The following is a 115,343-nucleotide window of genomic DNA, read 5'->3' as shown; positions in this document are numbered from 1 at the left end:
CCTCTTGTGTATCGCTCAATTGATATGTGCAGGCGGGTACTGGGAGAAGCAAAACTATCGGCAGGTCATATCGAACGAACGATCCTGGTCGGAGGTCCAACGTATACGCCCTTCCTTCGAGAGATTCTCGCTGACCCGAAGGAAGGGTTAGGCATTCCGGTCGATTTTTCGGCCGATCCCCTGACCGTTGTAGCTCAAGGGGCTGCGATTTTTGCAGGTAGCAGACGACTACCTGCAAGGCGTCCCACTCCCACTGCCGCCGGAACATTTACGGTCGCCTTGACATACGATCCCATAGGAAGCGATCTTGAACCGCTCGTGGGCGGAACTGTTTTGGCTCCATCTGGGAAGTCCCTCAGCGGGTACACGATTCGTTTCAATAATCCTGGCGGTATGCCCCCCTGGGACAGTGGGAAGATTCCTCTAGATGATGCAGGGACGTTCAGTGGTTTCCTGTTGGCTCAGTCGGGGAGTGCAAATGAATACCACGTCGAACTTTTTGATCAGAGCGGAAGGGCCTGCTCAGTTACTCCGTCCGTGTTCACTTATACCGTCGGCTTGACGATTACTAAACCACCGTTGACACACAACATCGGCATCGCCGAGGCTGGCAATCGAGTTCATGTTCTATTCGCTAAAGGGACGCCATTGCCCGCGAAAGCCACTGCGAAGCATGTGACGATAGGCCTTATTAGACGCGGCAATCGGGACGATGCGCTGCGGGTTCCTCTCATCGAGGGAGAAGCGACAGATGCTGCGGACGAAAATCGCAAGATTGGTGAGTTCGTCCTCACTGGTTCGATGATTGATCGTGATCTTCCTTCCGGTTCCGGGGTGGAAATACGATTAGCCATCGATGATTCAAGGACAATCAAGGCGAGTGTGTATATACCTATTCTTGACCTAGAAAAAGAAGTCAGCATAAATGGACTCATCAAGCCAGCACTTCCAATCGGAGAGATAGAGCAGGAGTTTAGAACAGAACGGAATGCTCTCAATGAGAGTCAGGAACTCGCAGAAGCGGTCAAGAGCAAACCGGCATTGATTGAGCTTGAGTCGATGAAACGTCAAGAGGTAGTTCAGGGAATTCAGAATTTGTTGCAACACGGAGGAACGGACGCCGATCTGAAAAGTTGTGAGGAACAGCTAGTTGCCCTTCGTCGCGCCAGGCGACGTATCGAAGTGATTCTGACAGCACCCAAGATGCAACAGGAGGCCCAAGATGAGCTGCGGTGGACTCAGGCGCTTTTGGAGGAGGTCGGCACCGATGAAAATCGGGCAAAGTTTATTGATCTGAAGCGAAACACCGAACTTGCGCTTACAGCCGATCCAGAGATTTTGCGGAAGGCGATAGATGCGTTAGCAACGCAAAGAATTGAACTGTGGCTGCGGACACCTGAATACTGGCTGGGATACCGCGAGTATCTAGCAGGCGAAAAAGCGAAAATGACAGATGAGACGCAGGCAGATCGTTGGTTAGTCCATGCTGATCGTGCAATCGCAAGCGGCGATACCGAAGCTCTCAAGGTTGCTTGCCGCCAACTAAACGCATTATTGCCGCGTGATGTACAGACTGTTGGCTACGGCGGCAGTACCCTCCGAGCAAGATAGGGACTACGACCATTGGCAGATGTGAACAAACAAAAGCAACTCGCCCGTACGCTTGACGACCTAGCGGTTACAGGTCGCCTGCAGGACCTCGCTTTGTTCACGGTAGAGGGACGTTCCGACCGTGCAGCGAAGATCAGGCAGGTCCTTTCCACCCTCGATGTCGGCGTCTACCTTTTAGGAGCAGGTCCATATTCTCAGGCTATCGTCCCGCTGCGATGCGACGAAATCGTCATGGGTCGTCTGGCAACGCCATTGGAGCCGATTCTGGATAAGGCAGTCGATGTCTTTGTGAACGATGCCGTGGGACTGCTGCCGCGCGAGGTTTCACGGGTTCATTGTGCCGTCTATAGACGTGAGGGAGGGGAAAGCGATGATTACTGGCTCATCGACAAAGGGAGTTCATGCGGCACATTTTTGAACGGAGAGCGGCTGGATCAGCCGTCATCCGACGCGGAGCAAGAATTGATTCGTGCCAGTCGACCGTTGGCTCATGGTGATGTCATCTCACTCGGGCCATCAAAGATCAATACATTTCTCTTTGCCGATTTGAGAGGTTAGCGATGTATTGCGTGGGATGTAGCGCTCAAAATCCCGATGCTGGCGTGTTTTGCTTCAACTGCGGCAAAGAGCTAGTCGTATCGCCCGCTGCTGTCGCGGTTCAACAGTCCACTGTCGTCGCAGGCGGGACTCCCATTTATCCAGCGGTGTCCAGCCAATCGCCTGAACTCCAACCTGGAGCGGCGGTGGATACCATTCGCAATGAGTACCCTAATTTAGTTGGCGTGGGCGGCTGGCTTCTCTGGTTTTGTATTGTCACCACGATCATTTCACCGGCAATGGTTCTGGTTTCCACACTCTCGCACCCATCGGGCTATTCGCTGATAGATGTATGCCTTGCTGCTTTTTCTGTCTTCACCGGAGTTAGCCTCTGGAAAGCCAAGCCCCGGGCGCTGCGTCTTACGAAGATCCTTCTGGTAATCCAGTTCTGTCTTGGAACGCTGCTCTTCATCGGTGAGCTAATCAGCTCCACCAGCGATTCATCTCCAGGTAAGGCCGCGTCCGACCCGAGTGGCCTAAGAATGCTCGTTTTCGCTTTGATATGGTTCCTCTACTTCAAGAAGTCGAAACGTGTTCGGATCGTTTATGGGCGAGCGATTTGAATAGAAAAATACGGCCTCATGTTTTATGCGGTCTGCGGAAATACCAAAAGACTGACCAAGACAACAGGAGCACACCGAGACACAGATCAATGGGCTGCCAGTCTGTGCGATGCATCCGAATCGGCACGAACGGATTCATTAGGAGAGCGACAGCCGCAAATATCCAGACCCAACCACGCAATCCCATCTCGTAGACACTCCAGGCCCAATAGACAGCACCGACCGTCATAGGAGCCTGAGCAGCATGTAAAAGGCGTAGGGATGTCTGCCGGTCGCAGCTACGATCAGGAACATTGCCGCAAGCACCGTGAGCATAAGTTCCGGCGTTCGTTTTTTATCCACCATTATGTTCCTCATCAACTTTGCCTTTACCTATAAGCGATTCAGCCAAAGTTCCAGCTCCGCAATGGCCGTAACAACCTCGTCCACATTCGGTATCGGTCCAAAAATCATGCCGGACATCGCTTCGTAGTCTCGTCGTAAGTAGGCCAACATCCCGTCATGAGGAGTCAAAGCAAAAGTGCCAGGGACGGCTGTGGCGAGATCAAGATCGGGCCGGTTGAAGAACATCCGTGCATGGCGCACACAGTCTTCGGCCATTTTAAAATCTTCCTTTGCCTTCCGGCCTACCTCCGAAGCCAGGAGCCGGTAGACATCGTAGTAGTGGCGCGAGACTCGCTGACCTCCTCCCCTCAGCTCGCCACGACGATCCCACCACCGACGCAAGCCGTGCAGGATAACAATCTTGTCCCAAAAGGTGCGGCTAGGATCAACGGTCGTCACGTTGCCCACCGCCAGATCAAGGTTCGGAAGGTCGTCCACGATGTACGGCTCTACGACGACCGGCGCATGAGGATCGAGCGCGGACTTCGCGCCCGACTCGATCTTGATAGCGCGTCGGATGTATGCATTGCCTTCAACGGTCGAAGTGGGATACCACAGAAGCAGGCTCTGGCCGTCGGGATCAGCGGGATCAGGTTCCACACGTGCCCGATTTGCATTTAGTCCTGCGGTCTGGAGTGTCTGTCGCAGTAGCTTGCTCAACTGGTCAAGCATCGGGCCCTGAATGTACTCCTGACAGGCGGCTTTGATGGCGTCCAAGCGAGCGTTGCGCTTCTTGCCGCTAAGCGCTTCTAACTCTTCGACGGTCGCGGGCTGACCAATGTCTTCCCGGAAGACGGTGATGTCGATGTCTTCGGAGAAGCGCTCGATCAAACCATAGCCTTTGGAGAGCGAGGTGCCACCTTTGAACAGCAAGCGTGGGCCACCTATCTCAAGTTCGTTGAAGAGCGCGTCGAGCGTCCAGCAAACCCAGAAGTCCTTTTCGATGTTCTGCTCGTTGGTGCGTAGCCGGTTTGCAGCGCCCACGAAAAGGTCGCGGCGCTCTTCGTCACTGGCGGCTAGTATCGTTTGGAATCCCTCGGTCATCGGCTGAGTGAAACCCTCTTCTTCTTAATGGTACGGGCTAGGGCCGGTGAGCGTCTGGCGGGCTTCTCCTTCGGTGCCGACGGCGACACTCCAGCACTAGCTTGCTGGAACAGGTCGCGCACAATCACCCGCATCCACTCCGGCAGCGCCGACAGGCCGCTGCGCAAGTCGTCCTGAATTGCATGTCCATGATCGGGGTCTTTGAGGATGGAGACGAGCCGCTTACGAAGGCTTCCGTCGTCGGACGGAAGCATATCGCGCAGCCAATGGAGCGCTTGTACAAAGCGCATAGCAGGACGGCCCGCCCAGTACAGTCGGCTAGGGGCGGCGGACTGAAAGTCGAGTGTCAGATTGCCGAGAGTGATTGGCCGGAAGCGGCCATCGGTGAGCACGCCGATACGTGCTGGAACGGCGTCAGTGAGTCCAAGGTCGTTGGCGGCGGTGAGGCCATCGACTACCACCCGAACCTTGCCCTTCCGCGCCAGCGCGTCAATCACGTCGCGCGGGTTAGGATAGGTGGGCTTCCCCGTAAGTTGGTTGTTTTGAGGTGTGTCGTAGAAACCGCGAGCGATCCGCCGCAAGGCGCGTGAGGCAACCAGCCGATGGAGCGCTTGATCGACCGCAGTGCGCGGCCCAAGGTCAGCGAAATCCTCGGGAGTCCAGACGCGTGGCTGCGCGGGAGCGGAAATCCGATCCCGAATGGCGGCTGGAATGCTCGATGCAAGAATGGACATAGGCTGCCCCATATCAGATATATGTAGCACTTTTCTGACCACTGCTAGTATACCATCAGGTCAGAATAATGCAACAAACTCCTGACTTTTTCAGGTTGGGTTTATTGCCTTTAGCCACTCTCTATGGGGCCACGCAACGAACCACAATTTGACGGCAGTCGGCCATCAGTTTGATCGCTGAACATGCTGACAAATTAGCTCATCATCTCGTGAATGAGCATCCCTGACCGCTGCTGCAATCGTCCCGCTGAAATAAGAGAATCGCGACAGGCAGAAACTATTACACGCATGTCTTCGCTCACTCGTGCGAATCCTAATAGTCGGCATACCGCTACAGGAATATCGTCACTGGGCATCCCAAAACCCTCCATCACGACTTGCTCCACTGCCGCACATATCTCTGCAGGCGAAACGTATTCAAGTTTCTTTGTTTGCGGAGAAAACGCAGAACGGTCCCGGACAGGATATTGTTCCTGCGTAATACTCACGAGGAAGTCATCTTTGTATCTAAATTTCTTCGACCGTGCACCCGATTCACATGCTCGAATGAGTGCTTCTTGAATCCGGCTGCCCATCCGCTGAATGCCAAGAGCGTCAGTTATCCTTCGACCTGCTTCGGTCCAATGAACTGGACTTTCGACCGCAACAACTTGATTAATCCATTCCACTAGCCGGATCATCGGCACCAGATGAAGGTCGTTCGAGCTAAGCGATATGTCAAGTTGGCAGAACTCATATGGCCGAACCATGGCGCTTGAAGATTTCTGATTTCTCTCGGTGGCGACAGGTGGCACTTCGGCAACAAGTTCGACATCGACAGGATCTGCCTCAATCTCGCGCGATACAGAAGCATCCGAAGGGGCCAGCTGTGCCGCCTCAATAGCGGCCTGAAGCCGTTCGACTTCGCGATCTCGGCTCTTGAACCAAGCTGTAGACCAAATGCGGTGAAGGTTCCATCCGAGACCAAGCAGGACTGCCCCCCTCAATCGATCTCGGTCTCTTGCGCTCCGTGCGCTATGGTACGCAGCACCGTCGCATTCGATGCCGATTAGATAACGCCCTGGCTTGCTCGGGTCGACAACCGCCATATCAATGAAGAACCCGGCGCAACCAACCTGCGGATGGACTTCGTATCCGAGACCTACCAGCGCATCAATAACTTGTTCTTCGAAGGGTGAATCGGGAAGGCGCCCTGCTGGAGTAGCGACTCCAAGCCGTCCGTGCTCGGCGTACTGAAGAAAATGCTTAAGCGCACGAAGTCCAGCGCCAGCCGTAGGACCCAGTTCAACATCGTCTGAACTCAGAGTAGTAAAGACCTCACAGCGCCTACGCGCGCGGGTAAAGAGCACGTTCAATCGCCTTTCACCGCCGTCTCGATTTACTGGCCCGAAACTCATTGCGAGATAACCCTCTGCTGTTCTCCCATAGCCGACACTTATGAAGATGACATCCCGTTCGTCGCCTTGGATATTTTCCAAGTTTTTAACGAAGAACGGTTCGTGAGGAGGCGTCGCGAAAAACTCTTCTAGTCCCGGATATCTTCTCCTCGCTATTTCGAGTTGGTCCAGTATCGCGTCTCTTTGCGCAACGCTGAAGGCAGCGACACCAAGGGTCAGTCGTTCCTTAGGATCACGTTTGAGTTGCTCTGTGGCATGCTTCATCACAGCTTCCGCAATGATGCGGGCTTCGGTCGGATTTGTTCGCGTTCGAGAACGTTCGTATGGCGCATCGGTGATCTTGTTGTAGATCAATCCGAGATTCTCGCTTCGTTGATCTGGGCTTGGGAACACCACTAACGTCTTGTAAAAGAGATAATTTGAACCCTCGATGAGCGATTCATGTCTGCTGCGATAGTGCCAACGCAACATTCTCTGATGGGCGCTTCGAGAGCAAAAGAGTCCAAGGATGCTTTCGATATCGGTCGTTGCAATTCCGTCACCGTCACCATCCGCTGCAACTAGGGAATCAAAAAAATTGCTCGGCGGAAGCTGCTTACTATCGCCGACAACAACCGCCTGAGAGGCTCTGACGATAGCTCCAAGCGCATCTGCTGGGCGTACTTGGCTCGCTTCATCGAATATAACGAGGTCGAAAGTTACTTCGGTTGGCGGCAAGAAGTTCGCGACAGATAAGGGGCTCATCATAAAAACGGGCTTCAATGCCTGGATGGCCAAGCCGGCGTTGGTCATCAGCTTACGGATTGGCGGAAACTTAGTCCTCCGTTCAAACATCGTGTAAAGGTAGCCAAGCTGACCGTTACCCGAACTGCTTTGGGGCATTCCCTCATGATGCGCGGTCACGACAGCTGCGCGCGCCCAACTCAAGGCTTTGTCATCCAGTCGACGGAACCTCTCCACAAGATCAGAATGAGTCTTCTGATCGAAATGCACCAGGGTTGGAAATCGCTCAAAGGCATGTGTAAGCAGTTGAGACGTCCGTGCATAGTCAAAAACATCGACAAGATGCGACGAAGCCGATTGCCACTTGTCAGCTAAATCCGTGAGCGCTTCAAGACCTTCGCTCACACAATCTTCTCGAACCAGAAGATATGCCACTAAAGCATCAAGACTGCTTGCACTATCCGCCAAAGAGAGCCATGATTCCTCGATGCTGACAAGAGATTGGCCCGGGCGGGTCGTTGCGGCAATGCCAAGGTCCTCGCTGGAAAACTTAAGCAACTCGATGACCGCTTTGCGAGTCGCTTCGAGGTGATGGAGTGCAACTTCAGTCGACGAAACGTCGTTTCTGACTGCACCATGGTCTGACGCTCCAGTTACGAATCCCGAACACCACCCCGGCAGTTGGCCGGATGCAGTATCACTCCTTATTGAAAGAACTGCTTCCATCTGAGATTTGAGTAAATCCCAGTCTGAGGCTCCTCCCCGCCAGTGGTGTCCGTAGGCTTCATCGAGAACTGCCGTGTGTTCCGCAAGAAGCTTTTCGCACACAGATGCTTCTTGAATGGCATTTGTGATTGCCAGATATTCCGGCACGTTGCGTGTGCCTGGTACGGCAAGGAGCGCCTTCGCTTGCTGGACTGTCGATTTCCACTTAGGCGACACGAAACGCCACCACTTGACTCCGAGGGCTTGAAGCTCATTTTGGAGAGAGTGGGTGTCAACCGACCAGGCATCGGCTCGTAGAAGACTTGTCCACTTTGCTCGAATATCAGATAGACGACGACCTGCTTCAATGGCCTTAAAAATAACTGCCTGATGCTTCCCCCAGACACCGCTTTGAATGTCCAGTCCCGTCAACGGTGGGGGGTCGAGCAGCCTCTTAGCGACATGGCAAAGACTTGAAATATCTGCTGGCGATGTTGGCTGCGCGGCCCCAAGAAGATTGGCCAGAGAGTGACCGGCTTGTCTTAATGCCACCGTAGCCTCAGCCGCTTCCCTGCAGTAGTGCCGAAGCCTATCTCTCGTCACAGGAAGAACGACTCGGATGTTACTTCCCCAATAAGGATGTTTTTCCGGTATGCCGGTCGAGTCAAGTCGATCTTGCAGCGACTTCACAAGATTTCGTCTCCGTTGAGTTTCGACTTCATCCCACTTCATAGAATCCGGCAGATCGAGGATTGGATTGTCTACCGTTGAGAGTCGAGCTATAGCAGGCAATATCAGACCAAACAGGTCGATAGGTCTTTCTCGTGACGCACCAATAGGCTCGTTAACGGCCCGGCAGTATTCGTTGAGTTCCTCCCGAGAAGCGGCGAGAGTTTCCTGCTCAGCAGAGCGAGGCCGGGACACCAACAGATCAAGTCCGGCAGTACGTTTTAGCTCGTCGATGACCTCCTTCTTCTTTGCCTTGTTGCTGTGCAGCTCAAGACATGGGTTCCCTAGACCAATCTTGTCGAGACGCTTCTTCACTACATCGAGCGCTGCCTGTTTTTCGGAGACGAAAAGAATTTTCTTGTTGCTTGCGAGTGCTTCAGCGATCATATTGACGATCGTTTGAGACTTGCCCGTTCCGGGTGGCCCCTGGATCACCATACTTTTACCGCTGGCGACATCAAGCAGAGCAAGCGTTTGTGAGCTGTCGGCGTCGACTACGTGGAAGCATTTACTTGAGCTGAGGTGCTCGTCAAGATAGGACTCTTCATTCAGTGATGACCCATCGCCTGCAAACGAACCCTGGCCGAGTAGTTTTGACAAGAGCTCGTGCTTAAGGAGGACGCTTTCTTCTGGCCATGTTGACGGATCGAGATCCCTGTACATGAGAAATTTAGAAAATGAGAAGAAACCCAGGACGACCGAATGGCGATCTATAGACCATGTTGGATTCGCCGAGATTGCTTCGGCAAACCGATCGAAGTACTGCTCAGCGTCGAATTCGTCAGTTTCACTACCGGAGTCAAATGCGATGCCAAACTGTTTTAGAAACTCAATCAAGCAAACGTTTGGGGATACATCGTCACCGGAATAGCAAAGGCGAAATCCCTCCGAGGAACTTTCTCTACTCAGTTCAACCGGCACAAGGAGCAGCGGTGCGCGATGAATGTCATCTGGTGCTGCAGGGTCGCTCCAAGCCAACATCCCGAGAGCAACGAAAAGCGTGTTGACGCCCTGTTCTTCGACAGAACTGCGGGCTGAATAGTATGTCGCCAAGAGCCTAGATTCAAGGTCTTTTTCACTATGAATGGCCGCGAGTGTTCCGTCTGGAACATCCCCACTTCCCCATAGCGCCTGTTGCTCAGGCGAGAGTTGTCTCCATGACATATCAGCGGATTTCAAGTCTGCATCCCCATCCGCGAGAAGAAGTTGCTCACGTTTCCGCATTCGATAGGCAGGTGCGAACTCGAACTCCTGACTCTCTACAACCAGTTGCCGGAAGATGCTGCTTGCATCGGTGGGCATGCTCTCAGCACCGCGTGCTTTCAGCAAGCGGTAGTTGAGAAGCGGGTTCCGCATCCCGAAGTCGAGCAGGTCTTTACGAACCTCCTCAAGAATTGGGCGCAAATCTTCCGTTACTGGTATTCCGGCTGTACCCATGATGAGTCTGCGCTTCCAAGGCGGAGTTCAAGTTGTTAAGTGGTACAAGGATAAACCCTCAAGGCTTCCGGAGAGGCCGCAACACAATGAAATGGAATTGTCTGGACAAAGCGGGTCGTCAGCTAAACAAACTGGCCGGTAACGTCAAAAAGAGATTGGCAGTAGGCCTCATGAATCTTGTTGAGTCGTCCGATACAAACACTCGCACTCGGACGATGCGAGGGCGGTTTCGAAAGCATCGCCTTAACCAAGTAGGTCAACTTTTGCCCTTGATCGCCCTTGATATCACGCAGGTTTAGAGCAATTGGATCTGTGATCTTGCCCGGCTGACGTTGAGGATTTACCCCCGTCAAGAGTTCGTAGAAGACGGTCCCAAACTGAAAGATGTCACTTGCAGGCGTAATAACTGTCTTGTGGTCAATCGCTCTTTGAACTAGTTCTGGTGTTCGATACCTCCACGGCATCCCTGGCCATTGAGTCCCTTCAAGTGCATCGATATCGTTCTCTGGTTCGAGATCGGCCAAGACCTTTACTAATCCAAAGTCGGCCAACTTCGCACCCATCTCGCTAATGAGAATGTTTTCAGGTTTGATGTCACGATGAATCAGAGGCGGCGTCGCACAATGAAGACAGTCGATAGCCGACAGACAGTTCAGTGCAATTCTGAGAGCTCTCAGCCGGTCAACCTGCTTGGCTGCGATGAGCGAGCGAGCCGTAACGGGAACGTATTCGATTACGGCGAACGGATATTTGGCACCGGTACTGGCCGTGAAAGTTCCTTCGTCAAAGATTCGCGTGATTGCAGGGTGATTCAACGAGCGGAGATGCTCAATTTCGGACAGAAAGGCTTCGCGTCGGAGCTCGTCGCTGATCTTGTGAAAGACCTTTAGTACAAATTGCATACCGACATTTGGTCCAGATGAGCATGTGACCAAGAACGCCGTTCCGTTTCCCCCGCGTCCCAAGAAGCGCTGGTTGTAATACCAAGCGTTCACTCCCTTTACGGATTGCAAATAGTCCAGGAAGAAGTGGTCGTGGAGAGACTCCGCATTTGATTGCAACGGCATCGGGGAACCTCACATTGCTTATCCGTCTGAGATGGTTGGCTGCTTGTGAAGCATAAACCACACCGCCCGCACTGCGACTCAAAGCTGATCGTCACGCCTAAGAATGTGCCGCCATGCGCTCTGCATCCTCCCCCCGCACCAAACTTTATTTCATCCTGTCGATCTCAACAGCCACCAAAACAGCCACCGGAGCAAAACGAAGAAAGCCACCTCTCGGGTGGCCTCTGCAACTTACTGATTTCTATGGTGTTTATGGCTCCTGAGGTAGGACTCGAACCTACAACCCTTCGGTTAACAGCCGAATGCTCTGCCATTGAGCTACTCAGGAGTGTCTGTGATTCGCGCGGATAACGTCGCGCTGCACTCATACAGTTATAACAAATGAATGGGGATGGGTCAAAGTGCGAGGCTGGATTTGTGGATTTCAGGAGGCTTACCAGCTAAGGCTGAGTAGCCGGGGCGGTATAGACCCTTGCGTGCACCTGGGTTTGGCTGGCGGGGCATACGAGCACATAGGTACCCGCTGTGCCGTCGCCCCAAGGTCGTGTCCGGGCGGTGTCGAGGAAGAGGCCGTACTGGAGCGGGTGCCCGGAACTTCAAATCCGAGCACCGGGTGTGCCCGGCACACCAGCATCTCGAACCCTGACACCGACCCGGGGTTGCAAGTGCGGAACGATCTGGCCCTGCTGGAGGGCGTGTTTAAAATTCGATTCATTTACCACGGCCATGAATATGCAATGGAGAAGTGAAGGATTGTCAGCATAATGCTGACTCATTTACGGCTTCTTCTTTGCAACGGCTGATTCTTGAGGGAGGAGCGTGTCGTCCCATCCACCTCCCAGAGCCTCGATCAACTGTACGCTGCTGGTGAAGCGCTGTGTGCGCAGGTTGACTGTGGTCTGTTGATTGGTGAGCAGATCGGTCTCGGCGGTGAATACGTTGAGGAATGTATCGACGCCGGTGCGATAGCGAACGTTGGCTAGATCGAGATAGCGCTGCGCTTCAACCACGGCCTGCTGCTGCTGTTGCTCCTGCTGGGCCAGGATGCGTTGCGCGGCAAGGTAGTCCTCCGTCTGCTGGAACGCTGTGAGCACTGTCTGCCGATAGGCCGCGACATTGCCATCGTATTGGGCCTTGTACTGGTCGAGCACTGAACGACGTGCTCCGGCGTCGAAGAGGGTTTGGGTCGCGGAAGGGCCTATCGAGAAGAAGCGGCTGGGCCAGGTGAACCAACTGCCAACGGTTGCGCTTTGAAGACCGGCTGTGCCGCTGATGCTGAAGGATGGATAGAATGCAGCGGTCTGCACGCCAATCAAGGCATTGGCCTGCGACATGGCTCGCTCGGCGGCGGCTATGTCCGGACGGCGTTGTAGAAGCTCCGTGGGGATGCCTGCGGGGATGAATGGAGGAACATCCGTCTGTGGCTTCTCCGGGATCGAGAAGGCCGAGGCTGGCTCGCCAAGCAGCAGTGCGATTGCGTGCTCGTATTGAGCCCGTGCGAGACGTAGATTGGTGGCTGAGGCTTCGGCGGTCTTCAGGTTTAACTTCGCTTGCGCGACCGACTGTTCATTATCGATTCCGGTTCGGCTTAGCACTTGTGTGAGTCGGAGGCTCTGTTGGTATGCGTCGATCGTCTTGCGGTAGAGAGCGATCTGCGCGTCCTGCCCGCGTATCTCGAAGTAGTAGACGGCCAGGTTGGCTTGTTCGGAGAGTTTTTCGTTAGCCAGGTCTGCTGCGCTCACCTGGGCAGCGTTGGCATATTCACGCACGGTGCTTCGGATGCGTCCCCATACATCGGGCTCCCATGAGACGTCGAACGGCAGGCTGAACTCATTGCTGTTGAGGTTGACTCCACTGAGTTCCACTGCCGATGTCGTGTCGTGGGCCGACGCTCGTGCTCGTGTGTAGGACGGCGTTGTGGTTAGGGTCGGGGAGTAGCTCGCACGCGCCTGCCTTACCTGCGCTCTCGCGGCCATAAAGTTTTGAAAAGCCTGCGCGATGTTCTGGTTGGAGATGTTGAGGCGATCTTCCAATGCGTTGAGCTCGGGCTCCTGGTAGATCTCCCACCACTTCAATCCAGAGGAGGCAAGTTGTGGCGAGGCTGTCTTCCAGACTGTTCCATCAGAGGCTATCTGTGGTTCGGTTTCTTTGAATGCGGGCGGTGCTTGTACTGTCGGACGAATATACTTAGGCCCGACCTGGCAGCCTTGCAGAGCGATAGTTGCTGCTGCGATGGCGAGTATCGCGTTGCGAGACAAAATGTGTGAGTGGTTCATCGTATGTCCTTAGATTGCCTCCGAGTGTTGGCTAAAGCCAGTGGTCTTCGTGCGCCTTCTGCGCAGCCACTGGCTTATGCGATCGAAGTAGAGATAGATCACCGGCGTTGTGTAGAGCGTGATGAGCTGGCTGAAGATTAGGCCACCAGCGATAGAGACTCCGAGGGGGCGTCGCAGCTCGGCTCCGGTGCCGTTGCCGAAGATGAGAGGCAGGGCTGCAAAGAGTGCTGCGAGTGTCGTCATCAGGATCGGCCGGAAGCGCATGATGCAGGCTTCAAAGATGGAGTCTTCAGTGTTCTTGCCCTCCAGCCGCTCGGCCTGTAAGGCAAAGTCGATCATCATGATCGCATTTTTCTTCACGATGCCGATGAGGAGGAAGATTCCAATCACGGAGATGACGTCGAACTCGCTGTGGAAGACGATCAGCGCGAAGATAGCGCCGACACCAGCGGAAGGAAGTGTCGAAAGAATAGTGATGGGATGGATGAGGCTTTCATACAGGATGCCCAGGACGATGTAGATCGCCAGCAGGGCCGTCACGATGAGCAGGGGCTCGCTGGACAGAGCCTTTTGCGCGGCTTCGGCGGTTCCCGCGAACTGTGTTCTTACCGATGCGGGTACGCCGATGCGGTCCTGCATCTTGCGGATAAGCATCATGGCCTGATCGAGGGAGACTCCGGGAGCGAGGTTGAAGGAGATCGTTGCTGAGGGAAAGAACGAGGAGTGATTTACAGCAAGAGGTGAGGTCAGGGCTTGCTTCGACGTAAAGGCCGCCAGAGGCACGGAGCCTTTGCCGCCAACCTGGATGTAGGTAGCGTCGAGTGTGGATGGATAGCGATAGAACTGCGGCGCGGCCTCGAGCACTGTGTAGTACTGATTCAGCGGGCTGTAGATGGTTGAGACCAGCGATTCGCCGAACTCGTAATAGAGCGAGCTGTCGATCAGTTGCGGTGTAATGCCGAGTCGAGCTGCGGTGCGGCGGTCGTAGTTAAGCTGCATCTGTAGCCCTTGATTTTGCTGGTCGGTGGTCACGTCTTTCAACTGGGGCATCTTCCGCATCTGATCGTAAAGAGCCGGTCCCCAGGTCATCAGGTCGTCGACCGAGTCTCCCGAAAGCTGGTACTGATAGGCCGCGTTGCTCTGGCGTGCGCCGATGCCAAGCTCGGGCAGAGGCTGCATGAAGGTGGAGGCTCCGGTAAGTGATTGGAGCTTCGGTCTTAGCCGGTCGAGCACCTGGGAGGCGCTCATCTTGCGCTCTTCATGTGGCTTAAGACTTACGAGCAGGAAGCCGGAGTTGCTGGCTCCTGCTGGACCTCCGGCCCCGGTAAAGCCGACGACGCTTTGCACTGTCGGATCGCTCAGGATGGTCTTCTGGATCTGCATCAGGGAACTCTTCATGGACTCGAACGAAGCATCTTGTGAGCCTTGAAAGCCCCCGATCAGAGCGCCGGTGTCCTGAACGGGAAATAAGCCCTTATCTACAAAACGGAAGAGCACACCGTTCATGACCAGGGCCAGCACTAGCGTGAGCATCACAAGCGCTGGATGACGCAGCGCCCAGACAAGGCTGCTGCGATAGAGGGAGAGCAGCAGCTCGAAGCTGCGTTCGCTCAGGCGGTACAGTTTTCCGTGGCGTCCTTTCGCGTGGGGCTTGAGGAGGTAGGCGCACATCATCGGCGTGACGGTCAAGGAGACGACCATCGAGACAAGAATGGAAGCTGTGAGGGTGTAGGCGAACTCGTGAAAGAGTCGGCCGACCACGCCGCCCATGAAGAGCAGAGGAACGAAGACGGCGACGAGAGAGAGGCTCATGGAGACAACGGTGAAGCTGACTTCCTTTGCTCCCTGCAGGGCTGCTTCGTGTGGCTGCATTCCTTCTTCGAGCAGGCGGGCGATGTTCTCCATGACGACGATGGCATCGTCTACGACGAAGCCGGTGGAGATTGTCAGAGCCATCAGCGAAAGATTGTTCAGGCTGAAGCCCAGCAGGTACATGAAGGCGAAGGTGCCCACGAGAGAGACGACCATTGCCACGCCTGGGATAAGCGTCGAACGCGGGCTGCGCAGGAAGACGAAGACCACGATGACTACGAGAAGAATCGACAGGAGCAGGGTTAGCTCGATATCGCTTACTGAGGCTCGAATCGTGGTGGTCAGGTCCATGGAGATATCGAGATGGTCGCCCGCGGGAAGGGAGGCGCGGATCGCGGGCAGAGCCTTCTTGATGCGGTCGACGGTGTCGATCACGTTGGCGTTCGAGACGCGGGAGACGATGAGGAATACGCTTGGCTTGGCGTTGACGAAGCCCGCGGCGCGGACACTCTGCACTGAGTCCGATACGGTGGCTACGTCGCTCAGGCGAACGACGTGACCGTTCTTGCTGGCTATGACCAGGGGTGCATAATCTTTTGCCTTGGATATCTGATCGTTCGCGATGATGTCGACCGTCATCCGGTCGTCGCTGAACTGTCCCTTGGGACGATTCGAGTTTTGCCCGGAGATGGCCCGGGCTACATCCTGTACGCCGATGCCGTAGCTGTTGAGTTGTTGCGGGAGTATGTCGATACGTACGGCGGGTAATGAGGAGCCTGCGGCTTGAACTTGGCCTACGCCTTTGATCTGGGCGATCTTCTGTTCAACGACGGAAGAAGCGGTGTCATACATGGCCCCTTGTCCCTGGGTGTCCGACGTTAGATTCAGGATCATGATCGGGGCGAGTGCGGTGTTGACTTTGCGGTATGTGGGATTGGATGGAAGGTTCGCGGGTAGGTAAGTTCGCGCGGCGTTGATGGCTGCTTCTACATCGCGTGCAGCACCATCGACGTCGCGGCTGTAGTCGAACTGCAAGGTGATGGAGGAGGTGCCGAGTGTGCTTGAGGACGTCATCTGGCTGATGCCGGCGATGTGGCCGAACTGACGCTCAAGCGGTGTGGCGATAGACGACGCCATAATCTCGGGGCTGGCGCCGGGCAGGGATGAGGCCACGGTGATGGTGGCTAGATCCATCTGCGGCAGCGATGCGATCGGTAATGCGCGGAAGGCAAGAAAGCCGGAGATGATGATCGCGATTGCGAGAAGTGTCGTGCCTACGGGACGTTTGATGAAGAGGGCGGAGATGTTCATGCGTTCTCCGCCGTGTCGAGAGTGAGTCGCGATGGCTCACGATGTTTGAAGCGTTTGGACAGACGATCGAAGAAGACATAGATGACCGGTGTGGTGAAGAGGGTCAACGCCTGGCTGACGAGGAGACCGCCGACCATAGCGACGCCGAGCGGACGGCGCAGCTCCGAGCCGATCCCCGATCCGAAGGCCAAGGGAATGCCAGCGAAGAGAGCGCACAGTGTGGTCATCATGATGGGGCGGAAGCGTAGCTGCGATGCTTCGAAGATCGACTCTGTCGAACTTTTGCCATGATCTCGTTCTGCTTCGAGAGCGAAGTCGACGATCATGATTCCGTTCTTCTTCACAATGCCGATGAGAAGAATGATTCCGATGACTGCGATGATGTCCAGGTCGAGGTGGAAGAGTCGCAAGGCGAGCAGGGCACCGACGCCAGCCGATGGCAACGTGGAGAGGATCGTAAGCGGATGGATGAAGCTTTCATACAGAACTCCGAGCACGATATAAACCGCTGCAAGCGCAGCCAAAATCAGGATCGCCTCATTGGAGCCGAGGGACTTGAATGCCGAGGCCGTACCTTGCTCGCTGGCCTGAACGCTGGCGGGCATATGTAACTGTTGCTGAGTTTTATCTACAGCTTCGATTGCCTGGCCGAGTGAGTATCCCGGTGCGACATTGAACGAGATGGTGACGACAGGGAACTGTCCCTGATGCTCAATGATGAGCGGCGATCGGACCATCTCGTAATGGCTGATTGCGGAGAGGGGCACTGGTGTTGACTGGGTGCTGGAGGTGCCTGGAGAGCTTTGGTTGTTGGATGAGCCAACGGATGCCGATTGGGATTGGCTGTTGCTGGACGATGAGCCGGAGGTCGTGGACGCCAAGCCACTTACTGGAGCGGTGGATGCCAGCCCAGTGCTGGGTGAATTGGTGGAAGTGAGTGTGGTTTGCTGTGGTGTCGTAGTGGATATGCCGGTACCGCTGCTTGTCGTAAGCGAGTTGTTGGTGGTGGAGCTGATGCCACTTGTCGAAGTGGGCGAGAGCGTCGAAAGCACTCCGGTTGATGCGCTGGATGTGCGGCCGGAGGTGCTTTGTGCCGCATTGGTGCCACTGGAGTTGCTGGCTCCCTGGATGTAGATCTGATCGAGTTGCGAGGGGTTCTTCTGGAACTCGGGCAATGCTTCGAGAATGACGTGATACTGGTTGGATTGCGTGTAGAGGGTGCTGATCTGACGTTGGCCGTATGCGTCGTACAGTGTCGAGTCGACGGCGTCGGGTGTGATGTTGAAACGGGAGGCGGTGGGGCGGTCGATGGAGAGCTTCGCGCTGACTCCATTCGGGGCTTGGTCTGTTGCGACGTCCGCGATCTGCGGAAGCTTGCGAAGCTCGGCAACCATCTTGTCGGTCCAGTATCCAAGCTCTTCGATATTGGGGTCTTCGAGAGTGTACTGGTACTGGGTGCGGCTGGCGCGATCGTCTACCGTAAGGTCTTGCACTGGTTGCAGATAGAGTTGGATGCCAGGAACTTGTTTTTGGAGGTTGCTTTCTAACCTGGCAGCTACCTGGGCAGCGGTGAGATGGCGTTCAGAGACCGGCTTCAGGTTGATCTGGACGCGGCCGCTGTTTAGCGTAGTATTCGTTCCGTCAGCTCCGATGAAGGAAGACAGGCTGGCGACGGCTGGATCTTTGAGGATGACCTCGCTGAGCTGCTGTTGCTTGCGAACCATCGCGGTGAACGAGATGGATTCGGGGGCTTGTGAGATACCTTGGAGGATGCCTGTATCTTGTACGGGGAAGAAGCCCTTGGGTATCTCGATGAACTGATAGATGGTAAGGACAAGCATGGCCGATGCGACGAGTAACGTTGCCGTCTCATGCTTTAGCACCCAGCGTAGCGCGCGGCCATAGGCGGCAATGATGCGTTCGAAGGCCGTCTCGGTCCAGCGATAGAAGCGGTTCTGTTCGGAGACAGGCGTGTGGCGCAGTAGGCGGGAGCTCATCATCGGCGTCAATGTGAGCGATACGAATGCGGAGATCAGAATAGTGATGCTGAGCGAGATGGCGAACTCGCGAAAGAGGCGGCCTACGATATCGCCCATGAAGAGCAGCGGGATGAGTACGGCGATCAGGGAGATGGTGAGGGAGATGATGGTGAAGCCAATCTGCCCGGCGCCCTTAAGGGCGGCCTCAACCGGCTCCATACCTTCTTCCAGGTAACGCGAGATGTTTTCCAGCATCACGATGGCGTCGTCCACGACAAAGCCGGTCGAGATGGTGAAGGCCATCAGGGTCAGGTTGTTGAGGCTGTAACCGAGCAGGTACATGACTGCCAGGGTGCCCACAAGTGAGAGAGGAACCGCGATGCTGGGGATCGCCGTCGCAGCGAAGTTTCGGAGGAAGACAAAGATCACCAGGATGACGAGGCCGATGGTCAGCATCAGCTCGTACTCCACATCACGGACTGATGCGTGAATAGTGGTTGTCCTATCCGTCAGTACGTCGAGCTTTATGGAGGCGGGGAGAGATGTTTTGAGCGCGGGAAGAAGGTCTTCGATCTCCTTCACTACTGCGATGGTGTTTGCGCCGGGTTGCCTGCGAATATTGACGATGACGGCTGGAGTTTTGTTCTCCCAGGCTGCGAGCTTTGTGTTTTCGATGCCGTCGGTGATCTTGGCTACATCTTGCAGCATGACCGGCGAACCGTTGCGGTAGGCCACGACTACATCACGGAAGCCTGCGCTAGATAAGAGCTGATCGTTGGCATTGATCTGGAAGCTCTGTGCGGGACCATCGAAGCTGCCCTTGGCCGTGTTCACTGTTGTGGCGGCTAGTGCTGAGCGAAGGTCTTCGAGATTCAGACCATAGGAAGCGAGTGCTACTGGATTTACCTGGATGCGGACCGCAGGCTTCTGCCCGCCGCTGATCGTTACCAGGCCGACGCCGCTTAGCTGTGAGATCTTCGGAGTAAGTCGGCTGTCGACTAAGTCTTCTACCTTCGACAGCGGCAGTGCTTCGGAGGTGAGAGCAAGTGTGAGGACGGGGGCATCGGCTGGATTCGACTTACTGTACACAGGAGGAACAGGGAGGTCGGTGGGGAGGAAGCCCTGCGCGGCATTGATGCCTGCCTGCACCTCTTGCTCGGCGACGTCTATGCTGAGGTCCAAGGCAAACTGCAGAACGATGATGGAGCTTCCGTCCGAGCTGGTGGAGGTCATCTGGGTAAGGCCGGGGACCTGGCCGAACTGGCGCTCAAGCGGCGCGGTCACGCCGGATGCCATGACTTCGGGGCTCGCGCCCGGATAGAACGTTTGCACCTGGATGGTGGGGTAGTCTGCCTGCGGAAGCGCCGACACGGGCAGGCTGGTATAGGCCGCCAGTCCAAGCACGAGAATGGCGGCCATCATAAGTGCGGTAGCCACCGGACGAAGAATGAAGATGCGCGAAAAGTTCATCGCGCGCTCTCGACCGGTGCCTTCGCAGCCTGGGGTTGGCGCTGCACGGTGATCTGTTGTCCGTCCTGTAGCTTGTCGAAGCCTGTGATCGCGACGACGTCGCCGGTGTTGATACCTTGAACGGCGGAGGTGGGACCTTCGGTGGTCAGCTCAGTGATGTCGTGCATCTTGACGGTGTTGCCGGTGAGTACATAAGCAAACGACTTGATGCCGTTGCGCTGAACGGCTGCGCTGGGGATGAGGACTACATCATGCAGGGTCTTTACTTGAAGGCGAGCGTTGACAAACTGATTGGGGAAGAGCTTCAGGTCGATGTTTGGAAACTGAGCCCTGAAGCGTACGGTGCCTGTTGATGTGTCAACGAGGTTATCGAGTGTCAGGAGCTTGCCGGTTGCGATCTTGTGTTGCAGAGAGCGGTCGAAGGCATCCACGGGTAGCATCTGGCGGCGCGTGACCTCATCGCCGATCTCATTGAGATGATCTTCGGCGACATCGAAGACTATGGTAATTGGGCGAAGCTGTGTGACCACGACGAGGGGATTGGAGCCCCCGGCAAAGACCGTGTTGCCTGGGTCGATCAGACGCAGGCCTACCCGGCCGTCGATGGGAGAGGTGAGATGGCAGTAGTCCAGCTGTACCTGCGCATACTGCACCTGACCGATGTCGTTCTTGATCGTCGCCTGGTACTGATCTACAAGGAGCTTCTGGTCTTCATAGGTCTGGCGTGCAATTGCCTGCTCGCCCGATGCTTCTTGATAACGCTTGAGATCCATCTGCGCCTGTTGCAGCAGCAGGCGGTCGTGCTCCAGCGTGCCTTCTACCTGCTGCAGCTGAGCTTGATAGGGACGCGGGTCGATGTCGATAAGTGGGTCTCCACGATGGACCATCTGGCCCTCGACGTAATGAACTCCGACGACTCGGCCGGTGACCTGGCTGTAGAGGTTGATTGTGGCCTGGGGAGTGACGGTTCCGAGCGCGTCGATGTACATGCCGATGTCGCCGCGAGTCGCGGAAGCGACTTCGATAGTCGGGATTGTGGGCTGGTCCGCGTTGGCACCGCTGTTTGCTGCTTTGCGTCGTGAGATGAGCACGGCGCTCGCGGCGATGAGCAGCACAAGTGCAAGGAGTATCCATCGCCCGAAACCGGAAGATCGACGCGGCGGTGCGGCTATCGTTTCGTTGGGTGACTTGTGGCTGTCTTCGGTATTGTTTGCCACCAGATCACTATCTCTCTCTGTCACGTTCATCCCCTTGAGTGTTGTTGTGAAGGGTGCTGGGTCACCCTTCACCTGTTCCTTTTATTTTTGGATCTAGTTCGTGCCTGCGCCTTGTGGTGCCGATTGTGCAAGCGCCTTGTCAAACCGTTTTGCAGTATTCTTCGCGATGCCGTCCGCCAAGTCCAGGCTGTCTGAGTCGCTGCGATTGCTCTTTTTTATCTGCGTATGGAAGACATTATTGCCGTGAAAATCCTCGAGGTCGACATTGAATGTCAAAGAGGTGGTCCCCACGAAGAGTCCTACTGGACCGCTGGAGACCCGTACCGCGCGGTTACCCTTCTTGAAGTTTGTAACAGTGATCTTCAGGGTTGCGACACAGCCAGACCCGGCGGTTGCGTCGCCCACGCGGAGGAATATGTCGGCGGGGCGCTTTATCTTGAGTTGCTTGATCGTCTGCTCGTAGAGGAGGATGCGGTACTCTGCGGGTAGATCGATTCCGCTTACGGCGATGGGTGCGAGCAGGACCGACCGTGGCTTGGCTTCTCCAACAGAGCAAGAGGAAGCTGGGTGTTCTGCGGGAGGGGCAAGGCGAGCCATAATCTGGTCTCGAATATCTCCAGCTTTTTGTGTAGGCAGAACGAACACAACTCCATGGTACGCGTCGTGCGTGTCGCGGAACTCGACTGTGAGCAAATCGACCTTTTTGTTGGTTGCCGCACCCAGCGCGGCTCCTCCGCCGTAGGGGATGATCTTGCGCACGACCTTGCCGGTTGTACCCCAAGGCTCGGTGCGCTCGTCGCCAATGAATACATTGGTGATCCGGTCTCTCGGGATGGAAGACCTGACATCGTTACTTGAAAAGAGCAGGGCCTCGGGACTTAGAAGGAGCAAGCCTTTGGTATTGGGTTTGACCTGTTCGAGGCCCACAACGAGTATTACGCCGTCCATGCCGTCAGGAGAGGTTGTGGGCTTGTCACCGAGAGTCTGCGCGCTCAGAAAAGGAGAGCTTAGTGAAAATATCGCGAGGGCGAGGCGGGTTGAAAAGCGGTTCATCAGACTCTCCTTGAGGTGCCGGACTGAGGGTTAGACTAAATACGTACGCGAACGGATACAATTTAAATGAAAAATAATCCATCCGTTCAGAGGCGTGAATTTGAGGGATGGATCTGGTCCCGTAAGAGTTGGAGCAACAAGCGTTAGAGTAGGTGTCTATGGATAATGCCAAACCAGCCGAGTCACTGAACAAGCATCAAGCCAAGACCGCGGCAACCCTGCGCAGTGTTCTGGACGCGGCGGAAAAGATCTTCGTCCGGGATGGGTATGAGCGGGCTCAGATCGAGGCGATCGCCGCGCAGGCTGGCCGGACGAAGGGCGCGGTGTACGCCCACTTCCATAGCAAGGAAGATATCTTCTTTGCCTTGATCGAGCGCAAGGCCAACAGCCGGCGTGAGGCGTTTCTGAGCGCAATGGAGAACGATCCCCAGGAACGTCACCTTGAGATTGTGAGGGAGCTGTTCCTCGATGTCATCGAGGAGGAGAACTGGCCGATTCTGCTGCTCGAATTTAAACTTTTTGCGCTGCGGAATAAAGACTCCCTGCAGCGGGTGAGGGAACTCTATCGACTGCTTTACGATGACGCATCCAAGAATTTTTTTAAGAATGTTTCTTCGGAGGCTGATAAAGATCGGCTGCACATCGCTCTGGCTATTCTGCGTGGAATCTCGAATGCCGTCGCTTTGGAGAAGCAGTTCAACCCTGTGCTGAACTCAAGGCCAATGACACGACAGGTTCTGGGCAAGGTCTTCGACGTCCTGATAATGGGAAGTGGCTCCGAGGTGCAATTGCAGAAGGACCCACGCGGGACTAAGTCGGTAGCTGCTCCAGGGGCCAAGCCCAAAGTGCGTCGGAGCAAGAAAGTCTTGCCGGAGAAGTAGAGCCTCACGATCCTTCCTGGTTACCGGTACATCGTCCTGGCATACTGGTTGGCGTTATGATGGTCCTCATTGTGGCCGCTCCGTTTCCGGTTTGGCCGAAGTGCGCCGCTGCTCCGAGGATTTTTTCCATGACCGTGACCGCCTCTCGCCTCCATCTCTCCGACATCGCTCCCACCGTCATTCAGTCCGAGATCCGCGCCATGTCCGTCGAATGTGATCGCGTCGGCGGCATCAACCTGGCGCAGGGCATCTGCGACACTGACCTTCCGCAACTGGTCGCGGCTGGTGCGGTGGACGCCATCGAGAGTGGCTTCAATATCTATACTCGCCTCGACGGAATTGCCCCTTTGCGAGAGGTCATCGCGCACAAACTGGCGAGCTTCAATGGCATGACCGTCGACCCGGCGACAGAGGTGTTGGTTACTAACGGCGCGACAGGCGCTCTCTATGCCTCTCTGCTCGCGCTGCTCAATCCTGGCGATGAGGTTCTGCTCTTCGAGCCCTTCTATGGATATCACGTCAGCACGCTGGTATCGCTTCGTATGAAGCCAGTGCCGGTAGCTCTGGCTGCGCCGGACTGGCAGCTTGATCTTGATGCGGTACGCTCAGCCATTACTCCGCGTACTCGCGCCATCCTCGTCAACACGCCGTCGAACCCATCAGGTAAGGTCTTCGGTCAGACTGAGTTGGAGGCGATTGCCGCTCTCGCTATCGAACACGATCTCTTTGTCTTTACCGATGAGATCTACGAACACTTTCTCTTCGATGGAGAAAAGCATATCTCCCTGGCGACGCTCCCCGGCATGGCCGATCGCACCATCACCATCTCGGGCCTGTCGAAGACCTTCAGCATCACGGGCTGGCGCATAGGCTATTTGGCCGCAGCTCCGCAGTGGATCGCGGCTATCGGTTACTTCCACGACCTGACTTACATCTGCGCGCCCGCGCCTTTGCAGCATGGAGCAGCTGCGGGGCTTCGTGGCCTTGCCGACACCGATTTTTACGCTAACCTATCCACCGAGTACCAGGCCAAACGCGATGAGTTATGCGCGGCCCTTACCGATGCCGGACTTACTCCGTCTATCCCCGCGGGAGCTTACTACATCCTTGCCGATGCCTCCAAGGTCCCCGGCACATTGGCCCGGGACAAAGCCCGTAACCTGTTGGTGAGCACCGGAGTCGCTGCCGTTGCGGGCTCTGCCTTTTTCCGTCCCGGACGGGGAGAACACCTGCTCCGGTTTTGCTTCGGCAAGAAGCCGGGCGACCTGACCCGCGCGTGCGATCAACTCCGCAAGCTTGCCTAAATGGCGGCGGAATCACGAACTGTAGTAAGGAAATAACTGCTAAAGTCACGCAGGTTATTGCATTTCAGAGGGTCTGCCACCAGGCAGGCCCCTCGATTTGGTTAGACCACGGTTTGCGGTGCAGACGATGCCGGAGAGTCGATCTCAGGGTGATCTATCCACGATCTTCCATGTGTTTTCCCCCTAAATCACACTGCGGCGCGGTCCACGCGCATCCCTTGCCCTAGACTCGTTTCCCCCTTTTACAGGTGCGTTTCGCACAATTTCGCTTGTTCGTGAAGTTGTGATCCTGTTTGACTGCTCTCACAAGTTATTCACGATTAACAGGTTATTTTTTGGAGGCAGCGCAATGATACGCCGCGGTTATCGGTATCTATTTCTCCTAACTCTGCTCGTCTGTGGAGCTACCCGCCTTATGGCCGATGTGACAGGCGCTGTTTCAGGCGTCATCCGTGACAGCTCCGGAGCGGCGGTTCCTGGAGCCTCTATCGTCATCACGGAGTTAAGCACGAACGTTCGCCATACGCTGACCAGCACGGCCGATGGCCGCTACAATTTTCTTTCGCTGGCTCCCGGCCACTACAGGGTGACTGTCTCCGCCACTGGATTCCAGACGTCTACGATTCAGGATATCGACGTCAAGGTGAACGATCAGTTGCAGTTCGATCTGGCGCTGGTGGTTGGAGGCGTGCAGCAGAGCGTCGAGGTGGAGGCCAACAGCGTGCAGGTGCAGACCTCGAGCACGCAGATGGGCGGCACGATCGAGTCGAAGGAGATGCTGGCGCTGCCGTTGAATGGCCGCAGCTATCTTGATCTGCTGAGCCTGCAGGCCGGTGTCGCGCCGCGTCCCAGCAGCTCGGCGGCGACGGATCGGCCGCTCGACAGCGGGCTTTCCAGCAACTCGGGAAACGTCTCCGTGAACGGACAGCCCGAGACGGCGAACGCCTTCCTGGTCAATGGTGGCGACGTCAGCGAGACGAAAAATAACGGCGCGGGACTTATTCCTAACATCGACTCGGTGGCCGAGTTCCGCCTGATTACGAACAGCTTCGATGCCGAGTACGGCAAGTTCACCGGCGCGATCATGAACACCATCACCAAGTCGGGAAGCAATAAGATCCACGGCGATGGATTCGAGTTCTACCGGAACGACGCGATGGATGCCAAGGGGTATCTCGACCCGGTGAAGGCGACGCTAAAACGTAACCAGTTTGGTTACGCAGTCGGCGGTCCCATCTGGAAGGATCGTCTCTTTTGGTTCACGGACTATCAGGGATCGCGCCAGACGGCCGGTGTACCCTCAACCTCCATCGCTGTGCCAACGGCAGCCCAGCGCAGTGGACAGTTTGCTCCGAGCGTCTTCGGAACTGCCAAGGTGAATGGAGCAGCTTTCGCTGCGACTCTCGCGTCTCGCCTGGGCCGTTCGGTCTCCTCCGGTGAGTTGTATAGCTCTGTGTTTCCGGACGGCAACCTCGCGGGTGCAATCGATCCGATTGCGGCTAAAGAAATCTCGTTCATTCCCGCCGCCAATGTGGGAAGCTCTTACTCTCCCGCTGGCTTGAACAACACGGTTCGCGACGATAAAGCAGGGCAGAGAATCGACTTCCATAACCAGAAGACGGGCGACTGGGCCTTCTACTACGTCTTCGACGATTCGAACTCGTACAACCAGTCCTCTGCTTCAAACTATCTGCCCGGCTTTGCCGTTACCACTCCGACTCGTGCGCAGATGTTCATGGTGAGCAACACCAAGATCATTGGATCGACGATGGTCAACGAGGCTCGCGCAACCTTCTTCCGTACGGCGATCCAGACAGCACAGCCGGACTTTTCGCAACCCGGTAACAAGACCACGCTGGCCAGCCTCGGTTATAACACCAGCCCGACTGGCCTTGGCATCGTGCCTTCGGGACCAGTTGGTTATGGCGAGTCTGTCCCCCCTGAGATATTCAACAGCTTTGCCTTCGGTAATCCGCTGACGAACATGAAGTCGGTCGATAACAACTACATGGCGAGCGATACGTTCTCGAAGCTGATGGGTGCGCACTCGCTAAAGTTTGGCGGCGAGACGCGTTACTACCAGTTGAACGTGCGCAACGTCTGCGCCCCGAATGGACAGTTCAACTACACGGGCGGCGAGACGGGCAGCGATTTTGCCGACTTCCTGCTGGGTGCGCCCTCGCAGTACACGCAGTGCTCGGAGCAACTGCTGGACAATCGTGCTCGCTACTCTGGCGCTTTTTTTGAAGACACCTGGAAGGCGCGGCACAACCTGACACTGAATCTGGGAGTTCGCTACGAGATCCCGGTGCCCTGGTATGACAAGTACGATCGCCTCGATACCTTTATCCAGGGAGTGCAGTCGACGCAGTTTCCGCAGGCTCCGCTGGGCAATCTCTTTCCCGGTGACCCCGGCGTGCGCCGTACCATCTCGCCCACCTTCTATAACCGTTTCGGACCGCGTCTCGGCTTGGCCTACGCGCCGGAGTTTGATAATGGACTGATGCGGGCTATCTTCGGCTCGGCGGGGAAGAGCAGTATCCGTGCGGCCTACGGTATCTACTACTTGGGCGCGGCGGACTCGGCCAACTTCGGCGTCATCGGTTCGGCTCCCTATGGGCTCTATTGGAATAGCTCGGCGCAGCCCACACTAGATGAGCCCTTCCGCACACGCTCGAATGGTGAGTCCCAGACTCAGCGCTTTCCCTTCACACTGCCCGTGGCTGGCGATCCGAATAACTCGAAGCTCAGCTTCAAGGTATTCGAGCCGATCGTTGGACCCGGTCTGAACACGAACAACAAACTGGCTTATGCTGAGCACTACAACATGTCGTTTCAGCGTCAGATCTCCTCTTCGACCGTACTGACGGTGGCCTATGTGGGCACGCAGAGCCACAACCTGCAGGGTGATCTCAACCTCAACGTCGGCGATCCGAACCTCTGCCTCTCGTTGGCGGCCAGCGGTGCGACACCGACCTGCGGACCCAACAACGAAAAGCAGGTCTTTACCCGGCCCGATGGCAGCAAGGTATACGGAACGCTGATCGGTATGCAAAATCAGCAGTTAGGCGGAGTGATCTTCGGGCACGTCCACCTTTACAGCAATATCGGTGCCTCCAACTACAACTCGTTGCAGGTGACCCTGGAGCGTAAGGCGCGCAACTTCTCTTTCCTGGGCGCTTATACCTATGGCAAGTCGATCGACAACGTATCGACGACCTTCCTGCCATCGGACTTCCGCCGCAACCGTGCAGTCTCGCCATTCGATCTGAGACACAACTTTGTCGTCAGCTACAACTACCAGATTCCCTTCGAGCGGGCGTTCGGCAACCTGCCTAAGCGGCTGACCGAGGGTTGGAACGTGAGCGGTATTACCCGTTTCGCGACCGGCTTCCCGATTACCGTAAGTCAGTCGGGCGACCTTGCTCTCACCGGCTTCTCGTTTGACTTCCCGAACTACTCAGGTACTCCGGTCTCGAAGTCGAACCCGCGCGCACCTTCGCATCAATACTTCAATAAGAGTGCGTTCACAACCGAAGTCGTGGGCGTGATCGGCAACTCGAACCCGCGGCCTGTGTTTGGCCCCGGCATTCTGAATACGGATGCAGGTGTGTCGAAGCTGACGAAGATTCGTGATGGATACTCCTTTGAGGTACGTGCGGAGTTCTTCAACATCTTCAACCACGCTCAGTTCACTTCGGTGCAGGGTAACTTTGCGAGCAGTCAGTTCGGCCAGGTGACGGCCGCTGCGCCCGCTCGTATCGGTCAGATCAGCGCGAAGTTCCTCTTCTAACTCAAACGGGCTAACTCGATAGGAGTTAGCCCGTTTATAAATATCTATAAGAGATGGGCCGAAGTCGATATCGACTTCGGCCCATCTTGCTGTCTCACGAGAGAGTCTTAGCGAAGCTCGAGCGCTCCATAACGGGCGAGGCCGGTCTGTTCTACAACCTCGCGAAACTCCGGACGATGGCGGATGAGGTCGAAGCGGGGGTCCTGCCTGAGCTTGAAGAGCTTCATATTGTGCTCGCTGCAAGCCCGGTTGAGCCACGAGACGGTCTGGGATGAATCACCAAGAGCCGCATAGGTCGCGGCGATATCGTAAGACGGCATACACTTGTGACCCGGCGTAGAGCGTAGCTCGCGCAGTATCTCCCGCGCGGCTGCTTTGTCCCCCGCAACGGCGTGGGCATGGGCCTTCATCGCGCTGACGCAACTGCTGCCGCCAGCGAGCCGGATCGTCGTCTCGAACTCGCGCAGAGCCTCGGAGTAGCGTCCCTTCTGCTCAAGAGCCTGAGCCATGTACATATGCGCCCAGGTGAAGTTCGGGTCGAGTTCGAGCGCACTCTGGTAGTACTTGATCGCATCGTCGAAACGGTGGGCCAGATGAGAGGTGACGCCTGCCCAGACCTGAGTAATAAGTGATACGGGATCGATCTCGAGCGCGTGCATGATGGCGATATTAGCGGCCTCATGCTGGCCCTTCGCGGCGAGAAGATTGGCATACCAGTGGTAGCCCAGCGCATAGCCGGGATTGCACTGAATGGCGCGGCGGTACTCTTGGTCGGCGCCCTCCCAGTCGCGATCGAAGTGCAGGTGAATGTCCGCCAGCGAGGCATGCGCCTCGGCCAGGTTCGGGGCCAGCTCGATGGCCTTGAGGGCCGCGCTGCGCGCCTCGGGCATGGCTTCGGAGGGAGAGACGATCTCGTAAAAAGACAGCAGCGTCAGGGAGTCGGCCAGCCCGGAGTAGGGAAGCGCGAAGTTCGGATCTTCCTGGATCGCCGTCCGAAACCATACGATGGCCTTGCGCATGCTCTCGCCATCACGCCGATTCCAGAAGTAGCGGCCCTTCAAGTAGGCTTCGCGAGAGCTGGTCTTTTCCACTCGACCGGCAGAGAGAGACGAACTGGTAAAGGAGACGATCTTGAGCCAGAGACACTGCACGATCTGATCCGCGATCAACATGGGCGTGTCCCATCCAGTGCCGGAGCACAGTGGAAAGGTTCGGCACCACACCGCGGACTGTGTCCGGTTGCGCATCAGGCTGGCTCGTATCGAGATGCCGTCGGACTCGATCTTTGCATCCCACACCAGCTGGTAATCAGCCACTGGTTTATCGCTCGAACTTTTCTCCGGCTGTCCCGGAGTCAACTCGGAGTGAAGCACCTCGATCTTCGACTGATCCAGCCTTTTGAGCGCCGCTATCGTCTCGGTCACGATCATCCCGCACAGCACGGGATAGCTCGAACCAATCGAAAGATCACGAAACGGGCTTACTTCAATGCGAACTCGACGCCCGATCGTGTTGCCGTCAATTTCTGTCGGAGAAACGGCATCAAACTTATTGCCGGCTTGCTTCGCAGCCTGCTTTTTGCCCCACTCCTCAATCTCGGAGCGAAATGCGAAGACCGTCCCAAGATGCGTGTGGAAGTGACGATGGACCGGGAGGCCTTCTTTCTTCTCCCACATCTGCACCGTGCGCACCTCGCGCTTCAGATAGCTCGCGATCTCTTTCCATGAATCAAGCCGGTCTGGCCCAGCGCCCAGCCTCATGGCGGGCGGCAGGTCTGAAGTAGCCGAGATGGTCGGTTTCGTCATGGGTTTAAAAAGAGCTTCGGTCTTGCAGTGTCAAGTGCCTTGGACCGTTGGTGCTGAATGTTGTCAGCAGATGGCCAGCGGGTAAAAGTTTGGTCAACTGAACTATTTGCTTACCGCACAGATTACGACGCGGGGAACAGCCCATGCAAGGTATTTCTCGCGGTTGGGATGATGAAGTGCAGGCTGCTGGAATGGGCTATTCGAGGCCGCATCCCGCAGGTCCTTTCCTTTGCGTAGGTTGAGCTATCTACAGGACGTGCGCGGTGCTTTCGCACTATTTCGCTTGAAGGCCCTTTTCAAACCTGTTTCCCTGATAAGGTTCAAGTTCGCGACCTTACCCCAGAGAGTCCCATGTCACAAAGTGAATTGCTTCAATCCATCCAGACTGCTCATCGCTATACCGACAGTTTCGATTTTATGGATAAGGTTCGAAATGGTATGCCTCCGCTTATCATCTGCGTCGCCTGCAACGGTGGCATCCAGGGCAAAGAGGCCAATGAAAACATTCCGGAGACTCCGGACGAGATCGCAGAGTCGGTACAGGCTGCCTATGAGGCCGGTGCCTCGATGGTGCATGTCCATGCGCGTGATCCGCATGATCTGACGCTGTGCGCGCGAGACTACGATCCGTGGTTCGAGGTTCTGCAGAAGATCCGGCAGCGCTGCCCCGATATCATCATCAACTCGACCACCGGCGGCGGCCCGGGAATGACGATGGAAGAGAGGCTCTCGTGTCTCGAGGCCGGGCCCGAGGTTGCATCGCTCAACCTCGCTCCGGATATGAGCAAGTTTCGCCTGAAGGCGCGCGAGGCTCCGCTGAGCAATCCGCATCCGGATCTGGAGATTGATGAGTGCATTCCATTCACCTATGGGCAGATCCACCAGTTTGCGGCGGAGATGAAGAAGCACGGCGTCAAGCCCGAGCTTGAGGCATACCACAGCGGATGCGCCTACGTCGTAAAGTATCTTATCGACAATGATCTGCTGGCGAAGCCCTACTGGATCCAGACTGTGATGGGGTATCAGACGGGAAGCTTTCCGACCGTGGAGAATGTCTTACAACTGCTCAAGGAGTTTCCCGAAGGCGCGCTGTGGCTCTGCTCGGCGATTGGTCCTTATCAGCTTCCTCTGACCACGCTGGCCACGCTGATGGGTGGCCACGTGAGAGTGGGGCTCGAGGACAACGTCTACTACTCCCGCGGCCGCAAGGCCAAAAGCAACGCGGAGCTGGTAAGCCGGACGGTGCGCATTGCGCGCGAGCTGAATCGAGAGATCGCCACGCCCGCGCAGGCTCGCGCTATCCTCGGTCTGCGAGAGCAGCCCAGCAGCTATCTTTCACCGCGCCCTCGTGCGTAGGCTTTGCAGGAACGGAGTGTACTCGGCACAATGCCTCAGGCTCAACTCGCAGACGTTGTGATTCACTTCGAAACCGCAGGAGAAGGGGCACCGTTGCTTCTTCTTCCGGGCGCTCTGGGAACCGGTCGATCTGATTTTTCCGATCAGATCGACTGGTTCGGCCAACACTACCGTGTGATCGCTCCGGACCTTCGCGGCTATGGCCAATCGAGGCCGCCTAAGCGGGATTTTCCCCTCGGCTTCTATCCTCGCGACGCGGAGGAGATGTACCAGCTTATGTCTGGGCTCGGTTTTGCGCGGTTCGCGGTGATGGGTTGGAGCGACGGTGCCAACGTTGGCACATTGATGGCGCTTCAGCATCCTGAGAGCGTCACGCAACTCGTCGTATGGGGCGGCAACTCGTTTTTAAGCGCGGAGGAGCTGCACGTCTTCCAATCCATCCGATCGCTATCGACCTGGTCGTCACGCGCGATCGAACCACTCGCCGAGGTGTATGGAGACGAGCTGCAAAGCCTATGGGACAAGTATGTGAAGGGTCTCGAAGATCTCTACGCATCGGGCGGCGACATCTATCGCTCAAGGCTTGGCGACATCCGCTGCCCAACGCTGATCCTGCATGGGGAAATAGATCCTATCGTTCCCTCGATGCATCCCGAGATTCTTCGTCGAGAGATCGTCGGGTCCGAATACTTCGGCTTTCCAGAGGGAAAGCACAACATTCACAAACGGTACGCTGAGCTGTTCAACCAGCTTGTTCTCTCGTTTCTGAAGCGGACCAAGGTAGACTAACTTCACTCTCTTCGAAGTAGCACAAATATTGCCGGGCCGAGCCGGACTGATCTTAGGATAGAAAGCAAACGTGATTGACTCCGATTTGAAGTCCGAGATTCAACTGCCGGAAGATAACTCCGGCTCTGAGAGCCAGCGCACGCTGCATAGAAGCCTTGGCCTCTACGACTCGACGATGATCGTTGCCGGGTCGATGATCGGTTCCGGCATCTTCATCGTCGCGGGCGAGATGGCGCGCGAGGTCGGAAGCTCCGGCTGGCTTATGGTCGCGTGGCTGATCGCGGGCGTCCTCACGATGGCGGCGGCTCTCTCTTACGGCGAGCTTGCGGCGATGATGCCCAAAGCGGGCGGCCAGTACGTCTACCTGCGTGAGGCCTATTCGCCACTCTGGGGTTTCCTCTACGGATGGACCCTCTTCCTCGTCATTCAGACTGGAACCATCGCGGCTTCGGCTGTTGGCTTCTCCCGTTATCTGGGAGTCCTCTGGAGCCCGATCTCTGAGTCGAAGTACCTTATCCCGCCCATTCATATCCTTCCGGGTTATGCGGTCTCGCTCTCGACCGCGCAGCTTGTCTCATTGCTCCTGATTGCTTTCCTGACTTGGACCAACAGCAGCGGATTGAAGTATGGCAAGGGCGTCCAGAACACCTTTACCACGGTCAAGATCGGCTCTCTCATCGGGGTCATCCTCATCGGACTGCTGCTCGGATGGAAGAGTTCGGTCGTCCATATGAACTTCGATCATGCGTGGACTCCGAGTGGCGTTACGCCGCCGTCACCCGGCCTCTCCGTACTGACGGGGTTCGGGATGCTCGTGGCGCTTTGCACCGCTCAGATTGGCTCGTTGTTCGCCGCAGACGCATGGAACAACATCACCTTCAATGCAGGCGAGGTGCGCAACCCCGCGCGCAACGTGCCTCTATCTCTGGCGCTCGGAACCGTCATCGTGATCGGGCTGTACCTTCTGGCCAACTTCGCTTACGTCGTCGTGCTGCCGTTCAGCGCGGTGCAACATGCGCCTTCGGACCGCGTAGCCGCAACCATGATGGAGGCCATCTTTCCCCACATTGGAGCCAGGATCATCGCGATCGCGATTATGGTCTCGGCCTTTGGCTGCATGAACGGCATGATCTTATCCGGTGCCCGCGCCTACTATGCGATGGCGCTCGATGGCGTCTTCTTTAAGCGGGCGGCCTTCGTCAATCGGTCGAACGTGCCCAGCTCAGCTCTGGCGATGCAGGGAGTCTGGGCTGGTGTTCTGGTTCTCATCCGCACCTATCAGCCCACCACGCAGACCTACGGCAATCTCTACAGCAACCTGCTGGACTACGTTGTATCCGCCGCGCTCGTCTTCTACATCCTCACGCTCGCAGGCATCTTCCGGCTGCGCAAGTTGAAGCCGAACGCCGAGCGCCCCTACCGCGCCTTCGGCTATCCTCTGCTGCCGATCCTCTACATTTTCTTCGCCAGCGTGATTCTGATCGTGCTGCTGATCTACCGCACGACGACGACCGTGCCGGGCATTGTGATCGTTCTGCTCGGCGTGCCGGTCTACTTCCTCTTCCGGGCCAGGCTCGCCGCGCCCAATGCAGATTGAAGATTAAGGACTAAGTTATGATTCGCGTTGGAGTGGAAGTATCAACCGAGGAGTCTTTTCTCGGCGGCTTTACGAATGAGGTCGAGCTGGTCCGAATCCCGGATGAGCCTGCATCGACCATCGATATCGACTTCTGGATTGCGCCTTTCTCCTCGGCTACGGCCCGTAAGCAATGGCCTCATCTGCGGGGAGTTCGAGTGGTGCAATCCCTCTTCGCCGGGGTCGATGCCTTGCTCAAGATTCTTCCGCCCGAAGTAATACTGTGCGATGCGCGCGGCGTGCATGACATCCCCACGGCGGAGTGGGCAGTCACCGCGGTGCTTGCCATGCAGAAGTACCTTCCGTTCTATCTGGACTTGCAGCGAAAGCATGACTGGGATGGCAAGGAAGACGCCGAGAAGATCTACCTGATGCAGCCGGGAACAAAGGCGGGTGTCAACTTGCCGGCCCTTATTGATGAGGTGGCCGAGAGCACAATCCTCATCGTAGGCTATGGCTCCATCGGGCAGGCCATTGAGGCTCGTCTCACAGCCTTCGGGCCGAAGTTTCTGCGTGTTGCCCGTAGCGCTCGGCCGGGTGTTGAACCGGTTGATCGTCTCGACGACCTGCTGCCGCATGCCGATATCGTAGTGCTCATCATGCCGCTCACCTCAGAGACGCACCATCTCTTCAATGCCGAGCGGCTTGCCCTGATGAAGCGTGGGGCATTGCTCGTCAATGCGGGGCGCGGTGCGACTGTCGATACAGATGCACTGCTCAAGGCATTGGAGCAACATCATATCCGCGCCGCGATTGATGTCGTCGATCCCGAGCCACTTCCTACGGAGCATCCGCTTTGGAACGCCCCAAATCTTTTGCTGACGCCGCATGTCGCCAGCGATAGCGCCCACACGGCGCGGCGAGCGTTCGAGCTTGCCACCCAGCAGGCTCTGCGGTTCGCCCGGCAAGAGCCGCTGCAAAACATCGTGGTCGGGGAGTACTGAGGCGATGCGTCCTCTCCGCAGTTTGAGCATGGCTCTGGGGTTTGCTCTTGCCACATCTGCGGCCGCACAAGATCAGCCACCCACGGCAAAGATCGACAATGGCATCCTCCATGCAACGATCTACCTGCCCGATGCTGCAAACGGGTTCTATCGAGGAACCCGTTTCGATTGGTCGGGCATCATAGGCGATCTTGCCTACGCAGGACACTCCTACTACGGCCCCTGGTTTACGAAGATAGAGCCTGGCGTCCGCGACTATATTTTCGATGGGGCTGACATTACAGCAGGCAGTGCCAGCGCCATCACTGGCCCATCGGAGAGCTTCGATACAAAGGATGGATTGCCCCTCGGTTTTAGCCGCGTTTCTTCCGGACAGACCTTTGTAAAGATCGGTATCGGTGTTCTGCGCAAGCCGGATGACCAGAAGTACAGCCCTTATCGTCAGTATGAGATCGTCGACCACGGCAAGTGGAAGGTGAAGGCGAGGGCAACTTCCATCGAGTTTACCCAGACGGTTGTGGATCGAAGCTCGGGGTATGGATACCGCTACACCAAGACACTGCGGTTACTTCCGGGAAAGCCCGTTCTGGTGATGGATCATGTCCTGAAGAATCTTGGCCGCGAGCCCATCGTCACAGAGGTCTTCAACCACAACTTTCTAGTGCTCGATCATCAGCCCACGGGGCCTGGTTTTTCGGTGAGCCTGCCATTCGCCATCGCACCGGAGAAGCCCATCAAACGTGACCTTGGGACCGTTGATGGCAATCGCATCTCCTATCGAAAACAGCTTGAGGGAAAAGAGGTCTTCACCGTTCAGATCGGCGGTTTCGCAGCAACGCCGCAGGACAACGATTTCCGCGTGGAGAACAACAAGGTTGGAGCAGGAGTGAGAATCACGGGAGATCGTCCCCTTGCACAGGCCGAGGTATGGTCTATCCGCTCGACGGTCGCGGTAGAGCCCTTTGTTAGTCTGTCGGCCGCCCCCGGCGAGACCATTCGCTGGAGCAATTCGTATCTCTATTACACCCTTCCCGAGACGAAATAAGCTGTTCTTGCGAGGAGGGGTTTCGTACTATTTCGCTTGTTGCTTGTAGGTGTAAGCTGTTTCACTTAAATCTAATGCGGTGCAAACTCGCCGCAACTCGAGAGGCAGGACGGCAATCTACCCATGGTAAAAAGAGCATTGTTCTCTCTCGGCGTCTGCGCTCTGTTCTCCATGACTGCGCTTGGCCAGTCCTATGGAGACCACGTCGATCTCTACTTCGGCGACTGGCACGCAGCACCCGCGCATACGGCTTATCGCAGCTTGACGGAGCAGGATCTGCTCACGCCGGGCGATGTCCAGCATCCCGGCAGCAAGGGGGCGGTGCTGCGTTTTGTAAGCTCCTATCAGCACGCCATTTTGCCCGTACACGCGGCCACGTCTAAGGTTCGTCTCGAAGGCCAGCAGCAGATTTATTTTGTCGAATCTGGCACTGGTACTGCGACTTCGGGTAGCCAGACGATTCCGCTATCAGTGAATGTTGCGGTCCTGATGCCCGCCAATCTTGAGTTCACGATCACGAACACCGGCGACAAGCCGCTCCAGATGTATGTCATTCAAGAGCCCACCTCGTCGGGCTTTCATCCCAACACCACCATGCTGTCGCGCGACGAGAACAGTCTTCCCTTTGCCGCGACGGACGCCGAGTGGGCGTACATGGTGAAGAAGATCTTCGTTGCGGCCGATGGCCTGGCTACACTTGATGAGGTCTCGACTATTGCGCTTGATCCGCTCACGATCGGACGGCCGACGGTCACCGCATCCACGGATGTTGAGGCTGTATGGACCGCGTTACGTGGCACGGGCATCGCCTTCGTGTCGAATCAGCTGCGTAGGCAGACGCCGGGCACGGCCTTCCTCGAGGTGCCGGACGGCAAGACGCCACACAGCTCTATCAACCCCAACGAAGACACTGACGTCAAATTTCTCTACTTTGCCCATAAGCCTTCCCCCGCTGCACCTCACGCAAACTAGCTGTAGATGGAGATCACGAACTGCTATGAAACGTCTTCGCTTGCCACTCTGTTTTATTCTGGCGCTCGTCTTCTTTGCCAGCCCACGCCTGCAGGCCCAGGGCAAGGAGTTTTTCCTCTACTCCGGCACCTACACGGGTTTCAAGTTTGTTCGCCACAATCTTCCGCAGCTCGCCGGCCAGCCCAAGAGCAAGGGCATTTATGTGATGCGCTTCAATGCCGGAACGGGCGAGATAGGCGAGCCGCAGCTTGCCGCTGAGATTGCGAATCCATCGTTCATCACGATCTCGCCGAACCATAAGTTTCTCTACGCGGTCAGCGAAGATCCCACCTCTGTGGGGCCGCCGCTCGATCATGCCTCTTATGTCAGCGCCTACGCTATCGAGCCTGCAACCGGTAAGCTGCGTCTGCTGAACACCAAGCCGACCGGTGGCACCAGCACCTGCTTCCTCTCGATGGATCAGACCGGCCGATATGTGATGATGGCCAACTTCGGCAGCGGCAGCGTCACCATCCTTAACATCCATCCCGATGGCTCCATCGGCGGCATGACGGCGTTCATGCAGCACATCGGCCACAGCGTTGACCCGCTTATCCAGGCCATGCCGCATCCGCACTCGATCCTGCCCTCCCCGGACAACCGCCACGTCATCGTCTCCGACCTCGGCCAGGATAAGGTCTTCGTCTATGACTTCGACGACAAGACCGGCGCTCTCTCGCCACCCGAGCCGCACTTCGCCACGGTTGCTCCCGGCGGCGGCCCGCGTCACTTCACCTTTGGCCGGAACGGCAAGTTTGGCTATCAGCTCGGTGAGATGAGCGGCGCATTGAATGTCTTCGCGTGGGACCCCGCGGGTGTGCTCACTCCGGTACAGGCGATCTCCACCGTGACGCCCGGCCTGGTGACCGACAACCACAGCGCCGAGATCGAGGTCGGCCGCGATGGACGCTTCCTCTACGAGTCGAACCGCCGCGTCGGCAGCGACGGCTCGCGTGGTCCCGACACCATTGGCGTCTTTGCCATCGACCCGGTGAAGGGAACCCTGACCCAGGTGCAGGAGCAGCAGACCATCATCATGCCGCGCAGCTTCGCCATCGACCCTACCGGTTCCTTCCTGCTGGCGGCCAGCGAGCTGCACAACACCATCGTCAGCTACAAGATCGATCAGAGCACGGGCAAGCTCGCCCCCACTGGCAAGCAGATCTCGATGGATACGCCGGTCTGCCTGAAGTTCGTTCCTGTCCAACCCTAGCCGAACTACTGACACTACGTGAGCAATATGCAACTACAAACGGACTTAGTTCGACAGGCGAAGATCGACCTCACCGCGGCGCTAAGGATCGCAGCACACCTTGGACTGCATGAGGGAGTTTGTAACCACTTTAGTTTCGCGCTCCCGAACGATGGGGGCGCGGACGCCTTTCTCATCAACCCGCAGGGCGTGTACTGGGAGGATATGCTTCCCTCCGATATCGTCACGGTCGATGTGGATGGAAACAAACTCGACGGCCACCGCAATGTCGAGCCGACGGCGTTCTTCATCCACGGCTGCATCCATAGGGCCAAGAAGAGTGCGCGCTGCATCATGCACACGCACATGCCGTATGCGACGGCGCTTACCCTGCTGGAGGATGGCAAGCTCGAGTGGGCGAGCCAGAATTCATTGCGTTACTACGGCCGTGTCGCTTATGACAACGAGTACGGAGGTCTTGCTCTCGATCCCGCGGAGGGTGACCGTATCACCAGCAAGCTTGAGAACGCGGACGTGATGTTTATGGCCAATCATGGCGTGGTGCTGTGTGGCGAGACCATCGCGAACGTCTTCGACGATCTCTACTATCTCGAGCGCGCCTGCACCGTACAGGTGCTGGCTCAGAGCACAGGCAAGTCGCTGCGCGCAATCCCCGATCACATCGCCGAGCAGACGGCACGCCAGTTCGAGCAGGAGCGGCAGCAGTCGTACATGCACTTCGATGCGATGAAGCTGCACCTCGACCTCATCAGCCCCGGCTGGTCGGAGCTTTCCGACTAACTAGGGCGTTGGCAGAGGTGCGTAAAACCGGGCATTCAGGCTGATAGAAGGAGGCGCGGGGGGCGGCGTTGCAGGCTTGTCATCCGCCTGGGGAGGGAAGTTGGTGGAGAGATAGCGTGTGACCGTCTCGATCTCCTCATCCGTGCCGTCCGCGCCGCGTGAGACCATCTGCTGCACGATGTTAGCCCACTGCTCCGGCGTTGCGCGCTTGGAGGTGATGACCGAGATCTTGTGGCACCCGACACACATCTTCTGGATGATGGCCTTGCCCGGACCCTCGGGCAGCGGCGCATCGGCCTGGGCTGCTGCCGAAGATACCAGCGTTAGTGCTGTAAGCCCCGCTGCCACAACGTTTAAAACCCTACCCTTCGACATATCACCTCTACACTGCTTCTGATCGAGCCTTTGCCCTGTGCGCATCGCTCTTCATAGGATAACGTTTCCGCGAGCGGACTAGCGCCTCTGAGCGGACAATCCCGTATTCGTATTGAACCACAGAAACTTCACCGGTTTGTCGCTGTTGTTGATGTTGGAGTGCTGCGTCATGCCGTCCGGGCGCAGCATGTATGCCATTCCCGGATGCTGTACGCGGAGCTGTGGCCCGACGAAGGCCAGGCTGGTTCCGTCGATGGCGAGCCACACCTCTTCCTTGCCGGGGAGATGCGGGTGCGGCTCGCCCAGGGTGAGCGGATTGACCTCCACGGTAATCACATCGCCGACCGTAGCCATGCCGTCCGATGTGTTGAAGAGGTCGCGTACAATGTGTGCCCAGTGCCCCGATCCACCGGGCACAGTGAACTGCGACGCCACCAGCGGAGTGCGGATCGGAACCTTGCGTTCGTCGGTCGAGATCATCTCGGGCTTCGGATGAAAGCCCGTGGGGACAGGCTCGTCGAGGATGTACATGGTGAGGTCTTCGTCACCAGTACTCTTCATAGTGAACTGGGCTCCCTGCGGCATCAGGATCGCGATGTCCTTGTGCAGGTCCACGGTCTTTGTACTCGAGGTGATCTCGCCGGTGCCCGACATGATGTAGAAGACTTCCTGATTGTTGCTCAACGTCGAAGGCACGGTCGAGGCGTGCGCGGGCAGCCGACCGTATGAGAGAAAGTTGGCCGACTGGAGCACCGCGCCCTTTGCGGGTGGAGCGAGCTGATCGCCCTTGGTCAGAATGTCCCGCAGGATCAGCGAGCCGTACAGGGAGCGCGGCATGGACTCGTGCCAGTCGGCGAAAAACATATCGACGCGACGGTCTACCGAGTCGCGCTTCGGCAGATAGTGCATATCGCCGGGGCCGTCGTAGGTGTTGCCGCCCTTGCCCTTGGTGGCCACGCTGGGGTGAGCCGCCGTCTGCGCGAGGGCAGGGGAGATGAGAGTGCAGACGAGTGCAATCGCAATCGCTGTGGGTCTGAGGTTTACCTGTCTCATACGAATCATCATCTCTTCTCCCCAACGTACATCGTTTAGTGAGCGGCGGAGCTTCCAGTTGGAAGCGCGAATGCAATCAGTGAATCGCCCGAGGTTGCGTCGTAGTAGCTTCCTCCCGTGGCGACCAGGGCGACATACTGCTTGCCGCTCTTACCCTGGAAGGTCATGGGAACGTTGTAAGAACCGGTCTCGAGCTTGGTATCCCACAAGACCTTGCCGGTGCCGGCCTCAAAGGCTCTGAAGTGCTGGTCGTTCGTCGCCGCGATGAAGACAAGCCCACCCGCCGTAGCGATGGAGCCGCCATAATTGGGTGTGCCGGTGCCGTGGACACCCTTTGCTTCCAGCTCTGGAACGACGCCGAACGGAATCTTCCATGCGACCTCGCCCGTGTTGACATTGATGGCCCACAACTGGCCCCAGGGCGGCTGCTGGCACGGCCAGAACTTGTCGTTATCCCAGAAGTGCGCGTAGGTTCCCCAGGGGCTGGCGCGTTCGTACTGCGGGTCGGACCCGGCGGGCAGCGCCTGTACCTTCCCGATGTCGGCGAGGTCAGTGGTGTTCACGAAGAGGTAGCCCAGCTTGGGGTTCAGTGACATGCCCTGCCAGTTCGTGACGCCGATGGTGCCCGGAAACATGATGGTCATCTCCATGCCGAACGGAGTGAAGGGGCCTCTGTTCCTGCCTCCTTCCTTCGCGTACATGGTCTCGCAGAACTTCTGGTGTTCGGGAGTGACGGTCGCAATCTCGCTGGCGTTGAAGGAGTTGCGCCCCAGCGGCACTGGCTTCAGAGGGAAGGGCTGCGTCGGCCACGATACCTCACCCGGAACATCGCTGGCCGGAACGGGCCGCTCCTCGACGCCATAGATCGGCTTGCCGTTGCGGCGGTCGAGGATGTACATCAACCCGGCCTTGCCGATGACGGCGACGGCGGGAATATCTTTGCCCTTGTGCCGTACATCCATCAAGACCGGCGCCGACTCCAGGTCGAAGTCCGTAATATCGTGGTGAACGGTCTGGAAGTACCAGGCCAGCTTGCCGGTCTGAGCGTCCAGCGCGACGAGGCTGTTGCCGAAGAGGTTCTTGCCCTTGCGGTCCTTGCCGTAGAAGTCGAAGCTCGGCGATCCGAAGGGCAGGAAGACCAGTCCGCGCTTCAGATCGACGCTTATCATGCCCCAGACGTTAGTGCCGGAGCGGTTCTGCCAGCCGTCCGCGGGCCAGGTGTCGTTGCCGGTCTCGCCGGGGTGCGGCACGGAGTGGAACTGCCAGACGAGCTTGCCGGTGTGCACATCCCAGGCGCGCACGTCGCCGGAGGTCCCGCGCGAGGGGGTCTCCTGTACCTGAGAGCCGGTGATGATGAGGTCTTTATAGATCTCCGGCGGCGAGGTCATGTCATAGCGCGCGTCGTGAAAGCCGTTATCGACCCCGACTTTCAGGTCGACAATGCCATGATTGCCGAAGGTCTCCATTAGCTTGCCGGTCTTGGCGTTGAGTGCTATCAGCCTGGCGTCGCGTGTCCCGAAGACGATGGAGGCAGGCGCCTGGGCATCTCCCGGCCAGTAGCTTACGCCGCGCCCGGCCGGATTGCTCTTATCCATCTTGAACGTCCACAGCTCGGTCCCGGTCTCGGGATCGAGCGCGACCACAGTGCCGTAGGGCGTGGGCAGATACATCGTCCCGTCGATCACGATGGGCGTCGCCTGCGACGATCTGCGCCCGCCGCCGTGGCCAATCGCACCGGCAGACGTGGCCGCCGGGCTGTCGCGCTTCATGTGGTACGTCCAAGCGCGCGTCAGCGTGGAGACGGTCTGGGTGTTGATCTGGTCGAGCGGCGAAAAGCGTGTGCTGCCAGGGTCATGGCCGAACATGGGCCAGTCGGCCGGGGACTGGGCATGCAGCGTCCCCGAGTTGGAGACAGCAGCCCAGAGGAGAACAGCAGCACCGATTCCAAATCGCACGCAACATCCTTCCACGATGAGTCTTGACTGAGAGTGTTGAAAAGAGCGTCAGCCCAATAAGTGGATCAGTTTCAGGGCAAAGGGACAAGCGAAAACCTGCGAAATGCTCCTGGGGCAACGGTTGGAGTCCTGTCCACGGCCCGGTTGCATGGGAGTAGGATTGGGTGCAGGAGGCAGTGCGCATGGAGCCAGCAGGACGGGATTGTCTGACGTGCCTGGTGCGCGGAACGGACTGCTTCTGCAGCCTGCCGGTGGAGGCGCTCGCCGAATTGCAGGCCATCGGGAGCCATATGCGGCTCCACGCCGGTGAGCGGCTGCTGCACGAGGGCTACTCGGCGGACAAGGTCTACGTGGTCTGCGAGGGACGGCTCAAGTTGAGTGCCTCCTCTGCTGAGGGCCGGTTATTGCTGGTGCGGATTGCCGGACCCGGCGATGTCCTGGGGCTGGCGGCGGCGATGAAGGGCACCGAGCATCGGCTTACGGCGGAGTCGCTGGAGCGCTGCGAGGTAAAAGCCATCAGCCGGGTGGAGTTCCTGGGGTTCATGGAGAAGTTCCGGGAGGTTGGCCGGAACACGGTCGCGTCGGTCTCGCTAGAGTACGAAGGGGCGATCATGAGTGCGCGGCGGTTGGCCCTGTCCGGCTCTGCGGCGGGCAAACTGGCCAGCGTACTGCTCGATTGGGGACGGATGGGCGCCCGTAGCAATCAGAAAGAGCCGATGGAGTTCAACATGCCCCTGACCCATGAGGAGTTGGGGAGCATGGCCGGAATCTCGCGTGAAACCGTGACGCGGCTGCTCGCTCGCTTCCGCAAAGAAAAGATGGTGCAGCAGGATGGAGAACGGATCACCCTGCTGCAGCCGGAAAAAATGGAAACCTTGTATCGTTAGGCTTCGGCTTGCAGGGCCAGATGCTCGGGTGCGTCGATAGAGGCGTAGTCGTAAGCCTCGCGGGTAACGACAGGCGTCTCGGAAAAGTTTTCGACCGGCGGCGGAGAAGTCGTCTGCCACTCCAGCCCGTAGGCTCGCCAGGGGTTGGAGCTGGCAATGGGACCTTTGTAGAAGGACCAGCCCAGATAGATCATCGTGAGCAGGTAACCGGCTCCCATGACCGTTGCGCCGGCAGTGGAGAAGATGTTGAGCACCTGCCACTCGGGCGGGTACACGGCATAGCGACGCGGCATTCCAAGGAAGCCGAGGATAAACTGCGGCCCGAAGGTGAAGAAAAATCCTACGAAGATGAGGAGAGCAGCTAGCTTGGCCGGGCCTTCGGGATACATGCGGCCGGTGATCTTGGGCCACCAGAAGTGCAGGCCGCCCAGGTAGCCCATGATGACCGACCCGACCATGACGAAGTGGAAGTGAGCCACGATGAAGTAGGTCTCGGTCAGGTGGATGTCCATCCCCATGGAGCCGAGAAAGACGCCGGTGCAGCCGCCGATGGCAAACAGTCCCAGGAAGCAGAAGACGTAGATCATCGGCGCATCGAAGGTGATGGAGCCCTTGTAGAGTGTGGTCGTCCAGTTGAAGACCTTGATGGCCGAGGGCACGGCGACCAGCATCGTCAGCAGCGAGAAGACCAGGGCAGAGTAGTTCGAGACACCCATGATGAACATGTGGTGCTCCCAGACTAAGAAGCCGAAGACGGCGATGGCCACCGAGGAGAAGGCGACGGCGGTGTAGCCGAAGACACGCTTGCGGGAGAAGCAGGCGATGATCTCCGATATGACTCCCATCGACGGCAGCAGCATCAGGTAGACGGCAGGGTGCGAGTAGAACCAGAACAGATGCTGGAAGAGCAGCGGATCGCCGCCAATGCGCGGGTCGAAGATACCGATGCCGACCAGCCGTTCCAGCGCAACTAGAACAATGGAGATAGCAACGACGGGCGTTCCGAGCACCATGATGATGGATGCTGCGTAGTTGGCCCAGACGAAGAGCGGCAGCCGGAACCACGTGAGCCCCGGCGCGCGCATACGGTGGATAGTGACGATGAAGTTGAGGCCGGTGAAGATAGAGGAGAAGCCCGCGACGAACGCGGCCAGACCAGCGGAGATGACATTCGTATTGACGAAGCGCGTGCTGAGCGGTGCGGTGAAGGTCCAGCCCGTGTCCACGCCGCCGTTGATGACGGTGTAGAGCAGCATCAGTCCGGCGATCATGTAGCAGTACCAGCTCAGCAGGTTGATGCGCGGGAAGGCAAGGTCGCGCGCGCCCAGCATCAGCGGCAGGATAAAGTTGCCGATGACGGCCGGGACCGCGGGGATGAGGACGAAGAAGATCATCACGATCCCGTGCATGGTGAAGACCTTGTTATAGGTGTCGAGTGCCATCAGGTCCGAGGCGGGCGTAAGCAGCTCCAGCCGCAGCGCGAAGGCGAGCAGACCGCCGACGATAAAGAAGAAGGTGACACCGAAGAGGTACAGTATGGCGATGCGCTTGTGGTCCTGCGTGAGCAGCCAGCTCTTGAGGCCATGCGATGCGTTGAGGTAGGTGTGCTCCGGTGGGAGAGCGGTTTGGGTAGAAATGGGAGCTACTGCGGTGCTCATGCGTGTGCTCCTCTCATGCTGCCGAATGCGGGAAGGTTTGCGGCGGCCAGGGCAGCCCGGGCGCACTCGAGGACGGCGAAGACGATCAGAGGCGGACAGTTAGCGCTGGTGCCGTAGCCTGGGCAGGCGGAGTGCTCATTGCAGGTCTGGAGTCGACGCAGGGAGTTGGGGCAGTTGGCGCAGGCTTTTGAGCAGGGTGCGGACTGAAGCACTCGGAAGGGCATCTGGGTTCTTCTCCTCAGCCCCAGCATCGTCCATGCGCGTACAGAAGCTCTGTGATCGCGGTCACAGGCTTTGTCTTAATTTCGTAAGCTGGTTGTCAGGGATAGTGTTATTACTTGCTCAGAGGAGGCTCCTACGAGGCGATCTTCAGCCTCTGGGCTCCACGCCACTGAGCCGGAGGAACGCCCTCCCACATGCGGAAGGCGCGAACGAAGGAGTTCGCATCCTCATATCCGAGCAGGTATGCGGTCTCGCTCAGCTCCAGCTCCGAGCTGTTGAGATAGTGGCGAGCAAGCTGATGGCGCGCCTCCTCCAGCACCTGCTGGAAGCTGTATCCCTCGTCCTGCAACCGGCGTTGCAGGGTACGGGTGCTGATGTGAAGCTCGTGCGCGATCTCCTGCATTTTGGGACGACGGCCAGTGAGCTTTCTTTGAATGACGGTCCGCACACGTTCAGGAAAGCTCTCCTGGCCGGAGTGCTGCTTCAACTCCTCATCGAACTGCGGAGCCAGCATGGCCAGCAGCTCGGCATTGCGGGTTACGAAGGGGATTGCGGCATCGGATGCCCGGAAGATGATGGCATTGCGAGCGGCCCCGAAGGCGATGGGGCAGTCAAAGTGACGCGCGAGCGCCTTTGCATACTTGCGCGGCTGCATCAGCTCAAGCCGCACCGGCGTGATGCGGGTCCCGGTGCCCTGGCGTGCGACGCAGAGCACCCAGGCGAAGCAGAGATCGCTGAGCGCGTCTGGCTCGGGCTCGTTGGCGAGCAGCCAGCGAAACTGAATGCTCCACTCGTCACGGTCGGTTTCAAGGATGATCTCTTCGGGGCAGGAGAGCTGCTTGTACCGAGCCATCTGGAGCACGGCTTCGCCGAAGCTGCCGGTAGAGAGCGCGGCCAGGGCGACAGGGTCGAAGTGCTCGGCCTTCGACTCTGTACCCAGGTCGAGCCCGATGGCAGGATTCGGGGCGGACTGGCCGATTCTGTGCCATAGGGCAAACAGCTCTTCGGTGGTTACGAGGATGCGGGGCTGGTCGAGGAGTCCCGGCGGCAGCCCCGCACTTTGCAGCAGATCAGGCACACGGATTCCCAACTTCTGCAACCTCGTAGCCAGACGACTGGGAACCCGAAAGTGTTTGCTCATCTACCTGTGCTTAGCCCTTCAGTGATGCCATATCGATCACGAAGCGGTACTTGATGTCAGACTTCAACAGACGCTCGTAGGCCTCGTTAACCTGCTGGATGGGGATGATCTCCACATCGGCGGTGATGTTGTGCTTGCCGCAGAAGTCGAGCATCTCCTGGGTCTCGGCGATGCCGCCGACGGGCGAGCCGGAGAGGCTGCGACGGCCGAAGAGCAGGTTGAAGGCCGCAACCGCCAGTGGCTTCTCCGGTGCGCCGACGAGGCAGAGGTTGCCGTCGCGCCGCAGCAGGTGAAGGTAGGCGTTGATGTCGTGGTCGGCCGAGACCGCATCGAGGATGAAGTCGAAGCTGCCCGCATGTTTGGCCATCTCATCGGCATTGCGAGAGATGACCACCTCATCGGCTCCAAGACGCAACGCGTCTTCCTTCTTGTTCGGCGACGTGGTGAAGAGCACAACGTGTGCCCCGAGCGCATGAGCAAACTTCACGCCCATGTGGCCCAGTCCGCCGAGCCCGACGATGCCGACCTTCTTTCCCTTGGTGACGCCCCAGTGGTGCATGGGCGAGTAGGTGGTGATACCGGCGCAGAGCAGGGGAGCGGCTCCGGCGAGATCGAGGCCCGATGGAATGTGCAGCACAAAGCGCTGATCGACGACGATGCTGTCGGAGTAGCCGCCGTAGGTGACGCCGCCGGTGTGCTTATCGGGGAAGTTATAGGTGAGGGTCGAGTTGGCACAGAACTGCTCGAAGCCCGCGAGGCACTCCGGACAGGTTCCGTCGGAGTCGACCATGCAGCCGACGGCGGCGGTGTCGCCGACCTTGAATTTGGTGACCGCGGAGCCGACCTTGGTGACACGGCCGACGATCTCGTGACCCGGAACGCAGGGATAGACGGTCGGCATGGCGCCGCTCCACTCATTGCGGACCTGGTGCAGGTCGGAGTGGCAGATTCCGCAGTAGAGAATCTCAATCTGTACGTCGGTATCGGTTGGATCGCGCCGCACGATCGTGGTGGAGTCTAGCGGCGATGTCTCACTGGCGGCGGAGAATGCTTTGGCGTTGTACATAGGGTCAAATGTAGTCCGTTTGCCTGAGTGACGCTATGCAAGACCCGCCATTCTGTATGCAGAATACGCCACGCTGCAAGTGGCCGCCCAGGTGGTTCGCTTTAGGAAAGTTGACCCGCCAGTACAGGCGGATCAACCCACCCAAATACCTAGCCGCGGGTCGCCTCGAAGAGGAACCAGCTACGCCGCTGCGACTGATCGATCCAGTTCTCGAGCAGGCTGGCCGTGGCGACATCGCCTGCATCATCGCAGAGCGTATGCGCGGCACGCATGTTCAGGACCAGGGCCTTTTCATCCTCATGCAACTCGCTCAGCATGTCCTTCGGAGTGACGTACTCGGCATCGTTATCTTCAATGCGCTGCAGGCGAGCGATGTGGCCAATGGAGCGGATCGTCGTTCCGCCGAGCTTGCGCACCCGCTCGGCGATGTCGTCGGTCATGCCGAAGATCTGGTCGCCATGATCGTCCAGCAGAAGATGATAGTCCCGGAAGTGCGGACCGCTCATGTGCCAGTGGAAGTTCTTGGTCTTCAGGTACAAGCTGAAGACATCCGCGAGCAGAGCATTGAGTGCCCCGGCAATGTCCTCTACATCCTTTGGATCGATATCGGATGGCGTCGTTAGGGGTGCTTTCCGGCGTGCCACGAGCTCAGTTTTGGTAGACATGAATTTCCTTTCGATCGTTATAGTGAGTGGCTCGCAATCCATAGCCCTTCACCGTGGCATTTTATGCCTCGAGTGCTGCGATTGGGTAATCCGCAGCGCGATAAACTTCGTTCCAGTCGTCACAAAAGATAGGATGCTCATTTCTCAATAAATGCTCCACCCATCAAGGGCACGGTTTCAGCTGCGAAGGAACTCTTTTGTAAAAAAGGAAAGACTCTGTCCCGCAAGCAACGAGCCTCCCACCGACCGGCAGCAAATGATGCTAACTGCCGGCCAACGGAAGGATCTTAGAAGATCACTTTTCTTTGGATTAGTGCTTTAGTAGTTCAGGAATGGCTTCTGCATCTTCAAACACCGTTGAGATCGTTAGATGCCTCCACTTAGCGGCTTCCTCCGCACGCACGGTCTCGGCGCGCTGCACCCGCTTTTCCGCATCGACACCGAGGATCAAGCGCACCGGCACCTCGTCGCTGTTTGCCAGCTGTACAATCAGATCGGCAATCTTGCGCGGATCGCCTTCCTGGCGGCCTTCAATGGTCTGCAGCAGTTTGAGGATCGCGCCAATTGATGCTTCATACTCCGGCAATAGCTCCGGCGCATCCTGCCCCGCGCGCCGCGCCCAGTTGGTCCGAATGCCACCCGGCTCCAGTGTGCAGATCTTCACTCCAAACGGCGCGACCTCCATGGCCAGCGAGTCGCTGAAACCGCCTACTGCCCACTTCGCCGCGTGGTACGGCGTATTTCCGCCGATGGCAATGCGACCGCCTACCGAAGATACCTGGAAGATATAGCCGCTCTTCTGCTTGCGCATGACCGGCACAGCGGCGCGCGTCGTGTAGACCACGCCATACAGGCACGTGTCGATAACGGCCTGAAAATCCTCCGCGCTGATCTGCTCGAAGGGAGCGATCTGCCCGTAACCGGCGTTGTTGACTAGCACATCCAGCCGCCCAAAGGTATCCACCGCCAATTGCACGGCAGCCTTTGCCGCCGCCTCATCCCGCACTTCCAGCGTCACGGGTTTCACCCGGTCCCCATACTGAGCCACCAGAGGCGTCAGTTCTTCGATACGGCGCGCTCCAGCCACCACGTTGTCGCCCGCTGCCAAAGCCGCCTCGGCGATATCCCGTCCCAGACCGTTTCCACTTCCTGTAATCAACCAGACCTTAGCCATCGCAAGATCCTCCTGAACATAGGATTCATAAATGACTGACTAGGCGCTCATTTATTTGGGCGCAACAATCTCACCGCATTGCCCGCCAGAAAAGCTTGAACGCCCGCGCAATCAGTTCTTCACGCCGCTTGGGTTGTTTCGCGACGAAATCCATCGTCGCCTCCTGCATAGCCGACATCATGGCGGCAGGAAAGCCTGCTGGCAGATCCTGCATGGCCCCCAGTTTGCCAAGCTCTTGCAGAGTTATGTCAACGGAGCCGTACCCTGCAGACACCCTGGCCCGTGTCTCGGGAGTAATGATGTTGGACAGATTCAACTGTACCGCGACCTTGCGCTTCTCTGGAAACTCGATGGCCCACTCGAGAAAGCTGGACCATATATGCTGGGTGCGAAGCTCGAGGCTCTTCTTATGCGGAAAATCAGCGTTTACCCTGGCGTAGGTCTCAGTTTTAAGCTCGAGATAAAGCTCATTGAGCAGTTCTTCCTTGGTAGCAAAGTAGGTAAAGAGCGTGCCCGCGGCTATACCTGCACGCCTGGCGATCTGCGCCGTAGGTGCGCCCAGTCCGGTCTCGGCGATCTCATGCACCGCTGCCTCCAGGATTGCGCCGCGTTTTTCAGGACTTCTGAGTCGTGCCATGCCTAAGAATCAGAGTACAGTGGTTCTGGCCGGGAGTCATGGTTGTATCTCCGGCTTTACCATGGCAGGGCCGGATCTTGTCGGTTTCACGGTAGACAGGAGCTTGGTTTAGTAGTAGATTTTCGCTGAAGTTACTACCTTTAGCAGGCGAGTGAGACGTATGAATATTCGAGCTTCCATCGTTACCGCAGCACTGCTCTTCAACCTCGGCATAACATCGCAAATGCTTGTTGCCCAGAGTGCGCAGCCAGCCCCAACCTGGTCTCAGGAAGATGCACTTCGGATCGGCAAAGAGGTTCAGAAACGGCTGGGCGGACTGACAAACTATGCTGTCTTCGACTGGATCACCTTCGGAGATCATGGCAAGACGGTTATCCTCAAGGGATACGCGTCGCGCCCAACGCTCAAGTCCGATGCGGAGCGGGCCGTAAAGGACATAGCGGGCGTCGAACGTGTAGACAACCAGATCGAAGTCCTCCCCTATTCGCCAAACGATGACAGGATTCGCGCCGCGGTCTACAACCGCATCTATACCCAGCCTTCTCTGCGCATTTACAACGCCAACGCGGGGTCACTAGCTCGGGCGATGGGACCCGGAGGCCGTAGCGTAGCGCTGATGGCTGGCGGCATTACCAACACCCCGCCCATCGGATACCACGCTATTCACATCATCGTGAAGAACGGCAATGTGATGCTATATGGCGTCGTCCTCCGCCAGTCCGACGCAGCCCTCGCTGGTATGCAGGCAAACTCTGCTCCTGGAGCTTTCAGCATTGAGAACAATCTGATCGTTCAAGGCTCAACCGCAAAATAGTGATGTTTTTTGAAATGGCTGGACACGAAGACTCTAATAAGTCTCCGTGTCCAACTTTACTGAGTTTTTATTTAATGTTTCCGCTGTTTCTTCTGTTCAAGCAGAGTACTGAACTGCGTGCGTGACATCTTCAGCTTGTCAGGATGAGCATCCACCCATTTTGCGAGAGCATCGTACTTCTGCGGCGTCCATCCGCCTTCAAACTCCGCGCCGTTCTTCCCCTCGCGATTCAGTTCAAAGTTGAAGGCATCTTCCAGGTTGGTGAACTCCGCGGAGCTAATCGCAGCTTCGGCGAGAATGGCCGGAATAAACAGAACCCCATCCCGTTTGGCAAGCACCAGATCTCCAGGTAACACAATAGCTCGCCCAATGCGAATAGGTGCATTGATCGCTGTAAGCGTCATCTGTGCCCAGGCCGAGGGATCGTAGGCACGATAAAAACCATTGAAGTTCGGAATCTCGCGATTCTCCTCGGCGTCTCGTATCCCTGCATCGAAGACGAAGCCGGTATGACTATGGGCAGCAATACCGTTCCCCAGATTCGAGCCAATGAGCGTCCCTTCAACGATCTTGCCGAAGCCGTCAGCTACATAGACATCGCCTATCTGTAACTCATTAATAGGCCAACTATTATTGCCACTGAGTCTGCCTTCAGCCTTTCCCTCCGCCGTAATGGCCTTCATCATGTCAGGCCGGAGCGGCATGTACTGTGCCGTCAGTGCCCGGCCAGCAAAGGCTTTGTCAGGATGAAGAGCCTGCCATCCGCCATCAAACTGACAGTTGTAGCCCGCGCTGCGCAGAAAATCCCAGACGTCTTCAATAGATACATCCAGTGCTCGCTTGAGCAGATCATCCGGCACCCTGGGACGGCCATCGGGAAAACGTTCCCCTTTCCAGTCCGAGGTATAAAACATCATTTGCTCTTTGGTCATCTTGACCTGCGCACAAGCTGGCAGGGAAGACAAAACAGTACAGGCTACTACGGTGCAGGCCAACATGGCAGATCGCATTACTCGGTTCATGCAGTTCCTCTTTAGCTGAAAAGTTGGTCGTCCACAGATTGCTTCTCGTTCCACATCGGTGTCGGTTCAAAGTAGCCGGTTCCGGGCTTCAGGTGTTTCTTCATCTCATCGTCGTTCAGGGTTATGCCGAGCCCTGGAGTATCGGGAACCTTGATGAATCCCTTGTTGATAATAGGCTTCTCGATCCCAGTGACAAGGTCCTGCCAGAAGGCCACATCGAGCGAATGGTTCTCCAGCGCAAGAAAGTTACGGGTTGCAGCCGCGCAGTGTACATTGGCCATGCAACTGACTGGCGTACCCGCGAAGTGCATTGCCATAGGAACACCATACTTGTAGGCCATATCGCCAATCTTATGTGTGCGCAGTATCCCGCCCGAGGTCGCCAGGTCGGGATGAATCTTATCGACAGCATGTTCGGCGCAAAGCTTTTCGAAATCAGCAACCTCGTAGATATCCTCACCGGTAGCTGTGGGAGTCGGACTGGCCTCTGTAATCTCTTTAAGTAAGTCGGTGTAGTACCAGGGAATAACATCCTCGATCCACTCCAGATTGAATCTCTCATAGGCGCGGGCCAGGCGGATGATCGACTTCACCCCGAGATGTCCAAGGTGGTCTGTGGAGAGAGGCGTCTCATAGCCAATGGCTTCGCGAATGGCCGACATATACTCGCAGTAAACCGCAATCCCCTTGTCCGTGAGTTCATTGCCGGTGAACGGGTGCGGCAGGCGTTTATCATATTCAATCGTCTGTTGATCGCTAGGCTCCATGATGGTTCCGGGCTTCCCCTTCAGAAGATCGGTGCCGATATCAACCTTGATCCAGGTAAGTCCGCGATCTTTACGCTCTTTCGCAATTGCGGCAAACTCCTGCGGAGTATCGGCCTCCGGTGTATCCGCATAGATGCGTATGGTGTCGCGCCATTTTCCGCCCAACATCTGGTAAACGGGACAGTTATAAACCTTGCCCGCAATATCCCAGAGCGCCATCTCTACCGCGCAGACGCCGCCTGCCTGACGCGAAATTCCCCCGAACTGGGAGATCTTTTCGAAGAGGTAATCGACATTAAGAGGATTCTCTCCCAGGATGCGGCTCTTGAGCACCATAGCGTATTGATAGCCCGCGACATCGCGTACTTCGCCTAGACCATACACTCCCTGGTTAGTGTCAATGCGAATAATAGGGCAGGGACTTGGGCCAGGCTTTACAACGACGCAGTAACGCATATCGGTGATCTTGAGTGTCGATGGACTGGAGTGCAAATTGACATTCTTGATCGAAGTCTGAGCCTCGGCATAAGTCGCCTTGCTGCTGACCAGTCCACCCGCCAACATGGCCATCGACGACCTGAGTACACTGCGGCGATTAAACTTTGAGATAGTGAAATCGGGCATGGCTTTGGCTTTCCTTTCAGGGATAAATCGTATTGAGTTACTCGCCTGTAGGAGTGTCTAATAAACGAGTAATAATGGACCCAGTCCTTATAGGCACTGTAGGTGAACTTGTCAAGAATGCGGAATATCACTTTGTAGGCTTTGAAGATAGAGGTGCCGCTACTTACTCTTCACGCTTGAAAGAATCATGAAGATGGCACTTGAAGCCAGAGTTTTCTAGATAAAGGCTATAGATGTAGTGGAGTTGAATATCCTTAAGGTGCCTCATGAAAACGACTCTGATTCTTTTCTTTGTTTCCTTTCTAAGCACCTCGACCTGCGTGGCGGATTCTGCCTATCCGTTACGTCTGGAAGATGCTTCTGCCGTCTATCTGGTTCCCGGACGATTTCATGTGCGCGGCGACGGAGTTGCCGATGATAGCGCGGCAGTACAGGCCGCTATTGATGAGGTGCAGGCAACGAAGGGGGAAGGGATTGTCTTTATCCCGCAAGGTCGCTATAGCATAACGAGAACGATCTACCTTTGGCCGGGGATACGTATTATCGGGTACGGCACGCAACGTCCAGTGTTCGTCCTGGGGGATAGGACTCCTGGTTATCAGGCTGGCATCGCATACATGTTCTTCTTCGCTGGTGCCAAGCCAGGTGATGGAGAGAAATCCAGGCGTCCAGAAAGTTTACATGTCCGCACGCCCCCTACACAGCCGGGTGTTGTGCCACCCAGCCTGACGGTGCCGGATGCCAATCCCGGTACGTTCTACTCCGCCATGAGCAATGTTGATTTTGAAGTTGGAGCAGATAACGCTGGTGCGGTTGCTATTCGTTTTCATGCAGCTCAGCATGCCTATCTCAGTCATATGGACTTCAACATGGGCTCAGGTTTTGCAGGTGTACACGAAGTGGCCAATATCGCGGAAGACCTTCACTTTCACGGTGGCCAATTCGGGATCATGGCACGCAAGCCATCGCCCGCGTGGCAGTTCACTCTCGTCGATTCGAGCTTTGACGGGCAGCGAGAGGCTGCAATTCGTGAGAATGAAGCTGGCCTCACACTGGTGCACGATGAGTTTCATAATGTGCCGACTGCGATCTCCATCGACTCGCATTACTCTGATCAACTCTGGATCAAAGATAGTTTCTTCGACAACATCTCAGGCCCTGCCGTACTGATCAGCGATGAGACAAGTCGCATGACGGAAATTAACTTCGAAGATGTTGTCTGCCGTCATGTACCAGTCTTTGCAAAGTTCCGCGAGAGCGGCCGTCAATTTTTGCAGCCTGCCGATATCTATCATGTCGGCGTCTTCTCGCATGGGCTAGGACTTACATCCATAGGTGCTTTAGCTGATATCAAGACTAGATTCGATGCCTCACCTATTCGTTCTTTTCCTGCAACATCTGCACCCGCCGGTATTCCAAGGCCCTGGTACTCCCAAGCCTTTGTTGCTAACTCCTGCTGGAGGATCCAACGTAATCACAGGGATCGGAATTTTTACCGGCGGCCTCAACAGTCGTGCTGTCGGCCTCCTCTGGCACTCGGGACAAGCCTCGCTCGTCGATGATGTAAGGTTCTTAGGCGGTCATGGAACCAATGCTGCGGACGGCTCACGCATCAATCCTTATAACAATACGCATACAGCCGACCCGGATTTACATCGCCCCTGGGATAGCCAGTACCCAAGCCTGTGGGTAGACAAAGGTGGTGGCACCTTCGCCAATATCTGGACACCTGATACTTACGCGCAGGCTGGCTTCGAGGTCTCAAATACAAGCGTTCCAGGCTTTGTTTATGAGTTGTCGAGCGAGCATCACGTGCGTGCCGAGATCAAGTTGAAGAATGTCTCGAATTGGAATTTATACGCACTGCAAACGGAAGAGGAAAGTGGTGAAAGTGGCAATGCTTCTTCTCTCGAGATAGATGGTTCTCACAACCTCACCATTGCCAACTATCACGGCTATCGTGTGACCCACATGGAGATACCGTTTCCGTATGCAGTACGTATCTCAAACTCGACCAACATCCACTTTAGAAATGTGCATGTGGATGCGAATAGCTCCATCGGGTTATGTGACTCATCGGAAAAATGTCGTCAAGCTGTGCGTTCCAATAAGGTTCCCTTTGAAGATGCCATCGTAGATCAAACACTGCATAGATCAGTCCGCGACCGTGAGTTTGCATGGTTGAACCTCTCTGATGACAAGCCGTCTCGCGTTGCAGCGCATCGCTCAACATTCACTGTGGCAGGAGGTAAGCCTCAGAAGCTGGCAACAGGCTTCTTCAATATCTCCGGAGCCGCTGTGGATGCAAAAGGCCAGCTCTACTTCGTCGATTCGCACTTCCAGCGCGTCTATCGCTGGGAGCCGAAATCGCACAATGCGATAGTGATTCGCGATGCCCCACTCGATCCAGTGAATCTGGTTTTTGATAAGTCGGGCGACCTTGTTGTTTTGTCTTCAGGAGGCAGGGAACTGACAGCCTACGCTTTTCGTCCTGAGAGTCCAGACGCTGAGCTCAGCATATTGAAGCCAACTCCAACAACAGAGAACGCTGGCCTGACCGCGGCACTCCACGTGGATTACTGGTTCAATGGTGATTTCGCAAGTACCCTCTCGGCCACGCGGCCCTACACCTATACGACATTGCAGCAGATGTTTGAAACGAATCTTTCAAGCCGTAAGCAGCTTCAGTTCATCTCGCCCGACCATACTCTCTTCATCCCCACCGATCCTCCTATAGTTCAGGGCGAGCCCTACTTCGGAACGAAGTGGGCTCCTGTGCTTGAGGCTTACGGCCTCGTCAAGGCTATCTCGGGCAAGCCGTTCTATGCGACGAATGAGGCGGAGCAAAGAACCTATCGTGGAGTGGTCGCAGGCGACGGCTCACTCACAAAGATCACGCCGTTTGTCGAACAGGGAGGAGAGAGCCTGGCTCAGGACGCCGAGGGTAACGTCTATCTTGCAGCGGGACAGATCTTCATCTACTCTCCCACGGGTAAGCTACTCGATACCATCGAAGTCCCCGAGAGGCCACACGACATTATCTTCGGCGGTGAAGACCGACGCACTCTGTATCTTCTTACCAACCATTCGCTGTACTCGGTGCGAGTAATCCATCCAGGCCTGTAGTCCATATCGCACGTCAAACCCATAACCTGCATCCAACCTCGCTGTATGGAGCCAATCCGATCCTGCATCGCCGCGCGTCTCGATCGACTCCCCTGGGCCCGATGGCACTGGCTCATCGTCATCGCCCTTGGCATCACCTGGGTGCTCGACGGCCTGGAGGTCACGCTCGCCGGGACCATCGGCGGCGTTCTCAAGACGAGCCTGCGCATGTCCGATGCGCAGGTAGGCCAATCCGCCACCTGTTACCTCACCGGAGCGGTCATCGGCGCACTCTTCTTCGGCTGGCTTACCGACCGCCTCGGCCGCAAGAAGCTCTTCACTGTCACGCTTCTCGTCTATCTGCTGGCCACCGCGGCTACGGCTCTCTCGTGGAACTTCCACAGCTACTCTCTCTTCCGCTTCATCACCGGCCTCGGCATCGGCGGCGAGTACGCAGCCATCAACTCCGCCATCGACGAACTTATCCCTGCCCGTCTGCGCGGCCGCATCGACCTTATCATCAACTCCACCTACTGGCTCGGAGCCGCACTCGGCGCTGCTGTCACGGTCATCCTCTTCAACGGCCACCTCGTTCCTGAGCAACTCGCCTGGCGATTCGCCTTCGGTCTCGGAGCGCTCCTTGGCATCGGCATCATCTTTCTCCGTCACCACGTCCCCGAAAGCCCGCGTTGGCTGGTCATTCATGGCCGCAACGATGAGGCCGAAAAGATCGTGCACGATGTAGAGGAGACCGTCGTCCACGAAACCGGCCAGCGTCTACCACCGACCACGGAAGAGCCGGTAGAAATCCACCCCCGCACCCACACCTCGCTCCATGAGATATGGGCCGCCATGACCGGCGAGAACCGCACCCGCACCTTCCTCGGCCTGTCCTTGATGATCGCGCAGGCCTTCTTCTACAACGCCATCTTCTTCACCTACGCCCTGGTGCTCGAGCGCTTCTACCGCATCCCGCCCACGCACGCCGGCTACTATATCTTCCCGTTCGCCATCGGCAACGTCCTTGGCCCTGTCCTCCTCGGCCATCTCTTCGACACGGTCGGCCGCAAGAAGATGATCGCCCTCACCTACGCACTCAGCGGAGCACTGCTTCTCCTCACCGGCGCTCTCTTTGAGGCCAACCTTCTCACCGCGACCACTCAGACCGCCTGCTGGACCGTGATCTTCTTCGTCGCCTCCGCCGCCGCCAGCTCTGCCTACCTCACCGTCAGCGAGATCTTCCCGCTCGAGGTCCGCGCCATGGCAATCAGCATCTTCTACGCCGTAGGCACGCTCATCGGAGGCGCCGGTGCGCCCGCACTCTTCGGCCACCTCATCGAATCCAGATCCCGCACCCCGCTCTTCGGCGGATACATCGCCGCCGCCATCCTTATGATCTTCGCCGCCATCGTGGAGCTGGTCCTCGGCGTCGCGGCAGAAGGGAAATCGCTCGAGCAGATCAGCCGTCCACTCTCCGCTAAAATGTAGCGTAAACTCAAGGAAATCTTGAACAACACAAACTTATTTCTGCACGTCTGCGATGCTCCATCTCCCGAATTCGTTGCATGTGAGTCTCGCTCAGACAGCGCAAACTCGAAATCTCGCATCCTAAGTTGGATGAACTCTGATCGCGTGAAAGTATGCGACTCTTATTGTCGTGTCCATGACTGATGCCACCACCAAAACCACCACGACCGCGAGCAGCGCCAGCCCTTGGCGCGAGCGCCTTGCCGCGCTCAAGAACCTGCCGCCAGTCCTGCGTATTTTGTGGGACTCCGGCCCCGCGGTAGTCACCTGGGGACTCATTCTGCGAGTCCTCGTCGCGGTCGTGCCCTTCGCCATCGCCAAGGTCGCGCAGTACATCATCACAGCCATCTCGAACCATCTTCACGGCCAGGCTCTTCCCGCCAACTTCTGGACTCTTGTCATCACCGAGGTCACGCTCAACGTCCTCTTCGGCCTCATCACCCGCACCATCGACTACTCCGACTCTCTCATCGCGAACCGCTACACCCAGTACGTCAGCGTCCGCGTCATGGAGCAGGCATCTCGCCTCGATCTCACCACTTACGAGAACCCTCTCTTCTACGACCGCCTCGAGCGCGCCCGCGTCCAGGCCACCGACCGCCTTGGCATGATCCAGCAGATGGGCCGCCTCTTCCAGCAGCTCATCACGACCATCGTCTTCTCCGCCGCGCTCTTTTGGGCGTCGCCCTGGCTGGTCCTGCTCCTCATCTTCGGCGTGCTTCCGTCGTTCCTCGGCGAAACCCACTTCGCCTTCCTCGGCTACGCCAAGAACTTCCGCCAGACCCGCGCCAAGCGCCAGATGGAGTACTTCCGCGAAGTCGCCGGAAGCCGCGAAGGAGCAAAGGAGGTCAAGCTCTTTGGCCTCAACAAGTTCTTCACCAATCGCTTCAAGGCGCTAGCCCGCGACATCTACCTTGAGGATGTCGCTCTCTCCCGTTCGAAGCTCATCGTAGGCGGCCTGCTCGGCATCATCGGCACGCTCGGCTACTACGGAGCCTACGTCTGGGTCATCTGGAAGACTCTCGCTGGTGGTTACGACATCGGCATGTTCACCTTCCTCACCGCCGCCATCCAGCAGGCCAGCTCGAACCTGCAACAGGTCTTCTCCACCGCCTCCGGCATCGCCGACCAGGCGCTCTTCCTCACCGATCTTCTCGCCTTCTTCGCCATGGAGCCGCTCGTCAGCTCCCGGCAAAACGGCCTTCAGCCTCCCGCCAAGATCACCAAGGGCTTCGAGTTCCGCAACGTATCCTTTGCCTATCCCGGCACCGAGCGCCGCGTCCTCAAGAACTTCAATCTCACCCTCTCGCCCGGCGAGCGCATCGCCCTCATCGGCGAGAACGGCCAGGGCAAGACCACCGTCGTCAAGCTCATCACGCGCCTCTACGATCCCACCGAGGGACAGATCCTCCTCGACGGAGTCGATCTCCGCGACTACGACATTGAGGCCCTTCACCGCCAGATCGGCGTCATCTTCCAAGACTTTGTTCGTTTCGAGATGACCGCACGCGACAACATCTCCATCGGCCGCGTGGACCAGGGTCCTATCGAGCAGCAGGAGATCGAATCCGCTGCCCACAAGAGTCTCGCCGACACCGTCGTCGCCAAGCTTCCCGGCGGCTACGACCAGATGCTGGGCCGCCGCTTCGAGGGCGGCACCGAGCTATCCGGTGGAGAGTGGCAGAAGATCGCGCTCGCCCGTGCTTATCTGCGCGACGCGCAGTTGTTGATCCTCGACGAGCCCACCGCCGCACTCGACGCGCGCAGTGAGCTTGAAGTCTTCGAGCGTTTTGCCGAGTTGACGCAGGGGAAGATGGCCCTGCTCATCTCACATCGTTTCTCGACCGTACGTATGGCCGACCGCATCGTAGTCCTCTCCGGTGGCCAGTTGATTGAAGAAGGCGATCATCACAACCTGATGGCCCGTGGCGGCGTCTATGCGGGCATGTTTGAGATGCAGGCTGCCAGCTATCGCTGATTCGCGTATCTCCGGCTTCAGACCGAAGACGCAATCACTATACGTAAAAGAAATACCGGTCTCCGGAGGATGATTCTTTGGAAGCGCTCCAAAAACACGCGTCGTCGACGGGATTCCATTCGCACATGGACCAGCTGCCGCCGGATGAACTGCCCAACTCCCCCCCGGAGACGCCCGATGTCTCAGATGTTGAGCTTTGCCGTCACGCCGCGGCCTCCGTCGACACATGGGAGATGGCTCCCCCCAGCCACAAGAGCGCGGGCCTGCCGCAGCGCCTTGAAAAGCTTACCGAGCGCCTCGAAGCCGTGCTCCACGAGGCCCGCTCACGCGTCTCGGGCAAGGAGCTTACGCCCCAGCTCGAGCTTCTGCAGGGAGCCCGCCTCTTCAACGTCGTCCTCACCGAGGCGCGTGGCGATATCAAATCGCTATACGATCTTCCTCACATCCACATCCCCCATCAGGGCGTCTTTCCGCGCGTCGCCAACCTGGCCCAGTGTTATCTCGCGGCGACGCACGGCATCTGGTCTCCCGAGTCGCTCTCCGTCTATCTCAAGCAGGCGCAGAAGCGCCATCCGCTCCTCCTCAAAGAGGTCATGGAGCTGGAGCAGGTCCTCAAGTTCGCCCAGCTCGAGTACATCGTCGACCGCGCCGAAGAGGTCTTCGCCGCCGGTCCCACGCCGCCCTACGATCAGTCGCCCTTCTCCGCGCCCATCTACAGCCTGCGCCGCCTCAACCAGTACGAGTGGAACCCCCTGCTCGAGTCCGCCGTCTCCTTCGAGCCGATCCTCTGCGACGATCCCAGCGGCACCTTCCTCCAGCTCGAAGAAGACACCCGCACGGCCTACCTCAAGCGCGTCGCCGATCTGGCCAGCTACGCCGACTACAACGAGGTAGAGACCGCCTCGGCCGCCATCCAGATGGCCCGCCACGCCGCCACCGTCGGCGCGCCCGACCCGCGCCAGGCCCAGCGTATGCAGCATGTGGGCTACTACCTCTTCGCCGAGGGCCTGCCCGCGCTCCAGCGCCGCATCGGCTACCACGCGCCCCCCGCCGAACGCCTACGCAGTCTGATTCGCCGCTACAACGACGACTTCTACATCATCTCCATCGTCACTCTGTCCATCGTGCTCACCACGCCGGTCATCGCGCCGCTGGTCCCTCATAACAACTTCTGGTTCGTCATGGGCGTGCTGCTCTTAGCCCTGCTGCCCATCACGCAGGGCGCTGTCGAGCTTATCAACGGCATCGTCTCCTCGATCCTCAAGGCCGAGGCCCTGCCCAAGCTCGACTACACCAAGGGTGTGCCCGTCGAGGCCACCACCCTCGTCGTCATCCCCACTCTGCTGCTGCACGAAAAGCAGGTGCAGGAGCTATTCGAAGACCTCGAAGCCCGCTACCTCGCGAACGAAGACCCCAACATCCACTTCGCCCTCCTCACCGATCTTCCCGACACCCCCATCGAGCCGTCGGCCGACGAGAACCATCCCCTCGTCCAACTGGCCATCCGCCAGACCGACGGGCTCAACGCCAAGTACGCCACCGGCCACGCCGGATCGTTCCTCCTCCTGCACCGCCGCCGCCTCTTCAACTCGCGCCAGGGCGTCTGGATGGGCTGGGAGCGCAAGCGCGGCAAGCTGCTCGACCTCAACAAGCTGCTGCTCCACACCGTCGACAACTTCCCCATCAAGTCCGGCCCGCTTCACGTCCTCGAGCAGGTCCGCTACGTCATCACGCTCGACTCCGACACCCAGCTCCCTCGCTCCACCGCCGCACGCATGATCGGCACCATCTGCCATCCGCTCAATCGCGCCATCATCAGCCCGCGCCTGCGCATCGTCACCGCCGGATACGGCATCCTCCAGCCCCGCGTCGGTGTCAGCGTGGCCTCGGCCTCGCGCTCGCGCCTGGCCTCTATCTACTCCGGCGAGACCGGTTTCGACATCTACAGCCGCACCGTCTCCGACGTCTACCAGGACCTCTTCGGCGAGGGCATCTTCGCGGGCAAGGGCATCTACGAGGTCACCGTCCTCCACCAGGTTCTCGAGCGCCGCTTCCCCCGCAACTCGCTGCTCTCGCACGATCTCATCGAGGGCGCTTACGTCCGCGCCGGTCTCGTCACCGATATCGAGATCATCGACGACTACCCCTCGCAGTACCACGCCCACACCCGCCGCAAACACCGCTGGATTCGCGGAGACTGGCAGATCATGCGCTGGCTGCTCGCGCGTGTCCCCGACGAGTCCGGCCGCCTCGTTCCCAACCCCATCAGCGCCATCTCGCAGTGGAAGATCCTCGACAACCTGCGCCGCTCACTGGTCGAGCCGGTTACCTTCCTCGTGCTCGTCTTCGGCTGGTTCTTCTTCCCCGGCGGAGCCCACTACTGGACCATCGTCATCGTGACATTGGCGATGCTGCCGTCCCTCGTCCAGCTCGGTCTCGATCTCATCAAGGCCCTGCTGGCCACAAGCTGGGTCGCCACGCGCGGAGCTTTCACGAACTTCTCCGGCTCCATCGCCTTCGCCGTCCTCAATCTCACCTTCCTGCCGCACCAGATGATGCTCTCGCTCGATGCCATCGTGCGCTCGCTCGTCCGCAGCCTTCTCTCCGGCCGTCATCTGCTGGAGTGGGAGACCGCCGCGCAGGCCGAGGCCAACGTCAAGCGCACCTCGCTCGACGTCTACCTCCAGGCCTCTCCCATCATCGCCGTGCTGATGGGCTTCGCCCTCGCGCACTTCCATCCCATGGCGCTCTTCTCCGCCGGGCCGATCCTCTTCCTCTGGCTCATCGCGCCCTTCGCAGCCGCATGGCTCAACTCGCCTCCGCACGAGGCCCAGCCCCTCATCAGCACCTCCAACCGCACCTTCCTGCAACAGCAGGCTCTGCGCATCTGGCGCTTCTACGCGGACTTCGCCGGAGCCAATAACTTCTGGCTCACGCCCGACAACATCGAAGAGAAGAGCTTCCACCAGGTGCGCCTGCTCACGCCCACCAACGTCGGCATGATGCTCAACTCCCGCCAGGCCGCGCACGAGTTCGGCTTCATCACCATCCCCGAGTTCACCGAAGCTACCCTCGGCTCGCTCACCACCTACGGCCGTCTGCAAAAGCACAACGGCCACCTCTTCAACTGGTACGATCTCGTCGACCTCAAGCCCCTCGAGCCGGTCGTCGTCTCCACCGTCGACAGCGGCAACCTGGCCGCCTCGCTCTACACCCTCTACACCGGCGCGCTCGACATCCTCAAGCGCCCCCTGCTCACGCTCGAGACCCTCCGCGTCCTCAACCGCATCATCCCCGACGCACCACCCTTCGTAGCCAAGGGAACCACGCTCGCCAGCGCCATTCGTCAGCTCTTCAACACGCCCACCAACCCCGTCGTCACCACCCCCGGCACCACGCACGACACCTGGGCCATCGACGAAGTAGTGCGCCGCCGAGCCGCCCTGCGCTCCCTCATCTCGAACTACCTTCCGTGGCTGCTGCCGGAGTTCGAGCCGCTCGTCCAACTCGTCCCCATGCTCAAAGATCCGGCACCCTCCGCAGAGCGCGCCCAGACCTACATCCGCTCGCTCAGCGAAGCCCTTGCCCCGATCCCGGCCACGTCGCCTCACTACCCGCTCGCCCGTTCCCTAAGCGATCTACTGCCCCAAACATTAGAGCGCGCCGAGAAGCTGCACCGCGATCTCAAGAGCGTCAGCGATCTCGCCGAGCAGTACGCCGAAGACATGGACTTCGGCTTCCTCTTCGTAGAGAAGCGCCAGCTTCTCTCGAACGGCTTCGACATGAAGGGCCTCTCGCTGCACGCACCGTGTTTCGACCTGCTCGCCTCCGAGGCCCGCACCGCGGCCTTCCTCGCCGTCGCCAAGAACGACATCCCCCAGCGGTCGTGGTTCCGCCTCGACCGCGTCCACACCCTGGTCAACGGCCGCGTGGCGCTGCTCTCCTGGACCGCCACCATGTTCGAGTACATGATGCCTACGCTCTTCATGCGCTCCTACCCCGGCACGCTGCTCTCGAACTCGCTCAAAAACGTTATCCGTACCCAGATCGACTTCGCCCACAGCACCCTTCGCGGCATGCCCTGGGGCATCTCGGAGAGCGGCTTCGCCCAGCAGGACGAGAACGGCCGCTACGCCTACCTGGCCTTCGGCATCCCGTCGCTGGCGCTCAAGTATCCCGCAGACTTCGGCCCGGTCATCTCGCCCTATTCCACCTTTCTTGCGCTACCCCATATGCGCAAGCAGGCTCTCCAGAACCTGCACCGCATGGCCGAGCTGGGCTGGGTCGGCGAATACGGCTTCTACGAAGCAGCCGATTACATGGAGATCGCCACCGGCAACAAGGAGCCGCGTCCGGTCCGTTCGTGGATGGCACACCACCAGGGCATGTCGATGCTGGCCATCACCAACACGCTCCACCACAACATCTTCCAGACCTGGTTCCATGCCAACCCGCGCGTCCGCGCCGCCGAGCAACTACTGCACGAGCGCCCTCTGAACCGCGACGTTCTCAACCAAGTCACCAAACCCAGCCTGAACCAAGAGGTCGAAGCCACCCGCTAGACCGCCGCCGTTGCTTGTTCCTTGCCTTTGCCGTTGCTTGTTTTCTTGGTTGTCATTCAGGAGCGAAGCGGAGGAATCTGCTTCTGCTTTTGTTCTTGTCGTTGCTTCTGAGGTAGGGTCCGGGCTTTAGCCCGGACACCAAAGACAGCCACAGATGCGGGCTTTAGCCCCGAGGTATGCTTTCTTTACTCAGCCACAGGGACAACAACAAAAACGCTCTAACGCCGGGCGGGTGGCACTTCGTGCGGTACTGGACGCTGCGCGTATTCCTGCTACTTCCTCACGACCTTCCGCCGAAAACACCCTTCCGCATGGTCATTCACCACCCCGGCGGCCTGCAAAAACGCATACACAATCACCGGCCCCACAAACTTGAATCCCTTCTTCTTCAGAGCCTTGGACACCTCCACCGACAGCTCACTACTGGCCGGAACCGCCCCGGTATTCTGCACCGCCTTCCCCTTCACAAACCCCCAGATAAAGCTGGAGAAATCCTCCCCCGCATCCCGCATCGCGAGATAAGCCTTCGCCCCACCGATCGTAGCCTCGATCTTCGCCCGCGCCCTCACGATCCCGGCATCCTCCATCATGCGCGCGATATCCTTCTCGCCGAACCGCGCCACCACCTCCGGATCGAACCCCTTGAACGCCTTCCGAAACGCATCCCGCTTGCGCAGAATGATGATCCAGGCCAGCCCGGCCTGAAACCCTTCGAGCATCAGCAGCTCCCAAAGAGCGCGGCTGTCATGCTCGGGCACGCCCCACTCTTCATCGTGATAGCTCCGCATCAGGGCGTCGCTCTCCGCCCACGCACAGCGAATCTTCTGCTCGTTCAATGCCATACCGATCCTTCAAAGTGGTCTGTTGCTGCGATGGAATCCGGCCGAAGCTGTAGCATAGCGGGCAAGACATCGTCCCGCCAGTTGGCTGAGCCTCCATTGGATCACGTTATCCCACAACTCCGAGGCCTTTATCCCGGACTGAGCCGTCCACTCGTACACCAACCTTCACCCATCCCTCACCTCGATATGTCATATTCGAAGAGAGGGCTTCCATGCACTGTCTCCGTAAGACCACCTCCTTCGTCCTTGCCTCCCTTCTAGCGGCCACGCCGCTCACTGCCGCCGCACCCATCCGTCCCCAGGACGCCATCAAGCACGTAGTCGTCATCTTCCAGGAGAACGTCTCCTTCGACCACTACTTCGCCACCTACCCCCACGCCTTGAACCCCGCAGGCGAACCCGCCTTCACCGCGCTCCCCAAGACCCCGAAGGTCAACGGCCTCTCAGGCAAGCTCCTCACCGAGAACCCCAACTTCCTCAACGAGGCCAACGGAGCAGGGAAGGCCAACCCCTTCCGCCTCTCCCGCGCCCAGGCCGCCACCGCCGACCAGGACCACTCCTACGGGGCCGAGCAGATGGGCTTCAACGGCGGCAAGATGGACCTCTTTCCCAAGTCGGTCGGCCGCCCCGACGGCCCCAAGGTCCCCGGCGACAGGTCCGGCATCGCCTCCACCGCCGGCCTCACCATGGGCTTCTACGACGGCAACACCGTCACCGCCTACTGGAACTACGCCCAGCACTTCGCCATGAGCGACAACCACTTCAACACCACCTTCGGGCCATCCACTCCCGGAGCCATCAACCTCATCTCCGGCCAGACCAACGGAGCCGTCAGCGACCAGAATGGCGGTGGCAGCCTCATCCCCGACGGCAACGGCGGCCTCACCATGATTGGTGACCCCCAGCCCACCGGCGACCTCTGCTCCAGTACCTCCGACGCCCTCGTCCACATGACCGGCCCGAACATCGGCGACCGCCTCACTGCGGCCAACGTCTCCTGGGGCTGGTTCCAGGGCGGCTTCGATCTCACCGCCGTCAACGCCAACGGCTCCACCGACTGCCGCCGCAGCAACGTGGGTCTGGCCAAGTCGAACAAGCGCGACTACTTGCCCCACCACGAGCCCTTCCAGTACTACAAGTCCACCGCCAACCCCCAGCACGTCCGTCCGCAGTCGGCAACCACCATCGCCACCAATCAGGACGGCGCGGCCAACCACCAGTACGATACCCACGACTTCTTCGACGCCGTCAAGGCGGGTAACTTTCCCGCCGTCAGCTACCTGAAGGCTCCGGGCTATCAGGACGGCCACGCGGGCTACTCCACCCCGCTCGACGAGCAGGAGTTCGTCGTCGGCGTCATCAACTTCCTCCAACAGCAGCCCGACTGGGAGCACACCGCCGTCATCATCGCCTACGACGACTCCGACGGCTGGTACGACCATGCCTCCAGCAAGATCGTCAACGGCTCCGCCACCAAGGCTGACGCCTACGACGGCCCCGGCAAGTGCGGCGACGGCTCCACGGCGCTGCCCGGCGTAGACCCGGCCACGCTCCACGCGCAGGGCCGCTGCGGCTACGGCCCACGCCTGCCGCTCATCGTCGTCTCGCCCTGGGCCAAGGCCAACTTCGTCGATCACACCCTCACCGACCAGACTTCCATCCTGCGCTTCATCGAAGACATCTTCCTCGACGGCAAGCGCCTCGGTGCAGGTTCCTTCGATGCCCAGTCCGGCCCGCTGAACAACCTGTTCGACTTCACCCGCAAGCCCCGCACCCCGCGGAAGCTTGTCCTGAACCCCACCACCGGCCAGCCCCAGCCGTCCAACTAAGGGCTATCTCCGGCACATCTCGGGCGGAACACCCGTTCCGCCCGATCAGAACTCCATTCCAAATGGCAAAAAAGACAAACTCGTGGACCCGCCGCCGTCTCCTCGCCCGGGGTGCCGCCGCAGCCGTCCTCCCGCTCCTGCGCAAGAGCGGGCTGGCCCAGATGTCCGGCATGTCCATGCCGTCGTCCTCCCCTCGCACCCGGAGAACCCTCGACGCTCGCAAGCTTACCCCATTCGTCGACCCGCTTCCGCTGCCCCAGCTCTTGCGCCCGGTAGACCGCCGCTCCTCCCCCGCGCACAACGCCACCGACGCCCCCTACTACCGCGTCCGCATCCACGAGATCACCGCCTCGCTCCACCGCGATCTACCCCCCGCCAAGCTCTGGAGCTACGGCGACACCCTCGCCCCCATTCTCATCGAGGCCCGCTCGAACGAGGGCGTCCTCATCGAGTGGACCAACGACCTGCCCGCCAAACACATCCTCCCGCTCGACACCCCTATGCAGGGGATGCCGCACAGCCTCGCCGACGCCCCCGAGACCCGCACCGTCACCCACATGCACGGGGCGAGCGTCCCTTCCATCAGCGACGGCTACCCCGAGGACTGGTTCGGCCCCGGCCACTCGAAGCTCTGTTTCTACCCCAACCGCCAGGACGCCACGACCCTCTGGATGCACGACCACGCGATGGGCGTCAGCCGCCTCAACGTCTTTGCGGGCCTCATGGGCTTCTACCTCATCCGCGATGAGCACGAAGCCACCCTCAACCTCCCCACCGGTCCCCACGAGTTGCCTCTGCTCCTCTACGACCGCAGCTTCGACCCCAACGGCCAACTCTTCTACCCCAACCCACCCGACGAGGGGGCCTGGGCGCAGGAGTTCCTCGGCGACGCCATGGTGGTCAACGGCAAGGTCCAGCCCTTCCACCCGGTCGAGCCGCGCCGCTACCGCCTGCGCATCGCCAACACGGCCAACTCTCGCTTCTTCTCCCTCGGCCTCTCGAACGGCCAGAGCTTCCACGTCATCGGCTCCGATCAGGGCCTGCTCCCCGTGCCGGTGGAGATGAAGCGCCTCGTCCTGGCCCCAGCCGAGCGCACCGACCTCATCGTCGACTTCTCCCGCGCCCCCGGCCAGCACATCCGTTTGGTCAGCGACTCGCTGGAGCTGGTTGAGTTTCGCGTCTCTTCCACGCCGGTTGAAGACACCAGCCAGCTCCCGGCCACCCTTCGCCCCGTTCCCCGTATCCCCGAGTCGCAGGCCGTCCGCACTCGCCTGATGACCCTCAACGAGTTCGACCAGGACAACGGCGAGCCGATGGTGATGCTGCTGAACCGCAAGCACTGGGCCGAGCCTGTCACCGAGACGGTCAAGCTTGGCTCCACCGAGATCTGGTCACTCATCAACCTGACCGAGGACACTCACCCCATTCATCTGCATCTGGTCCGCTTCCAGCTCCTCGACCGCCAGAGCATCTCCACCGATGCCTATCTGGACAACGAATCTGTCCAGCCCACCGGCCCGGTGCTGCCGCCCGCGCCGCACGAGATGGGCTGGAAGGACGTCATCCAGTGCCCGTCCGGCACAGTCACCCGCATCATTATCCCGTTTGAGGGCTACGCGGGCCGTTACCTCTGGCACTGCCACATCCTGGAGCACGAGGCCAACGACATGATGCGCCCCTACGACGTCATCGCCTGAGAGTTTTTACGCGAAGCGTCGAGGACAGCACGTAGTGCCGCCTGCCCGGCGCTAGGGCGTTTTTGCCGTTGTTTTTTGGTAAGCGAGGCAACCCGCGCTATCATGGATGCAGTGCCTAAGTACTCCATCGTCGTGCCGTTCCACAACGAGGAAGAGAACGTAACCACGCTCTACGACCGCCTGAAGGCCGTCATGGAGCAGGGCAACGACACCTTCGAGCTGGTCTTCGTCGACGACGGCTCCCGCGACCGCACCTATCGGCTGCTCGAAGAGATCGCCGCCGTCGACTCCCGCGTCCTCGTCATCAAGCTCCGCCGCAACTTCGGCCAGACCAGCGCCCTCGCGGCTGGCTTCGACCACGCCCAGGGCGAGTTCATTCTGGCAATGGACGGTGACCTGCAGCACGATCCCAACGAGATCCCCCAGTTCCTGGTCAAGCTCGAAGAAGGCTACGACGTCGTCAGCGGCTGGCGCTACCAGCGCGCTGACAACTTCTTCTTCCGCCGCATCCCCTCCCGCGCCGCCAACTGGCTGATGGCCGCGCTCTCCGGCGTCGAGATCCATGACTTCGGCACCACCTTCAAGGCCTACCGCCGCGAGGTTATCCAGAACATTCCGCTCTACGGCGAGATGCACCGCTTCATCCCCGCGCTGGCAAGCTGGTATGGAGCCAGTATCTGTGAGATCCCCATCTCGAACCCCGCGCGCACGGCAGGGAAGTCGCACTACGGCCTCTCGCGCACCTTCCGGGTCTTCTTCGACCTGCTCACCATCCGCTTCCTGCTCAAGTACATGACGCGCCCGCTGCACTTCTTCGGGACCTTCGGCGCGCTCGGCATCCTCTCCGGCTCCGGGCTTGCGAGCTTTCTGCTGCTGCTCAAGCTGGTCACCCACGGCCACGTCCATCAGGACCACGCGCCGCTCTTCGCCATCGCCACCGTGCTGCTTCTGGGCGGCATCCAGATGATGGGTATCGGCCTGCTCGGTGAACTGCAGGTCCGCCACTTCCATACCGCCAACCAGCGCGCTCCCTATGCTGTAGACCGTATCCTTCGCCTGCGTTCTTCGGAAGAATCACTCCTGCAATAGCACTTCGTGCGGTTCTCGGGGCTGCATAGGCGGGATGATCTTCTTCGGTCCTCCCGCTGGTCGAAAGCTAGAATTTTAAACGCCACACGAAGCTCCTATGAACCTGACCATCGCCGCCATCCTCTCCGGTACTGACCCCATCGGCCCGCTGCCCGAAGCCTCCTTCCATCGCACGCTCGAAGACCAGATCTCCTGCCCCAAGTGCCACCTCGCCTACAACCTGGTCGTGGACTACGACCGAGCCACAGGCCGCTTCTTCGAGGACGAATCCCGCCCGCTCATCATGCTGCTGCGCAAGGCCATCTTCCTCGGCCACGGCGACGGCCACCGTGTCACCCACTTCGAGACCTCCGGCGTGGTCGTCAAGCGGTACTCAGTCCAACCCGCGCCGATCCCCGCAACGTAACTATCTCCAGAACGAGAGTGCTCCGTGAAAGCCATCCAGATCCTTACCACCGGCGGCCCTGAAGTCCTCACCCCGGTAGAGCTGCCCACCCCCCAACCCCGCCGCCGGACAGGCCCTCATCCGCATCGAAGCCTCCGGTGTCAACTTTATCGATACTTACTTCCGAGAGGGCCGCTATCCCGCACAACTCCCCTACACGCTGGGGCAGGAGGCCGCCGGAACCGTCCTCTCCGTTGGCCCTGGCGTCACCACCGTCAAGCCCGGTGATCGCGTGGCCTGGTGCGGCATCCCCGGCACCTATGCGGAGGAGGCTTTAGCGCCGGTCGACCGACTGGTGGCCATCCCCGACGGTATCTCCACCCAGCAGGCCGCCGCAGCCATTCTGCAGGGCATGACTGCCCACTACCTCGTCTACTCCACCTTCGTCCCGAAGTCCGGCGACACCATCCTCATCCACGCCGGAGCCGGTGGCACGGGGCTGCTGCTCATCCAGTTGGCCAAGCGCCTTGGCGTCCGCGTCATCACAACCGTCTCCACCGAAGCTAAGGCCACGCTGGCCCGCGCCGCCGGAGCCGATGAGGTCATCCTGTACACGCAGGAGGATGTCGTGGCCCGGGTCAAGGTGCTTACCAACGGAGCCGGGCTGCCGGTCGTCTACGATTCGGTCGGTAAGACCACCTTCGAGCAGTCGCTGCAATGCCTCCGCCCCAGGGGAACGCTGGTGCTCTTCGGCGGAGCCTCCGGCGCGGTGCCCCCCTTCGACCTGATCCGGCTGTCCACGATGGGGTCGCTGTACGTAACGCGGCCCACGCTTAAGGACTATGTTGCCACGAGGGAAGATCTCGAGCAGCGCGCCGGGGATATCTTCCGCTGGGTCGCCGATGGATCGCTCAAGCTGCGGATCGAGCACACCTATCCGTTGACTGAGGCCGCGCAGGCGCAGCGCGAGCTGGAGTCACGCAAGACCACTGGCAAACTGCTCTTACTGCCTTAAAATCTGTCCTACCGGACGGGGCACTTCGTGCGGTTCTCGATGCTGCAAGGCAATTGGCATCCTCGGCCCTCCCGTTGGTCGGGAAGAAAGATTCTTGTTGCCGACCAGCGGGAGGCCCCATGATGTTGAACTCACCGAGACAAGGTATACGCGTCACGAAGTGACCGCCCCGCGCGTAGCGGGCCCGTCCGGCAGGACTGTCTTGTTAAAAGTAAAAAAGCCACGCATTAAGCGTGGCTTTTTTACTTTTACTTGTCCTACCGAGGACCGCCGCCGCCGGGGGCTCCAGCGCCACCGCCCTGACCGGGACGCCGACCACCGCGCCGCCGCCGTCCGCCAGGACGCCGACCACCTGCACCCGCCGGACGAGCCGCCGCAGGCTGTCCCGGAGTTGCCGGAGCATCCGCACGGTTGAAGTTCGGCTCGTCATCCTCGCCGTCTCCCTCACCGTCGTCGCCATCCTCATCGTCGAAGTCTTCGTCATCCGCGAGGTTGTCCGCGTTGGGCGCAGGCTGAGCCGCCGGACGTCCACCCTCTACGGCAGCCGGATCGACCTCGGGCAGACCGAGCTTGGCGCGCTGCTCGCGCAGTACAGCCTTGCGCGAGAGCTTGATGCGGTTGCCCTCGATGGAGAGCACCTTGACGAGGATCATGTCACCTTCGCGCAGCTCGTCCTTGACCTCCTTGACGCGGTGCTCCGCGATCTCGGAGACGTGGAGCAGGCCGTCGGTGCCGGGGAAGATCTCGACGAACGCGCCGAACTCCGCCAGACGGACAACCTTGCCCAAGTAGATCTTGCCGATCTCAGGAACAGCAGTGATATCGGAGATCATCTGGATGGCGCGGGCGAGGCCGTCAGCATCGCTCGAGGCCACGTTGACGCGGCCCGTGTCGTCCACGTCGATCTTGACGCCGGTGGCGTCGATGATGCCGCGGATGATCTTGCCGCCAGGTCCGATCAGGTCGCGGATCTTGTCTGTCGGGATCTGCATGGTGTGGATGCGCGGCGCGAAAGCCGACTTCTCGGAGCGAGCCCCGGAGATGGTCGCGTCCATCGTGTCGAGCAACTGGAGACGGCCGCGGCGGGCCTGCTCGAGCGCCTCACGCATGATCTGGGGGGTGATGCCCATGATCTTGATGTCCATCTGCAGCGCGGTGATACCGTTGCGCGTACCGGCGACCTTGAAGTCCATGTCGCCGTAGTGGTCTTCGGCTCCGGCGATGTCGGTCAGGACGGCGTAGTTGTCGCCTTCCTTCACCAGACCCATCGCGACGCCAGCGACCGCGCCCTTGAGCGGGATACCGGCGTGCATCAGCGAGAGCGAGGCTCCGCAGACGGTCGCCATCGAGGACGATCCGTTCGACTCGGTGATATCGGAGACGACGCGGAGCGTGTACGGGGACTCGTCCTCACCAGGAAGGACAGCTTCGATAGCGCGCCATGCCAGTGCGCCGTGGCCGATCTCGCGGCGGCCGACGCCGGTCATGCGGCCAACCTCGCCGACCGAGAAGGGCGGGAAGTTGTAGTGGAGCATGAAGCGGCGCTTGATCTCGCCCTCGTAGCTCTCCATCCGCTGCGCGTCGTCGGTGGTGCCCAGCGTGGCGGAGACGAGAGCCTGGGTCTCGCCTCGCGTGAACAGGGAAGAGCCATGCACACGGGGCAGGACGCCGACCTCGATGGAGACCGCGCGGATCTCGTCGAAGGCGCGGTGGTCGGGACGGATGCGGTCGTTGAGAACCTGGTCGCGGAAGATCTTCTCGCGCAGCAGCTCGTAGTACTTGCTGAGCTTCTTGCCTGCGCCAGCGTCGCCCTCAGGCAGCTCCTTCTTCAGCTCGTCCTTGATCTCCTTGACCAGAGCGTAGCTATCAAACTTGGGGTGCTTCTTGGTGTCGAGAGCATCCTTCAGGCGCTCGCCCACCTGGGCCGTGAGTGCGTTCAGGTAGGTCTCGTCGATCTCGACGGGGGAGACGGTGCGCTTGGTCTTTCCGGCCAGAGCAACCAACTGCTCGATGGCTGCGCAGATCTTCTTGATCTCCTCGTGCGCGAACTCGATGGCTCCGACCACGTTCTCTTCGGAGACTTCCTTCGAGCCGGACTCGACCATCACGATGCCGTCCTTGGTGCCGACGACCATAATGTTGAGCTGGCTCTTCTCACGCTCGGCGTAGGTGGGGTTCACCAGGAACTGGCCGTCGATCAGGCCGATGCGGACCGCGCCCACGGGGCCGTGGAAGGGGATGTCGGAGAGGGCAAGCGCGCAGCTCGCGCCGTTGATGCCGAGGACGTCGGGATCGTTTTCGCGGTCGGCCGAGTAGACGAAGGCCACAACCTGGGTCTCGTTACGGAAGGCCTCGGGGAAGAGAGGACGGATAGGCCGGTCGATCTGGCGGCTGGTCAGGATCTCCTTCTCGGAGGGACGGCCTTCGCGCTTGATGAAGCCGCCGGGGATGCGTCCGCCCGCGTAGGTGAACTCACGGTACTCGACGGTGAGGGGGAAGAAGTCGATGCCTTCCTTGGGGTCGGGCGATGCGACAGCGGTGCAGAGGACCGCGTTGTCGCCGCTGGTGGTGAATGCCGCGCCGGATGCCTGCTTGGCGATGCGGCCGGTCTCGAACTTGATCTGCTTGCCGCCGGCAAGCTCTACGATTACGTCGTGTTTCATATTGGTGCGCCCTCTTCTCTCAGGTGCAAGCGATAAGTATTACTGTATTAGGAACTTAGGCGCGTCCGCCGAAGCTGCGGCATCAAGACGCGGGAAAGCGCAGCTCAGTCGGCGCGCAGAGTGCGACCGGCGAACTGCGCCGTGATGCGGAAACCAGATCGAATACTGAATTGGAAAGCTGGGTGCAATCGGAAGGCTCTTCCGGGAGGAGTCGAGGGGAGGACGCGTACTTTCCCAGCAGCATCGTCAGCGGCTCCTGCGGCACGGTCGTGTGAGCCGATGCGCGAAGCCTGCTGAGGCGGCGGGTAGGGAAGTACGCGATTCCATGGAGACGGATTCCCAGAACTGCTTCGTTTACTTGCGGATACCGAGCTTGCCGATGACTTCACGGTAGCGGTCTGCGTCGCACTTCTTCAGGTAGTCGAGCAGGCGGCGGCGCTTGCTGACCAGCATCAGCAGGCCGCGGCGCGAGCCGTGATCCTTCTTGTGCGTCTTGAAGTGCTCGGTGAGCTCGGTGATACGTTCGGTCAAAATCGCGATCTGGACCTCGGGGCTACCCGTATCCGAGTCATGCGTGCGGAACTTCTCAATGATGTCAGTCTTTTTTGCGGATGCCAGCACAGTCTGTTTCTACTCCTGATCTTCTCTGATCTTCTATTCCCACTCTAAAGTGTCCATGTAAGAATAGCATCGTTTCCCCGGATGCCGCGAACATAGGGCAAAGAAACCGGGAAAACGATGCTACTCGCCGCCTGTTTTGGGACAGGTCGGGTGGATCTCAGGCCATTTTGGCCTCTTAAGCGACGTTATTCTTCAAAAACTCCAGCGTGCGCTCGCCCGCCAGCTTCGCCGCTGCCGGTACAAAGCTCTTACGACCGGGGTTGCTGAAGGCGTGTCCCGCACCCTCGTAGAGGAAGATCTCGACCTCGGGATGCGCGTTGCGCACGGCGTTGATCTGGTCCGAGCCGATGTGGTCGTCGGCTTCGCCGAAGTGCAACATTACCGGGCAGGAAGGCTCTTCGGTGGCCACGTTGCCGATGCCGCCGGCGTAGTAGCCGACGCAGCAGCTCGGCTGCATCTCCACGTTCTCGCCGCGGGTGGCGCTCAGCCAGCTCATCAGGCCGCCGTAGCAGTAGCCCACGATGGCGATGCCCTTACCCGCCTTCTCCAGCTCCTTATAGGCCGCCGCGACGTCCAGGATCGCCGTATCGACCGAGAGCTTGCCGTAGAACTCGAAGGCCCGCTTCAGGTCGTCGCCCTCGTAGCCCAGCTCAACGCCGCGCTCGATGCGGTCCATCGTCGCCGGGGCCAGTACCAGGTAGCCCTCCTTGGCGAAGTCGTCGGCCAGGCCGCGGATGTCCTTGTTGAGTCCGAAGATCTCCTGGATCAGTACGACCGCGCCGATCGGCTCGCCTGCGGGGGAGGCCTGGTAGGCGGAGAGGGTGTGGCCGTCGCTTGCTGTCAGCTGCTTGAATTCGCCCATGTTTGCGTCTGCTTTCTCTGTTGGTTTGGGGTCGCGGTCCAGCCAGGCTCTCCCGCGACGATCATAAGGGAATCAGATGCACCGCGACGTTACACGGTGCTTGAAATCTGCGTTGCAAGGCGGAGCTACTTTCTGGCTCCGTCGCTGCTGTGCGCGATGGCCTGCATGTCGGCGGTCCACATCAGGAACCGCAGGAACTGGCGGCTCTCTCCGAACATCAGGGAGAGGAAGTCGCGCAGCCGAAGCGTCGCCGCGGGCTTGCCGGTGTAGGTCTCCATGCGCCAGCGCAGGTACTCGCTGCGCCAGGGGCGCATACGGTTTCCCCGCGTGGCATTCCAGAGAAACCGTAGCGACCGGATGAGTTTGAGGAGCATGACTCCCAGTATAAAGTCGGCTGCCGCTTACTGCGAGACGGGCGGCGGAACGGCCTCGAGGTTGCCCGCACGCACCGAATCGGGGTAGCGCAGCTTCAGCTTTGGCGTCGCCGAGATCTTCAGACGCGACAGTTGCGGCTTGCCGTTCGCGCCCGCGTCGGCCACGAAGGTCACGACGTAGGTCTCCGAGATGTCGTGCTGGAACTGCTTCAGGAATGGGTCGAGCGAGACCGGATTGCCCGTGCCCTGGTAGTACGAGTAGCCGCCGGTGGCCTGCGCGACCTGCGAGAGATAGCTCTGGCCGCTGAAGTTCGCCCGCCCGCCGCGCATCCCCAAACCCGCGTCGCCGTAGTAGATGGAGGAGACGGCCACTCCGGCGCGCTGGGCGTCGTCGATCGCCGTCTTCACGTAGGGGCTGTCCTGGTTCATGATGCTGGTACTACCGTTATAAGGGTCCACGCCGTTGGTGAGCATCAGCACGAAGCGCGCGCGCTTCTGAGTTGGGGCAGCGGATTCCATGGCCGTGCCCCAGCCCTTCACGAAGTCCGAGAGGCAGAAGTAGGGGCTCGACGAGATACCGGCCCGGCCCAGAGGCAGCCGGATGCTGCCCGCGACGGCTGCGTGATCGGTGGTGAAGCCCTGCTTGGCGAGCACCCGGCCGTTCTGCATGTAGCCCACGAAGACCTGGGTGGTCGCGGGCAGGGCCATGATGAACTCGCGCACGCGGTCGAGGTCGCTGCCGATCGAGAAGCGCAGGCCGTCGTCGATCAGGATGGCGATCTGGGTCTCGGACGGGTCTACCTGAGTAAAGCTCGACACCGGAATGACCCGGCCGTTCAGCTCCAGCTTCAGGTTCGCGGCCGTGGTTACGACCGGAGCCTTGGTATCGACGGTGACCAGTACCTGGGTCGTCGTGGGGCCTTCCTGCGCCTTGAGGGTAGTTCCGAAGTTAGAGGCAAAGGCCACGGCCATCAGGGCGGCGGCAGTGAGGGTCTTCCGGTTTGTCATCATCTTGTTCACCTGTGAAATTAGACGTCGCAACTCGCCGGAAGGACTTCATCCTACTGCCGCCTGACAAAGAAGTGACAATTCTACTCGCCACCGATCCTTATCTTCAGGCCGCTGCGGAAGGTAAACGGCAACCCAGGATACCCTATGGGGCCGATGTGCTGGTTGTTGAGCAGGTTGTCCATCTGGGTGTAGATCGAGACGTGCTTCGTGGCCGCGTAGGTGAATCCGAGGTCCAGCTTGAAGTAGCCGAAGTTCAGATCGCGGTTGGGCAGCAGCAGCGTGTTGCCGGAGACGGTCGTGTCCTCGCCGCCCAGGAAGGTCGAATCGTCCGACCGGCTGGCCAGAGCGCCCCGCAGTGATGTGGTGAACTTCGAGCCGGTGTAATCGACGGCGAAGAAGCCGCTATGCGGAGGCCGACGGAAGGGCCGTGCTCCGACCAGCGGCGAAGACGCGCCGATGGCGATGCCGGGTAGGTTCGGGTTCTCGGTCGGAATGCCCTCTTGCGCGTCGGCGGCATCGCCCGAGAACGAGCGGCTGACGACTGCGTCCAGATAGGTGTAGCCGCCGTGTACGAAGAGGTGCGACTTGGGCTGGTACTGCAACTCCAGCTCCACGCCCTGCGCCCGGAAAGCCAGCGAGTTCAGCTCGGCTCCATAGAAGAAGTCGGGGTCGTTGCTCGGAGTGATCCCGAAGTACTTCTGGATCTCCGGCCCGTTCACGTACTCGAGCTGGTGCGAGAACTGGTTGTGGAAGTAGCCGACCTTGGCGATCAGCTTCTGTCCGAAGATGTTCTGGTCCACGCCGACGTCAAGCGTGCGCGATCGCTCCGGACCCAGCGGGCCGATGTGGTAAGCCGCAATGTCGGCCGCGTCGCCCGAGGTCACAAGCAGCTTGTAGAGGCTCGAGAACTCGGTCGCCAGCGACGGCTCCTGCACGCCGGTGGCGATGTTCGCCCGAATCTTCGTTCCCTTGAACTTGCCCGGCCCGGCGCTGACAGGGATGTAGGCCAGCCCGATGCGCGGTGTTCCTGCTACTCCGAAGAGGTGGTTCTTCTGTACCGATCCGCCGACCGAGTAGAAGAGCCGGTTCTTGATGTCGCCCTGCACCTGCAGGTTGTACTCGAAGTTTGTGCGCTGGATCTGCTCGAACTCGAAGTACGCGGGGATGTTGAAGCTGCCGCGCTCATTCTCATAGCGGAAACCGAAGAGCGCCGTGATCCGGTGCGGGAAGGTGTAGTCCGACTGGTAGTACAGCTCGTCGCGGTTCGAGTCCTGGTCACGGTTGCTGGTGAAGATCTGCGCCTGCCCCGTTGCCGTGTAGCCGTTCGCACCGCGGATTGTGACCACGTTGCCGGTAGACTCGGTGTCCGGCCCGTAAGGTCCGACGAAGCTGGTCAGGATGCCTTGCTGGCCGTAGTAGTCGGCCTGTTCCCGCTTGCGCGCGATACCGTAGCGGACGAGGTTGTGCCAGTTGCCGTGGAAGCGGTTCTCGAGCGTGAACCCGGAGTATAGGTCCTGGTCGGCTTGCTTGCCGTTCTGCGAGAGGCCCTGGAAGTCATACGCGCCGGGCAGGCCGGTGGCGGAGTCCGCGTTGCGCAGCGTGAAGCGGGCCTGGGTGTTGGTGAAGAGGTTGTAGCCCACGTTGATGGCCGAGGTGCCGGAGTGGTAGCGGTCGAGCGGCACTGCGTTCGAGGTGTCGAAGCGCGAGAAGGCTCCGAAGTAGTCCAGCGCCTTGTGCGCGCCGCTCAGTACGGCCTCGTTGCGATAGGTGTGCAGGTTACCCGCGTCTCCCGAGTAGGTAAAGACCGGCCGCAGCGAGCTGCCGCGCGCCGTCGAGAGGCTCACCACCGAGGCCAGCGAGTCGGTGCCGTAGAGTGCGCTGTTGGGCCCGCGATACATCTCGATGGCGGGCGTGGTGGTGCCGCCGGTGGTCAGGCCGGTCGAGCTGACGGTGCCGAAGTCGAAGACGCCGCCGACGTCCTCAGCGGGGATGCCGTCGATCAGGATCTTGTTGGCGTCAGAGTTGGCTCCGCGCACGAAGAGGGAAGTGACGCCGCCGTACTGGCCGGTCTGGACCACGGCCACGCCGGGCGACTGCCGCAGGTCATCGATGATGCCCACGCGGGTGAGCAGGTCGTCCTGTGGGATCAGCGTCACGGCGGAGCTTGCCTGCTGCAATGGCGTCGGGATGCCGGTGGCGGTCACGGTGACCTGCTGGGTCAGCGAGGCCGGGTCGAGTACGATCCGGCGCGTCACCACGGCGGTGCGGCCGCCGTAGAAGTCCGGCGCGATGTTGGGCGCGAAGGTGTCCGAGGTGGTCAGGAGGACGAACCGGCCGGGGACGGCGGTGCGGATTTCGTAGCTGCCGTCGATTCCGGAGGCGGTGACGGCGACGCTCTGCTTGCCTTGGATGAGCGAGATGCGCGCGCCTGCGACGGGACGGCCCTGGGGATCGGTAACGGTGCCGCGGACCACGACGGCATGGGCTGCGATGGTCAGACTGGTGGAGGCAAACAGGCAAGCAAGACTTCGGGCCGCGGTGCGGCCAAGAGGTGAGGACATGATATGGCTCCTACGCTCCCCCCCGGGAACGTGGTTGCTGTGACGCATACGGAACCGGTCTCCTGACTTGCGCGATCTTCGATGCGTGGCCGTCGTTGGGATCGGCTCTCTTCCCAGCGTCAAAGCGCCAGTGGGAGGATCCAGGCCGCATCTCACCCGTGTCTTGACGGGCGTGCGCTTCACAGTTGCGGGGCAGTGGCGGAGTCTCACCGCGCTTCCCGAACATTCCATTGCGGGACAAAAAAGGAATAAGGACGAAGATCGAAGGGCAGATCATCGCAGGACTCGGTGAGTCTTTAGTTCTAAGCGAATGGGAGGGGTAAGTCAAAGAATCCTTGATAATGAAGCAGGGAAGCCATGATCCACAATGGTCCGGCGAACTGAACCCGCTCTCGATGTGTCATCCTGACCAAAGCGACTCATGCGACTGACCCTCTGGCTCTCCCTCTTCGCGCTTTCGATCCTCTCCGCCACACGCGGTGCGGTGACGACCCTGCTGCCGTCGCCGCTACCCACGGCGTTGCAGCAGGCGCTGCACTTTCTAGTCCTCACCTTCCTCTTCTCGCTGCCCGCCATCACGCAGCTCAAGGCCGCCATCACCCGGCCGATGGTTCTCTCGATGGCGCTGCTCTTCCCGCTGCCGATCATCATGAGTGTTCTCGCTGAGGGCCACGTCAGCTCCCACCTGCAGGTGGTGGTCTTCGCGCTGCTGCCCGTGGTCATCGTGCTGGCCGTCGCCCATAGGACTGCCTCGTTCGGCCCTGAGACCGAAGGCCGCCGTCTGCTCGTCCCGGCCATCGCCGGAGCCGCCGGAACTTTGGTGCTGCTTCCGCTCGGCCTGCCATCCTCCGGCCTCTCGAGGGCGCTCCTCGGGCTGCTTGTCGTCTCCGCCGTGGCCTCGGCGCTGGCTGGCATTCGTCTCCATAGCCTGCTGGCTCCGGTCAAGATCGTTCCTGCCGCCGCTGTCGTCAGTGGCACGTCGACTCTGCTTCTGGCGGCCTTCACTTTGGCTGGCGTTGCCCGGTACCCCATCGGGCTCCGGCTCAGCGCGCTGGTTCCCGACGCGCTCCTCACTCTCGGTCTCGACGCGCCCATCCTGCTGCTGACGCTCTGGCTGCTGCGCGAGATGCACCCTATCCCCTTCGCCGCGCGCTACCTATTGATCCCGCTCTTCTCCATCCTCGCGGCCATCCTCTTGCTGCACCCTCTCACCACGCCCATCATGCTCGGCGGACTCGCTCTGATGGCCGGTGCGGCGCTCTGGCTGCTGCTGGCGAAGCCCCCCGAAGCTGCCTAGCCAATCCCATTTGCACCGCCATACCCGTTACACTCACACGTATGGCAGCCTCCATGTACATCGTGGTCGAAGGCGAGGACCCCGGCTTCGATATCTTCGTGAACGGTCGCTCCATCGCCCGGCATGAGGACGCGCTCGAACGTCTGGCGCTCTCGCTCGGCGTGCGTCCGCTGATCGAGTTTTTCTCCGCCGATGAGAATTCGATGTCGCTGCTGATCGAAGAGGGAGCAGGGAACTCCGAGCTGCTCAAGCGGCTGCCCCCGCCGCAGTGGTACACGGGCGCGGCTGGACTTGAGACGGTGAACGCGCTGCTCGACGCGCTGAGTGAAGAGCCACATCAGCTCGGGACTGAAGGGCCGCAGGTGCTTGAGGAACTGGAAGAGTATGCGCGGGTGCTCATCAAGACCGAGGCGCGCAACCTGCGCTGGCACCTGGCGGTGAGCTGGAGATAAAACGCCCTAACGCCAAGCGGCACTTCGTGCGGTACTCGGCTTCGCGTGGTCCTCCCGCTGGTCGGAAATAGGAATCTTTGCTGCCGACCAGCGGGAGAACCCATGCCGATAACTTACCCATACCGCCCCGAGAACGGTACGAAGTACCTATGCGGAAAGGTCGCCTTCGCCCAGTCGCCGATGGAAGAAGTTGAAGACCAGTCCCATCATCGCGTGCGCGTGCTCGGGATCGTAGCGAACGCCTTCATCCCGCAGGAACGCATGAGCCCCGTTGACCTCATGCCAGTTGATCTTCGTATTCAACTCCGTTAACCGCGTCAGCAGCTTCAAACGGCCCTCGGCGGGCACGTGCGGGTCTTGCCGTCCCCACACCATCATCAGCTCGCCCTTGATCTCGCCCGCCCGCGCTTGCGAGTCGTCGTGCTTGCCCTCGCCCAGAGTGCCGGAGTGGATATCCGTGGCGTAGAAGCAGACTGTTCCCGCGACATCCGGATTGAACGCCGCGCGGAACGCTAGGTGTCCGCCCATGCAGATACCCATCGCGCCCAGCTTGCCGGTGCAGTCCGGCCTCGTCTTCAGGTAGTCCAGAATCACGCGCGCATCGGCGTCATACCCGGCGACGGGCTTGGCCGTCTTCAGGAAGTTGCCGCGATCTGAACCCGCTTGGTCGTACTTTAGAACCGTACCCGCCGGTTCGAACTCGTGGTAAACCTCGGGCATCGCGACGACGTACCCGTGACCCGCCAGCATGGCCGCCGTGCGACGGATCGGGCCGGTCACCTGAAAGATCTCCGAGAAGAAGAGAATGCCGGGATATTTACCCGGCGCGGCTGGCCGGACGATGTGCGTCCGCATGGTGCCAGAAGGGGTTTCCAGATCAATGTGCTCGTTGTCGATGATGATCATGTCGAAGATTCTACTCCCGGATACGGCGCAGATTGATGTGCCTGGAAAACTCCGCCGGATGTAACGCCGCTGCAATACATGCGAGGCCATCGAGTAGGTTGAATGCCGGTGTATTCAAGAACTCATCGGGGATGCAGAATACCCTTCCGCTGCGCACCGCACGCATCTGCCGCCAGCCGCGCTGCTCGATCACTCGCTCCAGCGGCACGCGATCACCGGCTCCGCACCAGGCAAAGAGCAGCACATCCGGGTCTGCCGCCGCGATGGTATCCGCAGTAGTATGGCCTCCGGGCGTGCCGACAAACTGCCCGCCTGCCGCGTCGATCAGCTCCGCCACCCAAGCCTGCGAGTGGATCAGCGGCTTGCCCCACTCTTCGCAGTAGACCGTCTGCCGTGCCGGCGCAGCCGTACGCGTCCGCGTCTCAGCCACAGCCGACTTCATCTCCCCGATCATCGCCTCGGCCCGGTCCACAGCCTCTACCTGCCGCGCGATCAGGCGCATATCGCGATAGACGTCCGCGAGCTGATGCGGTGCGAGCGCAAGCACCGGAATGCCGGTCTTGAGGATCGCCGCCAGCGACTCCATGCGGTAGGGAACCGATGCGATCACCAGATCGGGTTTAGCTTCGAGCAGGCGATCCAGGTTCCCCGGCTTGTCGAACGACCAGCTATCGTCCAGCACGGGCGGGGCCAGAGCGGCCAGCTCCGGCACCGCTTCCACGCAGTACTTCGTCACTGCGCACAGCGTGTCCAGCCGCCCCAGCCGGGCCACGGTGATCGCTACCGAAGGCTGCAAACTGGCGATTCGCATGGCTTAGAGATCGTCGTCGGGAGTTCCAGAAGGCGAGCCGTTCGGATGCGCCTTCTGCTGCAGCATCATGCGGTGATGCTCCCGGCGTCTGTGGATGTAGCCTGTGATATCCGGCGCAAACTCCAGCAGTTGCGCGCCCACCGCACCCTCCGCCGTCACGGTCAGGCCGTTCGAGAAGACCAGCCCGATCCCGCGCTGCTCCGACGGGTAGTAGATGTTCGAGATGCCGCCCGCGATCAGGTTGCCCGCGACGTTCGATATGTTGAACTGCCGCTGGCCGTTGTCGCCCCGGCAGATGATGGTCGAGAGCGCGGAGTAGAGGATACGGCTCTTGATCGAGCCGGTGGCCTTGCGGTAGTAGCGCGGGTCCTGGTGCAAGATCACCGGCAGAATGGCGTTGCCCCAGAGCGCGCCGTCCACGTTATCGGCATAGGCGGTGCCGAAGCGGTAGAAGTAGCCGCTCGCCCCCCAGCCGTAGCCCTGGTTCGGAGGGCTCAGCTCGCCGAAGCCCGCGACCACGAAGGCGATGGCGAAGGTGTAGGGATCGGTCGTGGTATGGAAGACCACCTCGAACTTCTGCCTGGGGCTGAGCGGCGGCGGCAGGCCCCCGATCACAGTGTTGAAGTTGGGGATGATGCCGAAGTTGCGCTGGTGAACCTGCCGGTCTACCTGGGCTTCTCCCTCGAGGCGTTCACGATCCTTGCGCTGTTCGTCGGTCTCCTGAGTCGTTTGCGAAGAGCTCTGGAGGGTATCGAGCAGGGAAGAGGGCGCGTCCGGCAGGCTGCTCGAGGACGCGATTGCTGCCGGAAGGTATGAGGTTCGCAGAGCCCCCAAAGGGGCTGTCGGAGGGGCGGATGCAAGCTGAAAGGGGGCCTGTCCGAAGGCGCTGGCGGAGCTCAACGCGGCGAGGAAGAACGCTGTCGGCAGCGCAGAGGTAGGGAAAAGAGTCACTGTTCTATTGTAGTCATTGTGAATTTGCGAAGCGGATAAAACAAGAGGGAGTGAGTCAATTTGAACCTCCAGCCTTAACGCCTCCCTTTCATGCGAGGACACGCGCGGTCACCTGGTATTGGGCGAAGCGATACCAATGTGCCCCACGATAGCTACAGAGAGGTCACGCACAGGAGAATCATCCTCATTGGAGAGCACTACGATCAGCATGTGTTGATCTGGGTAGCGAGCCTCAAATGCTGCATACCCGGGATCGCCGCCTTCATGGTAGATCCGCCGCACGGGCAGCGCGTCGATAAACCATCCAAAGCCGTAGTTTCCGGGAGGATGGATGGAGAACATCTGGCCCAGGCTTTGCGCTGTAAGGAACCCGGGAGTATCCAGTGCGCGATTCCATAACACGAGATCCTCTACCGTCGTATAGATGCCACCAGCCCCCACTTCCAGAGAGCGATCAAAGTAGTCGCGCAAACGCAATCGACCGTTTTCTCGCGTGTACCCCTGAGCCATTTGAGGAACAATGGCGAGTGTTTCCGCGAAGCCTGAGTTCGACATCCCCAGTGGCTTGAAGATGTGATCCGCTAGATAGGTGCCATAGTCCTGCCCTGACAGACGCTCGATGAGGTAGGCCAATAGATAGTATTCGGTGTTGGTATAGGCCCACTTCGTTCCGGGCGCTGCGACGAGAGGCCGGTCGCGGAAGGTCTGAATGAGTTCCTCGATCGTATAGGGAACCGCTAAGCCCTTGGTGAAATCCTTGACCTCATTGTTCGGAAGTCCCGACGTGTGGTTGAGTAACTCGCCGACGGTTATCCCTTTCCATGAGGCAGGCGCTTGCGGGTAAAACTTGCTAATCGGGTCCTGTATGGAAAGCCGTCCAGCTTCCGCGAGTTGCAGAATGGATACGGCCGTGAACTGCTTTGTGACGGAGGCAATCTCGAAGCGGGTATCCAGAGTGTTTGGGATCTTCCAGCTCTCGTCGGCAAGACCGTAGCTCTTCTTTAGAAGGACCCTGCCATTTTGCTCGACCAAGACGTTTCCCCTGAAATGCTGGCTCGAAGGAAGCCCGGAGATGTAAGCGTCTGTCCAATGTTCCAGGTCGCTGACTTGGCTGTGAAGCGTGCCTGAAAAGAGCAAAGAAAATCCAAGTAGCCACGATTTCATGCGACCAGTTTAGAGGATCAGGTCCATAAGCGTGGAAGAAGAATGAGCTCTATAACACCAAACGCAACGATGACAGGGAAAGACGACGAGTAAGAGTGGAGCCTACAGGCTCCGGCTCCGCTCTTATTCGTCGTCCCCCCTTGTTATCTCTAGCTGAACAAAAACTCCTTCGTCCGCAGATCGCGCACCGTATCCCGCAGCTTGGCCGCCTTCTCGAACTCGAATTTCTTCGCCGCCTCACGCATGTCGCTCTCCAGCTTGCCGATGTAGGTGTCCAGCTCGGCCTGAGTTGAGAACTCCGGCATCCCCTCGGCCTCGTCGGTCAGGTCGGCGTACTCGGCCTTCAGGATGCCCGCCAGACCCATGTCGATGGGGCGCAGAATCGTCGCCGGGGTGATGCCATTTTCGTCGTTGTAGGTCTGCTGCTTCTCGCGGCGGCGGTCGGTCTCGGAGATCGCCCGCTGCATCGAGTCGGTCATCTTGTCGGCGTAGAGAATCGCCCGTCCTTCAAGGTGTCGCGCCGCTCGCCCGATGGTCTGGATCAGCGAACCTTGCGACCTCAGGAAGCCCTCCTTATCTGCGTCGAGGATCGCTACCAGCGAGACCTCCGGCAGGTCCAGACCCTCGCGCAGCAGGTTGATGCCGATCAGCACGTCGTACTCGCCCTTGCGCAGGTCGCGCAGCAGCCGTATGCGCTCCAGCGTCTCGATCTCCGAGTGCATGTACCGGCAGCGCACGCCGACCTCGGTATAGTAGTTGGCTAGGTCCTCGCTCATGCGCTTGGTCAGCGTCGTTACCAGCACGCGCTGGTCCAGCTTCACCCGCTCGCGTATCTCGGCCAGCAGGTCATCGATCTGCCCCTTCACGGGCCGTATCTCGATCTGCGGATCGACGAGCCCGGTAGGACGGATGATCTGCTCGACGACCACTCCGGCTGACTTGGTCAGCTCGTAAGGCCCCGGCGTGGCTGAGACGTAGATGATCTGCCCCGACCGGCTCTCGAACTCGTCGAACTTCAGCGGCCGGTTGTCCATCGCCGAGGGCAGGCGGAAGCCGTAGTCCACGAGGTTCTGCTTGCGGCTGCGGTCGCCGTGCCACATGGCATGGAGCTGCGGCACCGTCACGTGCGACTCGTCGATGAAGATGAGGTAGTCGCGCGGGAAGTAGTCCAGCAGCGTCGGCGGCGGCTCGCCCGGCAGTCGGCCAGAGAAGTGACGCGAGTAGTTCTCGATGCCGTGGCAGTAGCCCACCGACTTAATCATCTCCAGGTCGAATCGCGTGCGCTGGTGAATCCGCTGCGACTCCACCAGACGGCCCTGCGACTCCAGCTCTTTCTCCCACCACTCCATCTCGGCCAGGATCGAGTCCGACGCAGCCTTCTTGCGCTCCGGCTGCACGACATAGTGGCTCTTTGGATAGATGGGCAGCCGCGCGTACTTCTGCTGCACGGTGCCGAAGAGCGGGTCGATCTGCGAGAGGGAATCGATCTCATCGCCGAACAGCTCGATCCGGTAGGCCATCTCGTCATATGTCGGAAAGACCTCGATGATGTCGCCACGCACCCGGAAGGTGCCGCGCCGGAAGTCCACGTCGTTGCGGTCGTAGAGGATCTCGACCAGACGCCGCGTGATGTCTTCGCGGCGGATCTTCTGGCCCTTCTCCAGCATCATCAACATGCCATAGTAGGCTTCGGGCGAGCCGAGACCGTAGATGCATGAGACCGAGCTGACGATGATCGCGTCGCGCCGCTCGAAGAGCGACCGCGTGGCCGAGAGCCGCAGCTTGTCCAGCTCCTCGTTGATCGTCGCTTCCTTCTCGATGAAGAGGTCGCCCGCGGGAATGTACGCCTCGGGCTGGTAGTAATCGTAGTAGCTGACGAAGTACTCGACCGCGTTGTTGGGGAAGAAGGTCTTGAACTCGTGGTAGAGCTGGGCCGCCAGCGTCTTGTTGTGCGCCAGGATCAGCGCCGGACGCTGCAACTCATTGATGACGCTCGCCATCGTGAACGTCTTGCCGGAGCCGGTGACGCCCAGCAGCACCTGGTCCTTCTCGCCCGCGTTCAAACCGGCGCACAGCTCGCCGATTGCCCTTGGTTGATCTCCCTGTGGCTTGTACGGTGTAGTGAGCTGAAAATCCATCTCTATAGAATACTGGACGCAGGCAAAAATCTCGCCTTGGGAGCATCTCGAAAATGGCCGTAGAACTCTACCTCATCCGCCACGGCGAAACCGAATGGAGCCTCTCCGGAGCCCATACCAGCCGCACCGACATCCCCCTGACCGACCATGGCCGCCGCCGCGCCGTGGAACTGCGCGAGTTCCTGACCGGCACCACCTTTGCCCGCGTCCTGACCAGCCCGATGCAGCGCGCCCGCGAGACCTGCGAGATCGCCGGACTGGGCCAGCAAGCTACCATCGAAGAGGGCCTGCGCGAGTGGGACTACGGCATCTACGAGGGCAAGACCACCAAGGAGATCCGCGTCGACCACCCCGATTGGAGCGTCTGGAAGGACCCGATCATCGACGGCGAGACGGTAGACCACGTAGGCGAGCGCGCCGACGGCATCATAGCCCGTGCCATTGACGGACTACCCGACGGCAGCAAAGCCGCGCTCTTCGCTCACGCCCACATTCTGCGCATCCTGGCCGCCCGCTGGATCGGCCTGCCCGCAGCGAGCGGAAGCCTCTTCGGCCTGGGCACGGGAAGCGTCAGCATTCTGGGCTACGAGCGCGAAACCCGCATCATCCGCCGCTGGAACCGAGAGTTTGAGTAAGTTTTAAAAGCGCCCTAACGCCGGGCGGGCGGCACTTTGTGCGGTCTTGGGGCGGATGGGGGAGTTATCGGCAGAGGGCCTTCCGTTGGTCGGCGTGAGCATCTTTGATTCCGACCAGCGGGAGGACCCATGCCGTTGATCCTTTCCATGCAGCCCCGAGAACGGCACGAAGTGCTAGGCGCAGTGAGTAGTTCCCCAGAAGGGCTCCCGAGCCGCCACAAACCCTACTGGAACCTCCTTCACGAAACCCCGCATCCACTCCGCACACCAGATCATTCCACCCTGCTCCGAGAGCACATGCCCCACCACGATCAGCGCCTTTTTGTTCCCGGCCTGAATCGCGTCCTGGCAGTACTCCACCGCCTCCCACTCCCTCGTCTCGCCGCAGACCAGCACGTCCACGTCCGGGCTGGCGAAGAACTTGATCCCGTTCTCCCGGCTCAGATACCCCCAGCTCGTCTGCACCCGTCGCACCGGCAGGGCCGGATCGCCCAGCACCCGGATCGTATTCGCTTTCAGGTGAACCTGCATCTGACGCACGAAGGTTGCCAGTGGAACTCCATCAAATACAAAGCGTTTCGGATTTTCAGCCTCGACGACGTTTTTCTGCCACCCAAGTTGCTCCATCATCCCCTGCGCGATCCCGTCCGGCTTGTGCGCGTGCCAATGGTCGTGGAAGTGGAAGATGGCGACGTCGTGCTTCTGGCAGTAGTCCTGTTTGTACTTGAGGGTGGCATCGTCCTTGATGTCGTCGATATGGTCCTGGTGCAGGTAGAACGGCGTCTCGTGGGTCACGATCATGTTCTTGCCCTCGGCAACGCACCGCTCCACCACGTCCAGCGTCGCCATCATGGTCGTGGCGATGCCGCGCACCGGCGTCTCCGGCGATCCGGTGAGCAGGTTGTCCACCGTCGTTGGCCGCCAGGGCACGCCTACCTGCTTCTTGATCCGGTCGATTACCTCACCGGCGGTTAACGGAGCCGCAGGAGCTTGTCCCAATGCAAGGCCAGAGACGAGCGCACCGCTCGCAGCCACAAATGTACGTCGCGAAAACTCGCTCATGTGTAGGATTCCTTCGTGTATGAAAAAGGCTGAAAAAGCTTCCGCGCGCCAGCCTACACGAGAATAGTTTGCGATGGCAAAAATAACCCGCAAAGCCAATATCCCAGCTCTATCCGTAGGAGATAGACTGGTTCGGCCCTGGCAGGCTCGCTCCTGACGGTCTTCCGGCAAATTTACGTTGAGGTCGTATCGAATGCGCAGATTTACGCAGTGGTTTGCCGCCGTTCTTCTACTTCTGATCGCTGCGGGACCGTCCGCGCTCGCCCAGCCCGACTCCGCCCGTATGACGCCGTTTCCGGGCTTCCGCATCGCCGATAACCTGTACTACGTGGGCAGCAAGGATCTCGCCTCCTACCTCATCACCACGTCGCAGGGCGACATCCTCATCAACAGCAGCTACGTCGCCTCCGTCCCGCTTATCCAGAAGAGCATCGAGGGGCTTGGCTTCAAGATGAGCGATATCAAGATTCTGCTCATCAGCCACGCGCACGACGACCACGATGCGGGCAGCGCCGAGATCAAGCGCCTGACCGGGGCGAAGTACATGGTGATGGACGCGGACGTTCCCGTCGTCGAGAGCGGAGGCGCCAGCGACTTCTTCTACAACTCGCCCAAGAACCGCTATCCGCCAACGAAGGTAGACCGGGTGCTGCACGATGGCGACGAAGTCCGGCTGGGCGGCGCGGTGCTGGTAGCCCACAAGACTCCGGGCCATACCAAGGGCTGCACCACCTGGACCATGAAAGTTATGGACAAAGGGAAGAGCTACAACGCTGTCATCGTCGGTAGCTGGAACGTGAACCCTGGCTTTCGTCTGGTCGACAACAAAGCCTACCCCGAGCAGGCTCAGGACTACGAGAAGACCTTCCGCATCCTGAAGTCGCTGCCGTGCGATATCTTCCTCGGCGCGCACGGAGGCTACTTCGACATGCTGGACAAGTACTCCCGCATGAAGTCCAGCCCGTCGAATGTCTTCGTCGATCCCGTCGGCTACAAGGCCATGGTGGAGAAGAAGGATCTGGAGTTCCGCAAGGAGTGGAAGCGCCAGCAGGAGGGCGGCAAGTAGCGGCTCCTCAGTTCAACCCCAGAGCTGCTGGCCAATCCGACGCCCGATCTACTACCGCATCCGGATGAGACGACGGCAGGGTCTGCGGAGCCAGCCCGAACGTACAGCCCAGCGACCGCGCTCCGCAGTTCTTCGCCGTCAGGATGTCGAAGGAGGAGTCGCCGATCATCACCGTGTCGGCTGGTGTCAGCGTCTTGCCCGCAATCGCGCTCGCCTCCGCGATCAGTTGCAGCAGCCCCTCCGGATTCGGCTTCTTGGTCTGGAACGAGTTGCCGCCGTAGTTCTGGAAGAAGTAGCGATCCAGCCCGAAGTGCTCGCAGATCGCCCGCGAAGGATCGACCGGCTTGTTCGTCAGCACGGCCATCAGCACCTGTGGATGACGCTCCCGTATGGCGGCCAGGGCCTCCATCGCGCCAGGATAGACGTACGTGTAGTCCAGCTTGTGCACCTTGTAATAGCCGATGAACCAATCCAGTGCTTCTTCGATGAAGGCATCATCGTGCGGGTCAGGCTCGTTGGCGATCAGGTGCACATGGGCCAGGGCGCGTCGCACCAGCGTGGTCGCCCCGTCGCCGATGTAACCGGAGATGACCTCCTCGGAGAGTTGGGCGCGGCCGTAGTGGTTTAGCGTGGCGTTGACGGAGTTGCAGAGGTCGATTCGAGAATCGATCAGGGTTCCATCCAGATCGAAGACAAGCAGTTTAGGCAGCATCCTTCAAGCCTAGTACGTCGTACCGTTCTCGGGAAGGTATGGGGGAGATTATCTATATAGGGCCTCCCGCTGGTCGGCAGCGAGTGTATTTGATTCCGACCAGCGGGAGGACCAGCGTGATGATTCTGCCCAACAGCCCAAGAACGGTACGAAGTACTTAGTTCACCTCGATGTCTCCCGAGCCCGTCCGAACCTCTAGCGATGGCCCGCCGCCATTCACCTGCCCCGAGAGATGATGCCGCTCCGCCGACATCTGCGGCGCGCCCGGTTGGGACACATGGATCGACCCCGATCCCGTAGCCGCATCGAAGTTAAACCGCGCGTCTGCTCCAAGGTGCAGCCGGATGGACCCGGAGCCCGTCTGTAGCTTGGCGTCTCCGGCCAGCTTGCCGTTGGCCTCGATATCGCCCGATCCCGTCCGCGCCATCAGGCCGCCCGCAAGCCCGTTGATCCGAATGGACCCGGAGCCGGTCTCCGCCTTTACATCGCCGGAGCCAATCTCCTGAAGATCCACATCGCCCGATCCGGTGCGCAGGGCAGCCGGCCCCTGTATGCCGTGCGCCCGCACCGATCCCGACCCCGTCGCAGCGGCTAGAAAACGCCCGACGTTGTCGATCTCCACGTCACCCGAGCCGCTGCGGGCGTTGATCGCCACGGTCTTCGGCACGCTGATGTCGTAGTCGATTGTGATGTTGTTGTAGAGCCTCCGGTCGTCGGTCTCGCCCAGACGAACGGTGTTGCCGGATTGCTGCACCGGCGGAGCCGCGATGATCTTTTGGATGCGCTCCTCCACATTATCCCCGGCATTCCAGCCGCTGTAGACGTGAGCGCTGACATGGATCTGGTCTCCCTGCCCGGGAAAGACGCGGATATGCCCCGAGCCGGTGGAGATATACAGATCGGCGGGGCCGGAGAGCGGCAGGGTGCGTTCGAAGTTGCCACCGGCGGCATGAGCGGCGGTGGTGAGGATGAAAAGGGCGGCGGCAGTGAGAATTCGCAGGTTCATAGTAGCTCCTTGATATGGGAGTACGCGGGCCCGTCTTATTTTGTTCCCGGCTTCTCGCCGATAATTCTCAAAGAGCTTCAGGCGTACTTGCGCAGAATCCCCAGCACCTTGCCCTGGATGCTGACGTTCGCCGCCGGAGCGTAGATGGGAGCCATCTCGGCGTTTGAAGGCTGCAGCCGGATCATCGCTCCTTCGCGATAGAACCGCTTCAGCGTGGCTTCGCTGCCATCGACCAGGGCGACGATGATCTCGCCCTCGCGGGCTGTCCGGGTCCTCTCGACCAGAACATAGTCGCCCGAGACGATGTGCTCGTCGCGCATGGAGTCGCCTCGCACCTCCAGGGCAAAGACCTCGCGGTTGCCGATGATGTCGCCGAGCGAGATCGACTCCGCCGCCTCGATCGCCTCTACCGGCTTGCCCGCCGCGATCCGTCCCAGCAGCGGCAGGCGGTCCTGCCCGCGCTTGCTCGCCCGCGGCGGCAGCACGTCGATGGAGCGGCTGCGGTTATGCGCGCGCTGCAGCAATCCCTTGTTCTGCAGGTTTGTCACGTGCTTATGTACCGTGGCCAGCGAGTTCAGCCCGAGGCCGGAGGCGATCTCCTCGTAAGAAGGGGAGTATCCGTTCTTCTGTGTGAAGCCGGAGAGGAAGTCGATCACTTCTTTTTGACGCCGCGTGATAGCCATGCCGTCATTGTAGCGAATAAAAAGCGAACGGCGATAGCAAATTTGATTCGTGTCCGATTTTGGTACACGAGGAGCCGCTTGGAACCAAAGGATGGCTCGTTTTCATTTTGGTCCGCGGCTTCCTGATTTGGAAAGTGTTCGGGATTCGTGCTCCGATCCTCTTGCCCGGAGCGGGGCCAACAATGCACTGTGGTTTCAGTCAGAGCACAAGGTTACGAAAGTTGCTTTTTGTGAAAGTTACATTACCTGTTTCATCCCCGCACACTACTAAACTCGGGCGGGGGGAGAAAACAATGCGAATGCTAATTGTGGAAGATGATGCTGCCTTGGGTCCTTTACTCCAGCGGGGAATGAGACTCGAAGGATATGAAACCGAATTGGTTACCGATGGTGAAACTGCGGTAACCTCGGCTCTTGAACATCAACCCGACCTGATTGTGCTCGATCTCAACCTCCCCTGCAAGGATGGAGTCCAGGTCCTCGAAGAACTGTACGGCCGCGTCCCCTCTACCTCTATCCTTGTCCTGACCGGCCGCAGCACTGTGCAGGAGCGTGTCCGCTGCCTGAACATCGGCGCCGACGACTGCATGTTGAAGCCCTTTAGCCTGAAGGAGCTGACGGCCCGCTGCAACGCCCTGACCCGGCGGCGCAATCAGTTCGCCGATCCCGTCCTGCGCCACGGCGATATCGAGCTGAACCGGCTCGACCGCAAGGTGATGCGCAACGGATGCCGCGTCGACCTTACGGTCAAGGAGTTCAGCCTGCTGGAGTACCTGATGCAGGCCAGGGGCCGCTGCTGCTCGCGGAGTGAGTTGCTCCGCGAGGTCTGGCAGATGTCTCCGGACGCTGGGACCAACGTCGTCGATGTCTATATCAACTATCTGCGCAAGAAGCTCGGAGCGGGACGTTTAGGAGAGCTGAGTGACGACCGGCAGTTCATCGAGACGGTCCGCGGCGCAGGTTACATGCTTAGCCCCGAAGTACGCCGGCGCCCCTCTGTGCCGGTCTTGATGCCCATCTTTAACGACACCATTCTGCCATCCAACACCCCCAGAGTAATTGGAGCGTAACCGTGTGTGATCTTCTGCTATCGAACCGAAGTGCAATGCCGGACAGCCTTGTCAGCGAGATTGCGACGGGCCTTCACGATCTCTGTCAGCCGCTGTCAACCCTGCAATGCCATCTCGAGATCGGCATGATGGATGCCACTGCAACCGCCATGAGCGCGGCTATTGCCGAGGCTCTGCATGTGTGCGTGCAGCTGAACGACCAGGTGCGTGGAATGCAGATTCGCGTGCTGCAGTCGCGCACGGCTCGGGAAAGTGAGGGGCTATGACCTCTTCCATGCCGTTGCGCGATATGGATGCGGGGATCGTCGCCGCGCGTTCGGTGGTGCTGGCAAGTGCGGATGCAGACCTGCGCCAGCGCCTGAGAAAGAGCCTGAGTGGGCTGCGCTGGACGGTGCGTGAGGCGAGCGGCGGCGCGGAGGCGATGATGCAGATTGAGAGTCTTCGCGCCGAGGCTCTGCTGATAGATAGCTGGCTGCCCGACCTTGAGGCCTCAGAGCTGGAGTCGCAGCTGCGGCTGCTCTATCCCGCGATGGATATCCTGCGCGTGGATGGCCGCATTGAGCCTGGTGGCGCGAAAAGTCCACGGCGCAACGAGCTGCTGCATGCTCTGCGTGAGGCTGCGGATGGTGGGCCCGTGTTGGTCTCGGCACCTGCTCCTCCGCCTATGGTCACGGTTTCCGAGACTATTTCGGTTCCTATTGCGCCCATCTTCTTTGACGGGGCTACTGCGTCTGCTCCGTCCATTCCAGAGATGGTTGGAGAGAGCGCCTCCATGCGCGAGCTGGCGCGGATGATCCGGCTGGTGGCTCCGCGTTTGGCCACTGTGCTTATCGAAGGCGAGACAGGCACGGGCAAGGAGATCGTCGCGCGCTCCGTGCATCGTCTTAGCAACCGTGCGTCGAAGCCCTTTGCTGTGCTCAACTGCGCGGCGATTCCAGAGGCGCTGCTTGAGGCCGAGCTCTTTGGGCATACGCGCGGGGCTTTTACCGGTGCGGTCCAATCGCGCACCGGACGCATTGAGGCGGCGAATGGAGGCACGCTCTTTCTTGATGAGATCGGCGAGATGCCGCTCGCGTTGCAGGCCAAGATGTTGCGGTTTCTCGAGTGCGGCGAGTTGCAGCGAGTAGGGGACAACGAGACTGTTCGGGTCGATGTACGCGTGGTCGCGGCGACTCATCAGCCGCTGGAACAGAGAGCCGCGGAGAGGAGCTTTCGGCTCGATCTCTATCATCGCCTGGCGGTCTTTCCCGTTGCTGTTCCTCCGCTGCGGGAGCGCATGGATGACCTTCGGCTATTGGTGGAGTTCTTCCTTGAACAGATGGGCCGAGAGATGCCGCGCAAGCGCATCGCCCCTGCGGCGTTTGCACGGCTGGAGCAGCATGACTGGCCCGGGAACGTGCGTGAGCTGATGCACGTTCTTGAGCGCGGCTCCATCCTTGCGGGTGATCAGCCCGTGATTTCTGCGGAAGATATCCGCATCCACCGCAGATCCATCGTCTAGGTTCTCTATAAGTTCTCTTTGGCCACTCGGTCCAGGCCACCGGGTGGCCGTTTTTTTTCTAACGTGAATTTCTTGGTCTGCTCTCGCTTAGCAGACTCTTATCTGGCAGGCATCTGGTGTGGCCTTTCACATGCTTCATCACAGGCGGAGGCAAGCCATGCAGGTGACGACCGCAACCAGCGATGAGTTGACCAAATATCTCGATCTCACAGCCGACCAATTGAAGCTGACGGCGGCCAACATGGCCAACGTGGATACGCCCGGCTATAAGACGCAGGGTTTCGACTTCGAGCAGGAGCTGAGCGAGGCGCTGCACGGAGGCTCGGGCCAACCAAAGGTCAGCGACGTCGATGGGCTCGTCGCGCGGCCCGACGGCAACACGGTCTCGCTCGATCGCGAGAGCCTGCAACTGGCCAAGGCGCAGTTGCAGTTTCGTGCAGGAGTGGAGCTGCTCAAACATCAGTTCAGCGGCATCATGTCGGCTATCCACGCCGATGCCAAGTAATCGTATGAGGAATCTGTAATGAACCTGTTTGGAGTGATGGACATCAGTGCGTCGGCCTTGAAGGCGGAGCGGGTGCGAGCGGAAGTGGTGGCCTCGAATATGGCGAACGCCGAGACGACGCGCACCGCCGACGGTAAGCCGTATCAGCGGCATCACGTGGTCTTCGAGGAGCAGGGGGATGACAGCTTCGGCTCTTCGCTTCTTGGCGAGAGTGGTGGACATGGCTTTGGCTCCAGCTTCTCATCGAGCTTTGCATTGACCGGAGGCTTCGGCTCCTCGTCCGGTGCCATAGGTGGAGTTGCCATAGGTGGAGTGATCGAAGATGCCGCCGACCCGCTTCGCCGCTACGATCCGCAGCATCCCGATGCCGGTCCCGACGGCTATGTCTCCTATCCCGATATCAACCCGCTCACCGAGATGGTCGATCTGATGGGCGCGACCCGAGGCTACGGCATGAACGCCTCGGCCGTGCAGGCAGAGAAGAACATGCTCAGCAGTTCACTCGACATTTTGAAATAAGTGCTTAAAAAGTCACAAATAGAAAGGTAGGCCATGACGGGAATCGACCAACTCGCCGGAATAGTCTCAGGAGCCATCAACAGCCCGCTCGCATCGTCCACACCCAGCGCTTCGCCAGTGCCTTTCAGCGGTGTGCTGAACTCGCTGATCGATCAGACGAACAGTCTCGACAAGCAAGCCAGCGATGCGATCAACGGTCTTGTCAGCGGTCAGGGCGTTGAGGTTCACGACGCCATGATCGCGACCCAGAAAGCCGACATGGCCTTCGAGCTGGCTTTGCAGGTAAGGAACAAGGCCGTCGGGGCCTATCAGCAGATGATGGGGATGCAGTTCTAGCCACGATCTTTCGAAGGATACGCAATGGCAGATGCAGGGCAGGTGGCGGTTACAAAGATGGAGCCTGGCACCACCTCGGGTGGAGTGATGCAGCAGGCCAACAAGCTACTGAGCGGCGCGCGCACACGTTGGGGGGCTATTCCCGACCAGCGCCGCCCGTGGATGATCGCGGGTGTTGCGATGATCGCCGCTCTGGTCGCCGGTATGTTCTGGTATGCAGAGCGGCCGGATTGGCGTGTACTCTTCTCGGGGCTCGAGAGCAAGGACACGCAGCAGGTCTCGCAGGAGCTTGCCGCCGCTGGCATCTCTTACCAGATGACGCCCGATGGCAGTGGCATCGAGGTCCCGGCCGAGATGCTCGACAAAGCGCGCATGGAGGTCGCGACCAAGGGGATGCCGCAGTCGGGCCGCCTTGGCTTCGAGCTCTTCGATAAGCCTAACTGGGTCGGCAGCGAGTTCGACGAGCATGTCAACTATCAGCGTGCGCTTGAGGGCGAACTGGAGCACACTATCTCGACGTTAGGCGTGGTTCGCTCCGCACGCGTTCATCTTGCGATGCCACAGGTGTCTCTCTTCGCGGAAGATCAGAAGCCCGCCAAAGCCTCGGTCATCATGCATCTCAAGCATCCGGCTTTGCCACAGGAGCAGGCAGACTCCATCCGTAACCTGGTTGCGGGTGCAATCGAAAACCTTAGCCCGGATCAGGTCACGCTGGTCGATGCCGATGGCCGCGTGAACCTGCAGCCACGTTCACGCAGCGCGGCCGAGGGCGATGCAGAACAGGCTCTCGAGAGTAAGTTGGTGGCGATGCTGGAGCCTCTTGCGGGGCAGGGCAATGTGCGGGCTTCGGTCAATGTTTCCTATGATGAGGCGGGCGAAGAGCGTACCGATGAGGTATACGATCCATCGCAAGCCGCTACGTTGAGCACGCAGAAGAGCGAGCGCACGAGCGGCTCCCCGAAGGGTGCCTCCGGCGTTCCGGGCACTGCAAGCAACTCGCCCTCGGCCTCTGCTCCTGGAGCGGTAGCGGGCAGCAGTGCGGCAGCGGCGCCGGGCACGCCGCCTCTCTTGCAGAAGGCTCCGCTGCCTGTCTATCCCCAGGCGGGCAACCCTATCCAGTCGGAGAATCAGGAGAGCAATACCTATGCGGTGACAAAGCACGTCGTCCATACCGAGGCATCTCCAGGCCGACTGCGCCGAGTTACGGCTGCGGTTGTGGTCAACGACCGCGAGACCCTGGACCCCGGAGCGAAGACCAGGGTGTGGCGTCCGCGCAGCGTCGAAGAGATGCGGAGGCTCGAAGAGCTTGCACAGGCCGCAGTGGGCTTCGACGTCAAGCGCGGCGATCAGGTCGTGCTTGAGAACATCAGCTTCAACTCGAACGTCGCCGAGGTGAAAGCCTCTTTCTTCGACCGTATGCTTGAAGGCGCAAGTGGCCTACTTCACGCACAGCCCAGTCTCTATCGAACCGGCGTCGTCGGCTTGCTGGGACTGGCTCTGATCTTCTTCATTCTGAGACCTCTCACCAGTCAAGTGGTCAAGGGTTTGAGGGAGCCATTGCTGCTGGCCTCGACACAAACCTTCGACGCTACCGCCACCGATAACCAGGAGTCGTCAGTACAGGCTCCGCCGGATTGGCTGAACGAGCCACAGCCGGAAGCGGTTCCTTATCCCGTGTCCCGCAGGACGACGGGCATCCCGAAGACACGCGACTCCGTCTATGGCGCAGTCGTGGAGCATATCCGCCGCGAGCCCGCGCAGAGTACACGTCTGCTCGAGGCCTGGATCGGCGATGCAGGAAAGGAGAGCTAGATGGCAACCCCCGCGTCCGCTCTGACGAACAATGCCGCCCCCTATCTGTTGCCCGCTCAAGCAGGCTTCGTAGCCTCCGATCTTCCCGGCCTGCGCAAGGCCGCCATCCTGGTGATGGCGCTTGGCGAAGAGGTCGCGAGCACGCTCTTTCAGAGTCTCTCCGAGGTCAACGTCCAGAAGGTCACCGACGAGATCACCAGTCTTGGCGATGTACCCGCTGTCCAACTCCAGCAGGTACTCACCGAGTTCTATGGCCTCTTGGAGACCCAGCAGTATATGGTCCGTGGAGGCCCGGAGTATGCGCTCAAGCTGCTTACGGATGCCTTCGGACCGGCGAGGGCAAAGCAGATGCTCGCACAGGTTCAGCAGATGCGCGAGCGTTCGAGCGGCGACCTGGCCATGTTGCAGAAGATGGATCCGCTGCAACTCAGCAAGTTTCTTGAGAGTGAGCATCCGCAGACTGTTGCACTCGTGCTCGCCCATCTCGATGCTCAGCGCGGCTCGGTGGTGCTGATGAACTTGAGCTCGGGAATGCGCGTCGAGGCAGTGCGCCGACTCGCCGAGATGCGTCAGTTCTCGCCGGAGGTGGCGCAGAAGGTTGCCCTGGTTCTCCATCGCCATATGGCTTCGCTTGGCTCCGGCGGACGCAAGTCCTATGCGGGTTTTAAGGCTGTGGCCGAGCTGCTCAACCGTCTCGACCAGAACGACAGCAAGGGTATCCTCGAGCAGATCGAGCAGAAGGAGCCGCAGGTCGCGATTGAAATTCGCGTCCTGATGTTCACCTTCGAAGACCTCATTACGGTGCCGCAGTCCAGCATCCGCGAGCTGGTGAGCGCGGCCGATAAGAAGATGCTGGCTATGGCTCTCAAGGGCGCGAAGGAGAGTATCCGTGCGCATCTTTTCAAGGCCATGAGCTCGCGTGCGGCCGAGATGCTGAAGGAAGACATGGACGTGCTCGGCCCGGTACGCGCCAGAGATGTCGGTGGGGCGCAGCAAGAGCTGCTTGCGTTGGCCACGAAGCTTGAGGCCGAGGGCAAGATGATTCTGAGAATGGAGGCCGGCGATGAGTCTGCAATCTGAGGCGACGGTCGAGAGGGGGTTCGAGTATCTCTTCGCAATTACCTCTGAGAGTGACGGAGTGCAGCACCTCATCCCGTCTATACCCAGTGAGCTCTCGGTGCTAGCGTTTCACGCGGTTGACGCTGCTCGCGATGAGCCTGTCGTTGCAGCCGTCGTCGAGCCTGAGCCTGCGCTGCCTGATCCTGTCCAGCAGATTCGCACCATGATCGACGTTGCCCGCGAAGAGGCTGCGACGGAGGCGCGCCAACAGCTCGAAGCCCAGCTTAAAGACGAGACCGAGGCCCGCGTTCTACTCGAGCGGCAGCGAATCACTGATCTCTGCGAGAGCTTTGCCCACGACCGGCAACAGTACTTCGCGACAGTTGAAGATCAGGTCGTCCGGCTTGCACTTGCCATCGCTGCCCGCGTCCTGCATCGTGAAGCTAAGGCGAACCCGGTGCTTCTTGCAGATACGGTCAAGGCTGCGCTCGCGCGCGTAGAAGAGAGCAGCGGTACGACCCTGCGGGTCCCTCCCGATGAGCTGAGTCTGTGGTCAAATGTCTTTCCTCAGGGTGCAGAGCCACTCGTTCATCTCTCTGCCGATGCGCGTATGAAGCCCGGGGATTGCGTGCTCGAAACCAACATCGGCCGCGTCGATCTCGGCATTGATGTTCAGTTGGAAGAGATAGACCGAGGGTTTTCGGAGCCATCTTCGGTTGCATCTCATGGCCTCTCTGAGGTGCAGGATTGACGACGCTGGAGCCATACTTCAGCAGCTTGGCCGAGCGGCCTGCTTGGCGTTGGCGCGGCCGCGTCGTGCAGGCGAATAACCAGACCGTGGAGTCGGAGGGGCCGCTCTGCTCGGTCGGTGAATGCTGCGAGATCATCGACTCCTCCGGCCATCGTCATCTCGCCGAGGTGATCGGCTTTCGCGGCTCGCACGTCATTTCCATGTCGCTTCATGCTATTCAGGGGATTCAGTACGGCGATAGCGTTGTCGCTGTCGGCCTGGAGCCGAGTTTTGGTGTCGGAGAGCAGATGCTGGGCCGCATCTTCGACGGCATAGGAGCGACGCTCGACGGCCTGCCTGTGCCGCGTGCCCGCACCTTGTGGCCTCTCGATGGTGATGTACCCAAGCCTATGCAGCGACTGCCCATACATGAGTCGTTGCAGACGGGACTCCGTGTTATCGACGGCCTACTCACCGTGGGTCGAGGGCAACGTGTCGGTATCTTTGGCGGCTCAGGCGTGGGTAAGAGCACGCTCATTGGCATGATGACGCGTAACACTGCCGCGGATCTCACCGTGGTTGGCCTAGTGGGCGAGCGTGGTCGCGAGGTCCGTGAGTTTGTTGAAGATTCTCTGGGGCCGAAGGGAAGAAGACGTTCCGTCGTGCTTGTATCCACCAGCGATCAAAGCCCTCTGCTGCGTATGCGCGCGGCCATGGCCGCTACCGCTGTGGCTGAGTTCTATGCTGCCCGAGGCAAGCACGTTCTTTTGGTCCTCGACTCTCTGACTCGCTACGCCATGGCGGCCCGCGAGGTGGGGTTAGCTGCTGGTGAGCCGCCCGCAAGCAAGGGCTATACTCCCAGCGTCTTCACCCGCCTGGCCAAGCTGGTCGAGCGTGCGGGTAATTTCGAGACCGGAAGTATCACGGCGTTCTACACCGTTCTGATGGAGGGCGACGATCAGCAGGACCCCATTGTTGACGCAGTACGTTCGTTCCTTGATGGCCATATCGTCCTCTCGCGCTCACTGGCGTCTGCGGGGCGGTATCCTCCGGTCGATGTCCTCGACTCGCTTAGTCGACTTATGCCCGCGGTCGCTACCAGGGAACATCGTGAGCGCTCCAGTCTCGTCCGCCGTCTGCTCTCTGCTCATGCGCGCTCCGAAGACCTCGTTCGCATTGGAGCCTACAAGCCCGGCACCGATGAAGAGTTGGACCGCGCCATTCGTGCGATGCCTGCGATGCGTAATTTTCTTGAGCAGGGAAGCAGCGAGCAAGTTTCGATGGAGGAGAGCATCGGAGGGCTTCGGGATATGGTTCTGTAAATGTAACACCAGGTGTTTCATATTCCGTGAGGCGTAAATGAACGAGAAGATGCGTCGTTTCAAGAAGCTCGCTATTCTCTACGGTCAGGTGGAGCAGATTCGCTCTGCACAACTGCGCATCGCATCTTCAGCTGCTAATGAGGTCGTTCAGGCCACTGCCTACGAAATATCTATCAGGCAGAGGCAGGCTGCGTATGCACACGACGCGCTTACGAGCGGGGATCGGGAATCCTGGAGCCTCTCCGCAGTGCAGGCCACAGTCGCTACTACTCGCCAACTGCGACTTGAATCTCTACGCATCACACGAGAAGATGCGCATGAACAGGCTGCTGCCGCTTATCACAACAGTCGGCAGAGGCTGGAGCAGATGAAGGCTGTCATTGATAAGGGCTATACATTAGCGAGCCTTGAAGAATTGCATCGTGCCCAGGCAGCTTCGGATGATCGCTTCCTTTCTCGTCGAGCCTGGATTCAAGCCCAGTCAGACGCACGGTCTCGGATGAAGTAAAGCTAATCTTCGACGTCGTTGGTTTGGCCCTGAGGGTGCATCTGTTACAGCAACAATGAGGAGGAGCGCATGATCCGTATCGCATCGACATTGATGGCTAATGCAAGCTCCGCCGCATCGGGCAACTCGTTGCCCGATGCGCTGCATCCGGCTCATGGACTGATCGGGTCTGAAGCCTCGAACTTTGCTGCGAGTCTCCGTGGCGCATCAAATCCTTTGGCCTCCGAGTTATCTTCGACAACCGTTTCTACCTTGAAGCATTTATTTCCTGCTCTTCAGCCGGAGCCTCAAGGGGGTAAAGCTGAAGTCTCTCGGACAGTTATGGAGGCTCAGGTCAATTCACAGCAGGCATCCGCTTCGATTACGACTTCTTCAATAAGAGCAGAGGTGGTACCTCCTGATAAGTCCCAGAGCTTAGTTGAGGCAGATTTAGGCAAGGAGGTAAAGGTCGCGAGTAGTAATACTGACCGCCTCAACAAGCATGTATCGATTGCCACGACATCCGAGTCGGCGGCAGGAGTGAGTCGGGTGGAACCGCCGAAACATGAGACGGCTAAGCAGATTAAACATGCTGAAATAGCGGTGGCTGCTTCGAAGGGAAATTCTGCGGAGCCCACCATAGGTGAAGCTGCTACGCCCGCTCCGGCGTTGACTGGGAACAAGGTTTCTATTGATGATCCCGCGGGGCCGCTTTCGCCTGCTGGTTTATTGCCGCAAACTCAAACGGTCAGCAAGGATTTCTCTCGCGGTCAAGATAAGGCTCATATCGCTAGAACTGAAGCAGGTAAAAGCACCCAGCTCTCCCCAACTGCAATCTCCAAGAAGCATGTCAAGGTGGAATCTGCTCGCGTCGTTGATGCTCAGGCACAAGTCCTTCCTGAGACGGCAGAAGCTGCTGTCTTCCAGCCAGTTGTCTCTGATTTTTCAGGATCTCGTGATATTGCCGTGCCTCGCGTGGTGGCAGAGCAGGATACTGTAGTGGCAGGCCACTCTGTGGTTACATTGTCGATGCCTGTCGGTACAGTTGTTCTCCCTGGTCACGATGCGCACACATTAGATCAAGCTAAAGAAACGCAGAATCAACTCGTCGATTCTGTTGACCCTGCTATTTCTGCTTCCACGTCGATCGCTGTGCCGGTGGCATCTTCCTCGATGGTGGCGATCCCTTCGGCATCAATAACGCACGCTGTTGTTATACCTATCCCAGCGATTCCTCAAGCGGCGGAGGAACGTGCAGAACAGGTCGCATCAAAAATTACTAATGTGCCTGTTTCTCAGGCTGCGGCACATGATGCAGCCTCTCCCCTTGCGTATCAGCCAGGAGCGATCCCTGCTCACGAGACTCTCTCTGCCACTCCTAATGTTCTTGAGGTGGGCGTAGCTAGCGGCACTCACGGCTGGGTCCGCGTCCGCGCGGAGTTGCAGCCAGCGTCCGGCGAGGTTATGGCCTCGGTCGTTGCTAACTCCTCCGCTTCCGCCGAGAGTCTTCATCGCCAGCTTCCGGCGCTTACTGCTTATCTTGCCAGCGAGCGGCTCGATGTCTCATCCGTTGTTGTCCATCGCTCTTACTCTTCCCAGTCGACCCTCGATACCAACTCTTCGTCCAGCGGCAGTGCATCGCAACAAGGTGCAGCCGACAGACACCCACGTAATGGCGACACTAACTCATTAAGTAACTCCTGGAATGGCTCGACGAGCGATCAGGAAGGCTCTAATGCTGGATTAACTCACGGTCCTCAATTGGTCGAGGCGAACGTGTCAGCCGGTAACTGGCTCAGTGTTCGTGCTTGATTTATATCCGGTCGATCTTTATCGAAAAAATTGAAACCAATAAGGCTACAAATAATTCACTTATAGATCAGGAGTAGAAAATGAGCATTTTCAGTACAGGACTTCCCACGCAGGCATCGGCAAACGCAGTAGCTCAGAGTCTGTTGCCGGGCAGTGCCGCAACCGCAAAGCCGAACGCAGCCGCGACGAATGACAGTTCCGCCTCGGATGCAGGCACTGCCGGCGATATAACCGCCAGCGATTTTCTTACCCTTCTCGTTACCGAGATGCAGAACCAGGATCCTACTCAGCCCACCGATCCGAACGCTTATATTCAGCAGCTTGTCGGCGTCAACAGCCTGCAGCAGCTTATCTCCATCAATCAGGGACTAAGTACTGCTGAAGGTATTACACCCACCACTCAGGCCGTGTCCTCGGTAGTAGATAACTTCTAACTTAAACTTCCTCTTTGGAGAGCATTCATGCCTAATTTTTCGATCGCACTTACTGGACTTCAGGCCGATACCGTAGCGCTCAATACCATCGGTAACAATCTCGCAAATCTGAATACCACTGCCTTCAAGGGTGAGACCACCTCCTTTGAGGATCTCTTCTACCAGAACATTGGCACGACCGGCTCTGGAGATAACCTGCAGGTCGGAGTTGGCACGCGCGTCGGTGCCACTACGACCGACTTTACGGAGGGCAGCACGACCACCACCGATGTCGACACCGATATGGCCATCAACGGCAACGGCTTCTTCGTCGTCCAGCAGGGCAACACCCAGTCCCTCACGCGTGCGGGTAACTTCCAACTCGACTCTTCGGGCAATCTCATCACCACCGACGGGCAGAACGTCATGGGCTACGGGGTTACTTCGAGCGGAGCTATTAACGTGAACGCTGGCCTCGTCCCCATCACGATCCCTATCAGCGGCAATGAGGCACCCAGCGCCACCTCAAACCTCTCGCTCACGACATCGCTCGATGCTTCGGCCGCTACGGGTACGACCTTTGCCAAGCCGATCACCATCTACGATTCGCTTGGCACCGCACACGTTGCGACCGTCACTTACGACAAGACCAGCGCGTCCACCTGGGATTACTCCATTGCTCTTCCCGCGGGCGATTACACCGGCACTCCGGTCAAGACTACCGGCACCCTTAGCTTTAACTCGGATGGAACTCTGGCCTCCCCGGCGGCTAATGTTGCCGGTGTAACCTTCCCTGATATGGCCGATGGCGCCAGCGATCTCAGCTTCTCTTTCAATCTCTACTCGGCCGGCGGCTCGCCACTTGTCACCCAGGTCGCTGGTTCCTCCAATACTTCGGCTACCTCTCAGAACGGTTACCCGGCTGGCACCTATCAGAGTTTTTCGGTCGATGACAACGGCGTGATCTCGGCCACCTTCTCGAACTATCAGACCAGCACGGTGGGGCAGATTGCTGTGGGCACCGTCACCAACACGGACGGCCTCTCTCGTACGGGCGGCAACGACTATCAGGCTACGCTGGCCTCCGGCGCCGTTACCGCTGGCGTAGCGAACGTTGGTAGCCGAGGCTCCATCAGCGGCGAGACGCTCGAGCAGTCCAACATCGACATCTCCTCCGAGTTCTCCGATCTCATCGTGGCGCAGCGTGCCTTCGAGGCCAACTCGAAGACCGTCACCACCTTCGATTCGGTGACGCAGGAAGCCATCGGAATGATTCGCTAACCGCGCTTTAGCAGCAGACAAAGCCGTCCGGGTTTCCCTGGGCGGCTTTGTCATTGTGTGGAGTCGCTAATCCAACCGGCCTCTCATGTGGCATCTCACATGCACTCCTATCAGCATCATGGCTGACTCGGCAGTGACCTCCAGAGATCTCTCCAATACTTCTGCGGCGAATGTCTCCTTCTTCCCGCTCGTGCCGTTTCTGATTGCGGTGGCTCTCTCGGTTGTGTTGGCGGCTGGCGGCATGGCGGGCGTTCTGTTCTGGATGGCCCGCTCTGGCCGCATTGCCAAGACATCTGTGCCGACTGCTCTCGCTGCGTCTGTGGCAACGTCCCCAGCGAAATCTCGCGCCATCTCGATGGAGCCCATGTTGGTCAACCTTGCTGATCCGGGTGGCCAATCCTATCTCCGCATCGGCATTGTTCTGGGCCTGGAGGAGATGCCTTCAAGCAAGGATAAGGACAAGAAGGAAGAAGCGTCTTCTGTGAAGGGCGGCAAGGCGGTCGATGAGGGAGAAGCTGCTATGCGTGACGCGGCTCTCACCATCATCAGCAACGAGACTGCGGATCAGCTGCTCTCGCTCGAGGGCAAGGAGGCGCTCAAGCAGAAGCTCAAGGCTGCGATGGGCAAGGCTGTTCCCGGCCTCAAGGTCTCCGAGATCTTTTTTACCGACTTCTTAGTACAGCGCTAACGACGGGGAGACAACGATGAATCGCACGATGGAACAGGTTACGCAGCCACACTTCAAGAGCAGCATATCCGCGCGTTTCGCGAGCGACGGCCTCATTTATAAGTTTCTCCTCATGTTCCGCAGGTTGAGCGTCGGCTATCGCCGTGATGGAAGCATCGTTCCTCGGCGGATGGAGGTCATCGAGACGGTCTCGCTGGGCGGACGTCGCAGCCTTATCCTGGTGCGTTGTGGTGGTCAGCAGTTTCTTGTGGGGTGTGGGCCGGAGCAGGTAAACACCATCGCTGCTGTCGCGGAGACGGAGCCCCTGTGCTTCTAGCTTCGATAGGTCGGCTGCGGATCGCGGTGCTGGTTCTGGCCATCATGCTGCTGGCCGGTGGCGTGAGCGTGCAGGCTGCGGAGCTTGCGGCTGCCATCGCTCAGAGCTCCGATGCTTCGGTGGTCACCCAATCTAGTGCTCAGCCCAGTGTTCAGGCCAGTGCTCCATCCAATAGGCAGTCCCGAGTTCAATCCCGCGCGCGCGCAAGAGCCCGGCGTCGGGATGCAGTCCGGGCGCTCACGCCCGGCACCGGGCGCGCGGACCCACCGCCTGACTCCATCGCCACGGCACTCGCGAAGGGAGGCAGTACCTCCTGGTCCATCGTCGTCGGCCTCACGCTGCTCACGCTGCTGCCTGCGATCCTTCTGGCCATGACGCCGATGGTGCGTCTCCTGGTGGTCTTTCACTTCCTCCGCCAAGCGCTGGGCACGCAGACCGCGCCCAGCAATCAGGTGCTGATGGGGCTTGCCCTGATGATGACCTGGTTCCTCATGCAGCCGGTCCTCACGGAGGTTGAGCAGAAGGCCACGACGCCTTATCGGCAGGGCGTCATTACGGGCGAGGTTGCGATTGCGCGCGGCATTGATCCGGTCAAGCACTACATGCTGCGCTACGCACGGGAGAAGGATCTGGCCGTCTTTGCTGCGGCTGGCATGACTCGCCGCCCGCAGAACAGAGAAGACCTGCCGTTCCAGGTCGTCGTGCCTGCTTACATTCTTTCGGAGTTGAAGGCAGGTTTTCAGATCGGCGCGGTTCTCTTTCTGCCCTTTCTGCTGGTCGACCTCGTTGTGGCCAGCATTACGACCTCCATCGGCATGTTGCAGCTGCCGCCGGTCGTCATCTCCACCCCGGTCAAGATATTGCTCTTCGTCATGGTCGACGGCTGGAACCTGCTAGCCGACAAGCTCTTGAAGAGCTTCTAACCCGCATCAGGAAAGGAGCACTCGCGATGGGCCCCGATCAAGTCGTCTACATCATGCGCCAGTTGCTCATCGAGGCGATTCTCCTTGCCGCGCCGTTGCTGCTTGCTGCCGCCACTATCAGTCTTATCGTCAGTTTGCTGCAAACGCTTACGGGCGTGCAGGAGCAGACCCTCACCGCTGTTCCTCGTCTTATCGTCGTCTTCCTCGTCACCATGGCGGCGATGCCCTGGATGATTCATCGTCTGATCGGCTACACCCTTCGTCTCTTTATCGACCTCCACCGCTACCTCGGCTAACCCATGACCATCGCGCAAGACGTAAAGACGATCGAGCACTGGCCCGCGTACCTGAGCGCCGCGGTTCTGGTGATGATGCGCGTCAGCAGCCTGATGGTCTTCGCCCCGATCTTCAGCTCTGCTGCTGTTGCTTCGCGCATCAAGGTTGGCTTCGTTCTTGCGGTCACGGTGCTGCTCGCGCCCGCTGTGGCCGCGGTGCCGGGGGCTCATGCGGTCCTCGACGTCTCGGCCATCCTCGGTGAACTGGCTGTCGGCCTCTGCTTCGGCCTCGCTCTCACCTTGCTTGTCGAGGCGGTCAACTTCGCCAGCACGCTCCTCGGCCAGTCCTTCAGCTTCTCGCTCGTCAATCTGCTCGACCCCAACACCCGCGTCGAGACAGCGGTCATGGGACAGATGCTCAACTGGTTCACAATCCTCATCCTTCTAGCTGCCGGTCTCGACCGCACGCTGCTGGCCGCTCTGGTCCGCAGCTTCGCCGCGATTCCAGTGGGCCGCGCCGTCTTCCTCGCGTCCTCTGGCGCGGCCCTGGTCTCGATGGCCAGCGGAATCTTTCTTGCCGGTCTGCAACTGGCCGCGCCGGTTATGGCCGCGGCGCTCGCAGTCGAGATGACCATCAGCATGGTCAGCCGTCTGGCTCCTCAGCTTCCCGCCATGATTATCAGCATCCCGCTCAAAACGATGGTCTCCTACGCCGTTCTACTGGCCTCGCTCGCAGTATGGCCGGGCTGGATCGAGCAGCACTTCACCCTGCTTCTCGACAACGCGGCAAAGCTGCTGGTGGCGCACCCATGACCATCTTTCATTCAATTCACGCCCAGAGGTCCACCCATGCCTGAGAAGGGCACAGAGCAGGGAACCGCACAACATCGCAAGAAGTCCAAGGAGAAGGGCGACAGCGTCCGCAGCCGTGAGCTGCTGAGCGCCGCGGCGATGATGGCTGGCGTCCTCGTGCTCGGTGCGGTGGCGCACCACTTCGTCGCTACCTGGGCCATGCTCTACCAGCAAAGTCTTGACCTTGCCTCCGTCGGTGAGGTGGTCGGCGAGCAGCGCTGGGGTAGCGCCATTCGCAGGATGCTTCTGATTACGCTCACTCCCGTGGGTGTGGTAATGGCGGCCAGCTTCGCGAGCGCGCTCACGGTGGGAGTCGCTCAGGGCGGCGGTCTCAGCATCCATCCCAACGCGCTCAGTCTCAAGTTCGAGCGGCTCAACCCCATCACCAACCTGGGCAATCTCTTCAGCCTGCGCTCGGCCACGCGCGTCTTCAAGTCGCTCGTACCTGCCGCTGCAATGGTTCTCTTCGGCTGGGCCGCGCTCAAAAAGCTCATGCTCCCCATGCCGGTAATGAGCGTGATGCGCCTTCCCACCGCGCTTACCACCGCCTACTCGCTCGCCCTCGACGCAGCCTGGATCACTCTCATCTGGAGCGGTGTCGACTACGCCGTCGAGTGGGCGGCCTGGAACAAGCGCATGAAGATGACCAAGCAGCAGGTGAGGGACGAGATGAAGGAGACGATGGGCAATCCCCATACCAAGGCTCGCATCCGTCAGGCCCAGAACAACCTGCGCCGCAAGGTCAAGGCCGACGTCTCGCGGGCCTCGGTCGTCATCACCAACCCCACCCACTACGCGGTCGCGCTGGAGTTCAGCTTCGACACCATGCAGGCTCCCACGGTGCTGGCCAAGGGCCGTGACCTGCACGCCGCCGAGATCCGCGAAGCCGCGCGCTGGGCCGGAATCCCCATCATCGAGAATCCGCCGCTCGCCCGCAGCCTCTTCCGCACGGTCGAGCCGGGACAGTCCATCCCCTTCGAGCTTTACGCCACCGTCGCGGGCATCCTCGCGTTTCTCTATCGCCAGAAGGTGGAAGAGAAGCTGCGCGAAGAGAAGCAGCGCGCCGCCGCCAAGGCTGCTGCCGCCGCTAAGTACCCACCGCCCACAGCGGGCATCAGGCCCGGCATTCAACCCGATTCTCAACCGAGCCAGGGAGGTGGCATGTGACCACAGCCGTCATGGAAAAACCCGTAATCGAACAGGGAATCAACCTCCGCGCCTTGCAGCCCGCGCTGCTTCCCGTGGTGGCCATCAGCATGGTCTTCGTCATGCTGGTCCCCATCCCCGGCTTCATCCTGGACGTACTCCTCGCCGCCTCGATCACGGCCTCGGTAATCGTCTTCCTCACGGCCATTCAAGTTCGCAAGGCGGTGGACTTCTCCGTCTTCCCGACGCTGTTGCTGCTGCTCACGCTCTTCCGGCTCTCGCTCAACATCGCCAGCAGCCGCCGCATCCTGCTGCACGGGCACGAGGGCACCGCCGCCGCCGGAGACGTTATCCAGGCCTTCGGCCAGTTCGTCGTCGGCGGCAACTACGTTGTGGGCTTCGTGCTCTTCCTGGCCCTCATCGCCATCCAGTTTCTGGTCGTTGCCCACGGCGCGGTTCGCACCGCCGAGGTCACAGCCCGCTTCACGCTGGACGCGCTTCCCGGCAAACAGATGGCTATCGACGCCGACATGAACGCCGGTCTCATCGATGAGCAGGGAGCCCGCAAGCGCCGTCAGGCCATCGCCCGCGAGGCCGAGTTCTACGGCTCCATGGACGGCGCGGCCAAGTTCAACCAGCGCGACGCGATGGCCACCATCCTCATCACCGCCATCAACATCGTCGCGGGCATCGTCATCGGCACGGTGCAGCAGGGCGTGGACCTGGCCACCGCGGTCAAGACCTACACCATCCTCACCGTCGGCGACGGCCTCGTCACCCTCATCCCCAGCCTGCTGGTCTCGATCGCCGGAGGCATGATCCTCACCCGCGCCTCCTCCTCGGGCCAACTCGACGACGAGCTGGGCACGCAGCTCCTTGCCCGCCGCAATACCCTCTGGATCGCCTGCGCCGTCCTGCTCGGCCTCGCCCTCATCCCCGGCCTGCCCAAGCTCTCGTTCATCCTGCTCGCCGGGGGAGTCGCCCTCATCGCCCGCAAGCTCCCCGCTCCCCAACCCGAGGAGCCGGAGGTCTTCGAGTCCAAGTCGAAGAAGGCCGAGGCCACCGACCTCACCAAGGCGGGCGAGAACCTGGCCAGCCTGCTCAAGATGGACGAGCTGACGCTCGAGATCGGCTTCCAGCTCATCCCTCTGGTGGACGAGAAGCAGGGCGGCCAGATGCTCAACCGCGTCCGCGCCCTGCGCCGCCATTTGGCCACCGAGCTGGGCTTCATCGTGCCTCCGGTCCACATTACCGACAACCTCCGGCTCAAGCCGCGCGAGTACACGGTCAGCCTGCGCGGCATCGAGATCGCCCGCTGGCAGACCGAGCCGAACTCCCTGCTGGCCGTGAACGCCGACCCCAAGGCCCGCGCGCTGCCCGGCGTCGAGACCAGGGAACCTGCCTTCGGCGTTGCCGCCCGCTGGATCCAGACCGGCCTCGAGGACGCAGCCCTGGCCGCTGGGTACTCAGTCGTAGACCAGACCACGGTCATAGGAACCCACCTCGGAGAGCTGATCCGCCGCCATGCGCACGAGCTGCTGGGCCGCCAGGAGGTCAAGCGCCTTCTCGACTCGCTCTCTGAGAGCCACCCCAAGCTGGTCGAGGAGCTGGTCCCCAAGCTGATGAGCCTTGGCGAAGTCCAGAAGGTGCTGCAGCAGTTGCTCCGGGAGCAGGTCTCCATCCGCGACCTCGGAGCCATCCTCGAGGTGCTGGTCGAGGCCGCACCCCAGTCCAAGAACATCGTTCATCTGGTCGAGTCCGTCCGCCAGAGCCTGGGCCGTGCTCTGGTCACGCCGCTGCTCGACCCCGAAGGCTCACTCCGGGTCCTGATGATCGACCCCGGCCTCGAGTCCGAGCTGGTCGGCACCTTCGATCCCCAAGCTGCCAACCTGCTCGGCGACGGTGCCTCCCGGCACCCCAACCAAGGAGAGTTTCTGCGTCGGCTGGTGGAATCTGTGAAACGCCTAACCGGAGGTGGCACGGCGATGGCCCTCCCCGTGCTCCTATGTCCGAGTCCGGCCCGATATCACGTTCGTCGCTGGCTGGAGCCGTTCGTGCCCAAGATCACGGTCCTCGCCCCGGTGGAGATACCGCCGGAGGTCCGGGTCAGAAGCATCGGGACGGTGGGTTAACACATTTGTTTGCAGATGTTTATAGCGGTAAGTAAGGCAGGGGGCCGAATGGCGAATCCGATCCAGATTCAGAAGACGCACCGCAGCACCAGCGAAGTAATCGTGGTCGAGGGTATCCCAATGAGGCAATTGAGAGGAAAGTTGAGCGAGAAGTTGAGTGATCTGCCGGATGTTCCAGCACTGCACGATCCCTCTCGCCGGGGTGCGGCAGGTTCAGCCTCAGACGAGGCGTTCGATGTCTCTGACGGACCAACTACCGGCACGCTCGACCGTCGGACCGGCTCCTACGGCTCCGGCAATGGTATCGCGCTGCTCTCCCGGCCCTCCGCCGCGCCGGTTCTCACCCCCTCCGAGCGCGACCAGCTCCTGATGGAGCACCTCTCCACCGTCCGCTATCTGGCCCGCCGCATCCACGAGCGGCTGCCGCAGCACGTCGACCTGGACGATCTCGTCTCGGCCGGAGTCGTCGGCCTTATCGACGCCTTATCCAAGTTTGACCACAATAAGAAGGTCCAGTTTAAGAGCTACGCCCAGTTCCGCATCCGCGGGGCCATTCTGGATTCGCTGCGCACTCTGGACTGGAGTCCGCGCGAGCTGCGCCGCAAGGGAAGGGCCGTCGAGGAGGCCATCCGCAACTCTACCCAGCGCCTGGGCCGCGCTCCATCGGAGCAGGAGATCGCCCGAGAGCTGGAGATCTCGCTCTCCGACTACCAGACCCTGCTGGGCGAGTTGAAGGGCCTCGAGATCGGCAGCCTGCACATGGAACGCTCAGAGGACTCGGGCGATGAGGAACTGGCTTACATCCCCGGCTCGCCCAACGAGGATCCGCTCTTCCGCTGCCTCAAGGGCGAGATGAAGCAGCGCCTCGCCGACGCCATCGAGGAGCTGCCCGAGAAGGAGCGCATGGTCCTGACCCTCTACTACTTCGAGGAGCTGACCATGAAGGAGATTGGCCTGACCCTGGGGGTGGTCGAGTCGCGCGTCTCGCAGATTCACTCCGCCGCCGTTGTGCGCCTGCGCTGTGCGCTTGCCGCGCTTCGGCCCAGCGGCATTCCGACCAAACCGGCGAAGACAACGCAGACGGCGAAGGTCATGCGCCTCAGCCGCTAAGAGAACTTTGGTTCAAAGGAGAGAGGAAGCTCATGCCGGACGCGCCAGAAAATATTACCCCGCAGTTGCTCGAAGACATCGAGCTGGAGGCCACACTTCAGTTTGGGTCTCGCGAGCTACAGCTCCGCGAACTGCTCGGGCTCTCTCCCGGAGACATCGTCGAGCTGAACCGGCACGTCTCCGAGCCGGTCGAGCTAGTCGTCGCCGACCGCGTCGTCGCCCGGGGCGAGGTCGTCGTAGATGTCGGCAACTTTGCCCTTCGCATCACCGAGGTAGCCACCCCACAACTTCGCCTGGAGAGTATCCGATGCCTGTTTTAGCCAGACTTCGCAGCCGCGTCTTCCCAGTTGCGGGCGAACCCGCAAAAACCCTCCCGCCATCGCTCTTCAACGACTACCTCGAGACAGCCGTGGGCGATCCCCAGCCGCCCATCCCGCGCGACCTTACCTCTGGCGTCTGCGCCGCGCCGGGCTGCGACAGCGGTTGGGTCAAGCCATGGAAGAACCGGACCCGCCCCATCTTCGAGGGCCGCTGGGGGTGCAGCACGCGCTGTATCCAGCGCCTGGTCGCCGCGGCGGTCCAGCGCGAGACCGGACCCGGCGGCGACGACACCGCCTACACGCCGCATCGCCACCGCATCCCGCTCGGCCTGGTGCTGCTGGCGCAGAACTGGATCACCCACGCCCAGCTCCAGTCCGCGCTCGAGAGCCAGCGTGCCAACGGCCACGGCCGCATCGGAGACTGGCTGGTCCAGATCTGCGGCATCGACCCGCGCCTCGTCACCCGCGCCCTGGGGATGCAGTGGGGCTGCCCGGTCTTCACCACCGAAGGTCTCTCCCCATCCACGATGGCGTTGGTCATGCCTAAGCGGTTCATGGTGGAGTTCGGACTGGTTCCGCTGCGCGTAGCAGCGGGCGATCAGCTCTACCTGGCCTCCGAGGATCATATCGACTCCGCCGCTGCGCTGGCCATCGAGCAGATGACCGCGCTGAAGGTCCAGACGGGGCTGCTCGACGACGCCCGGTTCGCAGAGGCGCGTTCGGCGATACTCGCCGCTGATGCAGTTCCGCTCACGCTCGAGACGGTGACCGACGTGGCCACGCTGGCCGGCCGCATCACACGCCTGCTGGAGCAGAAGCTCCCGCTCTCCACCCGGCTGGTGCGAATCCACCAGTACTACTGGCTGCGCATCTGGCTGGAGTCCGGCGCCTTCAGCAGAACGGGCACGCTGCCCTCGGGCACCGAAGACATCCACGACTTTCTCTTTACCCTGGCCAAACGATAAGTTAATTGGTGGTGCTGCAACGCAAAAAAGGCCCCGAACCGGGGCTTTTCCGTTCAATCAAATCTCTTTACTGCTGGTTCTCGATATTCGCGCGCTCTTTAGCCGCGTCCGCTCCGGCGATCTCGCCCGCTGCCGAAGCCTCGTTATTCGGCCCCAGGCCCAGCTTGATGATCGCCCGCGAGTCGGGCACCAGCTTGGTCTGCCAGCCGTTGTCGGCCTGAAACTTTTCCATCGCCGACACCGTGGACGCGTCCCACGTTCCCGAGGCGGTGCCGGTCATATAGCCCGACTTGATGAGGGCGTTCTGGATCTCGGTGGCGCGCTCCGGCGCAATCGCCCGCTGGGTCGCAGGCTTCGACGCCCGTGCCCGCTTGCTGAACATGCTTGGAGAGGTGGGGCCGCGATGAGCGCGCGGCATCATGGCGAAGCCGGGCAGGCTTGCCGTCCCGACAACTGTCAGGAGCAACGCTGAGACCATCAGGGAAGAGCGGCCGAACAACATAATGCCATGCACCTCTAAACTCTAGTATCGGCTGAATCTCCTAAGGAGACTGCTCGACTTTGAGACATAGTACCGGTCCAGTTACTAGATAGCAAGGAAAAGCCATAAAAAGAAGAAAATTAGAGCAACTAAACGATTTCTGTGGAAAACTCAGGCGGCCGCTTCAGCATCCAAAGCGGCCGCCCAGGTTGGTTCCTTACCGCAGTGTGCCGCCGATGTAGTTGGTTCCACTGGACTTGCCGGTTCCGTGGATCACGAATACCACATCGTCGCCCATCTTCAGTCCGGAGACCGCCGCCTTGTAGCTCGCCTCATCCGTCACCGGATGCCGGTTGATCTCGGTGATGAGCGCTCCTTTGCCCAGACCCACCTCATCGGCGAACGAACCCGGCGTCACGCTGGTCACGGTCACACCGCCCTTGATCCCGATCTTCTGGGCCGCGGCCGGAGGCAGCGCCGTCACGGTGATCCCGAGCTTGGTCTGCCCGGCGTCCGACTCCTGCGGCGAGTTGGCATCCTGGTCATTCCCCGCCACATCGGCATAGGTCTGGGCGCGGTCGCCGATCGTCACCGTCGCCGACATCTGCTTGCCGTCGCGCAGGTAGCCGATCTTGACCGTCGAGCCGATCGCGCGCGCCGAGATATCGCTCACCAGGTCGTCGCCGTCCTTGATCTGGCGTCCATCGACCGAGACCACGACGTCCTGAGGCTGGATTCCGGCCTTGGCCGCGCCGCCGTTCGGAGTTACGGTCGAGACGATTACGCCGCCGTTCTGGAAGCCGTACATCCGGCTCACCGCCGACGACTGCGCCGCCTGGAACGAGATACCGATGGACCCGCGAATCACCTTGTGCGACGGCCCGATCAGATCGTTATAGACCTTGGCCACGATGTTCGAGGGCATCGCAAAGCCCACGCCCTGCGAGCCCGACGACTGCGTGTAGATAGCAGTGTTCATACCCACCACGTTACCCGCCATATCCACCAGCGGTCCGCCCGAGTTGCCCGGGTTGATCGCGGCGTCGGTCTGGATGAACTTCTGGAACTGGTTCGCCCGGCCCGATTCGTCGCGCTCGTCGATCGAGCGATTCTTGGCCGAGACGATGCCCGCGGAGACCGTCTGCGACAGTCCGAACGGGCTACCGATGGCCAGCACCCAATCACCGACCTGTGCGCCATCCGAGTTGCCCAGCTTCACCGTCGGCAGCGGCGCCTTCAGCCCGGCCGTGTCGATCTTGATGACGGCGATATCGGTCTCGGTATCCACGCCGACCACCGTCGCGGGCCGTCCGTTGTCGATGCCGTTATCCGGGTCGGTCGAGAGCTTCACATAGATCTTGTCGGCCTTGTCGACCACGTGGTTGTTGGTGATGATGTAGCCGCGCGGATCGACGATGTAGCCCGAACCCAGCGCCCGCCGCTCGGAGCCGCCGCCGTCCTGGTCGTCATCGCCCTGGCCGCCCTGCCCGCCGAAGAAGCGGTTGAAGAAGTCCTGCATATCACCCGGATTCTGCTGGTCTTCTCCCTGTCCGCCCTG

93 protein-coding genes, 1 tRNA gene, 1 pseudogene and 1 riboswitch (2 of these 96 only partly in view) are annotated in these 115,343 nt (G+C 59.6%); of the genes and pseudogenes, 55 read left to right on the top strand and 40 right to left on the bottom strand.

Features of this window, described 5'->3' with window-relative positions; translation table 11 throughout:
• The 3 genes from FTO74_RS11930 to FTO74_RS11920 all read left to right on the top strand — a co-directional run.
• Positions 1–1,611, top strand: the 3' portion of a protein-coding gene (locus FTO74_RS11930) for an Hsp70 family protein (RefSeq protein WP_162538354.1). Its footprint begins 882 nt before the window's first position; 1,611 of the gene's 2,493 nt are visible here — the last part of the coding sequence; its start codon lies beyond the left edge, outside the window; the stop codon is at positions 1,609–1,611.
• Positions 1,612–1,632: 21 nt separating this feature from the next.
• Positions 1,633–2,169: an FHA domain-containing protein gene (locus FTO74_RS11925; protein ID WP_255462638.1), complete on the top strand. Its 537-nt coding sequence runs from the start codon at positions 1,633–1,635 to the stop codon at positions 2,167–2,169.
• 185 nt (positions 2,170–2,354) lie between these two features.
• A complete protein-coding gene (locus tag FTO74_RS11920) occupies positions 2,355–2,771 on the top strand; it encodes a DUF2569 family protein (protein ID WP_162538352.1) in 417 nt (138 codons plus the stop codon).
• Between the two features lie 372 nt (positions 2,772–3,143).
• Here the strand turns inward: FTO74_RS11920 and FTO74_RS11915 are convergent, their stop codons facing one another.
• The 10 genes from FTO74_RS11915 to FTO74_RS11865 form a co-directional block, all read right to left on the bottom strand.
• On the bottom strand, positions 3,144–4,199 hold the full coding sequence (locus FTO74_RS11915; RefSeq protein WP_162538351.1) for a nucleotidyl transferase AbiEii/AbiGii toxin family protein: 1,056 nt from the start codon (positions 4,197–4,199) through the stop codon (positions 3,144–3,146).
• Positions 4,196–4,933: a DUF6088 family protein gene (locus FTO74_RS11910; RefSeq protein ID WP_162538350.1), complete on the bottom strand. Its 738-nt coding sequence runs from the start codon at positions 4,931–4,933 to the stop codon at positions 4,196–4,198. The genes FTO74_RS11915 and FTO74_RS11910 overlap by 4 nt, the downstream gene beginning before the upstream one ends.
• A gap of 194 nt (positions 4,934–5,127) precedes the next feature.
• Positions 5,128–9,924, bottom strand: a complete 4,797-nt coding sequence (locus tag FTO74_RS11905) for a DUF3320 domain-containing protein (RefSeq protein ID WP_162538349.1) — start codon at positions 9,922–9,924, stop codon at positions 5,128–5,130.
• A 122-nt stretch (positions 9,925–10,046) separates the two neighbouring features.
• Positions 10,047–10,991 (bottom strand): protein kinase, encoded by a 945-nt coding sequence (locus FTO74_RS11900; protein ID WP_162538348.1) that lies wholly within the window; start codon positions 10,989–10,991, stop codon positions 10,047–10,049.
• A 253-nt stretch (positions 10,992–11,244) separates the two neighbouring features.
• Positions 11,245–11,319: transfer RNA gene (locus FTO74_RS11895), tRNA-Asn, on the bottom strand.
• Positions 11,320–11,767: 448 nt separating this feature from the next.
• Positions 11,768–13,267 (bottom strand): efflux transporter outer membrane subunit, encoded by a 1,500-nt coding sequence (locus tag FTO74_RS11885; RefSeq protein WP_162538347.1) that lies wholly within the window; start codon positions 13,265–13,267, stop codon positions 11,768–11,770.
• Positions 13,268–13,276: 9 nt separating this feature from the next.
• Entirely contained in the window at positions 13,277–16,390 is a 3,114-nt protein-coding gene (locus FTO74_RS11880) for an efflux RND transporter permease subunit (protein WP_162538346.1), read from the bottom strand.
• Entirely contained in the window at positions 16,387–19,839 is a 3,453-nt protein-coding gene (locus FTO74_RS11875; protein ID WP_162538345.1) for an efflux RND transporter permease subunit, read from the bottom strand. Before FTO74_RS11875 ends, FTO74_RS11880 begins: the two co-directional genes overlap by 4 nt.
• A complete protein-coding gene (locus tag FTO74_RS11870) occupies positions 19,836–20,954 on the bottom strand; it encodes an efflux RND transporter periplasmic adaptor subunit (protein WP_255462223.1) in 1,119 nt (372 codons plus the stop codon). The genes FTO74_RS11875 and FTO74_RS11870 overlap by 4 nt, the downstream gene beginning before the upstream one ends.
• 195 nt (positions 20,955–21,149) lie before the next feature.
• Positions 21,150–22,109, bottom strand: a complete 960-nt coding sequence (locus FTO74_RS11865) for a hypothetical protein (protein WP_162538343.1) — start codon at positions 22,107–22,109, stop codon at positions 21,150–21,152.
• A 158-nt stretch (positions 22,110–22,267) separates the two neighbouring features.
• Here FTO74_RS11865 and FTO74_RS11860 point away from each other — a divergent pair, with 158 nt between their 5' ends.
• The 3 genes from FTO74_RS11860 (at position 22,268) to FTO74_RS11850 (ending at position 28,087) form a co-directional block, all read left to right on the top strand.
• The gene (locus tag FTO74_RS11860; RefSeq protein ID WP_162538342.1) at positions 22,268–22,990 is read left to right on the top strand and encodes a TetR/AcrR family transcriptional regulator; all 723 of its coding nucleotides are present in this window, start codon (positions 22,268–22,270) and stop codon (positions 22,988–22,990) included.
• Positions 22,991–23,118: 128 nt separating this feature from the next.
• The gene (locus tag FTO74_RS11855) at positions 23,119–24,294 is read left to right on the top strand and encodes an aminotransferase class I/II-fold pyridoxal phosphate-dependent enzyme (RefSeq protein ID WP_162538341.1); all 1,176 of its coding nucleotides are present in this window, start codon (positions 23,119–23,121) and stop codon (positions 24,292–24,294) included.
• 415 nt (positions 24,295–24,709) lie between these two features.
• Positions 24,710–28,087 carry a carboxypeptidase regulatory-like domain-containing protein gene (locus tag FTO74_RS11850; RefSeq protein WP_162538340.1) on the top strand — a complete coding sequence of 1,126 codons (3,378 nt, stop codon included), beginning with the start codon at positions 24,710–24,712 and terminating at the stop codon, positions 28,085–28,087.
• A 107-nt stretch (positions 28,088–28,194) separates the two neighbouring features.
• Here the strand turns inward: FTO74_RS11850 and FTO74_RS11845 are convergent, their stop codons facing one another.
• Entirely contained in the window at positions 28,195–29,892 is a 1,698-nt protein-coding gene (locus FTO74_RS11845) for a tetratricopeptide repeat protein (RefSeq protein WP_162538339.1), read from the bottom strand.
• 438 nt (positions 29,893–30,330) lie between these two features.
• Between FTO74_RS11845 and FTO74_RS11840 the strand changes: the two genes are divergently transcribed.
• From FTO74_RS11840 to FTO74_RS11805, 8 genes are all read left to right on the top strand, one after another.
• Entirely contained in the window at positions 30,331–31,248 is a 918-nt protein-coding gene (locus tag FTO74_RS11840; protein ID WP_162538338.1) for a 3-keto-5-aminohexanoate cleavage protein, read from the top strand.
• 57 nt (positions 31,249–31,305) lie between these two features.
• Positions 31,306–32,037 carry an alpha/beta hydrolase gene (locus tag FTO74_RS11835; protein WP_162538337.1) on the top strand — a complete coding sequence of 244 codons (732 nt, stop codon included), beginning with the start codon at positions 31,306–31,308 and terminating at the stop codon, positions 32,035–32,037.
• Between the two features lie 70 nt (positions 32,038–32,107).
• Positions 32,108–33,634, top strand: a complete 1,527-nt coding sequence (locus FTO74_RS11830) for an amino acid permease (protein ID WP_255462222.1) — start codon at positions 32,108–32,110, stop codon at positions 33,632–33,634.
• A gap of 17 nt (positions 33,635–33,651) precedes the next feature.
• Positions 33,652–34,617: a 2-hydroxyacid dehydrogenase gene (locus FTO74_RS11825; protein WP_162538336.1), complete on the top strand. Its 966-nt coding sequence runs from the start codon at positions 33,652–33,654 to the stop codon at positions 34,615–34,617.
• A 4-nt stretch (positions 34,618–34,621) separates the two neighbouring features.
• The gene (locus tag FTO74_RS11820) at positions 34,622–35,662 is read left to right on the top strand and encodes a hypothetical protein (RefSeq protein ID WP_162538335.1); all 1,041 of its coding nucleotides are present in this window, start codon (positions 34,622–34,624) and stop codon (positions 35,660–35,662) included.
• A 171-nt stretch (positions 35,663–35,833) separates the two neighbouring features.
• The gene (locus tag FTO74_RS11815) at positions 35,834–36,634 is read left to right on the top strand and encodes a cupin domain-containing protein (protein WP_162538334.1); all 801 of its coding nucleotides are present in this window, start codon (positions 35,834–35,836) and stop codon (positions 36,632–36,634) included.
• A 25-nt stretch (positions 36,635–36,659) separates the two neighbouring features.
• Positions 36,660–37,886: a lactonase family protein gene (locus FTO74_RS11810; RefSeq protein WP_162538333.1), complete on the top strand. Its 1,227-nt coding sequence runs from the start codon at positions 36,660–36,662 to the stop codon at positions 37,884–37,886.
• Between the two features lie 27 nt (positions 37,887–37,913).
• Positions 37,914–38,666, top strand: a complete 753-nt coding sequence (locus FTO74_RS11805) for an aldolase (protein WP_162538332.1) — start codon at positions 37,914–37,916, stop codon at positions 38,664–38,666.
• On the opposite strand, the gene FTO74_RS11800 is transcribed toward FTO74_RS11805, so the two are convergent.
• From FTO74_RS11800 to FTO74_RS11790, 3 genes are all read right to left on the bottom strand, one after another.
• Positions 38,667–39,014 (bottom strand): cytochrome c, encoded by a 348-nt coding sequence (locus FTO74_RS11800; protein WP_162538331.1) that lies wholly within the window; start codon positions 39,012–39,014, stop codon positions 38,667–38,669.
• Positions 39,015–39,119: 105 nt separating this feature from the next.
• Positions 39,120–40,106, bottom strand: coding sequence for a cupin domain-containing protein (locus FTO74_RS11795; protein WP_162538330.1), 987 nt, complete (start codon positions 40,104–40,106; stop codon positions 39,120–39,122).
• A 23-nt stretch (positions 40,107–40,129) separates the two neighbouring features.
• Positions 40,130–42,049 carry a pyrroloquinoline quinone-dependent dehydrogenase gene (locus FTO74_RS11790; RefSeq protein WP_162538329.1) on the bottom strand — a complete coding sequence of 640 codons (1,920 nt, stop codon included), beginning with the start codon at positions 42,047–42,049 and terminating at the stop codon, positions 40,130–40,132.
• Positions 42,050–42,231: 182 nt separating this feature from the next.
• Here FTO74_RS11790 and FTO74_RS11785 point away from each other — a divergent pair, with 182 nt between their 5' ends.
• Entirely contained in the window at positions 42,232–42,936 is a 705-nt protein-coding gene (locus FTO74_RS11785; protein ID WP_162538328.1) for a Crp/Fnr family transcriptional regulator, read from the top strand.
• On the opposite strand, the gene FTO74_RS11780 is transcribed toward FTO74_RS11785, so the two are convergent.
• The 6 genes from FTO74_RS11780 to FTO74_RS11755 all read right to left on the bottom strand — a co-directional run bounded on the left by FTO74_RS11780 (position 42,933) and on the right by FTO74_RS11755 (position 49,499).
• Complete coding sequence (locus FTO74_RS11780; RefSeq protein ID WP_162538327.1) at positions 42,933–44,594, bottom strand: cbb3-type cytochrome c oxidase subunit I; 1,662 nt, start codon at positions 44,592–44,594, stop codon at positions 42,933–42,935. The genes FTO74_RS11785 and FTO74_RS11780 overlap by 4 nt on opposite strands.
• A gap of 355 nt (positions 44,595–44,949) precedes the next feature.
• Complete coding sequence (locus FTO74_RS11775) at positions 44,950–45,957, bottom strand: AraC family transcriptional regulator (protein ID WP_162538326.1); 1,008 nt, start codon at positions 45,955–45,957, stop codon at positions 44,950–44,952.
• Positions 45,958–45,967: 10 nt separating this feature from the next.
• Positions 45,968–47,023 carry an NAD(P)-dependent alcohol dehydrogenase gene (locus FTO74_RS11770; protein WP_162538325.1) on the bottom strand — a complete coding sequence of 352 codons (1,056 nt, stop codon included), beginning with the start codon at positions 47,021–47,023 and terminating at the stop codon, positions 45,968–45,970.
• Between the two features lie 149 nt (positions 47,024–47,172).
• On the bottom strand, positions 47,173–47,688 hold the full coding sequence (locus tag FTO74_RS11765; RefSeq protein WP_162538324.1) for a DNA starvation/stationary phase protection protein: 516 nt from the start codon (positions 47,686–47,688) through the stop codon (positions 47,173–47,175).
• A 310-nt stretch (positions 47,689–47,998) separates the two neighbouring features.
• Entirely contained in the window at positions 47,999–48,862 is an 864-nt protein-coding gene (locus tag FTO74_RS11760) for an SDR family NAD(P)-dependent oxidoreductase (protein WP_162538323.1), read from the bottom strand.
• A gap of 70 nt (positions 48,863–48,932) precedes the next feature.
• Positions 48,933–49,499: a TetR/AcrR family transcriptional regulator gene (locus tag FTO74_RS11755; protein WP_255462221.1), complete on the bottom strand. Its 567-nt coding sequence runs from the start codon at positions 49,497–49,499 to the stop codon at positions 48,933–48,935.
• Positions 49,500–49,659: 160 nt separating this feature from the next.
• On the opposite strand from FTO74_RS11755, the gene FTO74_RS11750 reads away from it, so the two are divergent.
• On the top strand, positions 49,660–50,313 hold the full coding sequence (locus FTO74_RS11750; protein WP_162538321.1) for a BON domain-containing protein: 654 nt from the start codon (positions 49,660–49,662) through the stop codon (positions 50,311–50,313).
• A 71-nt stretch (positions 50,314–50,384) separates the two neighbouring features.
• On the opposite strand, the gene FTO74_RS11745 is transcribed toward FTO74_RS11750, so the two are convergent.
• The gene (locus FTO74_RS11745) at positions 50,385–51,335 is read right to left on the bottom strand and encodes an RraA family protein (RefSeq protein ID WP_255462220.1); all 951 of its coding nucleotides are present in this window, start codon (positions 51,333–51,335) and stop codon (positions 50,385–50,387) included.
• 11 nt (positions 51,336–51,346) lie between these two features.
• Entirely contained in the window at positions 51,347–52,726 is a 1,380-nt protein-coding gene (locus FTO74_RS11740) for a mandelate racemase/muconate lactonizing enzyme family protein (protein ID WP_162538320.1), read from the bottom strand.
• Between the two features lie 266 nt (positions 52,727–52,992).
• Here FTO74_RS11740 and FTO74_RS19535 point away from each other — a divergent pair, with 266 nt between their 5' ends.
• The 5 genes from FTO74_RS19535 (at position 52,993) to FTO74_RS11720 (ending at position 63,898) form a co-directional block, all read left to right on the top strand.
• Entirely contained in the window at positions 52,993–54,288 is a 1,296-nt protein-coding gene (locus FTO74_RS19535; RefSeq protein WP_220399006.1) for a glycoside hydrolase family 55 protein, read from the top strand.
• Positions 54,170–55,852, top strand: coding sequence for an SMP-30/gluconolactonase/LRE family protein (locus tag FTO74_RS19530; protein ID WP_220399005.1), 1,683 nt, complete (start codon positions 54,170–54,172; stop codon positions 55,850–55,852). Before FTO74_RS19535 ends, FTO74_RS19530 begins: the two co-directional genes overlap by 119 nt.
• A gap of 45 nt (positions 55,853–55,897) precedes the next feature.
• Positions 55,898–57,319 carry an MFS transporter gene (locus tag FTO74_RS11730; protein WP_162538319.1) on the top strand — a complete coding sequence of 474 codons (1,422 nt, stop codon included), beginning with the start codon at positions 55,898–55,900 and terminating at the stop codon, positions 57,317–57,319.
• Between the two features lie 175 nt (positions 57,320–57,494).
• Complete coding sequence (locus tag FTO74_RS11725) at positions 57,495–59,336, top strand: ABC transporter ATP-binding protein (protein WP_162538318.1); 1,842 nt, start codon at positions 57,495–57,497, stop codon at positions 59,334–59,336.
• Positions 59,337–59,461: 125 nt separating this feature from the next.
• Complete coding sequence (locus FTO74_RS11720) at positions 59,462–63,898, top strand: glucoamylase family protein (RefSeq protein ID WP_162538317.1); 4,437 nt, start codon at positions 59,462–59,464, stop codon at positions 63,896–63,898.
• 272 nt (positions 63,899–64,170) lie between these two features.
• Here the strand turns inward: FTO74_RS11720 and FTO74_RS11715 are convergent, their stop codons facing one another.
• A complete protein-coding gene (locus FTO74_RS11715; protein ID WP_162538316.1) occupies positions 64,171–64,740 on the bottom strand; it encodes a DNA-3-methyladenine glycosylase I in 570 nt (189 codons plus the stop codon).
• Positions 64,741–64,952: 212 nt separating this feature from the next.
• Between FTO74_RS11715 and FTO74_RS11710 the strand changes: the two genes are divergently transcribed.
• The 6 genes and pseudogenes from FTO74_RS11710 to FTO74_RS11690 all read left to right on the top strand — a co-directional run bounded on the left by FTO74_RS11710 (position 64,953) and on the right by FTO74_RS11690 (position 70,755).
• Positions 64,953–66,569, top strand: a complete 1,617-nt coding sequence (locus FTO74_RS11710; protein WP_162538315.1) for an alkaline phosphatase family protein — start codon at positions 64,953–64,955, stop codon at positions 66,567–66,569.
• Between the two features lie 62 nt (positions 66,570–66,631).
• Complete coding sequence (locus FTO74_RS11705; protein WP_162538314.1) at positions 66,632–68,266, top strand: multicopper oxidase domain-containing protein; 1,635 nt, start codon at positions 66,632–66,634, stop codon at positions 68,264–68,266.
• Between the two features lie 111 nt (positions 68,267–68,377).
• The gene (locus tag FTO74_RS11700; protein ID WP_162538313.1) at positions 68,378–69,355 is read left to right on the top strand and encodes a glycosyltransferase family 2 protein; all 978 of its coding nucleotides are present in this window, start codon (positions 68,378–68,380) and stop codon (positions 69,353–69,355) included.
• A 97-nt stretch (positions 69,356–69,452) separates the two neighbouring features.
• Complete coding sequence (locus FTO74_RS11695; RefSeq protein WP_162538312.1) at positions 69,453–69,761, top strand: hypothetical protein; 309 nt, start codon at positions 69,453–69,455, stop codon at positions 69,759–69,761.
• A 118-nt stretch (positions 69,762–69,879) separates the two neighbouring features.
• A pseudogene (locus FTO74_RS19775) lies at positions 69,880–69,987 on the top strand (quinone oxidoreductase); the annotation flags it as partial.
• A 45-nt stretch (positions 69,988–70,032) separates the two neighbouring features.
• The gene (locus FTO74_RS11690; protein ID WP_255462219.1) at positions 70,033–70,755 is read left to right on the top strand and encodes a quinone oxidoreductase; all 723 of its coding nucleotides are present in this window, start codon (positions 70,033–70,035) and stop codon (positions 70,753–70,755) included.
• 257 nt (positions 70,756–71,012) lie between these two features.
• On the opposite strand, the gene pnp is transcribed toward FTO74_RS11690, so the two are convergent.
• The 6 genes from pnp to FTO74_RS11660 form a co-directional block, all read right to left on the bottom strand.
• Complete coding sequence (gene pnp / locus FTO74_RS11685; RefSeq protein WP_162538311.1) at positions 71,013–73,418, bottom strand: polyribonucleotide nucleotidyltransferase; 2,406 nt, start codon at positions 73,416–73,418, stop codon at positions 71,013–71,015.
• A gap of 354 nt (positions 73,419–73,772) precedes the next feature.
• Positions 73,773–74,039 carry a 30S ribosomal protein S15 gene (gene rpsO, locus FTO74_RS11680; RefSeq protein WP_162538310.1) on the bottom strand — a complete coding sequence of 89 codons (267 nt, stop codon included), beginning with the start codon at positions 74,037–74,039 and terminating at the stop codon, positions 73,773–73,775.
• Positions 74,040–74,214: 175 nt separating this feature from the next.
• A complete protein-coding gene (locus FTO74_RS11675) occupies positions 74,215–74,901 on the bottom strand; it encodes a dienelactone hydrolase family protein (protein ID WP_162538309.1) in 687 nt (228 codons plus the stop codon).
• A gap of 125 nt (positions 74,902–75,026) precedes the next feature.
• Complete coding sequence (locus tag FTO74_RS11670) at positions 75,027–75,275, bottom strand: hypothetical protein (protein WP_162538308.1); 249 nt, start codon at positions 75,273–75,275, stop codon at positions 75,027–75,029.
• A 27-nt stretch (positions 75,276–75,302) separates the two neighbouring features.
• Entirely contained in the window at positions 75,303–76,286 is a 984-nt protein-coding gene (locus FTO74_RS11665; protein WP_162538307.1) for a hypothetical protein, read from the bottom strand.
• An 80-nt stretch (positions 76,287–76,366) separates the two neighbouring features.
• Positions 76,367–78,847: a TonB-dependent receptor gene (locus tag FTO74_RS11660; RefSeq protein WP_162538306.1), complete on the bottom strand. Its 2,481-nt coding sequence runs from the start codon at positions 78,845–78,847 to the stop codon at positions 76,367–76,369.
• A gap of 34 nt (positions 78,848–78,881) precedes the next feature.
• Positions 78,882–79,116, bottom strand: a riboswitch (cobalamin riboswitch).
• A 152-nt stretch (positions 79,117–79,268) separates the two neighbouring features.
• Here FTO74_RS11660 and FTO74_RS11655 point away from each other — a divergent pair.
• Both FTO74_RS11655 and FTO74_RS11650 read left to right on the top strand, forming a co-directional pair.
• Positions 79,269–80,144: a hypothetical protein gene (locus FTO74_RS11655; RefSeq protein ID WP_162538305.1), complete on the top strand. Its 876-nt coding sequence runs from the start codon at positions 79,269–79,271 to the stop codon at positions 80,142–80,144.
• Positions 80,145–80,185: 41 nt separating this feature from the next.
• Positions 80,186–80,596: a hypothetical protein gene (locus tag FTO74_RS11650; protein WP_162538304.1), complete on the top strand. Its 411-nt coding sequence runs from the start codon at positions 80,186–80,188 to the stop codon at positions 80,594–80,596.
• Positions 80,597–80,743: 147 nt separating this feature from the next.
• Here FTO74_RS11650 and FTO74_RS11645 read toward each other — a convergent pair whose 3' ends face one another.
• The 5 genes from FTO74_RS11645 to uvrB all read right to left on the bottom strand — a co-directional run bounded on the left by FTO74_RS11645 (position 80,744) and on the right by uvrB (position 86,566).
• Positions 80,744–81,502 carry a dienelactone hydrolase family protein gene (locus tag FTO74_RS11645; RefSeq protein ID WP_162538303.1) on the bottom strand — a complete coding sequence of 253 codons (759 nt, stop codon included), beginning with the start codon at positions 81,500–81,502 and terminating at the stop codon, positions 80,744–80,746.
• A gap of 10 nt (positions 81,503–81,512) precedes the next feature.
• Positions 81,513–82,313, bottom strand: a complete 801-nt coding sequence (locus tag FTO74_RS11640) for an ABC transporter substrate-binding protein (RefSeq protein ID WP_162538302.1) — start codon at positions 82,311–82,313, stop codon at positions 81,513–81,515.
• Positions 82,314–82,316: 3 nt separating this feature from the next.
• Positions 82,317–83,264: a hypothetical protein gene (locus FTO74_RS11635; RefSeq protein WP_162538301.1), complete on the bottom strand. Its 948-nt coding sequence runs from the start codon at positions 83,262–83,264 to the stop codon at positions 82,317–82,319.
• A 108-nt stretch (positions 83,265–83,372) separates the two neighbouring features.
• Positions 83,373–84,428 (bottom strand): serine hydrolase domain-containing protein, encoded by a 1,056-nt coding sequence (locus FTO74_RS11630; protein WP_162538300.1) that lies wholly within the window; start codon positions 84,426–84,428, stop codon positions 83,373–83,375.
• Positions 84,429–84,577: 149 nt separating this feature from the next.
• Positions 84,578–86,566: an excinuclease ABC subunit UvrB gene (gene uvrB / locus FTO74_RS11625; protein ID WP_162538299.1), complete on the bottom strand. Its 1,989-nt coding sequence runs from the start codon at positions 86,564–86,566 to the stop codon at positions 84,578–84,580.
• Positions 86,567–86,619: 53 nt separating this feature from the next.
• Here uvrB and FTO74_RS11620 point away from each other — a divergent pair, with 53 nt between their 5' ends.
• Positions 86,620–87,201: a histidine phosphatase family protein gene (locus FTO74_RS11620; RefSeq protein ID WP_162538298.1), complete on the top strand. Its 582-nt coding sequence runs from the start codon at positions 86,620–86,622 to the stop codon at positions 87,199–87,201.
• 174 nt (positions 87,202–87,375) lie between these two features.
• Here FTO74_RS11620 and FTO74_RS11615 read toward each other — a convergent pair whose 3' ends face one another.
• Entirely contained in the window at positions 87,376–88,263 is an 888-nt protein-coding gene (locus FTO74_RS11615) for a Nif3-like dinuclear metal center hexameric protein (RefSeq protein ID WP_162538297.1), read from the bottom strand.
• A 193-nt stretch (positions 88,264–88,456) separates the two neighbouring features.
• Here FTO74_RS11615 and bla point away from each other — a divergent pair, with 193 nt between their 5' ends.
• Positions 88,457–89,329, top strand: a complete 873-nt coding sequence (gene bla / locus FTO74_RS11610) for a subclass B3 metallo-beta-lactamase (protein WP_162538296.1) — start codon at positions 88,457–88,459, stop codon at positions 89,327–89,329.
• 7 nt (positions 89,330–89,336) lie between these two features.
• Here the strand turns inward: bla and FTO74_RS11605 are convergent, their stop codons facing one another.
• The 3 genes from FTO74_RS11605 to lexA all read right to left on the bottom strand — a co-directional run bounded on the left by FTO74_RS11605 (position 89,337) and on the right by lexA (position 91,730).
• Entirely contained in the window at positions 89,337–90,041 is a 705-nt protein-coding gene (locus FTO74_RS11605) for an HAD hydrolase-like protein (protein ID WP_162538295.1), read from the bottom strand.
• Positions 90,042–90,198: 157 nt separating this feature from the next.
• Positions 90,199–91,047 (bottom strand): DUF4097 family beta strand repeat-containing protein, encoded by an 849-nt coding sequence (locus FTO74_RS11600; protein WP_162538294.1) that lies wholly within the window; start codon positions 91,045–91,047, stop codon positions 90,199–90,201.
• Positions 91,048–91,124: 77 nt separating this feature from the next.
• On the bottom strand, positions 91,125–91,730 hold the full coding sequence (gene lexA, locus FTO74_RS11595) for a transcriptional repressor LexA (protein WP_162538293.1): 606 nt from the start codon (positions 91,728–91,730) through the stop codon (positions 91,125–91,127).
• 293 nt (positions 91,731–92,023) lie between these two features.
• Here lexA and FTO74_RS11590 point away from each other — a divergent pair, with 293 nt between their 5' ends.
• The 24 genes from FTO74_RS11590 to FTO74_RS11475 all read left to right on the top strand — a co-directional run bounded on the left by FTO74_RS11590 (position 92,024) and on the right by FTO74_RS11475 (position 113,304).
• The gene (locus tag FTO74_RS11590; RefSeq protein ID WP_162538292.1) at positions 92,024–92,800 is read left to right on the top strand and encodes a response regulator transcription factor; all 777 of its coding nucleotides are present in this window, start codon (positions 92,024–92,026) and stop codon (positions 92,798–92,800) included.
• Between the two features lie 2 nt (positions 92,801–92,802).
• A complete protein-coding gene (locus tag FTO74_RS11585) occupies positions 92,803–93,066 on the top strand; it encodes a hypothetical protein (protein WP_162538291.1) in 264 nt (87 codons plus the stop codon).
• Positions 93,063–94,301 carry a sigma-54 dependent transcriptional regulator gene (locus FTO74_RS11580; protein ID WP_255462216.1) on the top strand — a complete coding sequence of 413 codons (1,239 nt, stop codon included), beginning with the start codon at positions 93,063–93,065 and terminating at the stop codon, positions 94,299–94,301. Before FTO74_RS11585 ends, FTO74_RS11580 begins: the two co-directional genes overlap by 4 nt.
• A 157-nt stretch (positions 94,302–94,458) precedes the next feature.
• Entirely contained in the window at positions 94,459–94,806 is a 348-nt protein-coding gene (locus FTO74_RS11575; RefSeq protein ID WP_162538290.1) for a flagellar basal body protein, read from the top strand.
• Between the two features lie 18 nt (positions 94,807–94,824).
• Positions 94,825–95,325, top strand: a complete 501-nt coding sequence (gene flgC, locus FTO74_RS11570; protein WP_162538289.1) for a flagellar basal body rod protein FlgC — start codon at positions 94,825–94,827, stop codon at positions 95,323–95,325.
• Positions 95,326–95,358: 33 nt separating this feature from the next.
• Positions 95,359–95,661, top strand: a complete 303-nt coding sequence (gene fliE, locus FTO74_RS11565) for a flagellar hook-basal body complex protein FliE (protein WP_162538288.1) — start codon at positions 95,359–95,361, stop codon at positions 95,659–95,661.
• A gap of 24 nt (positions 95,662–95,685) precedes the next feature.
• Positions 95,686–97,473, top strand: coding sequence for a flagellar basal-body MS-ring/collar protein FliF (gene fliF, locus FTO74_RS11560; protein ID WP_162538287.1), 1,788 nt, complete (start codon positions 95,686–95,688; stop codon positions 97,471–97,473).
• Positions 97,474–98,553 carry a flagellar motor switch protein FliG gene (gene fliG, locus FTO74_RS11555; protein ID WP_162538286.1) on the top strand — a complete coding sequence of 360 codons (1,080 nt, stop codon included), beginning with the start codon at positions 97,474–97,476 and terminating at the stop codon, positions 98,551–98,553. It abuts the gene before it with no gap.
• The gene (locus tag FTO74_RS11550; RefSeq protein ID WP_162538285.1) at positions 98,537–99,283 is read left to right on the top strand and encodes a FliH/SctL family protein; all 747 of its coding nucleotides are present in this window, start codon (positions 98,537–98,539) and stop codon (positions 99,281–99,283) included. Before fliG ends, FTO74_RS11550 begins: the two co-directional genes overlap by 17 nt.
• Positions 99,280–100,584 carry a FliI/YscN family ATPase gene (locus tag FTO74_RS11545; protein WP_162538284.1) on the top strand — a complete coding sequence of 435 codons (1,305 nt, stop codon included), beginning with the start codon at positions 99,280–99,282 and terminating at the stop codon, positions 100,582–100,584. Before FTO74_RS11550 ends, FTO74_RS11545 begins: the two co-directional genes overlap by 4 nt.
• A 37-nt stretch (positions 100,585–100,621) precedes the next feature.
• The gene (locus tag FTO74_RS11540) at positions 100,622–101,092 is read left to right on the top strand and encodes a hypothetical protein (protein ID WP_162538283.1); all 471 of its coding nucleotides are present in this window, start codon (positions 100,622–100,624) and stop codon (positions 101,090–101,092) included.
• Between the two features lie 69 nt (positions 101,093–101,161).
• Positions 101,162–102,883 carry a hypothetical protein gene (locus tag FTO74_RS11535; RefSeq protein ID WP_162538282.1) on the top strand — a complete coding sequence of 574 codons (1,722 nt, stop codon included), beginning with the start codon at positions 101,162–101,164 and terminating at the stop codon, positions 102,881–102,883.
• 80 nt (positions 102,884–102,963) lie between these two features.
• Entirely contained in the window at positions 102,964–103,317 is a 354-nt protein-coding gene (locus FTO74_RS11530; RefSeq protein WP_162538281.1) for a flagellar hook capping FlgD N-terminal domain-containing protein, read from the top strand.
• A 27-nt stretch (positions 103,318–103,344) separates the two neighbouring features.
• On the top strand, positions 103,345–104,577 hold the full coding sequence (locus tag FTO74_RS11525; protein ID WP_162538280.1) for a flagellar hook protein FlgE: 1,233 nt from the start codon (positions 103,345–103,347) through the stop codon (positions 104,575–104,577).
• A gap of 118 nt (positions 104,578–104,695) precedes the next feature.
• The gene (locus FTO74_RS11520; protein WP_162538279.1) at positions 104,696–105,265 is read left to right on the top strand and encodes a flagellar basal body-associated FliL family protein; all 570 of its coding nucleotides are present in this window, start codon (positions 104,696–104,698) and stop codon (positions 105,263–105,265) included.
• Positions 105,266–105,281: 16 nt separating this feature from the next.
• Complete coding sequence (locus FTO74_RS11515; protein ID WP_162538278.1) at positions 105,282–105,581, top strand: flagellar biosynthetic protein FliO; 300 nt, start codon at positions 105,282–105,284, stop codon at positions 105,579–105,581.
• Positions 105,572–106,504 (top strand): flagellar type III secretion system pore protein FliP, encoded by a 933-nt coding sequence (fliP, locus tag FTO74_RS11510; protein ID WP_255462215.1) that lies wholly within the window; start codon positions 105,572–105,574, stop codon positions 106,502–106,504. The genes FTO74_RS11515 and fliP overlap by 10 nt, the downstream gene beginning before the upstream one ends.
• 26 nt (positions 106,505–106,530) lie before the next feature.
• On the top strand, positions 106,531–106,800 hold the full coding sequence (locus FTO74_RS11505) for a flagellar biosynthetic protein FliQ (RefSeq protein ID WP_162538277.1): 270 nt from the start codon (positions 106,531–106,533) through the stop codon (positions 106,798–106,800).
• Positions 106,801–106,803: 3 nt separating this feature from the next.
• Complete coding sequence (locus tag FTO74_RS11500) at positions 106,804–107,592, top strand: flagellar biosynthetic protein FliR (protein WP_162538276.1); 789 nt, start codon at positions 106,804–106,806, stop codon at positions 107,590–107,592.
• Positions 107,593–107,628: 36 nt separating this feature from the next.
• The gene (locus FTO74_RS11495; RefSeq protein ID WP_162538275.1) at positions 107,629–108,798 is read left to right on the top strand and encodes an EscU/YscU/HrcU family type III secretion system export apparatus switch protein; all 1,170 of its coding nucleotides are present in this window, start codon (positions 107,629–107,631) and stop codon (positions 108,796–108,798) included.
• 11 nt (positions 108,799–108,809) lie between these two features.
• The gene (flhA, locus tag FTO74_RS11490) at positions 108,810–110,909 is read left to right on the top strand and encodes a flagellar biosynthesis protein FlhA (protein ID WP_162539840.1); all 2,100 of its coding nucleotides are present in this window, start codon (positions 108,810–108,812) and stop codon (positions 110,907–110,909) included.
• A 48-nt stretch (positions 110,910–110,957) separates the two neighbouring features.
• Positions 110,958–112,019 carry a FliA/WhiG family RNA polymerase sigma factor gene (locus FTO74_RS11485; protein ID WP_255462214.1) on the top strand — a complete coding sequence of 354 codons (1,062 nt, stop codon included), beginning with the start codon at positions 110,958–110,960 and terminating at the stop codon, positions 112,017–112,019.
• A gap of 32 nt (positions 112,020–112,051) precedes the next feature.
• A complete protein-coding gene (locus FTO74_RS11480) occupies positions 112,052–112,339 on the top strand; it encodes a FliM/FliN family flagellar motor switch protein (protein ID WP_162538274.1) in 288 nt (95 codons plus the stop codon).
• Positions 112,327–113,304, top strand: a complete 978-nt coding sequence (locus tag FTO74_RS11475) for a hypothetical protein (RefSeq protein ID WP_162538273.1) — start codon at positions 112,327–112,329, stop codon at positions 113,302–113,304. Before FTO74_RS11480 ends, FTO74_RS11475 begins: the two co-directional genes overlap by 13 nt.
• A 67-nt stretch (positions 113,305–113,371) precedes the next feature.
• Here the strand turns inward: FTO74_RS11475 and FTO74_RS11470 are convergent, their stop codons facing one another.
• Both FTO74_RS11470 and FTO74_RS11465 read right to left on the bottom strand, forming a co-directional pair.
• On the bottom strand, positions 113,372–113,806 hold the full coding sequence (locus tag FTO74_RS11470; protein WP_255462213.1) for a peptidoglycan-binding domain-containing protein: 435 nt from the start codon (positions 113,804–113,806) through the stop codon (positions 113,372–113,374).
• Between the two features lie 196 nt (positions 113,807–114,002).
• Positions 114,003–115,343, bottom strand: the 3' portion of a protein-coding gene (locus FTO74_RS11465; RefSeq protein ID WP_162538272.1) for a trypsin-like peptidase domain-containing protein. The gene runs 324 nt beyond the window's last position; 1,341 of the gene's 1,665 nt are visible here — the last part of the coding sequence; its start codon lies off the right edge, out of view — the gene reads right to left on this strand; its stop codon occupies positions 114,003–114,005.

The organism is Granulicella sp. WH15 (assembly GCF_009914315.1).
Lineage (GTDB): Bacteria > Acidobacteriota > Terriglobia > Terriglobales > Acidobacteriaceae > Edaphobacter.
This window is presented reverse-complemented; position numbering and strand designations above follow the sequence as displayed.

Excerpts from the sequence above, each read along its gene's own strand:
- FTO74_RS11915 (WP_162538351.1), bottom strand. The coding sequence starts at position 4,199 with ATGACCGAGGGATTCCAAACGATACTAGCCGCCAGTGACGAAGAGCGC.
- FTO74_RS11910 (WP_162538350.1), bottom strand. The coding sequence starts at position 4,933 with ATGTCCATTCTTGCATCGAGCATTCCAGCCGCCATTCGGGATCGGATT.
- FTO74_RS11905 (WP_162538349.1), bottom strand. The coding sequence starts at position 9,924 with ATGGGTACAGCCGGAATACCAGTAACGGAAGATTTGCGCCCAATTCTT.
- FTO74_RS11900 (WP_162538348.1), bottom strand. The coding sequence starts at position 10,991 with ATGCCGTTGCAATCAAATGCGGAGTCTCTCCACGACCACTTCTTCCTG.
- FTO74_RS11885 (WP_162538347.1), bottom strand. The coding sequence starts at position 13,267 with ATGAACCACTCACACATTTTGTCTCGCAACGCGATACTCGCCATCGCA.
- FTO74_RS11880 (WP_162538346.1), bottom strand. The coding sequence starts at position 16,390 with ATGAACATCTCCGCCCTCTTCATCAAACGTCCCGTAGGCACGACACTT.
- FTO74_RS11875 (WP_162538345.1), bottom strand. The coding sequence starts at position 19,839 with ATGAACTTTTCGCGCATCTTCATTCTTCGTCCGGTGGCTACCGCACTT.
- FTO74_RS11865 (WP_162538343.1), bottom strand. The coding sequence starts at position 22,109 with ATGAACCGCTTTTCAACCCGCCTCGCCCTCGCGATATTTTCACTAAGC.
- FTO74_RS11860 (WP_162538342.1), top strand. The coding sequence starts at position 22,268 with ATGGATAATGCCAAACCAGCCGAGTCACTGAACAAGCATCAAGCCAAG.
- FTO74_RS11855 (WP_162538341.1), top strand. The coding sequence starts at position 23,119 with ATGACCGTGACCGCCTCTCGCCTCCATCTCTCCGACATCGCTCCCACC.
- FTO74_RS11850 (WP_162538340.1), top strand. The coding sequence starts at position 24,710 with ATGGCCGATGTGACAGGCGCTGTTTCAGGCGTCATCCGTGACAGCTCC.
- FTO74_RS11845 (WP_162538339.1), bottom strand. The coding sequence starts at position 29,892 with ATGACGAAACCGACCATCTCGGCTACTTCAGACCTGCCGCCCGCCATG.
- FTO74_RS11840 (WP_162538338.1), top strand. The coding sequence starts at position 30,331 with ATGCCTCCGCTTATCATCTGCGTCGCCTGCAACGGTGGCATCCAGGGC.
- FTO74_RS11825 (WP_162538336.1), top strand. The coding sequence starts at position 33,652 with ATGATTCGCGTTGGAGTGGAAGTATCAACCGAGGAGTCTTTTCTCGGC.
- FTO74_RS11820 (WP_162538335.1), top strand. The coding sequence starts at position 34,622 with ATGCGTCCTCTCCGCAGTTTGAGCATGGCTCTGGGGTTTGCTCTTGCC.
- FTO74_RS11815 (WP_162538334.1), top strand. The coding sequence starts at position 35,834 with ATGACTGCGCTTGGCCAGTCCTATGGAGACCACGTCGATCTCTACTTC.
- FTO74_RS11810 (WP_162538333.1), top strand. The coding sequence starts at position 36,660 with ATGAAACGTCTTCGCTTGCCACTCTGTTTTATTCTGGCGCTCGTCTTC.
- FTO74_RS11805 (WP_162538332.1), top strand. The coding sequence starts at position 37,914 with ATGCAACTACAAACGGACTTAGTTCGACAGGCGAAGATCGACCTCACC.
- FTO74_RS11795 (WP_162538330.1), bottom strand. The coding sequence starts at position 40,106 with ATGATGATTCGTATGAGACAGGTAAACCTCAGACCCACAGCGATTGCG.
- FTO74_RS11785 (WP_162538328.1), top strand. The coding sequence starts at position 42,232 with ATGGAGCCAGCAGGACGGGATTGTCTGACGTGCCTGGTGCGCGGAACG.
- FTO74_RS11780 (WP_162538327.1), bottom strand. The coding sequence starts at position 44,594 with ATGAGCACCGCAGTAGCTCCCATTTCTACCCAAACCGCTCTCCCACCG.
- FTO74_RS11775 (WP_162538326.1), bottom strand. The coding sequence starts at position 45,957 with ATGAGCAAACACTTTCGGGTTCCCAGTCGTCTGGCTACGAGGTTGCAG.
- FTO74_RS11770 (WP_162538325.1), bottom strand. The coding sequence starts at position 47,023 with ATGTACAACGCCAAAGCATTCTCCGCCGCCAGTGAGACATCGCCGCTA.
- FTO74_RS11765 (WP_162538324.1), bottom strand. The coding sequence starts at position 47,688 with ATGTCTACCAAAACTGAGCTCGTGGCACGCCGGAAAGCACCCCTAACG.
- FTO74_RS11760 (WP_162538323.1), bottom strand. The coding sequence starts at position 48,862 with ATGGCTAAGGTCTGGTTGATTACAGGAAGTGGAAACGGTCTGGGACGG.
- FTO74_RS11755 (WP_255462221.1), bottom strand. The coding sequence starts at position 49,499 with ATGGCACGACTCAGAAGTCCTGAAAAACGCGGCGCAATCCTGGAGGCA.
- FTO74_RS11750 (WP_162538321.1), top strand. The coding sequence starts at position 49,660 with ATGAATATTCGAGCTTCCATCGTTACCGCAGCACTGCTCTTCAACCTC.
- FTO74_RS11745 (WP_255462220.1), bottom strand. The coding sequence starts at position 51,335 with ATGAACCGAGTAATGCGATCTGCCATGTTGGCCTGCACCGTAGTAGCC.
- FTO74_RS11740 (WP_162538320.1), bottom strand. The coding sequence starts at position 52,726 with ATGCCCGATTTCACTATCTCAAAGTTTAATCGCCGCAGTGTACTCAGG.
- FTO74_RS19535 (WP_220399006.1), top strand. The coding sequence starts at position 52,993 with ATGAAAACGACTCTGATTCTTTTCTTTGTTTCCTTTCTAAGCACCTCG.
- FTO74_RS11730 (WP_162538319.1), top strand. The coding sequence starts at position 55,898 with ATGGAGCCAATCCGATCCTGCATCGCCGCGCGTCTCGATCGACTCCCC.
- FTO74_RS11725 (WP_162538318.1), top strand. The coding sequence starts at position 57,495 with ATGACTGATGCCACCACCAAAACCACCACGACCGCGAGCAGCGCCAGC.
- FTO74_RS11720 (WP_162538317.1), top strand. The coding sequence starts at position 59,462 with ATGGACCAGCTGCCGCCGGATGAACTGCCCAACTCCCCCCCGGAGACG.
- FTO74_RS11715 (WP_162538316.1), bottom strand. The coding sequence starts at position 64,740 with ATGGCATTGAACGAGCAGAAGATTCGCTGTGCGTGGGCGGAGAGCGAC.
- FTO74_RS11710 (WP_162538315.1), top strand. The coding sequence starts at position 64,953 with ATGCACTGTCTCCGTAAGACCACCTCCTTCGTCCTTGCCTCCCTTCTA.
- FTO74_RS11705 (WP_162538314.1), top strand. The coding sequence starts at position 66,632 with ATGGCAAAAAAGACAAACTCGTGGACCCGCCGCCGTCTCCTCGCCCGG.
- FTO74_RS11695 (WP_162538312.1), top strand. The coding sequence starts at position 69,453 with ATGAACCTGACCATCGCCGCCATCCTCTCCGGTACTGACCCCATCGGC.
- pnp (WP_162538311.1), bottom strand. The coding sequence starts at position 73,418 with ATGAAACACGACGTAATCGTAGAGCTTGCCGGCGGCAAGCAGATCAAG.
- FTO74_RS11675 (WP_162538309.1), bottom strand. The coding sequence starts at position 74,901 with ATGGGCGAATTCAAGCAGCTGACAGCAAGCGACGGCCACACCCTCTCC.
- FTO74_RS11670 (WP_162538308.1), bottom strand. The coding sequence starts at position 75,275 with ATGCTCCTCAAACTCATCCGGTCGCTACGGTTTCTCTGGAATGCCACG.
- FTO74_RS11665 (WP_162538307.1), bottom strand. The coding sequence starts at position 76,286 with ATGATGACAAACCGGAAGACCCTCACTGCCGCCGCCCTGATGGCCGTG.
- FTO74_RS11660 (WP_162538306.1), bottom strand. The coding sequence starts at position 78,847 with ATGTCCTCACCTCTTGGCCGCACCGCGGCCCGAAGTCTTGCTTGCCTG.
- FTO74_RS11655 (WP_162538305.1), top strand. The coding sequence starts at position 79,269 with ATGCGACTGACCCTCTGGCTCTCCCTCTTCGCGCTTTCGATCCTCTCC.
- FTO74_RS11650 (WP_162538304.1), top strand. The coding sequence starts at position 80,186 with ATGGCAGCCTCCATGTACATCGTGGTCGAAGGCGAGGACCCCGGCTTC.
- FTO74_RS11645 (WP_162538303.1), bottom strand. The coding sequence starts at position 81,502 with ATGATCATCATCGACAACGAGCACATTGATCTGGAAACCCCTTCTGGC.
- FTO74_RS11640 (WP_162538302.1), bottom strand. The coding sequence starts at position 82,313 with ATGCGAATCGCCAGTTTGCAGCCTTCGGTAGCGATCACCGTGGCCCGG.
- FTO74_RS11630 (WP_162538300.1), bottom strand. The coding sequence starts at position 84,428 with ATGAAATCGTGGCTACTTGGATTTTCTTTGCTCTTTTCAGGCACGCTT.
- uvrB (WP_162538299.1), bottom strand. The coding sequence starts at position 86,566 with ATGGATTTTCAGCTCACTACACCGTACAAGCCACAGGGAGATCAACCA.
- FTO74_RS11620 (WP_162538298.1), top strand. The coding sequence starts at position 86,620 with ATGGCCGTAGAACTCTACCTCATCCGCCACGGCGAAACCGAATGGAGC.
- FTO74_RS11615 (WP_162538297.1), bottom strand. The coding sequence starts at position 88,263 with ATGAGCGAGTTTTCGCGACGTACATTTGTGGCTGCGAGCGGTGCGCTC.
- bla (WP_162538296.1), top strand. The coding sequence starts at position 88,457 with ATGCGCAGATTTACGCAGTGGTTTGCCGCCGTTCTTCTACTTCTGATC.
- FTO74_RS11605 (WP_162538295.1), bottom strand. The coding sequence starts at position 90,041 with ATGCTGCCTAAACTGCTTGTCTTCGATCTGGATGGAACCCTGATCGAT.
- FTO74_RS11600 (WP_162538294.1), bottom strand. The coding sequence starts at position 91,047 with ATGAACCTGCGAATTCTCACTGCCGCCGCCCTTTTCATCCTCACCACC.
- lexA (WP_162538293.1), bottom strand. The coding sequence starts at position 91,730 with ATGGCTATCACGCGGCGTCAAAAAGAAGTGATCGACTTCCTCTCCGGC.
- FTO74_RS11590 (WP_162538292.1), top strand. The coding sequence starts at position 92,024 with ATGCGAATGCTAATTGTGGAAGATGATGCTGCCTTGGGTCCTTTACTC.
- FTO74_RS11580 (WP_255462216.1), top strand. The coding sequence starts at position 93,063 with ATGACCTCTTCCATGCCGTTGCGCGATATGGATGCGGGGATCGTCGCC.
- FTO74_RS11575 (WP_162538290.1), top strand. The coding sequence starts at position 94,459 with ATGCAGGTGACGACCGCAACCAGCGATGAGTTGACCAAATATCTCGAT.
- flgC (WP_162538289.1), top strand. The coding sequence starts at position 94,825 with ATGAACCTGTTTGGAGTGATGGACATCAGTGCGTCGGCCTTGAAGGCG.
- fliE (WP_162538288.1), top strand. The coding sequence starts at position 95,359 with ATGACGGGAATCGACCAACTCGCCGGAATAGTCTCAGGAGCCATCAAC.
- fliF (WP_162538287.1), top strand. The coding sequence starts at position 95,686 with ATGGCAGATGCAGGGCAGGTGGCGGTTACAAAGATGGAGCCTGGCACC.
- fliG (WP_162538286.1), top strand. The coding sequence starts at position 97,474 with ATGGCAACCCCCGCGTCCGCTCTGACGAACAATGCCGCCCCCTATCTG.
- FTO74_RS11550 (WP_162538285.1), top strand. The coding sequence starts at position 98,537 with ATGAGTCTGCAATCTGAGGCGACGGTCGAGAGGGGGTTCGAGTATCTC.
- FTO74_RS11540 (WP_162538283.1), top strand. The coding sequence starts at position 100,622 with ATGAACGAGAAGATGCGTCGTTTCAAGAAGCTCGCTATTCTCTACGGT.
- FTO74_RS11535 (WP_162538282.1), top strand. The coding sequence starts at position 101,162 with ATGATCCGTATCGCATCGACATTGATGGCTAATGCAAGCTCCGCCGCA.
- FTO74_RS11530 (WP_162538281.1), top strand. The coding sequence starts at position 102,964 with ATGAGCATTTTCAGTACAGGACTTCCCACGCAGGCATCGGCAAACGCA.
- FTO74_RS11525 (WP_162538280.1), top strand. The coding sequence starts at position 103,345 with ATGCCTAATTTTTCGATCGCACTTACTGGACTTCAGGCCGATACCGTA.
- FTO74_RS11520 (WP_162538279.1), top strand. The coding sequence starts at position 104,696 with ATGGCTGACTCGGCAGTGACCTCCAGAGATCTCTCCAATACTTCTGCG.
- FTO74_RS11515 (WP_162538278.1), top strand. The coding sequence starts at position 105,282 with ATGAATCGCACGATGGAACAGGTTACGCAGCCACACTTCAAGAGCAGC.
- FTO74_RS11505 (WP_162538277.1), top strand. The coding sequence starts at position 106,531 with ATGGGCCCCGATCAAGTCGTCTACATCATGCGCCAGTTGCTCATCGAG.
- FTO74_RS11500 (WP_162538276.1), top strand. The coding sequence starts at position 106,804 with ATGACCATCGCGCAAGACGTAAAGACGATCGAGCACTGGCCCGCGTAC.
- FTO74_RS11495 (WP_162538275.1), top strand. The coding sequence starts at position 107,629 with ATGCCTGAGAAGGGCACAGAGCAGGGAACCGCACAACATCGCAAGAAG.
- flhA (WP_162539840.1), top strand. The coding sequence starts at position 108,810 with ATGGAAAAACCCGTAATCGAACAGGGAATCAACCTCCGCGCCTTGCAG.
- FTO74_RS11485 (WP_255462214.1), top strand. The coding sequence starts at position 110,958 with ATGGCGAATCCGATCCAGATTCAGAAGACGCACCGCAGCACCAGCGAA.
- FTO74_RS11480 (WP_162538274.1), top strand. The coding sequence starts at position 112,052 with ATGCCGGACGCGCCAGAAAATATTACCCCGCAGTTGCTCGAAGACATC.
- FTO74_RS11475 (WP_162538273.1), top strand. The coding sequence starts at position 112,327 with ATGCCTGTTTTAGCCAGACTTCGCAGCCGCGTCTTCCCAGTTGCGGGC.
- FTO74_RS11470 (WP_255462213.1), bottom strand. The coding sequence starts at position 113,806 with ATGTTGTTCGGCCGCTCTTCCCTGATGGTCTCAGCGTTGCTCCTGACA.